Source organism: Spirosoma litoris, assembly GCF_054776755.1.
In genome coordinates this window covers 1-107,745 of sequence record NZ_BAAHBI010000004.1, presented here as the reverse complement: position 1 = coordinate 107,745, position 107,745 = coordinate 1, and the positions used below count along the sequence as shown (strand labels likewise).

71 protein-coding genes and 1 tRNA gene are annotated in these 107,745 nt (G+C 48.1%); 23 read left to right on the top strand and 49 right to left on the bottom strand.

Annotated elements, in window-relative coordinates; translation table 11 throughout:
- Positions 1-170: 170 nt before the first annotated feature.
- From ACYVGR_RS02685 to ACYVGR_RS02660, 6 genes are all read right to left on the bottom strand, one after another.
- Positions 171-1,688 carry a TolC family protein gene (locus ACYVGR_RS02685; protein ID WP_460953739.1) on the bottom strand — a complete coding sequence of 506 codons (1,518 nt, stop codon included), beginning with the start codon at positions 1,686-1,688 and terminating at the stop codon, positions 171-173.
- Complete coding sequence (locus ACYVGR_RS02680) at positions 1,685-2,788, bottom strand: efflux RND transporter periplasmic adaptor subunit (RefSeq protein ID WP_460953738.1); 1,104 nt, start codon at positions 2,786-2,788, stop codon at positions 1,685-1,687. Before ACYVGR_RS02680 ends, ACYVGR_RS02685 begins: the two co-directional genes overlap by 4 nt.
- A gap of 19 nt (positions 2,789-2,807) precedes the next feature.
- Positions 2,808-3,107, bottom strand: a complete 300-nt coding sequence (locus tag ACYVGR_RS02675; RefSeq protein WP_460953740.1) for a DUF952 domain-containing protein — start codon at positions 3,105-3,107, stop codon at positions 2,808-2,810.
- 103 nt (positions 3,108-3,210) lie between these two features.
- Complete coding sequence (locus tag ACYVGR_RS02670) at positions 3,211-6,369, bottom strand: efflux RND transporter permease subunit (RefSeq protein ID WP_460953737.1); 3,159 nt, start codon at positions 6,367-6,369, stop codon at positions 3,211-3,213.
- Positions 6,370-6,539: 170 nt separating this feature from the next.
- The gene (locus ACYVGR_RS02665; protein ID WP_460953735.1) at positions 6,540-7,472 is read right to left on the bottom strand and encodes an AraC family transcriptional regulator; all 933 of its coding nucleotides are present in this window, start codon (positions 7,470-7,472) and stop codon (positions 6,540-6,542) included.
- Between the two features lie 255 nt (positions 7,473-7,727).
- On the bottom strand, positions 7,728-8,636 hold the full coding sequence (locus ACYVGR_RS02660; RefSeq protein ID WP_460953733.1) for a bifunctional helix-turn-helix transcriptional regulator/GNAT family N-acetyltransferase: 909 nt from the start codon (positions 8,634-8,636) through the stop codon (positions 7,728-7,730).
- Between the two features lie 149 nt (positions 8,637-8,785).
- On the opposite strand from ACYVGR_RS02660, the gene ACYVGR_RS02655 reads away from it, so the two are divergent.
- Positions 8,786-9,232, top strand: coding sequence for a peptidylprolyl isomerase (locus ACYVGR_RS02655; RefSeq protein ID WP_460953732.1), 447 nt, complete (start codon positions 8,786-8,788; stop codon positions 9,230-9,232).
- Positions 9,233-9,344: 112 nt separating this feature from the next.
- Here the strand turns inward: ACYVGR_RS02655 and ACYVGR_RS02650 are convergent, their stop codons facing one another.
- From ACYVGR_RS02650 to gcvP, 3 genes are all read right to left on the bottom strand, one after another.
- The gene (locus tag ACYVGR_RS02650; protein WP_460953731.1) at positions 9,345-10,154 is read right to left on the bottom strand and encodes a TspO/MBR family protein; all 810 of its coding nucleotides are present in this window, start codon (positions 10,152-10,154) and stop codon (positions 9,345-9,347) included.
- Between the two features lie 76 nt (positions 10,155-10,230).
- Entirely contained in the window at positions 10,231-12,246 is a 2,016-nt protein-coding gene (locus ACYVGR_RS02645; protein WP_460953729.1) for an OmpA family protein, read from the bottom strand.
- Positions 12,247-12,440: 194 nt separating this feature from the next.
- The gene (gcvP, locus tag ACYVGR_RS02640; RefSeq protein WP_460953727.1) at positions 12,441-15,338 is read right to left on the bottom strand and encodes an aminomethyl-transferring glycine dehydrogenase; all 2,898 of its coding nucleotides are present in this window, start codon (positions 15,336-15,338) and stop codon (positions 12,441-12,443) included.
- A gap of 525 nt (positions 15,339-15,863) precedes the next feature.
- Between gcvP and ACYVGR_RS02635 the strand changes: the two genes are divergently transcribed.
- Together ACYVGR_RS02635 and ACYVGR_RS02630 are read left to right on the top strand one after the other, a co-directional pair.
- Positions 15,864-16,598 (top strand): class I SAM-dependent methyltransferase, encoded by a 735-nt coding sequence (locus ACYVGR_RS02635; protein WP_460953726.1) that lies wholly within the window; start codon positions 15,864-15,866, stop codon positions 16,596-16,598.
- A 9-nt stretch (positions 16,599-16,607) separates the two neighbouring features.
- The gene (locus ACYVGR_RS02630) at positions 16,608-17,348 is read left to right on the top strand and encodes a hypothetical protein (RefSeq protein ID WP_460953725.1); all 741 of its coding nucleotides are present in this window, start codon (positions 16,608-16,610) and stop codon (positions 17,346-17,348) included.
- A gap of 8 nt (positions 17,349-17,356) precedes the next feature.
- Here ACYVGR_RS02630 and ACYVGR_RS02625 read toward each other — a convergent pair whose 3' ends face one another.
- From ACYVGR_RS02625 to ACYVGR_RS02600, 6 genes are all read right to left on the bottom strand, one after another.
- Complete coding sequence (locus ACYVGR_RS02625; protein ID WP_460953723.1) at positions 17,357-18,571, bottom strand: glycosyltransferase family 9 protein; 1,215 nt, start codon at positions 18,569-18,571, stop codon at positions 17,357-17,359.
- A 174-nt stretch (positions 18,572-18,745) separates the two neighbouring features.
- Positions 18,746-19,558 carry a hypothetical protein gene (locus tag ACYVGR_RS02620; RefSeq protein WP_460953722.1) on the bottom strand — a complete coding sequence of 271 codons (813 nt, stop codon included), beginning with the start codon at positions 19,556-19,558 and terminating at the stop codon, positions 18,746-18,748.
- A gap of 53 nt (positions 19,559-19,611) precedes the next feature.
- Complete coding sequence (locus ACYVGR_RS02615; RefSeq protein WP_460953721.1) at positions 19,612-20,376, bottom strand: glycosyltransferase family 2 protein; 765 nt, start codon at positions 20,374-20,376, stop codon at positions 19,612-19,614.
- Between the two features lie 17 nt (positions 20,377-20,393).
- Positions 20,394-20,798 carry a DUF2304 domain-containing protein gene (locus ACYVGR_RS02610; RefSeq protein ID WP_460953720.1) on the bottom strand — a complete coding sequence of 135 codons (405 nt, stop codon included), beginning with the start codon at positions 20,796-20,798 and terminating at the stop codon, positions 20,394-20,396.
- A gap of 1 nt (position 20,799) precedes the next feature.
- Positions 20,800-21,552 carry a glycosyltransferase family 2 protein gene (locus ACYVGR_RS02605; RefSeq protein ID WP_460953718.1) on the bottom strand — a complete coding sequence of 251 codons (753 nt, stop codon included), beginning with the start codon at positions 21,550-21,552 and terminating at the stop codon, positions 20,800-20,802.
- Positions 21,552-23,630 carry a DUF7657 domain-containing protein gene (locus ACYVGR_RS02600; RefSeq protein ID WP_460953717.1) on the bottom strand — a complete coding sequence of 693 codons (2,079 nt, stop codon included), beginning with the start codon at positions 23,628-23,630 and terminating at the stop codon, positions 21,552-21,554. Before ACYVGR_RS02600 ends, ACYVGR_RS02605 begins: the two co-directional genes overlap by 1 nt.
- Before the next feature lie 132 nt (positions 23,631-23,762).
- Here ACYVGR_RS02600 and ACYVGR_RS02595 point away from each other — a divergent pair, with 132 nt between their 5' ends.
- Positions 23,763-24,788, top strand: a complete 1,026-nt coding sequence (locus ACYVGR_RS02595; protein ID WP_460953715.1) for a lysylphosphatidylglycerol synthase transmembrane domain-containing protein — start codon at positions 23,763-23,765, stop codon at positions 24,786-24,788.
- Between the two features lie 111 nt (positions 24,789-24,899).
- Positions 24,900-26,495, top strand: a complete 1,596-nt coding sequence (locus ACYVGR_RS02590; protein WP_460953714.1) for a M28 family peptidase — start codon at positions 24,900-24,902, stop codon at positions 26,493-26,495.
- Positions 26,496-26,570: 75 nt separating this feature from the next.
- Here the strand turns inward: ACYVGR_RS02590 and ACYVGR_RS02585 are convergent, their stop codons facing one another.
- The 7 genes from ACYVGR_RS02585 to ACYVGR_RS02555 all read right to left on the bottom strand — a co-directional run bounded on the left by ACYVGR_RS02585 (position 26,571) and on the right by ACYVGR_RS02555 (position 35,144).
- The gene (locus ACYVGR_RS02585; RefSeq protein ID WP_460953713.1) at positions 26,571-26,894 is read right to left on the bottom strand and encodes an AtuA-related protein; all 324 of its coding nucleotides are present in this window, start codon (positions 26,892-26,894) and stop codon (positions 26,571-26,573) included.
- Positions 26,891-28,213: an acyclic terpene utilization AtuA family protein gene (locus tag ACYVGR_RS02580; protein WP_460953711.1), complete on the bottom strand. Its 1,323-nt coding sequence runs from the start codon at positions 28,211-28,213 to the stop codon at positions 26,891-26,893. Before ACYVGR_RS02580 ends, ACYVGR_RS02585 begins: the two co-directional genes overlap by 4 nt.
- A 66-nt stretch (positions 28,214-28,279) precedes the next feature.
- Complete coding sequence (locus ACYVGR_RS02575; protein ID WP_460953710.1) at positions 28,280-29,575, bottom strand: CitMHS family transporter; 1,296 nt, start codon at positions 29,573-29,575, stop codon at positions 28,280-28,282.
- Between the two features lie 8 nt (positions 29,576-29,583).
- Positions 29,584-31,614: an alpha/beta hydrolase domain-containing protein gene (locus ACYVGR_RS02570; RefSeq protein ID WP_460953708.1), complete on the bottom strand. Its 2,031-nt coding sequence runs from the start codon at positions 31,612-31,614 to the stop codon at positions 29,584-29,586.
- Between the two features lie 92 nt (positions 31,615-31,706).
- Positions 31,707-33,320 carry a carboxylesterase/lipase family protein gene (locus ACYVGR_RS02565; RefSeq protein ID WP_460953706.1) on the bottom strand — a complete coding sequence of 538 codons (1,614 nt, stop codon included), beginning with the start codon at positions 33,318-33,320 and terminating at the stop codon, positions 31,707-31,709.
- Positions 33,321-33,380: 60 nt separating this feature from the next.
- A complete protein-coding gene (locus tag ACYVGR_RS02560) occupies positions 33,381-34,262 on the bottom strand; it encodes an alpha/beta hydrolase (protein WP_460953704.1) in 882 nt (293 codons plus the stop codon).
- 3 nt (positions 34,263-34,265) lie between these two features.
- A complete protein-coding gene (locus tag ACYVGR_RS02555) occupies positions 34,266-35,144 on the bottom strand; it encodes an alpha/beta hydrolase (protein WP_460953702.1) in 879 nt (292 codons plus the stop codon).
- A 200-nt stretch (positions 35,145-35,344) separates the two neighbouring features.
- Between ACYVGR_RS02555 and ACYVGR_RS02550 the strand changes: the two genes are divergently transcribed.
- Positions 35,345-36,601, top strand: a complete 1,257-nt coding sequence (locus ACYVGR_RS02550; protein WP_460953700.1) for a hypothetical protein — start codon at positions 35,345-35,347, stop codon at positions 36,599-36,601.
- Between the two features lie 20 nt (positions 36,602-36,621).
- Here the strand turns inward: ACYVGR_RS02550 and ACYVGR_RS02545 are convergent, their stop codons facing one another.
- Positions 36,622-37,032, bottom strand: a complete 411-nt coding sequence (locus ACYVGR_RS02545) for a helix-turn-helix domain-containing protein (protein ID WP_460953698.1) — start codon at positions 37,030-37,032, stop codon at positions 36,622-36,624.
- Positions 37,033-37,152: 120 nt separating this feature from the next.
- The gene (locus ACYVGR_RS02540; protein WP_460953697.1) at positions 37,153-48,093 is read right to left on the bottom strand and encodes an SdrD B-like domain-containing protein; all 10,941 of its coding nucleotides are present in this window, start codon (positions 48,091-48,093) and stop codon (positions 37,153-37,155) included.
- 1,519 nt (positions 48,094-49,612) lie between these two features.
- Here ACYVGR_RS02540 and ACYVGR_RS02535 point away from each other — a divergent pair.
- Together ACYVGR_RS02535 and ACYVGR_RS02530 are read left to right on the top strand one after the other, a co-directional pair.
- On the top strand, positions 49,613-50,350 hold the full coding sequence (locus ACYVGR_RS02535) for a LytR/AlgR family response regulator transcription factor (protein ID WP_460953695.1): 738 nt from the start codon (positions 49,613-49,615) through the stop codon (positions 50,348-50,350).
- A 358-nt stretch (positions 50,351-50,708) separates the two neighbouring features.
- Positions 50,709-51,641, top strand: coding sequence for a sensor histidine kinase (locus tag ACYVGR_RS02530; protein WP_460953694.1), 933 nt, complete (start codon positions 50,709-50,711; stop codon positions 51,639-51,641).
- Positions 51,642-51,645: 4 nt separating this feature from the next.
- Here the strand turns inward: ACYVGR_RS02530 and ACYVGR_RS02525 are convergent, their stop codons facing one another.
- Positions 51,646-53,277 carry an amidohydrolase family protein gene (locus ACYVGR_RS02525; RefSeq protein WP_460953693.1) on the bottom strand — a complete coding sequence of 544 codons (1,632 nt, stop codon included), beginning with the start codon at positions 53,275-53,277 and terminating at the stop codon, positions 51,646-51,648.
- Between the two features lie 87 nt (positions 53,278-53,364).
- Here ACYVGR_RS02525 and ACYVGR_RS02520 point away from each other — a divergent pair, with 87 nt between their 5' ends.
- Complete coding sequence (locus ACYVGR_RS02520; RefSeq protein ID WP_460953692.1) at positions 53,365-54,327, top strand: hypothetical protein; 963 nt, start codon at positions 53,365-53,367, stop codon at positions 54,325-54,327.
- A gap of 54 nt (positions 54,328-54,381) precedes the next feature.
- The gene (locus tag ACYVGR_RS02515; protein WP_460953691.1) at positions 54,382-55,149 is read left to right on the top strand and encodes a hypothetical protein; all 768 of its coding nucleotides are present in this window, start codon (positions 54,382-54,384) and stop codon (positions 55,147-55,149) included.
- A gap of 118 nt (positions 55,150-55,267) precedes the next feature.
- Here ACYVGR_RS02515 and ACYVGR_RS02510 read toward each other — a convergent pair whose 3' ends face one another.
- The 6 genes from ACYVGR_RS02510 to ACYVGR_RS02485 all read right to left on the bottom strand — a co-directional run bounded on the left by ACYVGR_RS02510 (position 55,268) and on the right by ACYVGR_RS02485 (position 59,895).
- Positions 55,268-55,723: a hypothetical protein gene (locus ACYVGR_RS02510; protein ID WP_460953689.1), complete on the bottom strand. Its 456-nt coding sequence runs from the start codon at positions 55,721-55,723 to the stop codon at positions 55,268-55,270.
- Positions 55,724-55,772: 49 nt separating this feature from the next.
- Positions 55,773-56,648 (bottom strand): metallophosphoesterase family protein, encoded by an 876-nt coding sequence (locus ACYVGR_RS02505; protein WP_460953687.1) that lies wholly within the window; start codon positions 56,646-56,648, stop codon positions 55,773-55,775.
- Between the two features lie 12 nt (positions 56,649-56,660).
- Positions 56,661-57,326 carry a hypothetical protein gene (locus ACYVGR_RS02500; protein WP_460953686.1) on the bottom strand — a complete coding sequence of 222 codons (666 nt, stop codon included), beginning with the start codon at positions 57,324-57,326 and terminating at the stop codon, positions 56,661-56,663.
- A 4-nt stretch (positions 57,327-57,330) separates the two neighbouring features.
- Positions 57,331-58,599 carry a glycerophosphodiester phosphodiesterase gene (locus tag ACYVGR_RS02495; RefSeq protein WP_460953684.1) on the bottom strand — a complete coding sequence of 423 codons (1,269 nt, stop codon included), beginning with the start codon at positions 58,597-58,599 and terminating at the stop codon, positions 57,331-57,333.
- Complete coding sequence (locus ACYVGR_RS02490) at positions 58,596-59,330, bottom strand: hypothetical protein (protein WP_460953682.1); 735 nt, start codon at positions 59,328-59,330, stop codon at positions 58,596-58,598. Before ACYVGR_RS02490 ends, ACYVGR_RS02495 begins: the two co-directional genes overlap by 4 nt.
- Positions 59,331-59,550: 220 nt before the next feature.
- Positions 59,551-59,895, bottom strand: a complete 345-nt coding sequence (locus tag ACYVGR_RS02485; protein ID WP_460953680.1) for a hypothetical protein — start codon at positions 59,893-59,895, stop codon at positions 59,551-59,553.
- A 502-nt stretch (positions 59,896-60,397) separates the two neighbouring features.
- Here ACYVGR_RS02485 and ACYVGR_RS02480 point away from each other — a divergent pair.
- Positions 60,398-60,799 carry a hypothetical protein gene (locus ACYVGR_RS02480; RefSeq protein WP_460953678.1) on the top strand — a complete coding sequence of 134 codons (402 nt, stop codon included), beginning with the start codon at positions 60,398-60,400 and terminating at the stop codon, positions 60,797-60,799.
- A gap of 60 nt (positions 60,800-60,859) precedes the next feature.
- On the opposite strand, the gene ACYVGR_RS02475 is transcribed toward ACYVGR_RS02480, so the two are convergent.
- Positions 60,860-61,891 (bottom strand): PorP/SprF family type IX secretion system membrane protein, encoded by a 1,032-nt coding sequence (locus ACYVGR_RS02475; RefSeq protein WP_460953677.1) that lies wholly within the window; start codon positions 61,889-61,891, stop codon positions 60,860-60,862.
- Between the two features lie 293 nt (positions 61,892-62,184).
- Between ACYVGR_RS02475 and ACYVGR_RS02470 the strand changes: the two genes are divergently transcribed.
- Both ACYVGR_RS02470 and ruvB read left to right on the top strand, forming a co-directional pair.
- Positions 62,185-65,790, top strand: coding sequence for a T9SS type B sorting domain-containing protein (locus tag ACYVGR_RS02470; protein ID WP_460953675.1), 3,606 nt, complete (start codon positions 62,185-62,187; stop codon positions 65,788-65,790).
- Between the two features lie 100 nt (positions 65,791-65,890).
- A complete protein-coding gene (gene ruvB, locus ACYVGR_RS02465; protein ID WP_460953673.1) occupies positions 65,891-66,919 on the top strand; it encodes a Holliday junction branch migration DNA helicase RuvB in 1,029 nt (342 codons plus the stop codon).
- A 70-nt stretch (positions 66,920-66,989) separates the two neighbouring features.
- Here the strand turns inward: ruvB and ACYVGR_RS02460 are convergent, their stop codons facing one another.
- The 4 genes from ACYVGR_RS02460 to era form a co-directional block, all read right to left on the bottom strand.
- Complete coding sequence (locus tag ACYVGR_RS02460; protein WP_182459671.1) at positions 66,990-67,298, bottom strand: ArsR/SmtB family transcription factor; 309 nt, start codon at positions 67,296-67,298, stop codon at positions 66,990-66,992.
- A 200-nt stretch (positions 67,299-67,498) separates the two neighbouring features.
- Positions 67,499-68,425, bottom strand: coding sequence for a DMT family transporter (locus ACYVGR_RS02455; protein ID WP_460953671.1), 927 nt, complete (start codon positions 68,423-68,425; stop codon positions 67,499-67,501).
- A gap of 94 nt (positions 68,426-68,519) precedes the next feature.
- Positions 68,520-69,827: a ribosome biogenesis GTPase Der gene (gene der, locus ACYVGR_RS02450; protein WP_460953669.1), complete on the bottom strand. Its 1,308-nt coding sequence runs from the start codon at positions 69,825-69,827 to the stop codon at positions 68,520-68,522.
- A 103-nt stretch (positions 69,828-69,930) separates the two neighbouring features.
- Positions 69,931-70,851, bottom strand: coding sequence for a GTPase Era (gene era / locus ACYVGR_RS02445; protein WP_460953667.1), 921 nt, complete (start codon positions 70,849-70,851; stop codon positions 69,931-69,933).
- Positions 70,852-70,998: 147 nt separating this feature from the next.
- Here era and ACYVGR_RS02440 point away from each other — a divergent pair.
- The 3 genes from ACYVGR_RS02440 to ACYVGR_RS02430 all read left to right on the top strand — a co-directional run bounded on the left by ACYVGR_RS02440 (position 70,999) and on the right by ACYVGR_RS02430 (position 71,928).
- Positions 70,999-71,071 (top strand) — tRNA-Met (locus ACYVGR_RS02440).
- 119 nt (positions 71,072-71,190) lie between these two features.
- On the top strand, positions 71,191-71,352 hold the full coding sequence (locus tag ACYVGR_RS02435; protein WP_460953666.1) for a hypothetical protein: 162 nt from the start codon (positions 71,191-71,193) through the stop codon (positions 71,350-71,352).
- 441 nt (positions 71,353-71,793) lie between these two features.
- Positions 71,794-71,928: a Fic family protein gene (locus ACYVGR_RS02430; RefSeq protein WP_460953665.1), complete on the top strand. Its 135-nt coding sequence runs from the start codon at positions 71,794-71,796 to the stop codon at positions 71,926-71,928.
- 304 nt (positions 71,929-72,232) lie between these two features.
- Here the strand turns inward: ACYVGR_RS02430 and ACYVGR_RS02425 are convergent, their stop codons facing one another.
- From ACYVGR_RS02425 to ACYVGR_RS02410, 4 genes are all read right to left on the bottom strand, one after another.
- The gene (locus ACYVGR_RS02425; RefSeq protein WP_460953663.1) at positions 72,233-75,460 is read right to left on the bottom strand and encodes a WD40/YVTN/BNR-like repeat-containing protein; all 3,228 of its coding nucleotides are present in this window, start codon (positions 75,458-75,460) and stop codon (positions 72,233-72,235) included.
- A 574-nt stretch (positions 75,461-76,034) separates the two neighbouring features.
- Complete coding sequence (locus ACYVGR_RS02420) at positions 76,035-79,034, bottom strand: WD40/YVTN/BNR-like repeat-containing protein (RefSeq protein ID WP_460953661.1); 3,000 nt, start codon at positions 79,032-79,034, stop codon at positions 76,035-76,037.
- 12 nt (positions 79,035-79,046) lie between these two features.
- Positions 79,047-80,111 (bottom strand): PepSY-associated TM helix domain-containing protein, encoded by a 1,065-nt coding sequence (locus ACYVGR_RS02415; protein WP_460953659.1) that lies wholly within the window; start codon positions 80,109-80,111, stop codon positions 79,047-79,049.
- Between the two features lie 44 nt (positions 80,112-80,155).
- Positions 80,156-83,389 carry a WD40/YVTN/BNR-like repeat-containing protein gene (locus tag ACYVGR_RS02410; protein ID WP_460953657.1) on the bottom strand — a complete coding sequence of 1,078 codons (3,234 nt, stop codon included), beginning with the start codon at positions 83,387-83,389 and terminating at the stop codon, positions 80,156-80,158.
- A 681-nt stretch (positions 83,390-84,070) separates the two neighbouring features.
- Here ACYVGR_RS02410 and ACYVGR_RS02405 point away from each other — a divergent pair.
- From ACYVGR_RS02405 to ACYVGR_RS02375, 7 genes are all read left to right on the top strand, one after another.
- Complete coding sequence (locus ACYVGR_RS02405) at positions 84,071-87,130, top strand: VPS10 domain-containing protein (protein ID WP_460953656.1); 3,060 nt, start codon at positions 84,071-84,073, stop codon at positions 87,128-87,130.
- Between the two features lie 33 nt (positions 87,131-87,163).
- Positions 87,164-90,442 (top strand): WD40/YVTN/BNR-like repeat-containing protein, encoded by a 3,279-nt coding sequence (locus tag ACYVGR_RS02400; RefSeq protein WP_460953654.1) that lies wholly within the window; start codon positions 87,164-87,166, stop codon positions 90,440-90,442.
- A 53-nt stretch (positions 90,443-90,495) separates the two neighbouring features.
- Positions 90,496-91,038, top strand: a complete 543-nt coding sequence (locus tag ACYVGR_RS02395) for a hypothetical protein (protein WP_460953652.1) — start codon at positions 90,496-90,498, stop codon at positions 91,036-91,038.
- A gap of 175 nt (positions 91,039-91,213) precedes the next feature.
- A complete protein-coding gene (locus tag ACYVGR_RS02390) occupies positions 91,214-93,550 on the top strand; it encodes a TonB-dependent receptor (protein WP_460953650.1) in 2,337 nt (778 codons plus the stop codon).
- Between the two features lie 86 nt (positions 93,551-93,636).
- The gene (locus ACYVGR_RS02385; RefSeq protein ID WP_460953649.1) at positions 93,637-94,503 is read left to right on the top strand and encodes a heme/hemin ABC transporter substrate-binding protein; all 867 of its coding nucleotides are present in this window, start codon (positions 93,637-93,639) and stop codon (positions 94,501-94,503) included.
- Positions 94,503-95,570, top strand: coding sequence for a FecCD family ABC transporter permease (locus ACYVGR_RS02380; RefSeq protein ID WP_460953647.1), 1,068 nt, complete (start codon positions 94,503-94,505; stop codon positions 95,568-95,570). Before ACYVGR_RS02385 ends, ACYVGR_RS02380 begins: the two co-directional genes overlap by 1 nt.
- The gene (locus ACYVGR_RS02375) at positions 95,533-96,342 is read left to right on the top strand and encodes a heme ABC transporter ATP-binding protein (protein ID WP_460953645.1); all 810 of its coding nucleotides are present in this window, start codon (positions 95,533-95,535) and stop codon (positions 96,340-96,342) included. Before ACYVGR_RS02380 ends, ACYVGR_RS02375 begins: the two co-directional genes overlap by 38 nt.
- 119 nt (positions 96,343-96,461) lie before the next feature.
- Here ACYVGR_RS02375 and ACYVGR_RS02370 read toward each other — a convergent pair whose 3' ends face one another.
- The 9 genes from ACYVGR_RS02370 to ACYVGR_RS02330 all read right to left on the bottom strand — a co-directional run bounded on the left by ACYVGR_RS02370 (position 96,462) and on the right by ACYVGR_RS02330 (position 107,640).
- Positions 96,462-96,629: a hypothetical protein gene (locus ACYVGR_RS02370; protein ID WP_460953643.1), complete on the bottom strand. Its 168-nt coding sequence runs from the start codon at positions 96,627-96,629 to the stop codon at positions 96,462-96,464.
- Positions 96,630-96,697: 68 nt separating this feature from the next.
- On the bottom strand, positions 96,698-97,501 hold the full coding sequence (locus ACYVGR_RS02365) for an enoyl-CoA hydratase/isomerase family protein (protein WP_460953641.1): 804 nt from the start codon (positions 97,499-97,501) through the stop codon (positions 96,698-96,700).
- A 46-nt stretch (positions 97,502-97,547) separates the two neighbouring features.
- Positions 97,548-98,381 carry an alpha/beta fold hydrolase gene (locus ACYVGR_RS02360; protein WP_460953639.1) on the bottom strand — a complete coding sequence of 278 codons (834 nt, stop codon included), beginning with the start codon at positions 98,379-98,381 and terminating at the stop codon, positions 97,548-97,550.
- Positions 98,382-98,455: 74 nt separating this feature from the next.
- Entirely contained in the window at positions 98,456-99,352 is an 897-nt protein-coding gene (locus tag ACYVGR_RS02355) for a helix-turn-helix domain-containing protein (protein WP_460953637.1), read from the bottom strand.
- Between the two features lie 855 nt (positions 99,353-100,207).
- The gene (locus ACYVGR_RS02350) at positions 100,208-101,935 is read right to left on the bottom strand and encodes a RagB/SusD family nutrient uptake outer membrane protein (protein WP_460953635.1); all 1,728 of its coding nucleotides are present in this window, start codon (positions 101,933-101,935) and stop codon (positions 100,208-100,210) included.
- 22 nt (positions 101,936-101,957) lie between these two features.
- On the bottom strand, positions 101,958-105,224 hold the full coding sequence (locus tag ACYVGR_RS02345) for a SusC/RagA family TonB-linked outer membrane protein (RefSeq protein WP_460953634.1): 3,267 nt from the start codon (positions 105,222-105,224) through the stop codon (positions 101,958-101,960).
- A gap of 209 nt (positions 105,225-105,433) precedes the next feature.
- The gene (locus ACYVGR_RS02340) at positions 105,434-106,540 is read right to left on the bottom strand and encodes a FecR family protein (protein ID WP_460953632.1); all 1,107 of its coding nucleotides are present in this window, start codon (positions 106,538-106,540) and stop codon (positions 105,434-105,436) included.
- A gap of 55 nt (positions 106,541-106,595) precedes the next feature.
- Entirely contained in the window at positions 106,596-107,168 is a 573-nt protein-coding gene (locus ACYVGR_RS02335) for an RNA polymerase sigma factor (protein ID WP_460953630.1), read from the bottom strand.
- 223 nt (positions 107,169-107,391) lie between these two features.
- Positions 107,392-107,640 carry an integrase core domain-containing protein gene (locus ACYVGR_RS02330; RefSeq protein ID WP_460953628.1) on the bottom strand — a complete coding sequence of 83 codons (249 nt, stop codon included), beginning with the start codon at positions 107,638-107,640 and terminating at the stop codon, positions 107,392-107,394.
- Between the last annotated feature and the right edge of the window lie 105 nt (positions 107,641-107,745).

Below are 107,745 nucleotides of genomic sequence, written 5' to 3'. Positions count from 1 at the left end.
GAAAAGTCAATCCCGTCAACAAGTCAGATTGCTGTAAGAATTAAATTGGAAGAGTACTAGTGATTCGACCTAAATCCAACAAAAAAGCAGTACCCTTTAGCTAAGAGTACCGCTTTTGTTGATCTATTAGTTCAGTAAATGAGCTGGCCTCAGCAAGCTACCTTTCCTGACTACCAGTCTCCCCCAACCGCACGCAACAACGCAACGGCATATTGTGACTCCTGACTTCGAAGCTGTACTAACTGTTGTTCTGTTGTCAGAATAGTCCGTTGGGCGTCAAGCACTTCCAGATAAGTAGCCAATCCCCGAACGTAAAGTTCGCGGTTATACTGTTCCGTCCGGCGAGCTAGTGTTAGCGTCTGTCCTTGCAAATCAATCTGCTGGCGAAGCAACGTAAGATTATCGAGCGCAGTTTCGGCATCGCGTTGGGCTAACTGGATTGCCTGCAGGTACGTTTGCTGATTGCTCTGGATTGCCTGCTTCGCGAGGGCTATGTTCTGACGCGCCCGATGGCCTTCGTAAAGGGGTACCGAAGCATTGACGCCTAGGATGTACGTTGCGCTGGTCGGATTTATCCACGGACCAATCCGGCCCGATAGTAAGCCTCCTGAGCCAACCAGATTTACACGCGGCATTGTACTATTCTGTTGAACCGTGACCTGCGCAGCCGCGATCTGATTCTGCCGAATGAATTGCACCAGATCAGGGCGATGTTGTAATTGCTCTGGCGATACGCTGGTATAGGGATAACTTGGCACTGTTGCTGGCAAAGACCCATTGGGCACCGAAAATTGGTTGGGGTCCTGCGCACAAAGTTGCGATAAGCCATTAACCAGCTCAACACGCGCCCGTTCCAGACCTTTCAATGTCACTTGCAAACCCGCATAATCGGTTTCGGCACGCTGTACGTCGATCTGGTTAATCAGGCCAACCCGAAAACGCTCCCGAAGAATGGATAACGTTGTATCCCGCGATTGAATATTCCGGCGAAAAACGGCTTGTTCAGCATCATTGCCCCGAATGAGCAAATAGGTTCGGGCAATGTCGGATGCCAGCGTCAATCGAAACGTCTGATAGTCGGCCATGCTAGCCTGCGCCTGCAAATCCGTTACGGCAATAGTATTCCGAATTCGTTTGAACAAATCCAGTTCATAGCTGGCATCAATTGGCAATAGCTGAAATGTATTCAGTTGAAACCGGGGCGTTTCATCGGGTGCCGCCGTTAATAGGGCTAATGGCCGGTGTTGCGACAGGCTCTGTGTGGTAATCAGGGCCGAACTCCGTATGGAAGGCGACAGAAACGACTGCGCCACCCGCACGCGAATTCGGGCTTCTTCAACGCGACTAAGAGCCGCCCGTAAATTGGGACTATTATCTAAACCCAACTGGATCAGCGATTCCAGCAACGGATCGCCAAAGCGACGGAAACCGCTGGTCGTCATCGTAGGAGACAGATCAGCGGTAGTAGAACCCGACGTTACTAGGGGCGTTTGCGCATTCGCAACACCTGTTGCAGCCGACTGGGGCTGAACTGTTCCGGGTGTATTGGTCGACCCATTGCCCGGTTGAATGGTTACTGAACCACCTGGCGGGCTAATGGGCGTTGTTTGTGCACTTACTTGGTTACAATAAATCGCAGTACCAACTGCAACAAGATAAACACTAACGGCTAGACTCCTTTTTTTCATCGTTGGGCTACGGTTTTTTCGGCAACACTCCCTTTCCGGAATCGAACTTTCTGCCCCTCGTGGAGCCGATCATTCGGATTAGTTACTACGGTTTCCTGTCCGGTCAGGCCATTTGTCGCTTCGAGCGTGGTACCATAGTCTCGGCCTAATGTAATTGGAACGAAGCGCACACGCTGGTCAGGATCAACCACCACCACTCGTGGGCCTTCGGATGTTATTTGCAACGCATTGGCTGGAATCAGAATGGGTGCTGTAGCCGCAATCATATCAAATTTCACCTGACTGTATAAACCAGACGGAAGGGCCTGTTTAGGATTCGGGATTACGACTTCGGCTAACAGCGTCCGCGAGTCGTTCCGTAAAGCGCCCGACGTCCGAACTACTTTACCCATAAATTTCTGGTTCTTTAGCTCAGGAACAATAACCGTAGCAGGCATACCAATTTTTATGTACCGATAATAGGTCTGTGGCACATCAACAAATACCCGCAGTGTTCCCAGTTCAGAAAGGGTAAACAGCGGCTGGCCAGCTCCCGGCGATACAATTACGCCATTTTCAGCCGTCCGACTGGTAATAACACCACTAAAAGGAGCACGGATTTGCTGTAAATCTTTCAACGCCTGTAACCGACCCAGGTTAGCCTTGGCTACGGCAACGCCCGATTGGCGGGTATCAACATCCTGTTTTGCGATGGCACCGGGTAATTGCACGCTTTGCAAACGCTCCAGATTGGTTTGTGCTAATTGCTGATCCGCTTGAGCACGAGCAATATCCTGATCAAGTTCAGGCACATCAATCGTCGCCAATACTTGTCCTTGTTTTACCTGGGCGCCAATATCGACATACCACCGACGCAGAAAGCCCTGCGTACGAGCGTACAAAGGTGTTTGCCGGTATGGTTGAATCTGGCCAGGCAGCGTCAGGCCCGTTGTGTCAGAGGAGTGTTTCAGCGCAACGGTATTGACAATGGGCTCGCGGTTCTTTTCTACTTCAGATGCCGCTTTTAATTCCTGCGTATTCTTAATACGTGGCAGTACTCCGAAAAATACAAACAGGGCAGTGAGCGCCAGTAGGGGAATAATGATTCGAATTAGTTTCATATAAGTAACTCAAAGACAATTAGTTCAATTGTTCTATTTCGATAACAGCGTCTTTATTGAGTGGCCCGTATAGATGGGGGAACAACTCATTGTTCGTAGCAAGTTCGTATTTCAGTTCATGCTTCAGCTTACTCGTATCGACATGCAAGAGCAGTAAATCCGGAACAGTTGCATAATAACGGCTCAACGTGGCACCTACCTGTTCTTTCTGCGACAAATGGATGAAACCTTCAGTCTGTAAACTGGCGGCTTCATAATTCGGCGAATTTTCCTGACTCGCCCAATCGGCAGCAGACACAATGTGATAAATCAGGCTCATATTTTTATTTTTTGTCATTCCGACGTCAGGAGGAATCTTAAGATATCCTTACTTATACATTAGGGGAGTTTAAGATTCCTCCTGACGTCGGAATGACAAAAGTTTATACAGTTTTACTCTTCCGGGCCAGATAGCTAAACACAACTGGCACAAACAAAAGAGTCGTGAATGTTGCCATTAATAAACCGCCAATTACGGCTCGTCCCAGCGGAGCATTTTGCTCACCACCTTCACCTAAGCCTAACGACATTGGCAACATCCCAATAATCATGGCGATAGCAGTCATCAGAATTGGGCGTAGACGCGTCCGACCGGCTTCAAGAGCTGCTTCATACGCATTACCACCAACTTCGGGCAGGTGATCTTTCGCAAAACTGACAAGCAGAATACTGTTTGCCGTGGCCACGCCAACGCTCATGATGGCTCCCATCAGCGATGGAATACTGAATGTGGTACCTGTTAAGAACAGCATCCAGACCATACCGCATAACGCACCTGGCAACGCAGTGATGATAATAAACGGGTACCGAAATGACTGGAAATTGACCACCATGAGTAAGTAAACCAGCAGGGCAGCAAACACAATGCCTATGCCTAATCGGGTGAACGCGCTTTCCATACTCTCCACCTGACCGCGAATCGAAATGACATTACCCGGTTTGAGTTGCGACTTATATTCGGCCGCGATTTTCTCTAATGCTTTCGCGACTGAACCTAAATCTGTTTTCTCAACCGAGGCATATACATCGTAGGTCGGTTGCGTATTTACCCGGTTAATGATAACGGGAGCTACAGTTCGCTTCATCGTCATCACGTTGCTCAGCAATTGTGGACTCACCTGGTTCGATGTGATTGGCGTTTGAAGCAACTTATCATACGAATCGAGTTTGTACGGGGGCGTTTGCACGGCAATGATGTACGGAAAACCTGTGTTTGGATCTGGCCAGAAGTTTGGACGCGTTTGTCCTGTACCGCTCAACGAAATATTCAGGTTCGTAGCCACTCGTTGCTCGGTAAGGCCAAATTGTCCCGCGCGTTCGCGGTCAACATCCAGAAAGAGCTCGGGGGCATCCAGAACCTGATGCAAATGCACATCTACCAAGCCCGGAATCTGCGCAATTTTATCCTGCATATCCCGCGCCACTTTCAGGTTATTGGCCCGGTCGAAACCCGACACCTGCACGTCGATAGGGGCCGTCAGACCAAAGTTCAGAATCTGACTAACAATATCAGCCGATAGAAAGAAGTACGTTACGTCAGGCATTTCTTCACGAAGTCGAGCCCGTATTTCCCGAACATAGTCATCTGTTGGACGAGAGCGTTCTTCGGTCAGTGAAATCAACAGTTCAGCATCTGCAGAACTAGCGGTCGAATTATCGGAGAAAAAGAAATTGTACCGTTCTGAAGTCAAACCAATGTTGGAAATGATTGAACCGACTTCGTCTTCTGGAATGACTTCGCGAACAATTTCAGCCGTTTTAGCCGAAATCTGTTCAGCCGATTCGAGTCGTGTACCAGCAGGAGCCCGCAGGTGTAATCGCATTTGTCCACCATCAACGCGTGGGAAGAAATCACGTCCCACGAAAGGCAAGAGTACTCCTGTGAAGACAATGATAACCAGAAAGACAGCTAATACGCTTTTTCGATTACTGAGTACCCATTCTAAAGCGCCAATATAACGAGCCTGAAACCGATCGAAACCTGCATTAAAGCCATTATAAAAGCGGGCGAACGCATTTGGTCGTTTATTACCATGCTCCGTATGCCCAGCCCCATGCCCCTCATTTTTCAACATCAGGTCAGCCAATGCTGGAACCAGTGTCCGCGAGAGTACATAGGAAGCCAGCATGGCAAATACCACCGCTTCGGCCAACGGGCCAAATAAGAAACGGGCTGGGCCTTCGAGAAACAATACCGATGTAAAAACGATACAGATGGTGAGCGTAGAAACGAGCGTTGGCGTAGCAATTTGCTGAGCTCCCTCAAGAATGGCCTGACGCAACGGCATCCCTAATTCCTCGTTCCGGTGAATGTTTTCGATGGTTACCGTAGCATCATCCACCAGAATACCGATAGCCAGCGCCAAACCACCCAAGGTCTGAATATTCAGTGTCTCGCCCAATAAATACAGGATGACTAGCGACGACAGAATCGAGAGTGGAATTGAAATAGCGACAATTAATGTACTGCGCCAGCTTCCCAGAAATAGCAGGATCAAAGCCGCCGTAAGCAATGCGGCAATCACACCTTCTACCAAGACACCTTTAATTGATGCTCGCACAAATAGCGACTGATCAAACAGTCCTTCAATACGCAGGTTAGACGGAGCGGCCGCCCGAACTGTCGGTAAAATCTGGTTTTTAATCTTATCGACAATTTCGGTGGTCGATGCATTACCCGTTTTCACGATCCGCATCAATATACCTTTACTTCCATCCTGTTTAACGATGTTCGATTGCACCGCAGCCCCATCATGTACGTTAGCCACATCACGCATGTGAACGGTGGTTCCTCCAACGGTTTTGATGGGTATGTCATTCAACGTCGTAATGACATCGGGCTTAGAATTCAGACGCACGTTATACTCACGTTCGGCTAACCGCAACGAACCACCGGGTAACGTCAGGTTTTGCGCAGAAACGGCATTCGTGACTTCTTCTGGCGTAACGTTATAAGCGATCAGTTGGTCTGGCTCCAGGTCTACAGCAATCTGGCGGGTTTTTCCCCCGAACGCCTGCGAAAGTCGGCTACCCGGAACGGTCGAAATCTGAGGACGGACGCGCGTTTGGGCGTAGTCGGTAATTTGCGCTTCGGTCAGACTATCGGACGACAGGCCCAATTGTAAAACGGGTACGTCGGTCGCGTTATAGCGGACAATTAAAGGCGGCTGTGTACCGGGCGGCATCCGCACCAGAATGGTCTGCGAAATGGCTGTTACCTGGGCAAGCGCTTCTTCAATCTTAACCGATGGTTGGAAAAAAATCTTTAAAACTGCGGTTCCATTATACGTCTGCGATTCAAGTCGCTGAATATCACTTACGTTATTGATGAGCGAAGTTTCGGAGAAGTTGGTAATCATCTTCTCCATTTCATTGGTTGACAGCCCCGTGTACCCCCAAATAACCGATACTACGGGAATATTGATACGCGGAAAAATGTCGGTTGGCATTTGGTTAACTGCCAGCCCGCCCATTATCATAATCAGCAACGCCATTACGGCGATGGTATATTTTTTCTCAAGTGCTAAGCGGACAATCCACATGTTGAATCAGGTAAGCAATTAATACTTATTGCATTAAGTGTTAACTCTATCTAGTAATAGGACAAAATTAGCGGTGCACCTATCAACGGAACAGGTAGGTTTTGTAGATTCACTGGTAAAAAATGCAGATTCTAAAAACTGACTCATCAAAATTACCAGTCGACATTGGATTATGCGGCTAAAGCGTACCGTTGTTCGCGGTAGGCACGGGGCGTCATTCCGGTAATACTTTTAAAAAACTTGGTAAAATTGGAGGGGTCTTCGAAGTTCAATTGATAGCCAACTTCGGCTACCGTCAGGTTGGTATTCCGAATTAAGTTCTGAGCTTCAAACGCTGTTCGTTCCCGAATGTGTTGGAGAGCCGTTTTACCTGTGTATTTCTTTAAAATATCACTTAAATAATGTGGATGGATGTGCAGTCGATCGGCTGCTTCGTGAACCGTAAGTAATACGGGCGTTCCCTGATTAGGATCGGGTAGGTAATACATCTGCAACAGGCTCTGGAAGCGCTCAATTAAGGACACAGGCTGCGAATAATCGATGGCAGAAAGTGCCTGACGATAAACCTGCCGACTCTTGATCAGCGAAGCCTGCAACAGATGATAAATAAGGTCCAGACGATCCGCTTTTGAGCGTGTTGGATGATTGGACTCCGTAGCAATCAATTCGAATTGATTCCGCAGTTCGTTTGTCTCCTCGGGCGTAATATGAATCAATGGCTGGGCCCCCTTTCGATAAAATGGGTACTCCTGCATTGGGTCGGAAAGTACCGATCGTTTGGTTACGAATTCTGACGTAAACATAGCTACGTAACCATGCCATTGGTCTTCTTTATATATAGACCGAACCGTCCACGGACGCAAAAAGTATAACGTACCCGGCTGTATGCGATACGGCACGCCATCCAGATGAATGGTTCCGGTACCTTCGGTCACCAGAGCCACTACATATGTACTACTCCGAAAAGGTGGAATTATCTCACCCGGCCCACCGAATTGCTCAAACGGAAAAATACCGAAGCAACGATTTGTCGAGTCAATCGACTTCACCGCTTTCAAAAAATCCGGTAAATTATCGTAGTAAGGGATCGATTGAGTTTCCACGTCAACAGGCTAAAAGAGACAAAAAAAGAGCAACAACAGACTTGCAGAGAAACTTACGGGAGTAATATTACTCAGGGAGCAAAATAACGTTGAGTATAATTGCACAAAAACAAGAAACTATCTTTTACTCCAGCTTCTTTGCAACTTAATATCAGGCAATTTAGTTGCATTATTCCAGAAATACCAGCCCAAAAATTAGCTTATTTTAAGAATAAATTGACTTAGTAAACTATAATGTAACTACGAAGAATCCAATTAAAGGAGTAGTTCATAACACTGTTCCTGAGTAATCTGCCCCCATAACTGAGCCGGTGCTTTTTCTTCGACCAATCGGAAGCCTGCACGTAGGTATAAATGGTGAGCCGTTTGTTGGTCAGATGTCGTCCAGAGATATATGCTTTTATAATTTTTTTCCTGGCAAAACGTCAGCGCTAAGTCAACTAATTTTTTTCCAATTCCCTGACCTCTGAAAGAATTGTCTAGCAGAAACCAGCGTAATTGCCCAACTCCACCTGGACGACTAACAATGGCAATACAACCTACAAACTGGCCAGCCGATTCAACAATCCACAGCCTGTCTTTATCAGGCGAATAAGCATCTGCAAATTCACCCAGAGTTTTAGCTACATAGCCTTCGAAATGCAGATCATAACCAAACTCTGGCGCGTACCAAATACTGTGATAGCGGGTTATCAGACCCAAATCACCCGTTTGCAAGTCATGGCGAATGGTAATGTCAGGAGCTGGTACACTTAATAACGTTTGAATCGTTTTCATACTGCCAACTAATTGCCCGATTTGCCCAATACTCATATTACTTATTAGGGTTGATAACTCTTGCTCCGAGGCCTGGTTGAGTGTCTGAAATAAAGCTTGGCCTGCATCAGTCAGGCTTAAGTGCCAAGTTCTTCCATCGGTAATAGATCTGTTCCGTATAAGCAGCTCTTCGCGCTCAAATCGCTTAATAATTCGGCTTATATAACCCGCATCCATCCTAAGCTGATCCATCAGGTACGTCTGCGTACAGCTTGGTCGATTCGCAACCTCAAATAGGATGCGCGCTTCGGCCAGAGATAAGTCACTATTCAGTATATGACGATCAACAATACCAATACTATTCGTGTAGTAGCGATTGAAAGCGCGCATCTCGGCAATAGCATCCATAAAACAGCTTAATGTATTATAGGCCAACGTTCGCAAAAATACTTGACTAAGTCAAGTATTTTTGCGAACGTTGGCCTCTTGGCTAACTTTTGTTCTGTCTGAACTGGAAATCATTGTAATTTTGCGGACCAAACAAAATTGATTGAGTTATGCCAAAGGCACAAATGAATACAGATAAGGGCACGATGACCATTGAGTTCTTCGAGCAAGATGCCCCTAAAGCAGTAAACAACTTTATTACGCTGGCTAAAAAAGGATTTTACGACGGGGTTACGTTTCACCGTGTTATTCCCAATTTCATGATTCAGGGGGGCGACCCAACTGGTACTGGTGCAGGTGGTCCTGGTTATACAATTGATTGCGAACTAACCGGAAATAACCAGTATCATGACCGGGGTGTCCTGTCGATGGCGCACCGGGGTCGTAATACAGGTGGTTCGCAGTTTTTCATCTGTCACAACCGTCAAAATACGGCGCACCTTGATCGTAACCACACCGTTTTTGGTAAAGTGGTGGATGGGCTGGATATCATTGATGAAATTCGTCAGGGTGATAAAATTAACAGCATCACCATTCTGGAAGACGAAGCGGCTTAAGCTAGCTATTCTCACAACAACAAAACGCCCACACGTCAATTGATGTGTGGGCGTTTTGTTTTGAGAAACCGAATAATATCGGGTATGGGTACCCGACACCACAATTCAACTATTAACTATAAACAGAGGTTTTTCGAGAAACCATACCCGCAATAGCGATTCCCACTGCAACAATAGCTCCTATTCCGGCTACCAATTGTATTTGTGGATAGTCTTTTTGCTCTGCTGCAATAGCAATGTAGGCCCAGGCAAAAACCAATATATAGCCCACGCTTCTGAATCGGTTAAAGACGATCGCACCAACGACAATTCCAACGATTAATATGGCCATCGCCCACGTTTGTTCGCTTAAGCCCATCAAACCAAAATTTGTCGCTTTTAAATAAACCGTAACATTTAAAATAGTCGCAACTGTAAGCCAGCCGAAATAGATAGAAAACGGAATTCGGGCCAGCCATGTCTCTGTGACAGAAGCTGATGATTCAGGCAAGGTATTATCCGGATCAGTTGACAAAACAGGAACCTGTTGCCGTTCCAATAAGCGTTGTTCAATAATGACAAGTGAAAACAACATTATCAGAATAACGATCAGAGCAAGTCCGATATACTCATTATTAAACAACGGGCTCCATATTGCATTGCAAAGGGCATTTAATACTACCCACCATCCAATGGTTCGAAAGCGCGTGTTGGCCCGCTGAGTAGCCAGTGCCTGGTAGGTAGAAAAGGCCAGCAGCCCCAGAAAAATAATTCCCCAAATAGAAAATGCGTAACCTGCCGGGGTAATCAGAGTGTGATACTTATCAGAAATCGCCTTATTTGTTTTCCCGCCAAATGCACCAACGTTGGAGAGATAGTTCATAACAATAAGCGTGATAATGCTGAATACGACGAAGAATTGGCGCAGTTTGTCGCTCTTCATAAAATAATAAGGGCTTGGTTACATCTAATAACCAAGCCCTTAAAGATAGTGTTTATCCTAGTAGTAAATCTGGATATTACAATTCCAGAATCTTGATCTCAGTTCGGCGGTTCTTCTGGTGTTCTTCTTCCGTTTTCGCGTTTTTGATCACCAGGCGCGTTTCACCATATCCCTTCGCCACCAACCGATCGGCCGAGATTCCCTGCGACACAATGTAGTCAACAGCGGCTTTCGCCCGATTCTGAGATAACTTCATGTTATAGGCATCGGAAGAACGCGTATCTGTATGCGAGCTAAGTTCGAGTTTCAGTGTTGGGTTATCTTTTAGAATAACTACGATCTTATCGAGTTCCGGTGAAGCATCGGCCCGAATGTTATATTTATCCAGGTCATAATAAATATTCTCCAACACAAACGTTTTGTTCAGCACTGATCGATCGAGTAATACGGCTACGTTAAACGTTGTATCGGTCTCAGCTTTGGTCAGGAAAACAGGCGGAATGCTTTTTCCCTGCATGGTAAATTGCTCCCGACGGGTCAGATACCCTTTCCGTTCAGCCAGAATGGTATAGTCTTTCCCTTCTTGCAGAGGATACTTACCAAATGTACCAGCTTGCCCCGTCGTTGCCTCAGCAATGGGTTGGCCCGTAGCATCATCCAGAATCCGAACCTTGGCCGAATCAAGTGGGACAACAGTTGTTTCGTTGGCAGAAACTGTTCCAGCAATAAAATAACGTACAATTTTAGGCGCGTCGGATGGCGGATTATTCTTGGCAATCGTTGTTGTATCCGTACTGGTATCAGGGCCTTCCTGGAAGAAATAAATATCGTCGTCTCCTTTCCCTCCACTACGATTCGACGCGATAAAACCCTTTGTGGGCTCGGTGTAGATCAGGCCAAAATCATCGGCTGGTGAATTGATTGGTTGCCCCATATTCTCAACCCGTGTAACACCGCCGGAGCGTGTAGCCACAAAAACATCCAGCTTACCTAACCCCGGATGCCCATCTGAGGCAAAATACAACTTGGCGTTCTGACCAACATACGGAAACATTTCATCGCCCGGCGTATTGATATCACGCCCCATATTTACTGGTCGGCTAAAGCGGCCCGATGCATCAATACTCGTGCGGTACAAGTCAATTCCACCCGCCCCACCAGCGCGGTTCGAGGCAAAATAGAGCGTTTTGCCATCGCCCGAGAACGCCGGAGAACCATCCCAGGCGGTTGAGTCACTGATCGGCAGTCGTAGTGGCTGACTCCAAGTGTTACCCTCACCCAAGCGACTGATATACAGATCAACGTCCAGACCACCTTTGCGCTTCCCGTTATTACCACGGGCAAAAACCATCGTTTTACCGTCTTTCGAAAACGCGGGCGTTCCTTCATTTACATCGCCCTGGAAAACATTCGTACTAAATACTTCCGGCGTTCCAGAAGCACCGCCAGCATTACCCGTTTCGTCGGGTTTCTGATTTAGCTTAGTTTTATAAAGGCCCAACATGGGCAGGCCATTATTTTTATACGTCTGATCTTTTCGGGAAGCCGTAAAAACAAGTTCTTCTCCTCGAACAACGGGGGCAAATTCTGCTCCTGCCGAGTTCAGGTTGCTCATGTTTTTAAGGGTAATGAGCGATTTATTTTTCGCAATCAGGTCAATCGCCTTCAAGGTTTCTACTTCGCGACGCGCCTTATCGAGTGTAGCTTTTGCTGTCGTTTTAGGTGCATGAGCTACATATTGTTGCAACTGATCAAGAGCCCCGGTATAGTTTCCCTGCGATTTCAGGGCGTAGGCATAATTGAGCCGGGCATCTGGCTCCGTGGTGTTAGCCTCTATGGCTTTTTGGTAAAATGGCGCAGCTTCGCTAAATCGGTTCGACAGTCGATAAGATTCTGCGGTGTAATAATTTAATCGGGCCGGATCTATGTTTCCCTTAGCCGCTTTCTGGAACTGGCTCAGCGCCAGATTATACTCTCCCGCATCGTAATGGCGAACGCCTTTTTTATACGCCTGCATGGCTGAGTTGCAGCCCATTAATCCAGTGGTTATCCCCACCGCTATTAGTAGTACAGACAACGTATTGATTTTCATAGAGGTATTGAGCAGAAATCTTTTTCCGCGCCCAAGATACTGCAAATTCGGGCGGGTACTACGTTTAACGAATACAATTGGTTTTTATTGAGGCTTTTTCAACGTAACGCGGGTGGAAATCCGCGATTGTAAGCTGACTTAATCAAGCTTTATCAATCGCGGATTTCCACCCGCGTTACCTATTAAACTTATACCTATTTCTCTACACCTACTTCTTCTGTAACCTCTTCAGCATAAGCCTCAACAGGAACACAGGCGCAAACCAGATTTCGGTCGCCGTAAGCAGAGTCAATGCGGCTCACACTTGGCCAGAATTTACGGGTCCGAACCTGCGGCAATGGATAAACGGCTTTCTCACGGCTATAAGGTCGGCTCCAGTTATCGCTCAAGGCAACCGTGGCTGTGTGCGGTGCATGTTTCAGCACGTTACTAGCCCGATCCGCCTGACCGTTTTCGATCTCCCGAATTTCTTCGCGAATGGCAATCATGGCATCACAGAAACGATCAAGTTCAGCTTTCGATTCCGATTCCGTTGGCTCGATCATGAGTGTACCGGCTACTGGGAACGAAACCGTTGGCGCATGGAAACCATAGTCCATCAGGCGTTTGGCAATATCTTCAACCTCAACTCCGGTCGCCATTTTGAACGGACGACATTCAAGAATCATCTCGTGTGCACAACGCCCATTGGTACCCGTGTAAAGCGTGTCATAATGACCACTCAAACGAGCTTTGATGTAATTGGCGTTCAGGATAGCGCGTTTGGTAGCATTTGTCAAGCCCTCGCCACCCATCATGGCAATATAAGCGTAGGAAATTGTCAGAATGCTAGCCGATCCATAGGGGGCCGCCGAAACAGCGTGAATAGCCTGATGACCGCCAAGGTGAACCATCGAGTGTCCTGGCAGGAAAGGCACTAACTGAGGAGCTACACCGATTGGTCCCATGCCTGGTCCGCCACCGCCGTGAGGGATACAGAAGGTTTTGTGCAGATTCAGGTGGCAAACATCGGCACCAATGCTAGCTGGCGAGGTTAAACCCACCTGAGCATTCATATTGGCCCCATCCATGTACACTTGGCCGCCATGCTGGTGAATGATGTCGCAAATTTCAATAATGCCTTCTTCGAACACCCCGTGTGTCGACGGGTACGTTGCCATTAAGCAAGAAAGATTCTCGCTGTATTGCTCCGCTTTCGCTTTCAGGTCTGCAATGTCGATGTTACCACGCTCGTCGCATTTCACGATCACCACCTTCATGCCAGCCATAACCGCACTGGCTGGGTTCGTGCCGTGTGCCGATTGAGGAATCAGGGCAATCGTTCTATGCTCATCGCCCCGGCTTTCGTGATAAGCCCGGATCACCATTAAACCTGCATATTCGCCCTGAGCGCCCGAATTTGGCTGAAACGACATAGCTGCAAAACCCGTGATTTCGCAAAGCCAATCGTTTAATTCCTTGAATAATTGCTGATACCCTATTGTCTGCTCTTTAGGAGCGAACGGATGCAGTTTACCTACTTCGGGCCACGTAACGGGAATCATTTCGGCAGTGGCATTCAATTTCATGGTACAGCTACCCAGCGAAATCATCGAATGCACCAGTGAAAGATCTTTTTCTTCCAGTGATTTCAAATACCGTAACATCTCGTGCTCCGTGTGATGCGTATTGAACACCGGATGCGTGAGGTAGTCGGACGTACGGATCAGTTGCTCCGGCCAGGTGATTTCCAAACCTTCCAGAATAGCGTCCATATCTGCTTTTACGCCAAATACAGTCAGCAACTCCGTCAGATCATGGAACGTTTTCGCTTCATCAAATGAAACGCTAACATGCTCATCATCGGCAAGATACTTCAGGTTAATTTGAGCCGCCCGCGCCGATTTTTTTAACGATTCGGTATCCGATACTTTCACCGTCACCGTATCGAAATAATTTTCGGTACTCACCTCGTGCGCACTCCAGCGTAATGCCGTAACAAATGCTTTGGTTAACCCGTGTACCTGCTCTGCAATCGAACGAAGCCGTTGAGGGCCGTGGTAAACAGCATAACTACCTGCCATAACAGCCAACAGAACCTGCGCGGTACAGATATTAGAGGTGGCTTTCTCGCGACGAATATGCTGTTCGCGTGTTTGCAACGCCATTCGCAAGGCAGGTTTGCCCTCGGCATCCTGCGATACACCGATAATCCGGCCGGGGATTTGCCGTTTGAAGGCATCACGGGTAGCAAAATAGGCAGCATGAGGACCACCATAACCCATTGGCACACCAAAACGCTGCGATGAGCCAACTACAACATCAGCCCCCATTTCGCCGGGTGATTTCAGGAGAGTTAGCGCCAGCAGATCGGCCGCAACGGCTACTGTACTATTTAATTCGTGAGCCGCAGCAATCAGATCGGTATAGTCAAAAACCTCCCCGTCTGTAGCTGGGTATTGAAGCAGTAATCCAAAGATATCGCCATTTGTGAGATCGACGGTACGGTGATCGCCAATGAGAATGTTGATTCCAATTGGTGTAGCACGAGTCAGGAGTACATCAATGGTTTGTGGATGACAACGCTCAGAGACAAAAAACGTACTGGCGTTTTTCTTGGCAGCAGGCCGCATGGCATAGAGCATATGCATAGCTTCGGCAGCAGCTGTTCCTTCGTCCAACAGCGACGCGTTGGCCAAATCCATGCCTGTCAGATCTGACACAACCGTCTGGAAATTCAGCAACGCTTCCAGTCGTCCCTGCGCGATTTCGGCCTGATAAGGAGTATACGCTGTGTACCAGCCTGGATTCTCCAGAATATTCCGCAGAATAACGTTTGGCGTAATCGTGTCGTAGTAACCAGTACCGATATACGATTTAAAAACTTTATTCTGGCCAATTATCTTTTTAAAATCAGTCAGAAACTGCATTTCCGATTTAGGCTCGGGCAGATTCAGCGATTTTTTGAGTCGAATGATTTCGGGTACGGTTTCCTCAATCAATTGATCGATGGATTGCACACCCACCGTTTTAAGCATTTCGGTCAGAGCCGCGTCCGTCTGACCGTGATGACGGTCTTCAAAGGATTCCTGATAACGAAGATTTAACTTCATTGAACGATGGTTTCTATAGTCTGTTAGATCAGACAAATTTACGCAATCCTACCGTAAAAGCCGTATCGTTCGGCTAATTGTCTGTCCTGACGGCTTATAGGAATTAGTTTCACAATCGAATCGTACGATCTAGTCGCGTATTATGAAGCATACTTTGTTGTATTTTTATCATTAAATTCACCTGACGCTCTTTTATAGTATACGCGCCTGTACTTTCCTCGGATCTGGACAAAAAAGGGCTGAAATCAAGGCGCTACATGTTGGTTAACCGACGGAAAATCAAAGGCGTATCAGCCGGTCGGTGCCATTCTGAATGAGTAATGAATTCATTCGTTAAGCAAATGAATTAACAACAAGCGGGCCTTCTCTACTACAAATGAACCACATTCTACCTAAGTCGTTCGCTTCATCTTAAAAGCTGGCCTTATTTTTGATTTCGATAGCTATAAATCAGCCTTCCACTGCAATATTATGAAATGTCGTATCTGTGAAAGCGAAACCTCTCTCTTATTTCAGGAGACAGTTTTGAATAAATATAAGGTTGGTTATTACGAGTGTCCCACCTGCGATTTCGTACAGACCGAAGATCCATACTGGCTCAACGAAGCTTATAGTCAAGCATTTACATCAACGGATACAGGAACGCTTCAACGTAGTTTAATTCTGGGAAAATCGACCCTAGCACTCGCTTTTTTTGCTTTTAATCGGCATGCGAAATTTGTAGATTATGCCGGTGGCTATGGTACGCTAACGCGTTATATGCGTGACATTGGCTTTGACTTCTACAGCACGGACTTATACGCTACCAATTTCATGGCGCGTGGGTTCGATGCGAAGCCGGGCCGTTACGAATTGGCAACGGCTTTCGAGTGCTTCGAACATTTTGTTTACCCAGGCCAGGAATTAGAAAAAATTCTGGACTATAGCGATAGCATATTTTTCACAACACAACCCTGTCCTAAACCAGCACCGGCCATCAATGCCTGGTGGTATTATGCGCCCCATCATGGGCAGCATATTGCCCTCTACAGACCCAAGACACTGGCGTATCTCGGTCGTCAGTATGGCCTGCATTATTATAACCTGCTGAATTACCATTTGCTCTCAAAACGAAAGCTATCGCCGTTCGTATTTAAGTTTCTAGTTATTGCCGGACGGCTGGGGCTGAGTTCTCTCGTCAAACTATTCTCCAAGAGTCGAACCCTTTCGGATGCCGACCTTCTAGAAAAACAACCTACTGTTCCGGTTCACGTTTCTTAACCAGTTTTCATGAAAAGTTATCAGACCTATGCCCGTTCGTCCGTATCTATGTCAACGGATGAGCGATTTCGGAAAACCCTCCAGCAACTGTTTACTCAAAATCAGATCGATTATATCATTGAAACAGGGACCTGGTTAGGAACGGGATCGACCAAAACAATTGCGACGACGGTAGAAGGGAAGCACCAACCCAAAGCGTACTATACCATTGAAGGGAATCTGACTTTTCATACCATTGCCCGTTTCAATCTGCGCAAGTGGGATTTTGTCAAGCCGCTTTGGGGTGGTACCGTTGCCAAAGAACAAGCCCTCAAATTTATCCAACAAGACGAGGCCTTGCATCATCATGAAGCCTATCCAGACGTTTTCATCGATACCCTGGACAATCCGGTTCAGTTCTATACTGATGAATTAGAAGGTAGATTAGGCAAAAACCCGGTCATCAACGCTGTCGACTGGTTTGGCAATACATTTTTAACCCGCAAAGAAGATCTACTTCGGGCGCTCCTGGTTCGTTGTCAGAACGATCGCCCCTTGGTACTACTTGATTCCGCAGGCGGCATTGGCTGGCTTGAATACCAGACCGTTCGCGATACACTTGCTAACCGGCCGTACTGGCTTATTTTGGATGACATTCACCATTTGAAGCACTTCAGGTCGTTTGCCGATGTCCAGGAACGAGCTGATTTCCGCATGATCGACTATAGTCTGGCTGACGGCTGGATGGTAGCTGAACATCTGGTCGTATAATCGTTTTATCAAGAGGATACCTTCTGTTTCAGGAACACATCTAGTTGGCGAATAACCCGGTTCGTCTCAATGACGGTAATCGGAAAAGGAGATTCAGGATTAAAATTGGGAGCAATTGCCAAAAGGTTGTTGCGATTCTGTTCGATATACTCGGGATAAAGATGAACAATCCGCTCTTCTAGCGGTGATGAGTACGGATGCCAGCGAACCAGTGATTTACCCTGTGAAATAACAATTGTGGGTGTATTGGTCGAAGCTGCCAGGTGTACGATCCCGGTTTCGTTAGCAATCAAAACATCTGCTTTCGACAATACATAGATGAGTTCGGGAATTGATAATTTTCCGGTGAGATTGAGCACCCGTTCTGATTCAGGTATGTAGGCCAGAAACGCATCGGCGTAAACCCGCTCATTAGGTGCCCCTGTCAGAACGATATGCTGGTCAGGGTAAGTTGTTAAAATATACGTGGCCACTTCAGCAAACCGATCCGCTGGCCATACGCGAAAATCCTGCCCAGCTCCCAGTGACAAAATAGTATACTGACTAGGTACAGATACTGGCTTGGCGTAAGCCGTATTCAAAATGGGTGGTTCGGTTAAAAGAGGTTTTGCCAGAAATGCGCTCATGAGTTGGCGATTTCGCTCCATCTCAAATACAAGCCCCGTTCCAGACGCTAATAACCGCGTGTACAACTTATTGCCAAACCAGGCCTCCCATTTTTTTATATTTACAAAATCAGTCAGACATCCAACTCGTTCGGAAGCTCCAGTTGCTTTGGCCAGAAAATCATCCAGCACAAGCACCCTACTGTAGGTAGGACAGAAAACGTGCGAAAATCCTCGTTGACGAAGTTGTCTAACAAATCGAAAGCGATAGAGAGGTTGGGTACTTAGCTTATAAATATCAGTCCAAATGAAGGCATCGAAAACCTCACCGTCGAAAACTTCTGCAACACTTCGAATGGCATAATTGGCGCATAGCGTAATCGTATAATTCTTATACCGATCAGATTGGCGGATGGCCCGTATGTAGGGTCTGAACGCCAAATAGTCGCCCAATACATCAATCCGCAGAATTAGTAATGTATTAGGCTTTTGTCGGAGAGGTCCAACTGACAGCACCGCCAGTCGATCAGTTAGGTATAAGATGAAGTCAATAAGCACCAATAATGGAACAAGTATGGGCGACGTTTTTAGAATTCGAATGATATATTTTAGTAGCATAGTGGCCTGATTCCATCCAGTTTATAGTCAGCCGAGGCAATCTATCATTCTATCTTCGTCGCTTTCCTAGTGCTTGTCCAATTTAGATTCTATTGATGCCGAAGATTCTGCAGGTCAGTAAGTCATTTACTATAAATAATTGACAACCAGTAGAATCCATTGTATCTAAAGAATCTAGTTTGGCTTACTTTTTAAACTAGCTTTTAGCATCTCGTTCTCTTTCTGTACCGCAGCAAGTTTTTTATCCAAATCGATAATATACAGCGTCAACTCTTCAATTTTTTGCAATAAAAGTGTGTTGAACTCGGCAAGTCGAACACCTTTCTCCGTTTCTGAAGCTGCGGGAACATCGGGTAAATGTCTATTTTGGTTAATGTACTTCTCGACCTCTGCCAGAGAACGTAGCTTATAGGCCGCATTAAAAACATGGTCTGCCGATACATTTTGGACGACTACATCTTCAGCCAGAATTTTACCATCAACAATGAGTTTGGCTGTTGCATCCTGAGAGAAATTATTAGTACCAATGCCTAACCGACCCTCCAAAAATTGATTACCTACTACGTGTAAACGAGCAGATGGAACGTTTGTACCAACTCCAAGCCCCAAATTACCATTGGGCATTAAAGCCATTAATGTAGTACCGAAGTAGTTATTGGGAGCTCGATATAGCCACTGAAATAAATGGTTCGTGCCTCCCCGTAAATCCATCCGAAAAGCAACTCCCTGATCACTATAGTTTGCATTTGGCGCCCGATTATTTATATCAAGATTCAACAGAGGAGTTGTTGTGCCTGTTAACTCAGTAAACAATCCCATTGGGAGTGCGGCATTTGATATCTGGATATTTCCATTAACATCTAACTGGCTATTAGGCATTTTTGTATTAATGCCAATATAGCCATTTGGGGTAAAGTTGATCTGTCCAAAACAAGATGGCAGTATTAAAATTAACAAGTAAACTAGCAAAGAGTAGGCTTTTTTCACGGTGGTGATATTTTTTACGATGATTACACAAGGATCGTAAAATTTTATCAACATTACTTAACAAATTGATAAATTGAAGTTATTACCTGATTGTGCAGCCTATGCAGCCAACGAATAGGTAAGCCAGACCAATACCGACTGAATGTCTGGTAATCTTCATCAAATTGCTGTGTATATTGATTACCTCCCTTAGACTCTGCATGAATACGAAACGCGGTTAAGGGTTGGGCTAGAATAGCTGGTGGTTGCAGTTGCTGTAAACGCAACCACCAGTCATAATCCATCGTGTAATGCAATGACTCCATTAGAAAGCCTAATTGCGCATGTGCATCACGTCGCCAGAAAGTAGAAGGCTGGCAAATAGCATTGGTCATGCCTAAATAGAGTGCCGGCGTGAGGGAACGAAGCAGTCGTTTATAGTGTCGCACTGGCTGCTGAATAGGCATTCCTAGTTGATTAACAATTTGACAATCGCCAGTAAGCCAGAGTTTATCAGGATTGCGGGCAAAAAAATTACCCACTACTGTTAAAGTACCCGGCAGAAAATAATCGTCGGAATTAAGCCAGCATACAATATCACCGGTAGCCATTCGTAACCCTTTATTGATTGCATCAGTTTGGCCGCTATCTCGCTCAGCAATCAGAATAAGCCGGTCTGTATACTCTCTGATTATAGGCAGGGTATTGTCTGTTGAAAGGCCATCAATCACAATGTATTCAACCTGAGAGTAATCCTGCGACAATACCGATTCAATCGTTTGTCGAATAAACTTTGCCTGATTGTACGATGGGGTGATAACACTAATGGAGGGAAGCATAGTTACTCAAATCGCACTTATTTCTCGTGTACCGGCACGGCATCATTAGTTTCCAGCATGGTCATGCCTGCCCGAATATCACTCAATTCTTTTTTCATCATAGCCATTTCCTGACTCAGGTTCTTGATCTGGTTTTGCAGTTTAGAATTAACAACCGACAAGTGAACCAGAAAGACGATGATCGCAAAAATTGCAGCCAAAAAGATCAGCGACGGTGGATAATAAACCCCGAGTAGCAGCGAAATCTGCTCCAACCCTTTGCGCCAGATCGCAAATACGATCAGAATAACGGTGCAAAGAATCCAGATAATAGAATATTCTTCCCGCAGCCGCCCCTGAACGATCAGCCGGAAAATCATAACCATGAAGATTGCTGCTCCCAGCAAACTAATGATTTGAATGGTAATTGATAATGAGGCCATATCAGTTCGTTAGGTTAACCCGCTTGCTGAACAGACGGATATAGACAAACAAAATGCCAAGCGTTACTTTCAACATATAGTATACGGCCCGGCCCGTATTGATCGACGAAACGCCCCCCTGCCGCTCCCGCATCGTTACGGGCACTTCTACAATACGCAGGTTATATAAACCAAATTGCACAATTGACTCTGGCTCAGGATATTCGTCGGGATAATAGTTATTGACAATTTTCAGCGTTCGCCGGTTAAACGCCCGAAAACCAGAAGTACTGTCATAAACAGCCCGACGAATTAGCATAAAGTTGAGTCGCCGAAAGTAATTGATACCAACGCGTCGGAGTGCCGTCGACTGAAATCCTGCTTTCTCCAGAAAACGAGAACCAATGATCACATCGCCCCGGCCTTCGACCATAGGTTGCAGGATTTTGATGAGTTCATTGGCCGGATGTTGCCCATCGCCATCCATCTGCACGGCAATGTCGTAGCCATTTCGGTAAGCATATTTATAGCCAGCCTGCATAGCACCACCAATGCCCAGATTGACTGGTAAGTCAAGATACAGGCAATTAAGGCCACGGATCACGGCCATTGAATTATCCGTCGAGCAATCATTAACGACCAAAATATCCAGCCGCAAATCGAACTGGTGTTTCACCTGATTAATCTCCCGAACAACGGTTGCAATGGCCGCTTCTTCGTTGAAACAGGGCACCACAATCAGGATGCGGGGATCGGTGATGGTCTGCGTTTCCATTAATCGTTGATCCGATAAATTGTGATTGACCCAAGCGTCGATACCAGTTTCATACATCGTGTTTCGGCAGGCTGCGTCTGATGATCGAAGATGATGTACTTCACATTGAGTTGCTTCATTCGGGGAGAGCAGGGGTCCATAGCCACGGTATACCCATCTTCGAACGTATTCTGAATAATCACTGAATCACGGCCGTCGACATAACTGGTATATACTGTGTGAGCATACCGGTTATAAGCTGAATCGCGCTTCATGGTTGGATCCAGTATTTTCATAATCGTACGTGCAGGAATATATTTGACCCCGCTCAGTACATCGACTCCTGTTGCGGTAACCATATAAGTTACATATTGTCCTCCAAAAACAGCCCACTTGGCGGCTGGCTCCTGTTCATGAATCGACTGCACCGTTTTATAGAGTTGATGCTCCGTAATGGGTGTCATACCTTTCGAGACAGGGTTTATTTTCAGGTTAGGCAGTAAAAACAGCATCATAGCTCCGCCAAAATAAATGTTCCGATAAGGCAGTGCCCACGTAAAGAGCAGTAACGATCCAACAATTGTAAAGAACACAATCGGGAGAAACAGTTGCGACATTTTGAAAAAACCGGCCGAATCCTCAACATTCAGGTTGGCGGCATAAATCATAAAGCCCAGCACGGCAGCTACGCCTATACCCGTATACAAGGCATTGGTTCGAACGGGTATCGTTGTCAGGTAATACAAATACGCAATCGTGAGTAAAACGTTGCCAATCCCAAACGGAATCTGCGTTCGGCGGGTTGGGCTCATGTTCCAGAGCGTCAACTTAGCCAGCCACTCCGGGAATCCTATTTCAATCCAGATATAGCCAATAATGACAAATACACTCAGCAACAATACAACCCAATCCACTTTACGATTCAGGGTAAAGCTAATAACGGCACAGGGAAGAATAATAGGCGCAAACGTAATATACTGCGATAATTCACAGGAATTCAACCAATTGCTTGGAAATTTCGAATCGGAAATCGACCAGCTAAAGTATTCTGAAAACCAGTTGGCAATGAAGCCTGTACCACCCAGTTCACTCCGTTTACCAGGATAAACGGTATTCATGATCGCATCCAGCGAAGGTTTGACGTCTGTATAATAGGCGAAGAACGCTGCTCCCGTCAGAATAAGCGCCAGGGCAGCGCCCCCAACCTTTACTGGCCATTGACCCAATATTCGCTTCAGTTCGAGATTATTTAATACATAGCCCAGCAGCAGAAAGGCAAGCACATAACCTAATGGAACCTGATAAGGCGGATAGAGGATCAGTGCATAGTTCATCAGCAGCCAGGCCAGAGCCACCGAACTCACTAAAATCTGTTTTGTATTCTGGCTATAAATTAAGTAAACAACCGCTACAAAAATTAACCCCATGGCCGCAATCATGGGCGTTGGAATATACATCCAGGATTGCGTTCCCGACGACAGAAAAAGCCATGCACTCCCAAACAGAGAAAGCCAGAAGTTATTGCGCGTCAGGAGCAACAGCATGAGGGTGGCCCCAATTAAAGCAAACATGACCCTGAAGTTATTCATCCAGGCATAGCCTCGCTCTACATCCAGGATAAAGAAGCCCCAATGGTCAGGTTTAAATAGCTCACTGAAGTGTTTTGAGGGCGTAACGAGTATCGGTGCTTTCTCCCCGCCAATGGTCAGGTTTTCAGTTGGAAACCCTTTATTGGCCTGCGACAGAATCCAGGGGGTACCCACCGCATAATCATCCATTCGGATTCGGCGGGGTTCGCCCGAGATAAGTCCACGACGCGGATTACTGCCATCGGGCATAATTTGGTTCCACATAGCCAAAGACATGGAATGGATTTTCGCCAGCGTGAGCAACACAAATAGGGCCACACAAATGCCTATAAACCACTTTAGCCGCTTATCGAACCGGATTAGCTCAAATGGCTTATGGATTGGTAAAATCTCGGTAGGTTGAGTTGGAGCGGTGGGTTGAGAACGAGTCGGAGTCGACTGAGACTTGGGCTGATTAACAACCGGGCTGGCCGCTGTTACGACAGGCTGGCCTTTCCTTTTCTTCGACATGGAGTTAAACTACGGAAGGGTTTCGCTAATTGGGTTGATAATTGAGGGTTACTCATTTATCAAACTTACTAATACCGTGCCAGTTTAGCCAACATCTGGCATTTTGTTTATCAAAATAGCTAATTTGCCACCATGGTGAAGGGATTTTTTCGGCGGGTAGTACCCATTTTGCTGGCGATAGGATTGCTCTGGTATGTTCTGAAAGATGTACCGCTTACCGAGTTGGCAGAGCAGTTTCGCCAGGCTGACCCTCGCTGGTTAATACTTGCCGGATTACTCATTTGTTGCTTTCATCTGGTTCGGGCTGCCCGCTGGCAACTTGCTTTGCAGGCACTTGGCTTCTATCCATCGCTCTTTCGAACAACCATTGCCTTATTGGCAGGCTCATTGGCCAGTATGCTGGTACCTGGAGCAGGGGAATTGACTCGCTGCGGTACTTTACAACGAACTGACGGTGTCCCACTAGCGCAGGGAATCGGTTCGGTAGTGGCGGAACGTGTTATTGATTTATTGATGCTGGTGGTAATCCTTGGCCTAACTATATTACTTGAATTTCAGCGAGTTGGTAAATACCTTGTGGAACTCCTGGCACCCCTGATAAGCCGATTAGCACCAAATGGGCAATCAACCAACCTGCTGATTGGTGTTTCTATTGGTTGTATTCTCTTAGCCATCTCTCTTTATCGGCTTTTGCGAACAGAGGCATTCTGGCAACACCGGCTTGTTATTCGGTTGGCCGATATTGCTAAAGAGGTCAAGCGCGGGTTTCTGAGTATTCAGCAACTTAAACAACCGGGCCTTTTCATTCTGTTGACCGGTATGAGTTATGGTCTCATTTTTTTGATAATCTATAGCTTATTCTTTGCCTTACCTCAAACGGTTTCACTTCCTCCTCAAGCGGCACTAACTATCCTGACTGTCAGCTCGCTGGGTGGATTAGCCGTACCTACGCAGGGCGGGCTGGGAACCTATCATTTTATGGTTAGTCGGGCATTGGTTTTATATGGTATGCCTCTAACCGAAGGCGTTATCGTAGCCACATTTCAGCACGCTGTGCAGACAGGCTTTTCGCTATTTCTCAGTAGCCTGAGTTTTCTGATTATCCCAATTCTGATTACGAATCGGCAGAAAAAACAGGAAGCGGATTTAGTGAATTAATTTTTTCGGAAATTAGAGGTTTCCTAATAGACCGCTGATTTTTAAGATCAATAGGATTAGCAATGATTTAATCCTTACTAGCGTTCTGTTTTACCAATAAAAACCTGTTTAATGACTTCTCAACAATTCTTGCTGGCTGCCGGGCTATTGACGCTGCCTTTTGCCAGTATCGCTCAGGACAAGTTTGCCAATACTATTACGGCGGCCGACCTTGAAAAACACCTCCGCATTCTGGCTGCCGATGACATGGAAGGCCGCGAAACCGGCACCCGTGGACAGCGTAAAGCAGCCGATTATATCGCAACTCAGTTTGCCGCCGAAGGTCTCAAGCCCATCGTTAAAGAAACCGATGGTAAGCTAGGGTATTTACAACCTTACACCCTTTACAAAAAGAACTGGGGTGATTTTTACGTGAGCGCCGGTGGCAAACGGTTTGAACCCCAAAAGGATTTTATGCCCAACGGCCTGCTCTATTTACCCACCGAAACAAGCTACGAGACCGTATTTGCTGGCTACGGTATTGGCGATACGAACTACGACGATTACGCCGGACGTGATGTAAAAGGGAAAGCCGTAGTGGTGCTAGACGATGAACCTAAAGCCGCCGATGGCAAAAAATTAGTGAGCGGCACCAGCGAAGCGTCTAAATGGGGCGGACCAAACGGCTGGCGTGCCAAGAGCCTTTTAGCCAAAGAGAAAGGAGCCGCCCAGCTCTTTATTATCTCTGCCGAGTCGGCGGAAGCGTTTAAGCAGCAGCTTACGCAACGTAGCGCTATGCAAGCCCGATTTAACCGATTGGGCTTAAAACCAGGCGCCGAAAATGTAGGCTCGGTTGGCGTATTTCTGGTTACCGCCGATATGGGAGCCGCTTTGCTGAATACGTCTACAGCCACGTTAACACAAACCATAACCCAGCTTGCTCAATCAGCAAAACCAGTAGCGTCGTCATTAGCCGGAAGCATTGCGATGAAAGCCGACCGGGTTGATGAAAAAACGGAGTCGTCGAACGTACTGGGCTTTATCGAGGGCACTGATAAGAAAGACGAAGTACTGGTTATTTCGTCGCATTACGACCATATTGGTATCAGTGCGGATGGCCAGATTAATAACGGAGCTAACGACGATGGCTCGGGAACGGTATCAGTCCTGGAAATTGCGCAGGCATTTGCCAAAGCCAAAGCCGCTGGAAAAGGTCCCCGTCGGTCTATTCTGTTTCTGACTGTATCGGGTGAAGAGAAAGGCTTATTGGGATCGCAGTATTATGCCGACATGAGTCCAGTGATTCCCCTGGAAAAAACCGTAGCGGATTTAAACATCGACATGGTGGGCCGGGTCGATGATCTGCATTTAGGCAAATCGGACAATTACATCTATGTGATCGGCTCGGACAAACTCTCGTCGGAACTACATAAAATCAGCGAAGAGACGAATCAGAAGTACATCAAAATGGATCTGGACTATAAGTACAACGATCCGCAGGATTCGCAGCGGATTTACTACCGCTCCGACCACTATAACTTCGCTAAGCACAAAATCCCCATTATCTTCTACTTCAACGGCTTACACCCCGATTACCACAAGCCAACGGACGACATCGAGAAAATCGACTTCAAACTGGCCGAAAAATCAGCTCGACTCGTTTTTTACACCGCCTGGGAAATCGCCAACCGCGACCAGCGCTTAGTAGTCGATAGCAACAAGCAGTAGTCTGTTAATGGATAATGAATAGTGTACAATGGATAATTGCTGGCGCATGACTAATTATCCATTGTACATTTTTCATTATCCATTAACTTCAGTTTCCACCCACATTTCTAACAGTGCATAACTCAGGCTTTTGCCGTGGGTGTCCATCGTTAACGAAGTCGTTACTCCACCCGTTAGCGCCTGCTGACATACAAATTGGAGAGCCGGTAAATGAGGCAATTCGTAGCGCGTTATTTCTCCCTTAACAATATATTCCAGGTGCTTACTAACGGCTTCGGCAGTTACCTTGTCGCGTAATAATGGGTAATCATCGGCGCTGTAGGGAATGAGCGACAAGGTCAATGTATTGCCTTTATCCCCAGCTCGACTATGCGCAATGTCGTATAGTTTTGTTCTCATGAGGTTAGTACAGTAATACTGGATGTTATTTTCTGGCGATCCATAAGCGTCGATACAATTCCGACCACTTCATGAATGTATTTGCGAGCCCCACCTCCGCCAGCCGGACCATTGGTGTAGAGGGCTTCTACTTCCTCGCCTACTAAAGCTGCCTGCTGGAGCGATGTTGCTCTCCCTGCCACTCGTAGCCGGATTTCATACGGTTCGGGATAATGCCCAAAGTTTGTGCGATGCACCGATGTACTACCGATGTAATCAATTCGTAGATCGGTAAACTGATTCTGCAATCGCTCCTGAATAATTGAACCGGCTAATTGTGCCCGGCCCAGCGCATTCGCACCCGCATAGGAAATTTCACCTTCGCCGATAAAGCCCGCTTCGTAACCTACGCTCACTTTCAAGGTGTCGGGCCGATTTTGACCTCGTCCGCCTGTAGCTTTTACCTGATCAGAACCCGTTTCTTCCAGACGCACCTGCGTAAAATCAGCAATAACATCGGGGGTCATGTATCGGCCAGGGTCCATTACTTCGTATAAAAGCTGTTCTTTAGCGGTCGCGACAGTCAGGATTCCGCCTGTACCTGCCACTTTGCCAAATACAGCCGTTCCATCGGGCGAAACATCAGCGAATGGGTGGCCTAAGCGCGCCATATCGGGAACGTCCTTACGACCTGGATCAGCAAAATAGCCGCCTGTCAATTGCCCGGCACATTCGAGCAAATGCCCAATTACCGTTCCTTGTCCAATTTGATCAGCATCATCGAGCGACCAGCCGAATTCGTATAGCAGTGGGGATACAAAAAGCGAAGGATCGGCGACGCGACCCGTAATAATAATATCAGCATTGGTGGCCAAGGCTGGTAAAATGGCATCGGTACCCAAATACGCATTGGCCGACACAAGCGCACCGGAAGCTCTCAGCGGTTTGCCTGTTTCAAGCGCTGGTTCATTGCCCGATAGCAGGCTAAAGACATCGTCTCCCGTAACAGCCGCTACCGTAACGGACCGATTTAACCGCTTCGCAATGTCAACAACTTTTTGAGCGGCCGCCAATGGATTAGCCGCACCCATGTTGGTAATCAGGCGAACCTTCTTTTCCAGCAAATGCGGCAGTAAACTCTCCATTCGGCGTTCCAGCAATGGGTCGTAACCCAAAGCGGGGTCCTGCCGCTTTCGTTTCTGAGCCAGTGCAATGGTCCGCTCGGCCAGACATTCCAGTACGAGATAATCTAGCTGGCCCTCCTGAACCAGTATGAGGGCTGGTTCAAGTCGGTCGCCGGAAAAACCAGCTCCGCACCCAATCCGAATTTGTGGTTTCATTGGATAAAGAGCGAAAGAGTGAATGTGCGAAAGAGCGACTTTCGCTCACGCCAAATCATGCTTGCTTTACACATGAATAGAACCGGTTAACAGAGCCGCCAGTGTCATAACTAGTGTCGTGCCGAAGGCCCATTTAAGGATAAACTTCTGGTGATCGCCTAAATCAACCTCGGCCAGGCCAACCAGCAGGAAGGTGGAGGCCGTTAATGGACTAACCGGGAAACCTACGGTCATTTGCCCTAGTAAGGCCGCCCGGCCAATTTCCAGCGGGTCAATGCCGAACTGTGTAGCGGTTTGGCTCAGAATTGGAACTACGCCGAAATAATAGGCATCGGGCGTAAAGAGTAAGCTGGCGGGCATGCTGGTAACAGCCGTAAGCGTTGGCAACCAGGCTGCGTGCTGCTGCGGAATGAGCGAAACCAGCGAGGTCGCCATCGCGTCGATCATTTTAGAACCCGTCAGAATTCCCGAAAATACCCCAGCCGCGAAAATCATACTCGATACCATGAAAATGTTATTGCCATGACTCTTCAGCACTTTTTGCTGATCGGGCAGCTTCGGGTAATTGATCAGCAACGCTACAACGGCCGCTACAATAAACAATGCCGATGCAGGTACCCAGCCTTTCATAAGCGAGACGATCAGGCCGATTGTCAGAACGGCATTGATCCAGAACAATTTTGGGCGACGCAATTCCTGTTGCTGCTCCGTCAGGTTTTCATGATGGGCATACTGCAAATCGACGATGCCCAAGCGTTTCCGCTCCTTCAACCCAAACCAGTAGGCTACGAAAAGCACCCAAGCGATACCCGCAAGGATAGCCGGGATGTTGGGGTTGAAGAGTTGCGTAGCATCCGTTTTCAGGGTCGAAATGGCCCGCGCCGATGTCCCTGACCAAGGCACCAAATGCAACGGGCCAACACTCAGCGCCACAATCCCCGGCAGAATCAATCGGTTGATGTTTAGCTGCTTGTAAATCGGCAGAAAGGCCGACATCACGATCATAAACGTAGCTGTGCCGTCGCCATCCAAATGGACAATCATGGTTAAAATGGCCGTTCCGACAATCACTTTTAATGGATCGCCTTTGACAAACCGAATGATGCCCGCAATAATGGGGTCGAACAGCCCAGCGTCGAGCATTGTCGCGAAATACAGCACGGCAAACATCAACAGGATACCCGTTGGCGCAACTTGCTTGATGCCCGCCAGCACCATCTCGCCTAACTCTTTTGGATTGAATCCGGCCAGAAAACCCATAACTATCGGCACCAGGACCAACGCGGTGATGACCGACAGGCGCTTGGTAATAATCAGCCCCAGGAAAATAAAAATTGTGGCAAAGCCCAATAGCGATAGCATGGTGCGGGTTAATTTTTCAGTACGTCACTCAATTGAGCCTTCTCGATTTCTGCCTGTGCGTCCTCCGGAAGCAGAAACCCTTCTTTCACCAATTCGCCAGTCGCTTTTCGTACGGCAGCCACATAGGCTTCGTGATTGCTATACCGTTCTTCCAGCGATAAACGAGGGTCATTAGCCGACACACGCTCTGCTTTCGTTTTTTTGAAGGGAATAAACATCCCATTCAGCGAATTCAGATCACCTTCGCCATAGCCTGCCCGGCGAAGACTCCAGCCGGTGTAAGTACCCAGTGGAACACGTATCGTGGTATTGCGAATACCCGCGATTTCGTTGCCATCCTGATCGACTTTCGGCACCAATACGACATAGGCGTTGGTTTTCACAACCTTTGGTGGCTCCTGCGATACGACACCCTTTATATGGTGCATATCGTACGATGCCCCGAAATCGAGCAGGGGTACATTATTGAATTGCCCATTGTACACCACGCCCGGAATAGACGGCCAGCCAACGTTTTTTTGATCCGGCAATACAAGGGTTTTCGCCTTAATCGTCGGATACACGCTTGCGGGTGGCTGTTTATTTTCCAGAACCCAGTGTTCAAGGGCAATCAATAATGCTCGCAGATTAGGTTGGTTTTGATTGTAATTCGTCATGAAACCACTGGCCGGATCGAGAAAACTGTTGGGCGAGTGCTGCGTCCCCGCGAACAGGTAAATCCGTACATTGTCCGGAATAGCCAGATCAGTTTTCCCGCTTGGGTCAGTGGTTGGCAAAGACGCCCGAATCTGCCGATATTCCGACGAGCTGAGCGTTTGCATAATCTTGGGGCAATTTCCCATTGGCGAACAGGCTTCCAAAATGCCACCGGTTATACCAGAAACGGCATCGCGGGTAACACTCCAGGTAAACGGCGGTTCGTTGCTCGGATATAGGTGATCTTCGTGCTGTAAACCGCCACCGCCCGGCCGACCAAAGCGAATGTTTAACGAGATACGCCGGGTAGCAATGTGCGCGTTGATGCCCTCAAATACCTGCTTACCCGCTTCGTCCTGATTAAAGCCTAGTTGCAAGAAAGTACGGGTAAAATTGCTGCATTGCGAGACACCCTGCATAATAGCCGCTCGAATGGGTATTGTCTGCGAACCGTCGGCCAGCAAAGGATTCCGATTGCTCGTGTCGTCGGTAGGCTTACTCCGTAGAAACGACGCCATATCGCGGACAGCAGCAAAACCTAGTCCGAGTACCAGTGGATTTTTGGCCGTATAAACCAGTTCGTAGATGTAATTCGGATCGAAACCGTCTTTGAGCGATAATTGTGTTGTGCTGGATTTTCCCGGAAATGGACTGGTCGTACAATCCGAAAACGCCCACTCACTATTGGGAATCTTAATTCGTTGATCCGCTTCGTGAACCCGTTTGGTCAACACCAAACCCGTGTTGTCGAGGCTAACGGTTTCGTAGCTGTGGTGTGTCATGCCACTAAATGGCCCACCGCTCAGGTTTTGTGTTTTAGCAGGAGCAAGCACCTGAATTTCAGCCCGAACTTTACCTGTAATTTCTTTCCCATTTTCGGTCGCCACTGGCACTTTTATAGTCAGACGAGAATTGCCCGCCAACACATCCCCCTGCCAGGCACACCAGACATATACGTAGCCTCGTTTCAGCAACGCCGTATCGGCTGGAAATACATTGCCCCGGTTAGGCAAACTCAGGAACAATAATCCATTGCTCTTGCGGATGTCTTTGGGTCGAAGCAGAATAAATTCCGAGACATATTCGACCATGCCCCGTTCATTTCGGGGTGCTAGTTGTAAATCCTGAATAATCTGGTTCTGCGGCAATTTCGGATCAACCTCGCCATACGCCTGCCCATATACCCGTTCGTAAATGCCAGCATTGCCAAACGCCCGCCCACCGGCATAAGGTTCGGTGCTGGTAATGACCAGTTTCACGATTTTAGCCTGCGCCGGGAAAGCCCATAGGGTGAGGCAGCAGCTCAGGAATAGGAGAAAACGGTAGGTTTGGCGAACGGTCATGTGTGAGCTAAGTTTTTTCGACAGGATTAACAGGATGGACAGGATTTTTCTAGTCTCAAATCCTGTCCATCCTGTTAATCCTGTCAGAAAAATTACATCGACTTACCAGCAGCGATTTGCAGCAACTCTTTGTCAGGATGATTTTTGACCTGATTCACATTGTCGAAAATCATGGTAGCGCCATTCTCCGCATTGTACTGCGGCCATGTGGGTAAGCCTTTATGATTCGGGTTACCGGTTCGGGCGAAAGCAAGCCAGGCACGGCTCATTTTGTCGGCCAGGGTATGGGCTTCTTTACCACCACCCGTCATTTCTTCGCAACGGCCGATGTTGTCGAATACGAATGGCAACTCCATACAGTGCATGGATTTGTAAATCCCATCCATCACCGGCGATTGCCAGGTGAACAGGTACATGTAGACCGGAGCAGCACCAGGAACGGCCTTAGCATCTGCCTGTTTAACGGTGAGCGGACGGAAATTGAAGTCGATATCAATGTAATCCGATGGTTTTACCGTTTCTGGATATGTTTTCTTTACGGCTGCCAGATAAGCCTCGGTTTTATCGCCGTATTTCTTCTGCAAATTAGCTTTAGCATCTTCCATCGAAATATTTCGGGTAGCCGGGTTGAAGGGCGTGAACTCGTTTTTCGTTGAGCCTACCAGCAAAGGAATATCTTTCGAAAGCGCTTGTGCCGCTGCCTCCGACGGTTGATATGGCAGGAACGTGCCATCGTGAATAGGGCCCCAACCAAGTCCCATAACAGGTTTCCCTTCGGCTTTCAGTGCATCGGCTACTTTACGGATGGCTTTTTTACCCGCTGCATTCAGGCGCTCGTAGGCTATTTTTTGCAGCGAATCGACCTGAGTCGGTTGTAACTTCAACTCGTCCAGCAGAGCTGCGCTTACTCGCTTCGTTAAATCGGTTTCTGCGAAGCTGGTGATGTAGCTACCGCTTTGCACAATGGCTTTATGAAACAAGCCTTTCGCTGATGGCGCATTCATCAACGAGGTCACTTTGCCGCCCCCACCCGACTGACCGAAGATGGTTACGTTGCCAGGATCGCCCCCAAATTGAGCAATGTTCTGCTTTACCCACTGCAAAGCCGATACTAAATCCATCAGACCAGCATTGGGTGAGTTTTTGTATTTCTCACCATAGCCCGACAAATCCAGAAAGCCCAGAATATTCAGGCGGTGGTTTACGGTAACCACAACGACATCACCCTTTTTAGTCAGGTTTTCGCCATCGTACGACGGGAGTTCAACCGAAGAACCCGCTGTGAATCCGCCCCCATGCAGCCAAACCATCACCGGCCGCTTTTTCGCCTGACTGATTTCGGGTGTCCAGACATTCAGACTCAGGCAATTTTCGTTGGTATACCCCCAATCGTGGTGGAACGGAAATTCAATTTCATCGTTCGTCGTCGTGGTCACGTCCATTGGACAAACCGGGCCATAGGTCATCGACGAGCGAACACCCGTCCACGAATCAGGTTTCGAAGGGGCCATGAATCGTTCAGCTTTGGCGTACGGAATCCCTTTGAAGGTAAACGTACCATTGTGGATGTAACCTCGAACGGAACCCGATTCGGTCGATACGGTGGCGATGCCTTTGCCCGCCATAATGGGGTCTTTGGCCTGTCCAACGGCCAATAGAGGCAGGGAGAAGGCGAGTAAACAGATTAGGATTGGATTGATTTTCATAAAGGTAATAGGTTGGTAATCTGGGTTATTAAAGTTCAGAGCTTAAGTCAATTCGATATATTAGCGAACCATTACCCCATTAGCACTCAATACCTTGCTAAAAAACAGTAGTTGGTACGGCAGCGAATTTCCCCAGTAGTCCCAGGTATGGGCACCGGGTCGTTCGATGTAATCGTGGGGTGTTTTGTTTTCCATGAGCTGGCGGTGCAGATCACGATTACCCTCAATCAGAAAATCATCGACTCCAATGTCGAAAATCAAGGGCAGGTTGTTTGCTTTCAACTTATCCGCCAGCGTCACCATGGTGTAGCCGGGATAGGGTGAGTCGCCTGCCGCAGGTGGCCCCAGCAGCTTGACAAAGTTTTCGGAGCGGGACTTAGCGAAATCGGCGGGTACTTTCCAGGTAGCCGTGTTGATGTTCATGACCCCGCTCATACTTCCGGCCGCAGCGTACAATTCTGGATGACGACTTGAAATGAACATGGCCCCATGACCACCCATCGACAAGCCCGCAATGATGCGCCCTTTCTTTTCCCGAACGGTGCGGTAGGTATTGTCGATCTTATCAATCAACTCCTTCGAAATAAACGTCTCAAATTGGCTGGTTTTAATTAGTGGACTATCGAAATAATAGCTGGTTGGGTCGCCGTCGGGTGTTACGATAATTAAGTTGTATTGATCCGCTAGTTGGTGCAGCAGGCTTTTATCAGGTACCTTAGTTAGCCAATCGCGGAAACTACCAGTGCCGCCGTGGAGCAGATAGAGCACCGGAAACGGCTGTTTAGCCTTTTTATACCGCGCCGGTAGTACCACTGCCGCCCGAAGTGTTCGGTTCATGGCGGCACTTGGTACATCCAGCGTATCTACTTTGGCAGCCCATGAAGGCAACGTAAGCAGACCAATTGTAAAAATTAAAAATAGGTTGGTAAGTAGTCGATGCATTGTTTATTGAACAGTGGTTCCGTTCGCTTTCAGTACGTTAGCAAAAAATAAAACATGATTTGGGAGCGAGTTTTGCCAGTAATCCCAACTGTGTCCACCCGGACGTTCGCTGTAATCGTGCGGAGTCTGATTAAAAACCAGTCGGCGGTGGAGTTCACGATTGGGCTCAATCAGAAAATCATCGACACCACAATCAATCACTAGTTTCAGCCCGTTGGTTTTCATTTTGTCGGCCATATTCACCACTGAATAAGGCGCATAGCTGTCCATCGAAAATGGCCCTAAAATCTTCTCGAACTCTCCCCGGATGCCTTTCTCCATTTCGGGTGTGAGTTTCCAGCTATTCATGTCCAGATTCAGGGCACCGCTCATGCTTCCAGCTGCGCAATACAAATCCGGGTGACGTGTAGCCAGATATAACGATCCATAGCCCCCCATCGATAACCCTGTAATGACCCGCCCTTTACTGGTGTTAACCGTACGGTACGTTTTGTCGATTTTATCAATGACTTCTTTCGTCAGGTAGGTTTCGAACTGACTGTCTTTAACCACAGGGCTGTCCAGATAGTAGCTAAAAATTTCTCCTTCCGGCATCACAATAATGAGATTATACTGGTCAGCCAGGCGGTGTAGTAGCGTTTTGTCGGGCGTTTTGGAGATCCAGTCGTTAAAATGGCCGAAGCCACCATGAAGCAGATACAGTACGGGATACTTTGTTTTACTTTTCTGCGAAGACTGATAGGACTCGGGTAATACAACGGCCGCCCGCAAGTTCTTTTTCATCACGACACTCGGGATATCGAGCGAATCAACCTTTGCGCAGAAGGCCGATACAGACAGGATTTGCAGGCTGAGGCAAAGGAATAAACGAAAAAAAATCATGTGATACGGTTATCTGTAAACGTTGGAAATTTAATCGACATGCGCACAGGCCTCTCAGATCGACCCCTCAAATATATCCTATTACTTCACCTGTTCGTCATATATAATTATCTCATTTACTTTATAAATGAACCTGTATCTTTAGGAAATTTTATAAATGTTAATAAATTTCCATAAACGACTCACAACAAGCCATTTGCATGAAGCTGAAGACGGGTAAAGAGGAGATTGCGTACTTACTTGAACAAGTAATCGAGAAGTACCAACTCGCCACAGGTCAACGAATCGTACGGAATACCAATCCGAAAAACTACGAAGAAGTAGCCAAAACCCTCAGCGCCATTAGTAACGAGTTGCCTAATACGGCTCAACAATTAGGACATGATCCATACCCACCCGACCCAAACCCGAAGCAACTCGACTACCCCCACCGGAAGTATGACATTACGGGGGTTCAGCTTAAGGATGCCTACAACCGCCTGGTCGCGAATCCGCGATCGTTCCTGATCGACGCGAGCTACATTTATTTATACGGTGTTGGGCGTAAAGGATTTGAGCAAAACCCACAGGATTCCAACCTCGTCGAAGGGTCAGAAGCGTCGTTGACATTACTGAAAGACGAACAGGAAGCCCTTCGGCAACAATTAATAGCTTGCCAGCAGGAACTAGCTGTGACGAACACCCGCCTAACTGCTTCGTTCAAAAAGCAGCAGGCAATCTGGCTAATTGGTTTATTCAGTCTCCTTGTCATTCTGGTATTTGTCAGCGTTAACTGGTTTACTGAACGAACAGAATGGGCAACTCTTCGCAAAGACCTGAATATTCTCCCCTATCAGCCCACACAGGCCGAAATTGATAGTTTGTCGGGCATATGGTTGTATTATACGGGGGCGCCACAGGCAAGAGGTAATGACCCCAATCGGTACCATCAGGTAGCCAACAACCTTGTCGAGATCACCTATAAAAATGGCTACTTTACCTTTTACCGACACGGCGCCAACATCGACCATATCGGTTACGTGCAATTCGAGTCCCCGTCTCTGGTCTCGATTTATTCGCGGGTAAAAAATAATACAGGCAAAGTTGAATCGCCAATCCATGCGCTGTTGCGACTAGATAAGGGTAAAGGCTATCTGACAAGTATCGCCACCACCTGGAGCTTCGACACCGGCAAGAGCAACGACATGATTGGCATTCGAAATGTGTTTATCAAACAAGGCAAGGGCGGCACGCTCGAAGAAATCACCAACACGCCAGAAAACGCCAACTGCCACTGCAAGATTATGAAGTGGCAGTTGGAGAACCGAAGCAAGACGTTTCAACTGAAATATAGACTACTGGATACGCTGGCCGATGAATCGTTGAAAAAGTTAATCGACGAAAAAAGCATCCTCCTGCGGGAGCCACAGGAGGGGCTTATTCTCACTCCTGAATCAATACACGCGCAAAAGCCTTAATTAACTTGCCTTCCCCGCGACTATTTGATAACCCACTGCTGAAATCCGATTTGTAGTTTTTCAAGATCTAAAAGCGACCAGTCATCATCTAATCGTTTGGCCATATTGACTGTTTTGATTTGACATAAGCGCTCCACCTGTCGACGCTCTGGACTGGGTAATTGTTGAAGATAAGCAACGACATCGGCTACAGTACTGTGCATCTGAACGCAACTGCGCGTGGGCAAATGATAATGCGTAGCCAGGAGTCTTATTTCGCTGATGCGCCAGAGTTTCGGGTTCTGATAGCGGTTTCGAACACTGTTGTGGCTTAACCCTACTATATCGCCAAGGGTGCTGGTACTTTGCTTTTCCTGGTGAGTTCTTTGTAACACCGCCCTGGAAAGATTAAAGAACGAGTTCAATGAATTGAGAAAAACGGTAGCAGGCATAAGTCAAGTTTTATACGGTAGATACTTGGAAACTAATCAATCGTACTGTGGGTAAAATTCTGGCACAAGTAATCAAACTCACTTGTGCCAGATGTATCTAGGCAAGGACTGGTGGGCCCATTACCTTGTCCGCCTAATAACAATCGGTAAGCATTTGGCTGGCGGACAGCTTACGTCCACAATACCGGCATCAATCGTCAGAATATCGCGACGGGCTGGATCTGTTGGCACCAACGCAATCAGCCCAGAGCGTCCTGTCGTCGTATTGGCATCACTATCCAGGGCAGTAGGTACGCCCGATGCGTTTGCCGTCGTCAACGAGAAGTTCGCAGGCAAGGTTGTTTTGTCGAACTCAACAACATAATTGCCTTCGGGCAGATTCGGGAACAGATAATTACCCCCACCCGATGTTATGGTTGTCGACACAACGGTGTAGTTTCCAGGCGTTGTTTCCTGCAACAACCTGATCGTTACATCATTTACACCCGGCTCACCGGCATCCTGACGGCCGTCTTTATCCAGATCATTCCAGACAAAATCGCCGATGCTACCGAACAGAGGATCACAGTCTATAGGTAGGTTATTGCTGGAGATATAAGGATCACCCGCCTGTACATTGAACACCAGATAGTACGGGTTATAGCCTTGCGTACCATTCTGAAGTTGCGTTGTATCGGCGTTAGGTAGCGAGCCTAACTGTACCCATCCATTGGCTGGAATATCCTTGTCCTGCGCCGACCCATCCAGTGCGGTTGGGGCAATTGAAGGCGCTGCAGGTGGCCAGACGGTTGTTGCAATGCTGTATCCATTGGGATGGCTGTAGGTAAGTGTGTAACTACCCGGCGTGCCATCTGTCAGGAAACGATAGTAACCTTTCGAACCATCCAGCACAATAGTAGTACTACCCGGACCCGCCACGCTAATTTTACCACCTTTCAGTATGGTGTTATTCTTATAGCAGTAGATATAGCCGGTTGGGTCGTACACTAGACGTTGGAGACCTGCATCAACAGTCGGATTGTTTACTGCCAATCCAGTTCCTGAAGGATCTATATGAACAACCTGAGAGAAACCAGTTATTGGGTCTGCGTCAGAATCGTTTGCGTCGTTGGTACCCGCATTCTGGTGAGGAGTCAAGCTGCAAGAGGCTGGAATCTCACTAAAGCGCACCTGATAGTCGCCCTCCGGCAAATTGGGGAACGAATAATGACCATTAGCATCGGTAACCGTTGTACTGGCTGCGCTCGTACTCCGAACGCCACTCACCACGGTAAACAGTTCTACTTTTACACCAGCCACACCGGGTTCGTTCGTATCCTGTATACCGTTATCGTTATTGTCTTTCCAGACAAAGTCACCAAGGCTACCTAACGGAGTGAGCGAACAACTTGTCGGTGCCGTGAAACTGGCCGTTGTTGTACCACAATCCGGCAGGCTGATCGTAGCAATATGATTAGCCCCATCGGAAACAAGTCCAGTGAAGACCGCGCTAAACGAACTGGTATTCGCGGCAATGGTCTGACTGACGGGTGTCGAACCGGGCAGGCTAACTGTGATTGTACCAGCCACGCTATTAGTCCGCGCAACAGTAACCGTAGCCGAATAGGTATTGGTGCCCGTAGCACAGATACCCGCAGTGGCTGTTGCACTCAGACTACAAACCGGAGCGACGGTACAACTGGCGGGTGCTGTGTAGGTTGTAGATGCGGGCGCATAACCGATGCCACTAACGGTAACCGTATGCGAGCCCGTACCCAAAGCCAATCCATTCAGCACAAAGCTGGCATTTACTTGTCCGGTCGTTACAGAAACAGTTGTTGTACTGGTTCCATCGGTGATCGTGAGTAAACTGGCTACGGCAGCTGTCAGGTTGACCGTACCCGTAATTGCGTACTGATTTGTGGCTGTGCTACAGGTTCCAGGTGTGATACTGATAGCCAAAGCAGGCGCTATCGAACAACTAAAGGGAGCCGTATAGGTGGTTGTCGTAGTGGAGCAACCCGGCAGACTAGCCGTTACCGTATGGCTCGCTCCATTAGAGACCAATCCGTTGAAAATGACCGGTGCAGTTACTGTACCCAGCGTAGTCGGTACAGCAATCGTTACACTATTTACGCCATCGGTAACCGTTAGCGTACCCGCCGAAGGATTGGTCATCGTTACCGTCACGGTATTGGAGAAGGTGTTCGTGGCTGTCGAGCACTGGCCTGTTGTGGTTACTGCCGAGATAGAACAAACCGGAGCTACCGAACAACTGGCTGGGGCAGTATAGGGGATGTTGACGCTGGCACAACCCGGCAGACTTGCCGTGATCGTATGACTGGCTCCATCAGAGATCAAGCCGTTAAACGTGCCGGTGAAGGTATTCTGTCCAACAGCCGTCGTACTGAAAGTAAGCGTCTGGCCACCAGTCGAGACCGAAACCGCTCCGTCAGCGGTTGGATTCGTGACGATCACGACTGCTGTAGCAGAGTAGGTGTTGGTAGCCGTGGCGCAAGTGCCAATCGTGACTACGGCACTAATCGAGCAAACTGGCGCTACCGAACACGAAGCCGGAGCCGTATAGGTTGTGGTTGTAGTTGAGCAACCAGGCAACGAAGCCGTCACGGTATGAGTTGTCCCGTCGGAAGTTAAACCGGGGAATTCTACCGTAAAGATCGCGTTGCCAGCGGGTGTTACAGCCAGCGTGGTGCTTTGTGGCCCATCTGTAACGGTTAACACGCCTGCCGTTGGATTGGTCAATTGAATGACCACCGTAGAACTATACGTGTTCGTGGCAGTGGCACACAAACCAGCCATGGCCATCGCTGTCAGGCTGCAAATTGGTGCTACTGAACACGAAGCCGGAGCCGTATAAGTCGCTGCTGTCGTGCTACAGCCGGTCAGGCTGGCCGTCACCGTGTGATTAGTTCCGTCTGAAATCAATCCACCGAAGGTAGCCGTAAACGTGTTCTGACTGTTGGCCGTTGTACTAAAGGTAAGTGTTTGCCCACCGGTACTAACGGAGACAGTTCCACCCGCTGTTGGATTCTGAACCGTCACCAACGCCGTTACTGAATAGGTATTGGTCGCAGTAGAACATACTCCAGCCGCAGCTACCGCCGAGATCGAACAAATAGGCGCTACTGAGCAGGAAGCCGGAGCCGTGAAGGTAGCTGTTGTCGTATTACAACCGGGCAGGCTGATCGTAGCTGTATGATTAGCACCATCTGAAGGTAAATTCTGGAATATGGCAGTCAACGATCCGGTATTGGCTGCCAGAGTCTGACTAACTGGTGTTGCCCCCGGCAGGTTAATGGTGATCGTACCAGCTGGAGCATTAGCCAGATTAACAGCAACCGTAGCCGAGTAGGTATTGGTAGCCGTAGCGCAAATACTCGTAGTTACCGTAGCGCTCAGGCTACAAACAGGCGCCACAGAACACGAAACAGGCGCAGTGTACGTCCGACTAACCGGCGAACAGGCTCCGTCAGAATAACTGGCCGTTACGGTATACGCCTGCCCATTGCTCACCAGCCCAGAGTAGCTAAACGTTCCTGATGCATTACCTGTTGGCAATTCGATCGCTCGGGAGGAGAATGCCCCGGACGAAATGGTTAGCGTTCCACTGGTAGGTATGTTGGTGGCCGTAACCGTTCCCGACAGCGTATACGCGTTTGTAGCCGACTGACATAGTCCCGGTGTAACAACCATCGTTAAGCCACAGGGTGCTACCGTGCAACTCGCCGGAGCGGTGTAGGTTGTAGATACGGGCGTATAGCCAATGCCACTAACGGTAACCGTATGCGAGCCCGTACCAGAGATCAAACCTGATAAATTGAAGCTAGCGGTTGCTTGTCCGGCAGTTACAGAAACAGTTGTTGTACTGGTTCCATTGGTGATCGTGAGTAAACTGGCTACGGCAGCTGTCAGGTTGATCGTACCCGTAATTGCGTACTGATTTGTGGCTGTGCTACAGGTTCCTGGCGTAACAGTTACTGCCATGGCCGGAGCTATCGAGCAGGAAACTGGTGCCGTATACGTAGCCGAAGTGGTACCGCAAGCCGTTGCCGATGAGAGCAACGTCACGGTGTGTAACCCAGTACCCGAGTTAAGTCCCGACAAACTATAGGTTGCGGACGTCTGACCAGCACTCACCGAGACAATGGCGCTCACCAACCCATCGGTAATCGTCAGGCTGCTGGCGGGAGCAGCCGTTAAGCTAATGGTTCCTGTTATCGCATACTGGTTGGTAGCCGTGCTACAGGTACCTGGTGTGGCGGTTAAGCTCAATGAACAGGGCACAACGGTCAGACCAAAGTCGTAGGTATGATTGGACGTACCTGGCCCATTGGTGGTGAGCATAATAGTCGGTTTTCCATTCATGACCATCGCGTCATTATTGATCAGAGTAGTGCCCGAATTGGCGGTGCCATTTTCGCCTGGAGTAAGGCTTACATCGGTTAAGGTCAATCCACTGGCCACTGTGCTACTGCCCAGGCTCGTGATTACCACAGCATAGCTCGTATTATACGTCAGGGCCGTTGTGGCAACGGATGAGGTAGATGTACCCGCCGTTACGGTCGTTGAGGAGAAATAATACTCCCCGGCGGCATTAGTTGTTACACTGGCCAGAGCCGTTGTTTTAGCGGCATCGTACAGGGTGACCACTACGCCTGGAATAGCGGGTTCACAAGGCTCCTGAAGTCCGTTTTTATTATCATCGCGCCAAACGCGGTTACCAATCTGAATCGGAGCCACACTACACATAATGGCCAGACCACCCCAGTTATTGGATTTGGTAAAGTTGACGTTCGTATACCCCGTTGCCGTACCATCGCTGAGCAGATGGTTATCCTTCGAGCGATCACCGGTTGTACGATTCAGCCAGGTCATGCCCGATGTCGCATTGTATAACACGTTATCCAAAGCAGGTAACAGAATCTCCGGCCGACCGGGTATATAGTCCATCGTACCTGCTAACATCGTACCTTCCAGTCCCTGGTATTTGAAGAATCGGTTGGTTGGACTGGTGTTTGCACCGGCACGGTTGGCGGTATAAGTATAATTCACGCCCGATGCGAATGGGCCAACAGCTCCATTGTGCTCCAGCGACCACTGCGGAGCGGCTTCAGTACCCAGATTTGCACCTCGCATCAATACCCCACCAGTCACATAGAACGACGAATTAATAATGTCGTGGTAGCGGTTGCGGGTCGCAATCATCATTCCGTAGACACCATTCGGCTGAGGGTCAAACTCAACTTCAGCTAACCAGGGATGCGTATGCTGGCTATTATTATCGCCGTTATTATTGTAGAATGTACTGTTGGCCGTTACTACCTCCCAAGGGTGTACAACTTGCCCATAATACTGCGACACGTTTGTATTGGTTGCTGGAATATCCAGATCAAGCGGTACGTCCAGTTCCCGGCGGAAGTCAGTCGATGTAGGCGTAGCATCCGATGGATCTACCGAATAGACAATACCTTTCAAATCAGCCGCAGTAGGCCCAGTACAGGTCACGGTGGCATATACCCGATTGGTGGATGGATGAACGCCTAAGCCCAGCGCGGCCTGATAGGGACGTCCGTCTGACCAATTACCTGTTGGACACCCATCCGTTGGTAGCGGGAATCGCTTGATCTGAGCGGCATTCGCCACGGCAGTTCCGTCGGAATTCACTGGAATAACCAGTAATTCCTGCGTTTTCAGATTGATCGCGTATAACTCATGACCATCTCGGGCAAACTGCATCGAACCTAAGCCTGTGTAGCCAATTTTAGCAGGTGTGCCGTTGGTTCGTCCATAAATACTCGCCCCCGGATAGGTGGCATCGGCCACATAAACACCCGCAAAGCCATCGCCATAGACGGTTTCCAGGTCGAGCCAAACCGATTTAGTACTGGCAGATCCTGTGGTGTAATCGATTTTATAGATCGTAGCCTCACCAAAGGTATTACCGCCAACATTGGCCTGCATAGGCGCATAGGCCCGCATGAAGGCACCAGACAGTAATTGCTTATGGGTACGATCCCAGGCCAGGCCAAACGTAGTACTCACATCCCCTTTGGTGGCTATCGTATTGTGGGCAGCTATTGAATAAGAAGCGCCACCCGAAGGGGCACCCCAAGTATAGCTGGCATCGGACGTACTTGTCGCCGTGAACGATTGCCCCGTGCTGTATTGCATATCAATGATGGTGGGTTCCGTGGCTCCATCATTATTCCGGGTGAAACAGACGACCGCAAAACCGGGGTCCGTCTGACAATAGTCGTTAGGCTGGTTCAGGCCCACACTGATCGAGCAGCTACCGGGCTGGGTGAACTGAATTGTCGACCCATTCTGCGTACCTTTAAAGGTTGAGGTATAGCCAGATGGCAGGTTACTGAATTCAACCCGGTAGGTGGTTCCAGGCGTCAGTCCGGTAAAGCTGTAGGCTCCGTTAACATCGGTTTGCACCTGAGAAACCTGCGTACTCTGGCCCGAAACATCACAACTAAAGATCGTAACCGTCACATTACTAATGCCCGGATCATTTGCGCCCTGAGCGCCATTGCTGTTATAATCGCGGAAGGCGGTGCCCCCAATGGTACTGGAACTGGCGGTGCAGGATGTACAGACAATGGGCGTTAGGGCAACCTGAACATTGTCGGAAATACAGGTATTGTAGGTACCGCGAACCGTGTAGGTTGCCGTTGTACTGATAGCTCCTGTAGCAAGCGTATTGGATGTGCCAACCACGGCTGTGCCACTACCAGCAAACCACTGATAGGTGGTACCTCCGGGTCCGCTTGCCACAAGTGTGGCCGAGCTTCCCTGACAAACAACCGGATTAGCCGTAATCACAACCGCCGGTCGCGGATTAAGGGCTAATACAAATGAATCGGCAGGCTTACAAGCCCCATCGGCGGATACAAGTATGGCGTAGACATACAGCGGCAACGGATCATCACTGACATTATCCGGCAGTTGTAAGTTCGAGAACGTAAGGGTTTTGGTACCCGTTGCGGTGGTTGAAGTCATCGTTGCCAGAACAGTACCCCCTGTGGCGGTGTACGCACTGGCAGCACTGGCCAACGGACTGGTAAAATATACCAACCGAACCTGGTCGGGTGCTAAGGCATTGGTTGATACCGTAATGGTGAGCGTTGTATTGGCGCACTGAGTCACCGTAGCAGCCGACGGCGTGGAAATGGTCAGCGTCTGTGTCGGTTTGATTCTCAGGTTGACAAAGGCCGTATCGGAACAAGTGGCACTCAGTCCATTCTGACCAATGATGGCGTAATACCGAATCCCACCCGTTGACGTCGGCTGCTGTGCCGATGTAGGGCTAAATGTTAAGCTAGTTGCTCCACTGATGGCCGTAAACGAACTACCACTGGCATCTGTAAAATACCATTGTACACCCGTAACCGTATTACTCGTCACCGTTGTTGACAGAGGCAATGAGAAACTACTGCCCTGACAAATAGTTTGAGAAGCTGAAATAGCCACTTCAGGCTTAGCGCAGTCGGGAATGGCAATCCCAAAGTCGTAGGTATGATTGGTCGAGCCTGGCCCACTGGTGGTAAGCATAACCGTAGGCTTTCCATTCATAACCATCGCGTCATTATTGGCCTGGGTAGTGCCCGAATTGGTTGTACTGCTTTCGCCCGGAGTTACCGGAGAAACCGACGTCAGCGATAAGCCCGTGACAACCGTACTCGTTCCCAGACTAGTGATGACGACCGCATAGCTTGTGTTGTAAGTCAAGGCCGTCGTAGCTACCGATGAAGTTGAGTTACCCGCCGTAATGTTGGTGCTGGAGAAATAATACTCCCCGCCTGCATTGGTGGTTACGCTGGCAATCGCCGTTGTTTTGGCCGCATCATACAACGTAACTACCGCTCCAGGAATAGCGGGTTCGCAGGGGTCCTGAATGCCATTTTTGTTGTCATCGCGCCAAACCCGGTTACCAATCTGAATGGGGGGCGCATCGCACAAAACCTCCAGATCACCTAGCCCAGCGGATTTGCCTTGAGCACCTGGGTTAGCTGTGGTGTAGAGTGTAAATGCGTTTTGTGTAGTCCCGGTCGTATTATTAACGCCAATCAGACCACCTGAGTCACCAGCGGCAGCGTCGCTAGCAGTCATACGGATTTCCCCAGAGCCGGGTTTGAAGGCCAGCCCGCCCATAGTACTTTCAAATGCACCGGCGCTCGTCTGGACATAAAACTCCCCACCACCAATGCCTCCATTGTCGTTCTGACCCACCGTGGCTGGTTTAGGGCTATGGGGACCTTCTTTGCCATTGTATTCGATTTCATACGAGCTACCGTTGAAGTAAGCACGTAGTAAGTCACCAGACGTGTAACTAGCATCTTCCAGTCGACCATTGGTAGCTGTATGGTCAGGTGTATAATTTCTACCAGCTCCCTGTTGATGCTGATGACGGCTGAAGAAACCCAGGATCATACTGCCATCCACATCAAAGACAATGTCCGACAGGGTGGGCTGGAGATACATGCTTGGGCCAGCCCCACCACACTGAACACTACTTGCCGATCCATTGGGATAAATACTGGTCCAGGGATGCCATTGAGAAGGATCGTAGCAGCCACCTCCCGTTAGGATTAACTTTTTGATATAGTTGAGGGGGAAGCTCAGCACCGGAGTTGGCGTATAACTACCCGTCACTGGGTTGAACTCCAATACACTGGCCTGTAAATCTGCGCGATTTTGCGAATGGCTGGCATCGCAAACCGCCCCGATGTACACCTTGCCGTTATGCACCGCCAGCCCAAAGGGGCGAGTCTCACCCGTAGGGGTGCCATTGAGTGTAGTCAGCTCGAAGCCTGACACCATCGCTGATCCACTTCCGGGATTGGCAGTAATGGCAATGTCCAATATCCCGTCGGTAATGGTTGTGGTAAACGAGCGAGTAAGACCAACGTTAATTTGATTACCCGCAGCAGCATAGACGTCGAAGCCAGATAAGACGGTTGTACTTTCCAGAGCCACCGTCGTATTGCGGTTATTCGCCGTGGTGCTGGTAGCCATATGCAGCTTGACGCCAAAGGTGCCATTGCCCACCGGAAAACTATAGGTCATGGTTTTTCCTGGAGCCACCGCAGCTGAGTTGGTGTATAAAGTCTGATCATTGGTACCAGCTGTAGCGCTATTAGGATTGGTAATGGTCTGGTTATAATTCGTCGAGCTACTATAGATGTCGAACAGATAGCCATCCCGCCACTCTTTACCATCACTAGATGTGAAGACCGTGTTGGCTGAACCCGCCGAAAAATAACTTGTAGACGAACCTGTTGAACACAACGAAGGTACTGGGTACTTACCGTTCAACGTTTTGGTGGCAATGTCGATGGACAGCAACTGTTTGTTGGTCAAATCCATGACATACAGCGTCTTATCGTCCTCACTAATATCAATATCGCCCAGGCCGATACCCGCAATTAGACTAAACGACTGAGCATCTACGCTTTGGACTCCAGCATTACCCAGACCTCGGTCGGCATCACTGGCAAACTGCCAGTTCCCGCTTACCAGGGCCGATACATTAAGCCAGGGCGTGGTGGTGGCGCTAGCACTGGTGGGGTTGGTCATATCCGTGACGTAGATCTGACCTAAAGCCCCATCCTTGAGGCCCACATGACGTTTGAGGAAAGCCGCCGTGTAGAGTTTTTTAGTCGTCTTCGCATAAGCTACCCCCCAGGTCGAACCAATTTGGGTACGAGTTCCCAGATGGTAGGGGCCGTTAGCATAATTATAACTGACGCCCACTAGTACATCATTTCCGGCGGTGGTGTTGGGTGTTACGGCCCCATCGAGGTAGCAGGGCGTCACCAGCAGTGGGTTAGTCTGGCAGAAATCAGTGGTCTGGTTGATCCCTAAGCTGGTGGTACAGGAACCCGGCTGGGTGAACTGAACCATCGTGCCATTGTTGGTGCCCTGGTAAGTTGGCTGATACCCCGCTGGCAGGTTGCTGAATTCTACCCGATACGTAGTGCCCGCCGTTAAGCCCGTAAAGCTGTAGGCGCCATTGAGATCGGTTTGCATCTGGGCTACCTGCGTACTCTGGTTGTCGGCATCGCAACGGAACAACGTAACGGTAATGGCCGACATACTCAGATCGCCCGTGCCTTTTATCCCATCGCCATTAAAGTCGCGGAAGGTGGTTCCGCCCAGGCTGGTGGGTGTAGCGGTGCAGGAAGTACACTGCACGGGTGTCACCGTAAAGTTGGTATAATCCGAATAACAACGATTGTTTGATACTACATTGGACGCTCGCACTCGAAAGGTGGTGGTAGTGGTGATGGCTGTAGTAGAGTAGGTGCTGAAATCACTGCCAACGTACACGCTACCAGCGTACCAATCATAGAAAGCTCCTTTATACGCAACAACCGATAGCGTAGCCGTGCTGCCCATACAGACTTGAGTTGGTCCGCCAATAACAGGGACGGGTCGAGGACTGAGCATAATAATCCGACTATCCAGGGGTTTGCAAGCGCCATCGGCTGAAACAAGTATAGCGTAGACGAACAGGCCCATGTTGGCTTCAGTGAGATTATCAGGCAATTGTACGTTACTGAAAGTGAAGGTTTTTGCGCCTGTTGCCGTGCTGGAGGCTACCGATGTCGAGAACACAGCTCCAGTCGTAGTCGAGTACGGATCAGTTGCTGTAGTAAAAGCAACCAGCTTAATGCCGTCGGGGGCAATGGCATTGGTCGATATGGTAAAGGTAGCCGTGCTGTTAGCGCAATACGTGCTACTGGCAGCGGGCGAGGTGAATGTAATGGTTGGACAGGTGGCAAAGCTGGCCTCAAAAGGAGAACTATTAGGACTATTGGTACCCAGACTCATTGTGGCTACAGATGTAGCAGAACCGACTGGACTAGTGGTAAAGTAGCGATTGACGTCAGTGCCTGGACTTGCCAGTATACCGTGACTGATTACTATAAACGTCATAGACGCAACCAAAAACCAGGCATAGGTTTTGATTGCGTAAAAAGCTCTATACAGCAAAAAGGATGATTGATGGTAGTGGTAAGTCCTACCTGATTGTGAGGTAGAGATATCTAACATGCGACAAGTCGTTTGGTGGGAACTCAAAAAGAAAGAGGAGACTATCCCTGATCGAACAGTTTCTGTAAAAAAAAATGCAATAAGCTATTGCGTTGATCTTAAGCTCGTTTACCTGCTATTAGTTGGGCATGCTAAGCCAACGAGGTTCCAGCTTGATTGGGGTATAACTGGTTGCCGCCGATCGGTTATAATCCTGAACAATGGAGTAGAACGTTTTCATATGTATTAAGAGGTAGATTAATAGTGGTTCTATGAGCAAGTAGTACCAGCTAATCAGTGATTAGCTAAGGCAATTGGGCTATAGCGTTGAGAAGTTCACACAGAATATATTCCCAAATCAGCAAACCCGTTTACTTATTGGCCGCTATCCCAATATGATTTTGCCTTTTCAGTTGATCATCGAAAAGATTCATTGGCTGAGTAAAAAGTCAGAATATGACCTTGAGTCCACTTGCAGAAATGGGCTAGTCTGGCTAGAATGATCTCAATAATTAGTAAACCAAAAGTAGGTTTACGCCTATACGCTAGAGCTTTTGTAATGCAGACAGACCACTTTTAATTTATAAAATTGATACTGCTAGTAGATTTCAGCAGGTATCGTAGCTAAATTGTTGCCAATTATTCTTATAGAGTCACTTATTATTTCCTAAACACACTTATTTTGTGTATATAATCTCGTTTTTTACATGAACGAGGATTTTCTCACAATGAATGATGCAAATACATATAGAAAACTAATAGTTGAGAACACGAAGTAACTTCTAACCAATACACATCTAGCAGCAATAATCTATCTGCCCAAAGCCTGAATCTGTCGTACGCTAGAATTACTCAATCTAGATAGACTCTCCAGCTATTTGCCCAAATCGTAGCTATCCATTCCTATTTCATAACAGACTCTATTTTTACTCATAAAAGCCAGGAATTCCACTTATCCAGCCCACTAAAATAGCCGCTCTAGCTTTGCAATGGAATTGGGAGTTAACCCCTATAAACTGCATCTATTTTTATAGTTAACAGTGTTAACAGACAAGTTCAGTTCTGCAAATTCAGGGTAGTTAAGATGAAAGAGTCGTTTTATTCTTTATAATCCCTGGCATTCAACATCAAATTGGATTGATAATTGCAAGGTCGACTTTGGCCATTCATCCAGCTCATTAGAATCATTTATCTGGCAATGCACTCAGTAACCTAGTTTGTCTGAATGCGCTGAGGTTACTAATCTAGATGTAGCAGTATTAAACCTATAGTCTGTACCTGTGTTTGCTTTTTGACTAATATTCAATATGAACAATAAGTATATGCATTTAGCTTTATCAGCAACTATCTGTTATATAAGAGACAACGTATAGTTGGTTAAGTAGTCCGGGGCACTTATAGCTAGTTAGCAACAGTCAGGCAGAACAATCAAAACTCGACTATATCTATCGTAACTGTATGTAGCTATTTATTTTTGCTCAATTACTTTTTGTAACTAACTTGGCATTAATAATACTTCGTAACTTCACTATACCTTCTCATGTATTCCTGTCTCATTGTTGAAGATGACCCCATCTTTGTTGATCAACTCAGGGCATATCTGGCTCAAACAACCCTCTTCGAATCACCCCTAGTTTGTTCTACAGCTATGGATGCTTTCGTGGTGCTGACTACTAAAAACGTCGACCTTTTAATTCTTGATTATGATTTACCGGGAATGACGGGCCTGGAATTAATTCAGGGGTTAACAAATCTTCCGCCCGTTATAATGACTACGGTGTATAGTAGTCACGCTGCCACTTGCTATGACCTGGATGCAGTCGTTGATTTTCTGGTCAAGCCGTTTGATTACATGCGTTTTTTCCGGGGCATTCGGCGAGCCTTAGCGGCACTACCCCAACTCACAGAAAGTAAGCTAGTAGAGCCACTTCCTGTTGTCAATGAGAAAAAGCATATGTTCTTTAAGTCGGGCAGGAAGATGAACCGATTTGTGCTCGACGATATCTTATATGCCGAAGCCTATGGCACATATATAAAGGTGTACACCTTAACCGGCCCCGTAATTATAAACCAGCGCCTAAAAACGCTGGAAAACGAACTCCCCGGCGATCGATTTGTGCGTATACACAAATCGTTTATCATCAATGTGCAGCATCTTAGCCACTTAGAGGCTCACCAGGTACAGGTTTCAACGAAAAAATTCCCGATTGGGGTTACTTACCGTCCATCAGTGCTTCAGTTTATGCAGCAGGCAGGGGTTTTAGGAACGAGTAATTAATGGCTTTATGAGCTGGGTTACCCGACTCCGAACAAGACTTTATCCAAAAGATCGCCTTGATGCACTTCCTGCGTTTGATCGAGTCAGATTTGTGACATTAGCCAACATTGGTTGGTTCGGTATACCGTTGTTGGCACTTCTGATAACCATCAATCTTGTTTTTCACAATTATGATCGAGCGCTTAATAACCTCGTAACCATTTCTTTATACCTATTCCCGACACTATGGTTAATATATCGTTATAAACTAAAGCTTGCTTCATGGTATTTCATCTGTGCAATGTACATCGCAGCAATCTGGGGTCTCTACACCAGGCTGATAGTCCACGTAGATGTACATCTTGAGATGTATTTTATCATGATTACTCTCTTTTCCATCATTTTATTGGACGATAAGGCATCTGTGATTGTTCCTGTTTTCATGGCCATTAGCTATATAACAGCCAGGCTGCTCGTACTTAGGCAGTTGAACCTTCCGCTTGAAATTGGCCAATTCAACTCGGGTTTAGGTGTATTTATTGTACTTACCTATGTTACTTACACTGTCAAGAGAATAGCCACTACGATTCAGGAGGTTGTCCAACAACAAAACAAACAGTTACAACAAAAAAACCATGAGCTCAGCGAAAGTAATCTTGTAAAAGACAAACTGTTTGCCATACTGGGTCATGACCTCCGAAGCCCTATTGTGAGTCTCAAAGTCCAACTCATGAATGTGCAGAAAGGGTATACAACAACTGAGCAATATGCCGAAGCCAATACCCGACTGCAGCTAACTGTAGATAGCGTGTTCAGCACGCTCGATAACTTACTCAATTGGACTCAACTCCAGCGTGGTGGCATTCATGTCACATTCACTCAGTTCGATTTGCAGGAAGTTGCTCAATCGGTGCTTTTACTATACAATTTTGAGGTTCCAAATAAGCAATTGACCGTAACGACACTTTATGAGCCAGCCCCCGTACTTGCAGATGAGCATCAATTAACAATTGTGGCCCGCAATCTCATCCAGAATGCGATTAAGTTCACCCCTAAAGGTGGACATATTCAGCTAAGTACTCGCCAGTTAAACGGTCGATCTCAATTAATTATTCAGGACACGGGTGTTGGCATGCCTAAATCCATTGGTATGGAAACAAGACCTATTGGCGCGTCTAGTTACGGGACTGCAGGCGAAAAAGGTACAGGGCTGGGCCTGGAAATCAGCCGGGAATTTGTGCGACTCAACAATGGTCAGTTACTAATTGACAGTGTCCTTGGTATGGGAACTACGGTTACAATGGAATTTTGAGTCGTTATTCATTCTTGCCGCCACTCACTTTACCTGCTTTCGCTGGAACGCCGGGTTGAGTGATTTCGAAGTTTTCTTTCTGCTTGGCATCAGCTACCAGCTTCCGTACATCGGCCAGTAGTTTTTTAGCATCGTACACAATACCATCCTTCACGGTGTAGGTAACACCACCCACACGCTCAACTTCGTTTTTTTCATTGAGGTGAATAGCGCCGGTTCCGTACAGAACCTTCAGATTCGCCAGCGGATTCTGATCGATAATCACGAAATCGGCCAGTTTACCCACTTCCACCGAACCAATCTGATCGGCCATACCGAGCGCTTCAGCGCCTTTTAACGTAGCCGCCCGAATAACTTCGAGCGGGTGAAAGCCAGCTTCGCGCAGCAGTTCAAGCTCGCGAATGTAGGCAAAGCCATATAGTTGATAAATGAAGCCGGAATCAGACCCTGCCGTAACGCGGCCACCCCGGTTTTTGTACTCGTTGATGAACGCCATCCAGAGTTGGTAATTCTTTTTCCAGGCCACTTCCTGTTCCGTTCCCCACGATTGCCAATATGACCCGTGCGAAATACGACTGGGACCGTAGAAACGCCAGAGGCTCGGCATTGTGTACTCTTCATGCCACTCGGCACGCCGAGCCAACATCAATTCACGGTTAGCTTCGTAGATATTGAAGGTTGGATCAAGCGTAAAATCCAGCGAAATCAGTTCGTCCATTACTTTATTCCAGCGATCGGAGCCTGGTTTAGCAGCTTGCTGCCACAGATTACCTGCTTCCTCGAAACGATTCTGCTCGTTGCCATAATTGTAATTAACCGGATAGTTTTGGATGGTTTTATCTTCGAACAAGGCTTCGGGAAGTCCATACCAATGTTCGAGTGAAGTCAAGCCCGCTTTTGCGGTTGCCAGGGCATTCATACGAGCCACTTCCAACTGAGCATGGTGGCAAGCCGAACGCAAACCAAGCTTCTTGTTCTCTTCCAGCGCAGCCCGAAATATGTTTGGTTCGGCGCCAAAGAATTTAATGCCGTCGGCGCCCCGCTTCGCATTCAGTTGCACCCAGGCGCGGGCCTGTTCGGGCGTGCTGATTGGCTCTTTTGCCCCCTGTCCAAAAACGGTGTATGCTTTGATACGAGGAGCGGTAATTTCATTCCGTTCACTTTTGGCGCGATGTTCAAGTACCCAGTCCAGTCCGTTGCCACAAGATGGATCGCGAATTGTTGTAATGCCATGCCCGAGCCAGAGTTTAAATACATACTCCGCATTGGCCCCCTGCGCCTGTCCGCCAATATGGCCGTGCATATCCACAAAACCCGGCATCAGATACATGCCTTCGCAGTTCAGTTCTTTATCACCGGGGTCGGCTTTGGGTCGACTTTTCGGATCAATCGGCACACCGGGATAACCAACCTGACGAATCTGTGTAATTCGATTTTTCTCGACCACAATATCCATCGGCCCGACAGGTGGTGCACCCGTGCTGTTGACCAACGTAACACCCCGAATAATCAGCTTCCCAAACGGTCCGTCACCCTCGTGGCGTGGTGGTGATTTTTCGACCTGAGCCGTTACAGAATGGAGAAAGAATAAGGAACAATGAATGAAGAGGAGTACCCGAGAGAAAGGTCGTATCATGATTGGGTAAATCGTTTGGCTAAACAGTTGTAAGATAAGCGAAACCGTCGGACTTTTGTAGCATAGCGCGGCCGAAACAGGCATATTATGAAACAGATCGTCACTAAAAATTTCTTACTCTTTGTTCTGATTCTTGCCGTCATCTTCGCTTTCGCTATGAAAGCAACCATTTTCCAGAAAGAGCCTGATCCGAAACCCAAACCTGCCGATACCTTATCGGCTCATTTCAACAGCTATTGGTTTTCGGGAAAGGCCGAAGTAAATAGTTACCAGCTCAAACAGGCGAAAAATGGTGCTCTGAATGATGGCGAGGCCATGTTGATCTTTATGACCGAAGATTTTCGGACCGACAAGCAGGTAAAAACCGACAACAAGGAAAACGCAATACCCGTACTGAAAACAACCAGCTCCAAAAAGTTTTCGACGGGAGCTTATGAGTACTCGCTGTTGGCTTCCGTATTTACGCCAATCAATAACCCTACCAACGGGCCGCCCCTTTTCCCGAACACCCTGAAAGTCAGCCTGTCTGATCAGGAGTGGGATGGGCATAGCTATCTCCAGGTTAATTACCGAAACAACGGGTATCAGGTGAGTGGCAAGTCCTATTACGAGAAAGAGGCCGATGAAAACTATACCATTGCCAAAGCCATGTTTGAAGATGAACTCTGGAATCGGATTCGTCTGAATCCAGACAAGCTACCTAGTGGTGAATTACAACTGATTCCGGGCACAATGGCTACCCGATTACGTCGGAAACCACTTGAGCCCCTGCCCGCCAAAGCGACACTCGCCGATTATGAAGGCGTTCTGTATCCGGGTCTATACCTTAAATCCTACACCATCGAATACCCTACCGACGACCGGACACTGATCATTATTTTCGAGAAGTTATTCCCCCATAAAATTGTTGGCTGGGAAGAAACCTACGATACCAAAGATAACCTTCTGACCTCGAGAGCGGTTCTTAAGAAGACAACTCAAACGGATTACTGGAATCATAAAGCGCCAGCCGACAGTGTGTTACGGCAATCGCTTCTATCAACACGATAAAACCAAAGCGTCGAATTCAGGCATTCTCAACTGCTTCAGCGCCTAGAAAATCTTATGAAACACATACTGATTGGTTGCTTCTTTCTAACCTTATTTTTTTCCTGTTCTGACAGTGGCGACAAAGCCAAAACGATCGCAGAGGGCCCCGTTTATACGCTGATTTTTCTGGATAAAACCCGAAGTGTCAATATCAACAAATCGTTTGTGGCTCAGAAATACCAGAAGGCGCTGACCGACATTATCGAGCAAAATATCCGGCAGAAAGGCGACAAACTGGATGTCTATTTTATTCACGAAAACACGTCCAAAGCTCGTGCGTTAAACCTGACCGTTCGCTCCGAAATGGAAGATGTATCGGCAGCCAGCCCCACTGACCGCGAAGCCGCCGAAACCGAGTTTAATTTGAGTCTCTCGCGAGAGAAAGCGCAGATTCGGCAACGTGTATTCCAACAGTTAGTTGCGCAGAACACAGGATCATCGAATCGGGAGACCGACATCTGGGCCAGTCTACCCGTCATTGCCAAAGCGAATGAAACAGGAGCGACCGTGAAGGTCTATTACCTCAGCGACATGATCGAGAGTGTGAAAGGGACTACCCGGCGGGATTTTCAGGTAAAGCCGCCTAAAGACAATGCGCAGGCCGATGAATGGGCCAAAGCCGATGCCGAACAACTCAAACGCTATACAATTGGTAGTCCTGAAATCTCGATGATCCTGCCGTTCGAGCCAAACGCGTCTATTAAGGAAAATAATCCCTCGGTAACGCAGTACTGGCAAACGTTATTTTCGGCCTTAGGCGCCGGGACTGTAACGGAGGACTGAGCTAGTACTCGTCCAATTTAGTTCCTACAGATTCTTTGGATTCTATCATCTTTGATTATCAGCACAATAGGACCAACCGCGCGGGCGGCCCCGAGAATCTATTTTGCCAAGGCACTAGTCAATGGACTACAAATCCGGGAGGCACATCTTTCATGGCATCGCCCCAGTTTGACTTGATTTTACTATCCAGGGTACGGCTGTACATAATCGCGGGATACATAGCCGAAAGCCGGGTAGCAATTGGTCGCTCTATGGCGTATTCAACCCAATTGTTGTTGTACTTAAGGAGAAGAAATAGCTCTTTTTTATACGATCGCCACACTGCCTGACGGCTATCTATAAATCCCCATATACTACTCTTAAGGAGCAATTGCCTTTTCGCGTGCGCATAGCGAACAATTAAATATTTGCTCAGCGCTCCCCTCGACTCAATCGCCGTAATTTGATCCGCTGTATCGGGAAGATCCGGCCTTATCGATAAATCCTGACTTCGATAGAGGATACGGTATTGAGCGTCTGTCTGTTGACTATATAATAGGCCCAACAATAGAGGTATCAAGCGCAGCCAGTTCATAACGAGGATAGCTAGTTTTACGTAGAAGACACGTCGGCCTGTTCACTACTTATTCAGCGGAAACTTCGGTTGGAATTTCAAATTGGTAGCCCACCGAAAAGCTCGAAAAATCACTTTTCAGGCAGTACGAGGTTAGCAACAACCCTTCGCCTTCACGTTTTACGGCAAGATAGTGAAACATTGGCTTATAAGTTAACGCCAAATCGGGCAGGCGGCTCGGTGATGTATTGAGCGGCTGGCGAAGTCCACCCCCACCGCCAATCACCAGAAACGTTTTGCCTTCAAATTCATAGCGCTCAAAGGCATGTGAGTGGCCCGTAATAAATAAACGCGCTTTCTGAGATTGAACATAAGCCGGAACAAACCGTTGCTGTACCAGCTTCGACGACCCCACTAACTTGCTATTCGAATAGGGCGCATGATGACAGGTAACGATGACCACCTTCACAGCGGGGTCATTATCAAGATCCACCAGCGTTTGTTGGTACCAGGTTTGCTGAGCTACCAAATCAGCAATAGAGAGCGTACTGAAATTAGAATTCAGCATGACCACCGCAATTTCGTCGGTTATTTTTACATAGCCGGTTGGGCTGTGCTCAGGAAATCGCTGCTGAAAATTCTTAGCGCCTTTGCGGGGGCGACCCATTACATCATGATTGCCCATAATGGCATACACAGCCGTTTTCACTTCTGTACATTGAAGCAAAAATTGATCGATGATTCGCCACTTTCGGTTTCGGTAACCCAGCGAAACAATATCGCCCAGCCAGTAAAGAACCGCCGGATGAATCCGTATAATTTCAGCAAAAATTGCCTGCGTTGCTTTTGTATTCTGATGCGTTCGCAACACCAGTCGTTCAACCCACATGGGCGCCTGCGTGTCACTTAAAAATAGAATTTCGCGTTTCGCTGAGTCTTGTTCCATAACGTCCTCTTTTTACCAGGAAAATGCTCGCCAGACAAGCTGAAGCTCTGCGGTAAACGCAGCATTTTCAGTTGCTACAGCATCGAACCATTTTAATTCACCCGCTACCCTGAATTTACGCCCGATTGGATAAGTGTACGATGCAGCCGCCATCCAGCCCAGACTATTGGTATTACTGAAAACCGTTCCGGCGTAATCGAGTCGGGAGTGGTTTACATATAGGCCTGTTCCGGCCGTTATAGCAAGCCGCCGAACCAGACTTTTATCGGTTCCCCTAAGCCAGGCCAATGGCATCGAGAATACCAGCAAAATCGGAATAGTCGATACATACACGTGGGCATTTTCACCAGCAACCTGCCCTTTATAACTATACATCGTTGTCCAGCCAGTTTCCAGTCCCATCCGTAATCGATGATCGGGATACCACATTACACGGAGTGAACTCGGCACCCCAAATCGGCTGACGTGCGTTTGCTCTAGCGCAGCCGGAACGCCAAGGTGGGTTGCGTAATAAGACAACCCGCCCCCCGCCGTTACAACCAACGTATAAGGCCCGCGTGTCGAATCTGTCAAAACGTGTACTGGTCGCTGACGCCGAATCCTAGATTGGGCCACAACGGTTACGTTACTGATGAACAGCAAGGTTAGCACTGCTAATATTTGTAAACGAATAATCATGCGCTTACTGTTGTTCGATATAATGATAATACGCTACTACCGGCGAATAATTAGACAAAATCCCATCGAAATGATTCTGACTGATAAACTCCCGGATAAATTCGGGTTCATCGAGCGTCCACACGAAAACCGTTAACCCTTCTGCCTGCATGGCCAGCACTTCATCTGTTTGAGGACCTAATGTCCAGCGGGGAGCCCAGATACGGGCGTTCAAACTACGCGTAATAGACGTATCCAATTCACACAAAATTGGCGTGTTATCTTTATTAGCTAAGGCTTTATAGGAGTCTACAGCTTCTGTAGTAGGCAAGCCAATTATAATACGCAGGTTACGCCCTAGGGCCAATGCCTTTTGTCGGTATTTCTGTTGAATGGCCTGTACTTTATCCATTGGGCCGATGTATTTGGTATCGAGCCAGACAAAATCTAAGGATGTATTATTAACGACCGTTTCCAGTGCCTCCTCCAGCGTTGGAATCTTTTCGCCATTGATCAGCCGAACCAGGGTGCTCAGTTGTTGATAGGTATAATCCTCAAGAGGGCCCGCCAGTCCGCTCTTCTGAATGAGCCGCAAATTCAGTGTATTGTCATGATACAATACCGGAACACCATCTTTCGTAAACCGAACATCGACTTCAATTCCTGTGGCACCAAGCCGTGAAGCCAACTTGATAATTTCTACTGAATTCTCGGACGCAGGCAGCAAGTCCGACGTTCGGCCTCCGCTTCGATGCGCCATGATCGAAAAGGGTTTCGGATTAAGCGGCCGATTATACGTCAGCGTAAGCGGATTAGTAGGCGTAGCTGATTTGTCGCCGTATAAACCATCAACGACCAGGGTGTCACCAGGAATCAAACTACCTTTAAAGAGCTGTAGCTTTCCATTATGCTTTTCTCGTACAATCAACCGAACTTCACCAATAGACTCATTCACTAGCTTACGCCAGTAACCTTTCAACACCAGGCTATCGGCCTCCGGGCTACCTTCCAGATTAAAATAGGTGGCGTCGGTACCCATGAAAATAGACAGATAATGGGTAGTATCTGAGCCGTTGAGCAGATAGGTCCATTTTAAAACCGCCTGATCACCAAACTGACTGGCACCATTCGAAATCGTATAGACCCCTTCCAGAGCCTGCCGGATAGGCGGCACAAACTGCCCCGATCCAGGCGTATTGGTAAACGCATAAGGCACTACAGCTTCGTACGTCTTTCGGCAACCGTCGAAGAGTAGAAATAATAAGCCTATTAGCAGATAATGAGACAGTTTCACAGGATAAAATCAAAAATAAGTTGTGGGTAGAACAGGTTCCGGTCAAAGGTGTCGAAGAGTGACCAGAGCTGCCAGTTGAAATTGGAATAAGCCGCCCGAATCCCTACCGATACATGCCGCTGATGATAAAAAGGCTGCTCTAGCATAAAGGTGAATGCCACGCCGTTGATAGTCCGTCGATTATAAACAACCGCCAGTGAGCCCACCTGCGATCGGTAATAGAGGTCAATGATAGCTTCCGATTTGACGGTTAGTCGCAGGTCTTTCGTTAGTTTATACCCCACCGAAACATTGGGAAACGTTTCGACGCCATAAGCCTGACTAGCGAATACATCTTTGATCTGTAAAGCCCCAAGCCAGCCTGTTACGTCATAACCCGCCGATAAGAACAGGCGGTTTGTTAATGGCGTAGCCCAACGCACGCCCAGACCCAGATTGCTTTGCACAAACTGCGTCTGGAATCGGCTAGTTAGAAACAGGTGCTTGGTTAATCCGCGCTGGATATTGAAATCAACGGCGGGTACGCTCACCCGAACTTCTTCCGTTAATTCGGGCGGAGTAGTTGTAAAAACAACGCCAACCGCTTTACGCCATTTACCCGGTAGCGGTGCCTGCGGAAAATAAATTCCTGGCTGTAGCGGCCAGGTTTCAGGCGCTTGCGTTTGGGCAAACGACGGTACGATAATCAATAAGCCTGCCCATCGACAGATTTTAGTAACTATATTTCGCAAACTAACCACCTACTAAGTTGCTATAAGAATGAGAACTAGTAAACCGTATTAGCAGGGATTATGTTACGACTAACTATCAGGCTATATACGTTTTCTACGTAGTTCTTCTGAATAACAACCAAAAATAGGGGTATTGCAAGGTATATTGGCGAGTGCCTAATCGCGCGAACGGCTATAAAGCACGTTGCTGACTTGAGCTTTGCACGGGTAATTTCAACAGCTATTGACTGGATAAGCCTTGCGCTGAGGTGCCTTTAAAACGAGTCGTTAAATAAGGATAATCGCCCATTAGCTGGACAACTTTTCGCCAGTTATTGTACAAAAACCAGTGTATATACGTCCCTGATTCATCCACCCTTTTAAACTCTCGAAGCAATGCTTTATCCACAGTGGGGTCAGCCATCCGCAATATCATCTTCAGGCCAAGGTTAATATCTTCCAGTTCGGCTTTGGTAAATTCTTTACCCCATTTACGGGGTAGCGTGCCAGGAAACACCACTTCCGAAGCAATTAATGTCTTAATGTACTCCTTGAGTAAGTCTATATTAATTTGATTGTCCATCATTGTTGAGTTTCACAAAATAGATGTAACTAAAATCCTGCCAAATTTTAGAATCATCTTACGAAACATAGTAAACGTGTCTGTTATTTTACAATTCGACTACCAACTAACTATAACTGACAGTATTACAGGCGCTTAAAAACAGACTCTATTGAAACATAAAAAATGATCGCTCAACGGCTACTGTAAAAAACGCTGACCTTAGAAAAGTCAGCGTTTAAACCTAACCCATAAGAGCTCACAACCCCACTTACAGGATTGCAATCGCTAACAAATTAAAAAGTAAATTATCGATGCAGTAACATATTGACTGAGTGGTATTCTCACATCAGGCCGATTAAATTGACTATCTATGCACGCCGTTGCCTAAAATTGATTGGTTCTGAGCCTAAACGTTCATCTTAGCGCCTGGCAGCTATCAATAAAAATCGACTGATTTTTTATTTCGCAGCTCAATGACAACCCACCCAATATCGACTACAGACTTGCCCAATTAATGAATTATATGAATAAACCAGAAGAGGCTCTCCGCTTGAAGATTATGGAGATTTGTACCGAGACAAAACGGGAAACGCCTAACGGATGGACATTAACAGCTACACTAGGTGAGTTCATGCAACGCTGTCTGGTCAATCAAATTATTGACGGAGACACCCGGATCGAAGCTGTTCAGTTAGAAGTCGAAGAGTTTCTGGATGCGCTTGTCCTGCTATCAGAGCTTACGCCCTTATTGGCAGTAGGCGATAGCCTGATGGGTACATCGGGACAATTGTTTCGTATAACCGGTCGGCGTTTTTATCCGGTCGACAAGATTATCAACTATCATTTTGCCTATATATTCGACCGCGATGACGAGCCAGAATATTACGACGACCAGGAAAGTGATCGTGAAGAAGAAGCTGATTGAAAAGCGTGATTACAAACCTATAAGGTTTTTGAAACCTTATATAAACAGTACCAACTACCGTTAGAATTTCGGGCAGGGCAGTTTTTTATCCCGACGCTTTACGCCAGGACGTCCCTTTTCGGGCTTGTCGAAAATATAAGACAACGACAACTCGTGCGATCCACCACTATTACCAAGGGTTGAGATCGTGACGTCGTAGCTATAGCCAATAGAGAATTTTTCCATCCGCCAGCCAATCAGAGCCGCAACGGCATCGTGGTTATTAAGCGTCTGCTCGTATTTTTTGAATGGAATACCGCGATAATAAGCCCCGATTGTTAATGGTGAATAGGTCAGATAAGCGCCAATGTCCAACTGGTCATATTTGCCCTGATGCTTATACATAATCACAGGCGATAAACTAATTTCCCGGTCCAGGTCATCAGCAAGCCCGGTGAAACTACCCAACGGAATCCGAAGGCCCGCCTGAACACTGGTTTTCATTGGCAATCGCTCGTTCTCACTAATAAAGAATCCCTGTGCAGGTCGGTTGATATGATGCGCCGATAGGCCAACCCAGAACCAATCAGAATAAAAAAGACCACCAGTCGAAAAATCAAGGTATTTGTTGGTGGGGTAACCGCCTTGCAAGACAGGATCACCCGAGACGCTGCCCGTAATAAAGCCGCGGTCAGTAAACTGATCGCCAGTAGTCAGGCCAAAATAGTTGATACTCCGGTTTACGTAAGACCCCTGCAACCCTAAACGCACAAACGATGATTCACTAATTTGGAATTGGTATGCATATTGCAACCCAATGTCTGTAGATTGAATCCTTCCCTGACCCTGGTTGTCGCTCTGAATCATCAGCCCGACACCGCTGTTATATTTTTCGATGAAATGATCTACGGCAACCATGGTGGTTACGTAGTTCGTAATGGCAGGCCACTGGTTTCGGTAGTTGGCCGTAATTCGTGGAGCCAGCGCCGAACCAGCGAAGGCCGGGTTCAGGTACATAGGTGCCGCATAGAATTGAGTAAACTGAGGGTCCTGAGCAAAGACCATGCGGCTTAGGGTCAGCGTCAAAAGAGTCAGTAAGTATTTCTTAAGCATAACAGCTAAATCAAGGCAAAGACTGGGCCAACTTTATTGTTGCAACGTTATCAAGACAAACGAAGTATTTAACAACAAAACAATCTATGAAATTAGGCGAATTTTAAGGGCTTTTATGGTGGTTAGTCGATAAAATTTTAACTAAGCATCATCGTTTATAGTAACGTAATGCCCCTGTTGTTGTTATGTTGAGGGAGTGAATTTGAGAGGGTGGCTTTATTATTCAGCGTTTCTTCATGTCAAGGTTTATCAGTCATATCCGGGTAGTTGGAATTCTAGCGGTGCTATTCCTTATGGCAGGACTAACTACGTCCTGGGCGCAGGAAATAAAAATTAGTGGTAAGGCCTGTATTCCCGATCAGGAGTGTGGGGCCGATTCTCTAACGTTTACTGATAGTGTACGCACAGGCGTGACAAAACGTGTCTGGTCGTTCGGCGATGGCGGCACACTTACCAAGCAAGGCAGCGATTCTATCGCCAAGCACGTTTATCAAACAGCGGGTCTGTACACCATCACCTTAACTCGAACCATTAACGGTACTACACAAACGGCTACAACAAAGGTAAATGTTAGTACCCCACCCCCATCGTTTACCAACTGGCGTACCGATACAACCATCTGTAAGGGAGAAAAAATCACGCTTGACCCCTATGCCGGAGCGACTCAATCAGGATATCGGTACTTATGGTATCCAAAGGGAGATACAACCCAGAGCATACAGGTGGATAGCTCCGGTTGTTATTCGGTCGAAGCAATAAGCCCCAATGGTTGCTCCTATCAGAACCGCATCAACGTGGATGTTTGTGGCGAAAAGAAAGAATCGCAGGGAGTAAAGTGGTATTTTGGTCAGAACGCTGGTCTAGATTTTAGCGGTGGTGGTTCGCCCAGTCCCATTACAGATGGCAGTTTGAGTACTATTGAGGGATCATCATCGATTGCTAATACCAAAGGCGTACTGCTGTTTTATACTGATGGGTTAACGATTTATGGAAAAGACGGCAAACCCCTAAAGTCGCTCGTACCGGGCGATACGAATGCCGTTCAGATTCCATTAGATGGCAGTACACACTCTACCCAATCGGCTCTGATTGTGCCCAAGCCGACCTGCCGGGGTTGTGAATATTTATATTACGTGTACACAACGTCCGAAATTCACGGCAAGAAAACACTGACGTATAGTGTTGTCGATATGCGTCAGAATGGCGGGAAGGGCGCTATTGTAGAAAAAAACGTGCTGCTGTCTAATACAGGCACCGAACAATCTGCCTCCGTAGAAAACAAACGTGATTCAACCTATTGGGTAATCACTCGCGTATACGGAACCAACAAATTTGAAGTTCGCCATTTAACGAAAAGTGATAATACTGATCCCGTAACGTATACAGGGGGGCAAGTAATTGACTCTCTGTCCAATGCAGAAGGGTACATTAAAATTGGACCTGCCGACACAACAAGCGCCAATAGCGCTAGTCGACCAATGGCCGTGGTTATCCCTGGCCCGCCCACAAACTCGATTGATTTATACACCTTTAACGACTCAACGGGTGTTCTAACATTCAATCGAACGCTGAAGATAGGACCAGCTCCCCCAAAAGCGTACGGTGTGGAATTCTCGCCTGACGGGAAGAGTCTATACGTGACCATGCTGGCCGACACCAATAGCGATGGTAGTTTAAAAGGATCGTCCTATATTCTGAAGTATGATTTAAACCAGCCCGATTCCTTATTAGCGAGTTCCAAAACAGTTGTCGATAGTAGTACCACCAGACAATATGGGTCTATACAGATTGGACCCGATGGCCGAATTTACGTAGCCATCAAGGGTAGTACATCGTTGGCCACCATCGAAAACCCAAATGGTGGCCTGCTCGATAGCTTACGGTTTAACCCATCGGGTCAATCACTCGGCGGCAAAAAGAGTCAGTTAGGGTTGCCTAACTTAGTGGCTAACTTTAACGATCAATCCAGCGGACCTGGGCTTACCTACTCTGACACATGTGCTAACTCACCAACGGTATTCCAAATTGGACCAAACTGCCCGAAACTTAAAGAGACATATACACTTAATTATGGTGATGGTAGTCGTCCTTATTCGACAACATCATCCCAGCCCGTCACGCATACGTATACAAAACCAGGTTCATATACGGTATCTTTTTCTATTGTGACACGAACGAGCAGTGGGAATATTTGTCAAACCTTTGATAGTACGTATGCCCTGACCATTTTAGAAACTCCACCCGATATACATCTGGGGGCCGATACCGCCATTTGTAATAAAAAAGGTATTACGCTGGATATGAAGGTACAGGCCAAAGTCTATGTCTGGGTGGTTAATGGAGCAGTCGCCAGTAGGCAACAGACCATAAAACTCGACAGGCCCGGCTATTATATTGTAGTTGGTCTGGCGGCCAATGGCGAGTGTTTTAAAAGCGATACGATTGAAGTACAGATCAAACCACCGCCATCACTCGACTTAGGGCCCGATACTGTTTTTTGTTATCGATCATCGATCAACCTGACCGTACCGCAGCAAACCTGGACGCAGTTTCAGTGGAGTAATGGCGGGAATACGCGAACCATATCTGTCTCCAAAGGGGGCACCTATACTGTTACCGCGCAATCGACGGTAAATGGTACCACCTGCGAAAATTCGGATACGATCCGGGTTAGCGAATTGCCTAAACTACGGGTAGCCGCTACCCTGACAGGCCCAACAACCTGCACGTCGGCAGATGGCTCGATTCAACTAATACCGACCCCGGCCGGAATATACCTTTATACCTGGACTCGTTCGGACGGAGCGATTCTAACGGGTACTGGCAGTCGGCAAACCAGTCTGACAGAGGGTGGCTATAAGGTCAGCGTAACGGATAGCATTCACACCTGTAAGGCCGATACTGCCTTTACCTTAAAATCACCAGCCAATCAATTGGCTCTTACCGCATTGGTTAAAGACGCTTTATGCAGCGTACCGAATAGTGGAACCATCAATGTCAACGTTACGGGAGGAACGCCAGCCAGCTACATCTGGCTGGATCGAAACAACAATCTGGTAACAACAACGCCCATTTTGGGGAATGCGTCGCCGGGGCTTTATTCGGTGCAGGTAACGGATATATTGGGCTGTAAAATTCTAAAAGATAGCATTAGGGTGGGTCTTGATAGTACGGGCTTTGCCCGTCTGGGACCGGATACGCTAAAATGTTCAGGAATCGGTGTCGTTCTGTCTCCCTTATCTGGCGATCAACCGGGTAATACCTATCAATGGAGTACCGGGTCATCGGCCCCATTCATTACTGTTTCTCAACCAGGTTCGTATAGCCTTATCGTTAGAAATACACAAACAGGTTGTGTAGGCCGAAGTAATATCCAGGTTGGCGACCGACCACCGCCAACCTTCTCACTTTCAGATAATGTTGCCCTTTGCGAAGGTGATTTAGAGAAAGCACAACTTTCGGCTAATGGAGCACCGGGATTGCACTATCTGTGGCTCACTCGTAATGATACCACTAAAACGATTGTGGTTGACCGAGCCGGTAGTTATTCTATTCGGGTGACTGATCCGCAAGGATGTACGGCAACGGGCATTGCGCGCGTGTTCAATTTGTGTGAACCCCGCGTCAATGTTCCCGATGCATTCACCCCAAACAACGATGGTGTAAACGACGTATTACAGATTTTCACCGCCTATACCACAAACTACGAGTTCCGTATTTACAATCGGTGGGGCGAGGTGATTTTTGCCAGCGATAATCCAGAGCAGAAATGGGATGGCACCTATCATGGATCTACCTATCCATCAATGCTTTACCCATACATTATTACCTATAAAAGTGAATCATTTCCAGAGCGCCCAAAGGTTGTAAAACGAGGCTCAGTATTGCTCATTCGGTAGCGATTTTCTCCTGTTTTTTTCGTAAATTTGAGGTAAACGACCCGGCCAAATAAGCCTATTTTCAGGCAGTCATTTGGCCGGGTCTATACGATTCAAAATCATGCGAAATGACTTTTTAAAGGGCTCGACAGAGGGCATGAGTGCGACCGACAAGGAGATTGAACGGGCGCTTAGACCCCTCTCCTTCGAGGACTTTACAGGGCAGGAAAAAGTCCTCGAAAATCTCGAAGTATTTGTTCGGGCGGCTATGCAACGGGGCGAAGCCCTCGACCATGTTTTGCTTCATGGCCCCCCAGGGTTAGGTAAGACAACCCTATCGCACATTGTTGCCAATGAACTCAACGCCAGTATCAAAATGACTTCCGGACCTGTGCTGGATAAACCCAGTGATCTGGCTGGTTTGTTGACAAATTTGCAACCAAACGATGTGCTCTTTATCGACGAAATTCACCGACTCAACCCTATTGTGGAAGAGTACCTGTATTCGGCGATGGAGGACTATAAAATTGACATCATGCTCGACTCCGGCCCCAATGCCCGAACCGTGCAGATAAAATTGAATCCGTTTACGCTTATTGGCGCCACAACTCGGGCGGGTATGCTTACCTCTCCCCTAAGAGCCCGTTTTGGTATCAGTTGCCGATTGGAATATTATGACGCCAAACTTCTAACCTCCATCGTTCAACGGTCGTCGGCTATTCTGGGAACCGCCATTGACGAAACAGGCGCTTATGAGATTGCACGTCGGAGCCGGGGTACACCGCGTATCGCGAACAACCTCCTGCGCCGTACCCGCGACTTTGCCCAGGTTAAAGGGAACGGTTACATCAACGTCGATATTGCTGAAATCGCGTTGAGTGCTCTGGAAGTTGACCAGAATGGATTAGATGAAATGGATAATCGGATTCTGACAACAATTATCGAGAAGTTCAAAGGGGGGCCGGTAGGTCTCTCAACCATTGCTACGGCTTGTGGGGAGGAATCTGAAACGATTGAAGAAGTCTACGAACCGTTCTTAATTAAGGAAGGCTTCCTAAAACGAACATCGCGCGGACGAGAAGCTACCGAGCGGGCTTATATTCATCTTGGTATCATACCGCCTTATAAAACCGGCGATCTATTTAACTAACAGTCGGTAAGCAAAAAGCGTCAGAAAAAAGACTTTTTTCTGACGCTTTTTCATGTGCCCTCTAACCGGATTAGCTTATTAACTTACTCTTGTAAATACAGTCGATGATCTCCGCTACAGCCGCATCGACCAGAAAGTAATAAATGTTTTTGCCGCTACGCCGGATATCCAGAATACCTTTGTCGCGCATGTTAATTAAGTGGTGCGAAATGAGGGATTGTTCGGCGTTTAGATTTTTGTAGATAGTCGACACATTTAACTCTTTGCTCTCATTCAGCATCTGAATGATCTTTATTCGCAGCGGGTGCGCAACAGCTTTAAGCACATAAGCCGCTTTGTCAATGCGTTTTTCGTCATCTAAAATTTTTTCGGTTGCCATGATAAGGTGGGTAATTGTTTGGGTAATAACGGGGGCCAATATACTCCTAAAATAGACATATGTAAAATACTAACGTCCTGAACGTGAGCGCAACTTTATTTAATGGTTGTTTTTGTAATCCTATCGTAACATGATACTTATTTTATATAGCAGGCTATTTACCTTTAAGTAAGTAATACCCTGATAATAGGCACAATTTGTTAGTTGGTTACAGAAGGAGTTACCTGTTTGTTTCCTTTCCAACCAATCATAAAGACGCCAGCCAATACCAGTAGGGTACCTATAATCTGCTCAATGCTAATCGTTTCATGGAGAATAGTGGTCGACAGGAAAATTGTAAAAATTGGACCAATACTGCCAATAATAGAGGCATTACCCGACCCTACCCGCTTAATTCCTTCAGCAATCATAAACGTCGGAATCACGGTTACAAAAATGCCCATCCCCAACCCTAAGGCATATACGGGTAGTGGATAGCCTCCCAAATGCAACCCATTTTGAACCGCGCAATGCAGCACTGTTGGTACGGTGGCGGCAATCATGGCATAACAGGTATACCGCAGCGACCCAATTAATGGAATCATGCGGTCGCTACCAACCAGATAAACAGCATAGACCAATCCGCTAAGGATAACCCAGAAGGCGCCTAAGACGACATTGTTTTGAGCCGAAGTCTCAATATTGCCCCAAAACGCCAGGAGAATCCCGGCATAGGTTAAGATAAGCGCTACGATCTGTAATTTCGTGACCCGCAAGCCAAAGCCCATGGCGTTCATCAGCAGCACAAAGGTTGGATAGACAAATAGAAGAATACGCTCCAAACTTGCTGTTATGTAAATCAAGCCTAAAAAATTGAAGAAACTGGCAAAGTAATAGCCTGTAATCCCAAATATGGCCAGAGCTGCCCATTGCCGACCTGTTAGTTTAGCCGGGGATTGCTTTCGGTTCAAATTGACTAAAATAACGATGTAGAATGGCAGCGCAAACAACATCCGTAATGTTAGCAGCGAAATCGAGTCAATCTGGTATTGGTAGGCCAGTTTGATAAGAATGCCTTTGCAGGCAAAACAAAAAGCAGCTAAAAAAACCAGAAAAGCGCCAATCCAATAACGTGAGGAAGTTTTCATGATATACTGACCAAAATAGTCAGGAGTAGCCGAGTATCGTAATTAGACGAACAATACCTGGCTACTCCTGACTATATTAACCCTACTCTGTACTTTATTTTTGCCGGAAAAATACCGTAATCGGTACACCTGTAAAGTCAAAATGCTCTCGAAGCCTGTTCTCCAGGAAGCGCTGGTATGATTCCTGAACGTACTGAGGCAGGTTACAGAAAAATACGAACGTTGGCGAAGGCGTTGGCACCTGAAGCATGTACTTAATTTTAATATGCTTCCCTTTGATAGCCGGCGGTGGATATTTCTCGATTTCAGGCTGCATGGCATCGTTTAGCTTCGACGTCGCTACCTTTTTCGTCTTGTTCTCATAAACTTCCATCGCTTTTTCCATCACCTGGAAAATACGTTGCTTCTCATGAACCGACGCAAAAATGATAGGCAGATAGTCGATAGGCATCATTCGCTGAATCATTTCCTTACGCAATCTATCGGCAGTATGCTGGTCTTTTTCAACCGCATCCCATTTATTGACCATGATTACTACGCCCTTTTTCGCTTTCACGGCCTGGCCAATAATGGTCAAATCCTGCGATTCGAGACCGCGCGTTGCATCCAGGAGAATAATACAAACATCCGAATCCTCCATGGCTTTAATCGAACGTAATGTCGAATAAAACTCAACGTTGGAATCAATACGCGCTTTACGGCGAATACCAGCCGTATCGGTCAGAATAAAGTCTTTACCATAAGCTTTGTAGCGGGTGTCGATCGCATCTCGGGTTGTACCAGCGATGGGCGTCACAATGCTACGCTCCTGCCCTGTCAGAACATTCAAAAACGACGATTTACCAACGTTTGGACGACCGAGAATCGCAATTCTTGGAATCCCGGCATCTGGATTTTCAACGCCAGCTGTTGGAAAATGCTTGATCACCTCGTCGAGCAAATCGCCAGTGCCCGTGCCCGTCTGCGATGAAATTGCATACGGATCACCTAATCCAAGTGCATAAAACTCAGCAGCACCATGCGCCCGTTCGCCAGTTTCGGCCTTATTAGCGACCACGTATACTGGCTTCTTGGTCCGGCGTAGAATATTGGCAAAGTCCTGATCCAAGCCAGTAATGCCCGTTTGCGTATCAACAACAAACAACAACACCGTTGATTCCTGAATGGCAATTTCAACCTGTTCACGAATCGACTCTTCAAATACATCCTCAGAGCCAACAACATAGCCACCTGTATCGATGACTGTAAAATATTTATCGTTCCACTCGGCCGTGCCATAATGCCGGTCGCGTGTAACACCACTTTGGTTATCCATGATGGCCTGTCGCTGTTCCGTCAGGCGGTTAAACAGCGTGGACTTGCCCACATTTGGGCGACCAACGATTGCTACAATGTTTGCCATTTTTTTGAAGGAGTGAGGAGCGAGAAGTGAGGAGTGAGAATCCATCCGGCAGCAATCTTTTCACCTACCATTCTCACTCCTCACTACTAACTCCTAATACTTACTATTCATCGTACCCTAACCGCTTGAGCATCCGCTCTTTCTGACGCCAGTCGGGTTCTACTTTTACGAATTGCTCTAAAAATACTTTTTTACCGAAGAAACGCTCCAGTTCCTCGCGGGCCATAATGCCCGTTTTTTTAATCATGTTACCACGTTCGCCAAGCAGAATAGCTCGTTGTGTAGCTCGTTCGACCAGAATTTCGGCCTGAATAACAATGATATCCTCTTTTTCCTTAAAGCCTGTTATAACTACCTCGCTGCTATAGGGAACTTCGCGTTTGTAGTTCAGGAAAATTTTCTCCCGAATAATTTCTGAGGCAAAAAATCGCTCGGGTTTATCGGTCAGTTCGTCCTTGGGAAAATACGGTGGATGCTGCGGCAGTCGACTGATAATCCCGTCAAATACCTGGTCGATATTAAAGCCGTTCAGTGCTGAGATAGGAATGATTTCCTGAGCGTTGAAATGTTCCTTCCAGTATGCAATTTTTTCCATCACCTGATCCTGCGTAGCCTGGTCAATTTTATTGATCAGCAGCAGCACAGGCACTTCTGATTTTTGCAGTCGCTCGATGACGTCGTTTTCGTCGTGTTGTTCAAAAATATCCGTTACAAACAGCACAACATCGGCATCTTCAATGGAGCCACGTACAAAACTCATCATTGACTCATGAAGTTTGTACTGGGGTTTAATGATTCCAGGGGTATCGGAGTAAACGAGCTGGAACTCCTGTCCGTCATGAGTTCCATTCAGGATACCCATTATCCGGTGGCGTGTCGTCTGTGCTTTGGAGGTGATAATAGACAGTCGTTCGCCAACGAGCTGATTCATCAGGGTAGATTTACCGACATTGGGCTTACCAACGATACTGACGAAACCGGCCTTATGATTGGCCGGGAAATTTTCAATGATTTCCGTATTCATTCTTTGAGGTGATCCCGCTGGCTGATTACCAGCGGCTTTAGCAAACAACTCACTCCTGACAAAAAACGTTTCAGACAGCGAATAAACTTTTTTTCACAAAGATAGTTGTATTTATAGAATGTTATCGTACCTTTGCAGTCCAAACATCGCGGGATGGAGCAGTTGGTAGCTCGTTGGGCTCATAACCCAAAGGTCGCTGGTTCGAGTCCAGCTCCCGCTACTAAAAAAAACGCCTAACTAGCTAAAGTCAGCTAGTTAGGCGTTTTTTATTTTGTCATGAGGGCGAATATTCTCTGGGTCTGCTATAACTGGACATTAAGTTAAGAATCATCTAATTTAGTGAACTATGAAAACCACGAGGCAGGACGACTGACTGCACGGGCGGCCCCGGATGAATTTAAACGAATTTATACGTTGCTCAATAAACTGATCAACCTGCCCGCCAAAGCAGACCTCTTGGCTGTTCAGCACAGTAATGCTGATGCGCTGGTCCGAATATAGGAGAAGGTGAAAGCAACTTATCAACTCTTATCCTAAAACAGCCTTGGCTAAACTTAGATCAAGAAACTATATCTTCCTCGAACGAACCTAGTCGGCCGTTTTTTAGATAGTAATCGATTGGGAGTGCCTTGACCGCGAAAAAACCACTAGAAATTGAAATTAGCCACAGTTTAACCTACTCTTAGTTTTGCAACCTTTCTCAGGTTAGCTAGAATTGGCGTCAATTTCCGAAATAGCCACGTTTTACGTTAAATAGCTTAATTTGTAAACTTGGATTTGTTACAGCTTTGACAAAGCCAAGATGGAACACAACTCGGTGAAAAATCCCTAGCCAGCCACCCAATCACTGTGTTATGTCTTGTGACACAAATCCAAAGAGCATCTGTTCTATCCCAAAATTGAGCTTGAGACACCGCGTCAGACGATAAGAATTTCTGAAAAGTGATCAACCCACAGACCTTATCCGTAGAAGAGGTTTTCTATTTTACCTCCTTGCTTCACCTGTGGCTAGCCCGCATTCACCCCTTCGCGGATGGCAATGGCGCCTGGCCCGTTTGGTGGAGAGTTGGTTTTTAGCTCAGCACTTGGGCGAAGTGGCTTGGCGTATTCAGTCGGCGCATGCTTATTATCGGCGTCGAGGCTCCTATTACCAACGTCTCAACTTAGACTCGACCTATGGTTCTTTGGGGCGTAAAGAGTTGTCCTGTTTCTGCTCATGTTGCCTTAGTCATTGCGGGAAAAAGGTCAGCTGGGTCATGAATGGAGAGGCAGATTGGCTGGACTAGCCAGCTTTGGATCTGGAGGATAGGGGTGTAAACTCTTTAAGGAGGGGTTTCCTTTTGGTAGAGTGTGAATCAGAGTAGCTCAGACCTAAATAACCTCAATGTGTTTTGAGAATAATTGGTGAATTGACATTGTATTTCTTGAGCTGCTCCAGAAAAAACGGCACGTCGGTTGTTATTACTTGCTGCGCTTTGGCCTGACTTTCCTGAAGGCGTTTTTTTAGGACCTGATAAACATCCAGATGCTGTTTGGCAGGTGGAAAATCGGCTGTTTCAACAGCGGAAGCCAGATAGAGCAGTTTCTCGGTTGTTTGCGCAGTCCAGCGAATCCCACTGGGCACCTTTAGTTGAACGAACGTTTCTTCTACCCCAATCAATTTAGCATTCAGCGAATCAATGGCTTTTTTCACGTCGCCCGTGTCTTTCCGGTCGGCCATCAGTGTCTTCATATCTGCGAGTTGTCGGCGCAGCCATTCGATCTGATTAACCTGCTCAGCAATTGAATTAAGGTCTTTTTTTATCGTAGAAATTAGTTCGTACTGCGTAGCAATGTCGGCTTCTGACCCGTCGGAATTCGGATCTTTCAATATTTTTATTTTCTGACTAAATGTCTTACCCCCAGCAGTTAAGGTGACGGTGTAAGTGCCCGGACTTACTAGTGGCGAAAGGCCTTTAGGAGCTGCCGGAGCAGGCATGGAACGACTATCGCCCAAATTGAACCAGTCGGCATTCAACGGTTTGTTGCGCGCAATAATGGCTGTGGACGGATCTTCCCGCAAATCCCACCAAACCCGGTTAATTCCCGCTTTGCCTTTGTGATGCATTGTCCGAATGGGCACATTGTTCGCATCGCTGATCGTGATCGTCAGGCTGTCTTTTGTATCGGTTGATAACCAGTAGTTGATGGGTGCGCCAGTCGGAGGATTTTCGCCCGCCGATGGATCGTCAAACATGGAATATGGGGTCGTAATGGGTCGGAACCGGTAAGCCGGCCGGGGGGCAAATAAGTGAGCCGCCGACGCTGTAATTTCGGGCGTTGCCTGCTGTAAGGGCGTGATGTCGTCAAGAATCCAGATGCCACGACCATAGGTGCCAATGACCAGATCATTAAAGTTTTCCTGGACAGCCAGCCAGTACATAGGCGCAGACGGCAAATTCGTCATCAGCGACTGCCAGTGAGCGCCATCGTTGAAAGAAATGTACAAGGCATTCTCCGTGCCCAGATAAAGCAGGCCCGGCTTGGTCGGATCTTCCCGGATATTACAGGCGTAGCTCAGTGTATTTTGGGGTATGCCTTCGATTATTTTCGTCCAGGTTTTCCCGAAATCTTCAGTCTTGTAAACATACGATTCAAAGTTGCCTACCTGATGAAAATCGATGGTGATATACGCTTTGCCCGCTTTCCATTTCGAGGCATCAATATTCCGTACCGTTCCCAGTGGGGGAAGTCCTTTGATATTCGCTGTAACGTTTTGCCAGTTGGCCCCGCCATCAACACTGACCTGAACCAGACCATCGTTGGTACCAGCCCATAACACGCCTTTCTGCACGGGCGATTCGTCGAACGCATAGATCACGCAACCGTATTCAACGCCGATATTGTCGGGAGTAAGCCCGCCCGAAATACCTAGTTTCCGTTTATCGTTGGTGGTTAGATCGGGACTAATGACCTCCCAGCTTTGCCCGCCATTGGTGGTTTTATGAACGTTCTGACTGGTAACGTAAATGGTGTTATGGTCATGGGGTGAGATCAACAGCGGGAAGGTCCATTGAAAACGGTACTTTACGTCTTTTGCGGGAGAGCCAAACGTAGCTTCCGGCCAGACCTCAACCTGCCTGAACTGACGGTTCTTTTCATTGAATCTGACCACAATACCCCCACCCGCACCGGAGCCAGAAGCGCTTGACCATACAATACTGGCATCCGTTGGATCAGGGGTGGCAAAACCACTTTCACCGCCACCCACGTCGAGCCATTCCCCCCTTGAGATTCCGTCGAAATGGAAATCTGTGCCCGTATAGCGGCTTGGTCCACGTGAGGAAGGCCCGTCCTGACGATTGGCATATACGTTGTACGGAATCCGGTTATCAACGGTTACATGGTATAACTGCGCCACCGGGAGCTGAACACGGGACCAGGTTTTGCCCCGGTTGTGTGAAATAGAAACACCGCCATCTCCGGCCACCGCATACCGGTTAGGATTCGTTGGGTCAATCCAAAGTTCGTGGTGGTCCCAGTTGGGAATCGACGGATTGACCGCTTTCTGAAACGTTCGTCCTCCGTCTTTTGAGATATTGTAAGCTTCCGCCAGCACAACCAGTTCGTCGGCATTATCGGGCGATACTTTGCAGCGGGTATAATACGCACCCCGGCTACCAAGGCTCTGGTCATAGCTGACCAGATTCCAGTTTTCACCACCGTCGTCGGATCGCCAGAGCTCACCCGCTTCGGTTTCCTTATTGCCAAACATGGGAACGCCATCACCGGTCTCAATGAGTGCGTATACTTTTTGCGGGTTAGCCTGCGATATGGTCAGGGCAATTTTACCAACGGGCAGTTTTGGTAAGCCATGATCCGTCAGTCGTTTCCAGGTAGTGCCACCATCGCGGGACACAAAAATACCGCTTCCTTTTCCACCACTCTGCCGACCCCAGGGTTTGATGTCCAGTTGCCACATGCCTGCAAACAGAATGCGCGGATTGGTGGGGTCCATCACCAGATCCGATGCGCCCGTGCTGTCATTGACGAATAAGACCTGGGTCCAGGTTTTACCGCCATCCAGGGTGCGATAAATACCTTTATCCTTTTGTGGGGCATAGCTATGACCCTGCACAGCAGCAAACACAATATCAGGATTGGTGGGGTTAATGATCATCCGGCTGATACGGCCTGTTTGCTCAAGGCCCATATGCTGCCAGGTTGTTCCACCATCCAGCGATTTCCAGACGCCATTTCCAACCGAAACATTAGAGCGAATATGGGGTTCACCGGTACCCGCCCATACAATTTGAGGATCTGAATCAGCAACGGTTATCGACCCAATTGAATTAACCGGCTTACCATCAAATATGGGTTTCCAGCTTGCTCCTCCGTCTACGGTTTTCCAGATACCGCCTGAAGCTGCACCCGCAAAATAAACCAATGGGTTACCTACTACTCCGGTTACCGTACTAATTCGGTTTCCAACGGGCCCTATGTGCCGGTATTTAAGCTGATTCAGTTGGGTCAAATCGACTTTTTGAGCTAGTGTGGCACTGGAAAGTAGACTGATTGTCCAGCATAACAACATCGCCGAACAAGCACGCGGAAGAGAAAGGTTAAACATGGCCAACAAAGTATATATTGAAATAGACTGATTGATCCGCAGCAACAGCATTAATCTCCTCAGACTTATACGTAGCTGGAGGCAGGAATACAGGTAATCGATTTATAAAGCTGGTGATGTGGAATGCTTCTGAACTCGTATGCCAACATCAGGGAGGGGTTAGAATTGCTATTTGGGCATCCCTGCTACGTACCTAAATAGCAACAACCTATACTATTTTAAGGGTACTCAAATATACAGAGTATATGATAAACAAATAACAACTAATCAAAATTTAATATTTATATTTCTAATTTATAAAAAATATTATATTGAAAATATTAATTATTAACTCACTATACAGACTTAATCTTAATAAAAACAGAATATCTATAAAAAAGGGAAGGCTTGATAAATAGAAGACGAACTAAATAGCTTACTCATTGACATTGTCTACAACCAATACTCGCAAACGAAGCTGTTTTGTAGGGGGTTAAGTCGGTTGATTTACTCGTAATAAGAGTTCTTGCGGGAAAAAATAAAAAACCGATGGAACAGTTGCTCCACCGGTTCAAGAAGAATATATGGCTATCAATTACCGCATGCTATTTTTCCAGGCAGTCCACTGCTCAGTAACTTTTTTGAAGGTTGCCTGCGCTTCATTCGCAGCGGCAAGCACCTGCGTTGTGGGTACACTGTCGCTGTCGTGCAGAATGGAAAAGACTGAATTAAAAGCTCGGTTCAATTCGTTCAGGCTAGTCTGAAGACCGTCCAATGTTTTCTTCTGTGCATCGGTTGTCGCCCGGCTTTTCAGGGTTTTTGCTTCGTTTAGCCAGGCAAGAATCTGTTGTCGTTTCTGGTAAGCGGCTAAGGAAAGATCGTGTTGTTGCTTTAGAATGGCGGGAGCAGTCTTCACCCGTGGGTCCATCGTGATGGTAAGCGGCTGCGAGTAGGTCTTTCCGTTGACGGTCAGTTTAACTGTATAGGTACCCGGCAAAACCCACGGAGACGTTGGGTCGGGAGCGGTTTGATGATAGGTTGCGGCAATCGGATACGACGGCGGAATGGGCAATGGCGTATAATGCAAATCCCACATAAACCGATGGGCACCGGCCGCCCCGGACAAGATCTGCTGGGGCCGAATCCAGTAGGTCGGCAAATTCACATCTGGGACATCATAGGGTTTCTCATCGCTACTAAACTGACGAACTAGTTTTCCCGTCGCATCCGTAATGCTTAGCGTGACCGCAGAAGTGGCCTTTCCATTCAGATAATAGTCAATAATGGCTCCATCGGGTGGGTTCTGACCGGCAGGTTCTTCCTGTGGCAAGGGTGTATCGGGGTTCATGTTCCACCGCACGCGGTAGGTCCGTTGGGGCTTATACAGAATCGTTGCGGCCTTTGCTAACTCGGGCGTTAACTGACGCAGGGCCGTAATATCATCCAGAATCCAGAACGACCGGCCGTGCGTTCCCACCACCAGATCATCATCTTTGATGACTAAATCCCGGATTGATGTAGCGGGCATATTCAGGCGCAACGATTGCCAGTGAGCACCATCATCGAAAGACACATAAACCGCTGTTTCTGACCCGGCAAACAGCAATCCTTTCCGAATGGGGTCTTCCCGCACGACATTAATCGGATCATTGGGTAATCCCGTCACGATTTCCTGCCAGGTTTTCCCGCCATTGTGGGTGCGGTAAATGTGTGGGCGCATATCGTCGCAACGGATGCGGTTCACAGCGGCATAAGCCGTATTAACATCGAAATGCCCGGCATCCATCAACGACACTTTGCTCCATGAACCAACACCAGGCGGAGTAACATTTTGCCAGATTTTACCCCCATCCCGCGTCACCTGAATCAGGCCATCATCTGTACCGATCCAGATGGTGTTAACGGCCTTTGGCGATGGAGCGATGGTATAAATTACGCCACGCGCAGGCATCGTTTTCATGGATTCGGTGCGGTAAACACCAACACTTTCGGGAATGTCAGGATAGGTTTTTCGCGTCAGATCAGGACTGATAACCTGCCAGGAGTGACCCCCATTACTGGTTTTAAACAGCACATTGCCAGCGAAATAAAGCGTTTTAGGATCGACAGGCGAGAACAACACCGGGGCCGTTCGCACAAACCGGTATTTACCACTCCGAACGGCTTCGGGCGCGATGTTCTGAACCTGCCCGGTCCGTTTGTCGTACCGGGTGATTTTGCCACCATAAATAATATTGGGATCAAGCGGGTCAGCGGCAACGTACCCATACTCTTCAACGCCCACGGGATGCCATTCGCGAAAGGTAATTTCGCCGTCGTTGCCCCGGCTGGAAATACCAACGGACCCGCTTTCCTGCTGACCACCCAGCACGTTGTACGGGAAACTGTTGTCGGTACTGACATGGTAAAACTGAGCCGTCGCTTGATTGTACCACGAGCTGAACGTCTGCCCGCCATTGACCGTAACGATAGCGCCCTGATCGCCAGCAAGCAGCAGCACATCCGGGTTGTTTGGATTAATCCAGAGCCGATGATAATCGTCGCCACCCGGTGCACCCCGAAAGTCGTTCCAGGTTTTGCCACCGTCTTCTGATTTCCAGGCGGCTACATCGGCAATAAAAACGATGTCGGGGTTTGTTGGATGCGTTTTCACTTCGGCAAAATCGCTGCCTCGCCCCCATAGTCGCCGGTCGCTGCTGATACGCGTCCAGGATTGCCCCGCATTGTCGGACCGATACACCCCACCAAGTTCGGTCGCATCGACCGTGGCGTATAGCCGATTCGGGTCGCTGGGCGCAATGCAAAAGCCAATCCGACCCAGCCCCTGCTCAATAGTAGGTAGCCCATTAGCCAGTTTCTGCCAGGTTGTTCCGCCATCCGTCGATTTATACAAACCGCTTTCGGGGCCTTGCCAGGCCGCATTTTCCCAGGGCCCTTGCTGGGCGGCCCACAGATCGACGTAAACGATATTCGGATTTTTCGGATCAATGGTCACCTGAACGGCGCCCGTGTTTTCGTCCTTGTAGAGCACCTTATCCCAGGTCTTGCCACCGTCCGTTGTCCGGTAAACACCCCGTTCGGGATTTGGACCGTAGGGATGGCCTAATACGGCGGCAAAAACGCGATTCTCGTTCGTTGGGTCGATGGCAATACCCCCAATCTGCTGCCCGTCTTTCAGGCCAAGATACGCCCATGTTTTTCCGGCATCGGTGGATTTGTACATACCATTTCCCACCGACAAATCCGGACGCTGAAGTCCCTCACCACTGGCCACGTATACAACGTTTGGGTTGGAGGGCGCTACCGCAACGTCGCCAATGGAACCCGTGGGCTGATCGTCGAAAATCGGATTCCAGGTACGGCCATAGTCCGTTGTTTTCCAGACGCCCCCATTATTGACACCCATGTAAAAGACATTGGGCTGTTGCGGCACACCCACCGCGCCCACCGTTCGTCCACCCCGATGTGGCCCAATCATTCGCCACTTCATGGCATCGAACAGGTTCGGTGCCAAAGGCTGCGCCCGAAGATTAACCAGTGAAACAAGCATAAAAAGCGGCATCAAGAGCCGCTTTGCAGAATGGATATATGTCATGCAACAATACGATTAATTACGTTTTAAGAACCAGATAAACAGGCCTGTAATCGTTACAACGGTCGTTGCCAACGCCAGGAGAATGTAAATAATCTGGGAAATCCAGCCGCCATAGCGCCCAAAGTGCAATTCCTCGAAAATATGCTCGGCGATGTATTCCAGATCAGCATCGCGGGCATTGAGTCCACTCACGTATGTACCCGTCCGGGCATCCATCGTAGCGGCCACATTGTATTTCCCCAGCAACCGGATACTGCCCGGCATATTGCCGCGAATCACGAACGTACTATCACCGGGTCTCGGAAAGTCAATGAGTTGAGGCTGGAAGTCGGCAATGGACGCCTTGGCCGTCGTTAGTGCCGCATCAACGGGAATGCTTGCCGGTGAAACTAGAGAAAGGTTGGCCTGTTCCGGGTTTTCAGGGCCGCCAAATTTCCGTTCAATCTGTTCCCAGTGAAAGAAAATGCCCGTTGCACTCATCAGCAGCATAAACAGTAAAGCGACCACACCCAGCCATTTGTGAATGTCGGCATACACGATACGCGCCGATTTATTCCAGCGAACGCCGATTTTGAATACACTCAGCAACGACCGTCGATAATACCAGGTTCCAGTCAGCACAGATGCCAGCAGACAGATGCCCGCCAGTCCCATAATAAACCCGCCTACGGGCTCCAGCAACAGATTTTCGTGAAGTTCACGCGCTCGTCGGACAAAGGCCGCATCGGCGTTGCGCTCCCCAATAATGGCCCCGCTGTATGGGTTTAGCGCTACCCATTTCCACTCGCCCTTATCAATCAGATCAACCCGGACGGCTTCTTTTTTGACACTGTCGCCCATATTGATACTCCGTATCTGGGCCGATGGGTATTGGCGAAGCACCGTAGCCAGCAATTGACCCGTAGACTGGCGCTGACCAACGGGCTCAACCTGGGTTAGGGTTGGATTCAGCAGGTTGTCGATCTGCCGATCAACGACCAGAATCGAGCCGGTAATGGTAAGAATGATGATGAACAGTCCACCCACCAACCCCGAAATTCGGTGCAGACTATAAACGGTTTTGTCAGAAAGCGTCATACAACTAAATATCCCCGGAGGTTAGTCCGGGGGTTACTTGAAGATTATTGATTGATAATAATGGCCGGCACTTGCTGTTCGGTTACGATCCGGTTAAACGTCGGCACCTGGGTATTGATCACTTCTTTCAATTTATTCACTGCGTTATCAATCTGCTTGCCCAGATCATCGTAAGCCGCCAGAGACGACTTGGTAGGTTTGGCATCGGCCGACGAAACGGCCGACCCAACACCCGCCATCTTATCGTTCAACCGAATGGGATAGGCCAGCGCATCCTGCCCCGCTTTCGATTTGGGCTGCATCAGCGTGGATTCGATCTTGTCCAGTTCGTCCAGTATGGGCTTGGCCGCGTTCTTGAACTTCTCCGCGACTTTCGGGTCTTTGACGCCGTTGGTGTAGCCATTGATCTGGTTTCTGATCTGCCGAAGCTGGTTGATTGACTTGTGGGCGTCCGAAATTTTGCCATTTATTTTTTGCAGTAAATCAAACTGTTCCTGCAATTCGGCAATGGTCGTAGCCAGGCGGGGATCTTTCCGGATTTCGATTGGCTGTTCGGCAATCAGCGAATCGCCCACTAACAGCCGCACTTTGTAAGCACCGGGTACAACTTTAGCGCCCGTTCCGCGTCCAGACCACATCACGTTGGTTCCCTCAACGGCAGTGGCATCCGGGTAGCGCATGTCCCAGACGAAGACATTCATGCCCGGATGCGCCGAGGCCATGCCTGACCGGGGCGCCGTTTCATCCTGATAAAACTCGACCGGCACTTTAAAGGGCTGCCCTTTTTTGTCTTTGGTGCTTGAGTACGTAATGATGGTATCGTTGCCCGTTGTCATATAGATCAGGCGCAATTCTTTTGTCGGCTTGCTTTTCAGATAATAGCGGGTAATAACGCCATTGGGTGCGTTTTCGCCTTCATCAATGGGCGCGCCACGCCGGCCCCCTCCCGCTCCGCCATCCATCCGATACGCAGGACGCGGTTTAAACAAGTGAGCCGTTGCCATCGCTTTGCCTGCCTGTTTTAAGTCCATCAATTCGTGGAGGGGCGTAATGTCATCCATAATCCAGAACCCCAGTCCGTGGGTGGCAATGACCAGATCTTTTTCCCGTTTATGGATTTGCAGGTCACGCACGGGTGTAACGGGCAGGTTCATACTCAGTTTCTCCCAGGAACCACCATCATTGAACGAAACATAAACGCCCCGCTCCGTTCCGGCATACAACAATCCGGCTTTGTTGGGGTCTTCGCGAATAACATGACAATGCTCATCTGCCGGAATCCCCGATTTGATCGTTGTCCAGGTTTTGCCATAATCTGTTGTCTTGAACATATACGGTGTCCGGTCGCCCGCCATATACCGCTTGGCAGCCAGATAGGCTTTGCCGGGCGTATGATCAGACGGGTGTACGATGCTCATAATGGCCAGTTCGGGCAACATCGACGCGGGTGGCGTAATATTTTGCCAGGTTTTCGCCCCATCGCGACTGATGTGCATCAGGCCATCATCGGAACCAGCCCAGAATACATTCTTCTCGACCGGCGATTCAGCGAAAGTAAAAATGGTCGGGAAGGTTTCAGCACCTGTATTGTCTTTCGTAATGGGACCACCCGTATCGCCCTGTGTTTTAGGATCATTGCGGGTTAAATCGGGGCTGATATCTTCCCACGAATGGCCATAGTCGGTACTGCGGTGTACGTATTGCGAGGTGATGTACAGCGTTTTGTTGTCGTGCGGAGAAAAAACGATGGGGTATGTCCATTGAAAGCGGTATTTCCGGGCCGAGGACGGTGAGCCCATAAAATATTCGGGATATACGTTAATGACCTGATTCTGATCCGTTTTCTTATCATAACGGGTAATCAAACCATCATAGCTGCCGCCATACGTCACATCGGGATTGTTCGGATCAGGCGTAATATAGCCCGACTCGCCCCCCGACACCGGATACCAGGCGTCTTTACCAATGGAGTTACCGGTTGTGCGGCTGGCAATCCGTACCGATGTATTATCCTGCTGGGCTCCATACAGGTTGTAGGGAAAGTCGTTATCCACCGAAACGTGGTAAAACTGACCGGTTGGCACATCAATATCGGAGAACGTAGCCCCGCCATTGTAGGTTACCTCACCCCCACCATCGTCGGCGATGATAAAATTCTGTGCGTTTTTAGGGTTCCACCAGATATCGTGCGTATCACCATGATGGACATTAAGTACCTTGAAGGTTTTCCCGCCATCGTACGATTTCATCGCGTTGACATTCAGCACGATCAGTCCATTTTCATCCTGCGGATCGGCACCCATCATCATGTAATACCACGGACGTTGCCACAGGTTTTTGTCCTCATTGATCAGTTGCCATGTTTCGCCCGCATCGTCAGACCGGTACAGACCACCCTTGGCGCTCTCGACCATCGCATACAATCGGTTGGAGTTAGCGGGCGAGACAACTATACCAATTTTGCCTAATACGCCTTTGGGCATTCCAGGCTTATTGCTCAGGCTGATCCAGGTATCACCCCCGTCCGTTGATTTGAACAGGCCACTGCCGGGGCCACCGCTGCTCATCTTGTAGCTGTTCCGATACGCCTGCCACATCGACGCGTAAATGATCGACGGGTTACTAGGGTCAATTTTCACCGTAGCGGCACCCGTACTGTCATTTTTGGTAAGCACGGCCTTCCAGGTTTTGCCGCCGTCGGTTGTGCGAAATACACCGCGCTCTTTGTTGGGGGCAAATGGATTGCCCAGTGCGGCTACATAAGCAATGTCAGGATTGGTTGGGTGAACTTCAACATTGCCAATGGCATCGGCCATTTTTAGGCCCACATGTTTCCAGGTTTTGCCCGCATCCGTCGATTTGTAGACGCCATCCCCATTGGCAATATTGCTCCGGATATCGGATTCGCCCATTCCTACATAAACCGTGTTCGGGTCGGAGGGCGCTACGGCGATGGCCCCCACCGAGCTGGATTTAAAGGTAGAATCCGACACCATGACCCAGTTGCCGCCCCCGTCCGTCGTTTTCCAGACGCCCCCGCCCGTAGCGCCAAAATAATACGTCAGCGGCTGACTCGGGTGACCAGCAACGCCTAACGCCCGACCGGCCCGAAACGGACCAATGTTACGCCACCGTAAGCCATTGTACAGGCTATCAGAAGCACGAACAGCAACTGGTTTTGCGACGGATTTAGTTTTTCGTTGGGCTTGTGAGAGGCCAGGTATAAGCCATAAAGCCAGAAGTGTACCTATGCAAGCAGTAAATTTCCTATTTACCATAAAAGATTTGGCCAATGAAGAGCGATGCAAAATTATGCATCAAAAAGAAGAAAAAAGCCCATATATCCCTTATTAAACGAATCTTTAATAAGGAAGCTGTTTAAACTTTCTAAAATCAAGTATGGATCAGTGTGTTTTTGTCATCCCGACGCAGGAGGGATCTTCGGTTGAGTCCCTAAAATAGTCATTACCCGAAGATCCCTCCTGCGTCGGGATGACAAAAACACTGATAAAACAAAAGTTTAAATAGCTCCAAGGTTTCCCTCAGCATAAGCACCCGATTTCTCCCGGCAAGCTGAATCTCGATGCAAAAACTTGGCAGTCACAATCCAGCTATGCATTGTTACTCATGTAAAAAATTTTAATCTGTTTCGGCAATTTTAAAGCTAGGTGTGCTAGCAGCTTCCCGTCACGAAAAATTGCATAGAATTAATATTTATTTTGCTTTTATAGCTTAAAAAAGAATAAATAGGCATCAAGCAAGAATTAGTTTAAATTAAAATACTGCATATCAGAAAAAAGCAGAATACATTTCCTGACTTCTTTATTGTGAAATAGGGATGGACTTGGCTAAGTTTGCTTAGGTTTCCCCTATCCGTACATCATCTACCGGCCATCATAATTGCTAGTTCTCCCCAGTGCACTATTGAATCAACGTTTCGTCATAATTTTCCTCTACCAATGAAGGACTTCGCCCTACTTTTTATTACTGCCATTGGCACCGTATTTCTAAGCAGCCAGCTCCAGGCACAACAAAAAACACCTACCGATACGGCTAGTAATCCAGTTTTTAAAGGAATGGCCTGGCGTAATATCGGGCCAACCCGTGGCGGTCGGTCGCTGGGTGCATCGGGTTCACCGGGCCGCAAACAGGAATATTATTTCGGTGCTGTCGGTGGCGGCCTGTGGAAAACAACCGACGGCGGGCAGAGCTGGTCACCTGTCACGGATGGACAACTGAAAAGCTCGTCGGTGGGGGCAGTTGCCGTGTCCGAAACCAATCCCGACATCGTTTATATCGGAACGGGCGAAACCCAGCTTCGGGGCAACATCATGCAGGGCGATGGCGTCTACAAAACAACCGATGCCGGAAAAACATGGACCAACATTGGCCTGAAAAACACGCAGGCGATTGCCCGCGTCCGCATTCATCCCACAAACCCGGACATCGTTTATGTGGCGGCCCTGGGTCACCCATACGGCCCCAATGAAGAACGCGGTATTTTTCGAACGACCGACGGCGGCAAAACCTGGAAAAAAGTCCTGTATAAAAGTGATAAAGCGGGTGGAGTCGATATCATCATTGACCGCAAAAACCCGAACGTTCTATATGCATCAATCTGGCAGGTATATCGAAAACCCTGGAAAATGTGGGGTGGCGGTGGCGATTCCGGTCTGTTCAAATCAACGGATGGGGGTGATACCTGGACCGAGCTAACCCGTAAACCAGGCATGCCCAAAGGCACCGTTGGCAAGATTGGCGTAACCGTTTCGCCTGTAGATCCGAACCGGGTATGGGCCATTGTCGAAGCTGAAGATGGCGGGGTGTATCGGTCTGATGATGCCGGAATGACCTGGAAGCACGTTAACGACGAACGTAAACTACGTCAGCGTGCCTTTTATTACTCGCGTATTTTCGCCGATCCACTCGACAAAAACGGTGTATACTGCCTGAACGTTGGGTTTTATAAATCGACGGATGGTGGCGTAAAATTCAATAAAACGATCACTGTCCCTCATGGCGACAATCACGATCTGTGGATTGACCCAACCGACTCAACCCGCATGATTACGTCCAATGACGGCGGTGGTGCGGTATCGGTCAATGGCGGCAAAACCTGGACTGACGAAAACTTCCCGACGGCTCAACTGTATCACATTACGACGACCACCGATTTCCCCTACCACATTGCGGGTGCCCAGCAGGACAATACAACGATTGCGGTGGCGAGCGAAGGCTGGTCTAATCAATTAGTGAAGGGCAACAGCATCAAGAAAAGTGAATGGGGGTACGAAGTGGGCGGGGGTGAAAGTGGCTACATTGCACAGGACCCCAAAAACCCCGACATTTTTTACGCAGGCAGTCAGGGTGCATTATTAACACGCTATGATCGTTCGACGGGTCAGAACCGCGATGTTCAGGTATATCCCCGGTTCTTCTCCGGCGAGCCAGCCAGCGCCCTTCCCGAACGCTGGCAGTGGACTTACCCCATCGTGTTTGCGCCTAAAGATCCGAAGCGGCTGTACGTGTGTTCACAGCACGTTTGGGTATCGACCAACGAAGGCCAGAGCTGGGAAAAGATTAGTCCGGATTTGACCCTGGCCGATACGGCAACGCTCGGTAAAAGTGGTGGCGTTATCACCATGGACATGAACGGTCCTGAAATCTACGCAACCGTTTTTGCGCTGGCCCCCTCCTACCATGACGTCAACACGATCTGGGCTGGCTCCGACGATGGGTTGATACACATCACTCGCGATCACGGCAAAAACTGGCAGAAAATTACGCCACCAGACCTACCTAAACACACACGTATCAGCATCATTGAGGCATCGCGCTACAAACCCGGTACGGCCTACGTAGCCGCCAAACGGTACCAGATGGACGACCGGACGCCGTACATCTACAAGACGGATGATTACGGAAAAACCTGGAAAAAGATCATTAACGGCCTCCGCCCCGATGACTTTGCGCACACCATCCGTGAGGACATCACGCGTCCTGGCCTGCTCTACGCTGGTATGGAACATGGCGTTTGGGTGTCGTTCAACGATGGCGAACTCTGGCAACCGCTGCAACTGAAACTTCCAGATACGCAGATTGCGGACATACAGGTTACGGAGAAAGATGTTGTGCTCGGTACGCATGGCCGGTCAATTTATGTTCTGGACGATATCGCTCCTGTCCGGGAATTTACACCTGACTTGGCTAAGAAAAACGTGCATCTTTTCAAGCCTTACTATGCCGTTCGGCGGGTTCAGCCAGCGGTATTTCAGTATTATCTGGCGAAGCAGGCCGACAGTGTTAAACTCGAAATTCTGGATGCAGCGGGCACAGTGATTCAGTCGTTTACAGGAAATAAACCGACGAATGCAAAGGATGACGATGACGACGATGATTCGGGTAAGCCAAAGGTGAAGTTACCCACAACAGCTGCTGGGCTGAACCGCTACGAATGGGACCTTCGCTATCCGGGTGCTACCTATTTTAAAGGCATGATTATGTGGGGCGCTCGCCCAACATCTGGCCCGTTGGCTTTGCCGGGTCAGTATCAGGTACGGCTTACGGTGGGTGGCCAATCCTTTACGCAGCCGTTTGAGATCAGGCTCGATCCCCGGTTGAAGGGCGTTACTCTGGCCGATGTGCAGGAACAGTTTAAGATGGCGATGAAGCTGCGAGATGAAACCAGCAAAGCCAACGATGCCGTCATTCAAATTCGGACCTTGAAGGAAAAACTCTCGAAGCAGCCCGACAATCCAGCGAATCAGAAGCTAAAAGAGCAACTGAGTATCATCGAAGAAAACCTGTATCAGATTCGGAATCAGAGCGGTCAGGACCCGTTGAACTTCCCGATCAAGCTGAACAATCGGCTGGCGGCTCTCTGGCGCAGTGTGGAAAACGGCGACGCTAAACCAACCGATGGTTCTTATAAAGTATATGAGGAATTATCCGGCGAACTGACGAAGCAGCTCACCGAGTTGGACAAACTGGTAAAATCAAACAAAAGCGTGGGTATGTAACCCAGTTGCCTATCTACTTCACCCGTACTCGTCATGGTCAAGCCCAACATAGTCAATGGTTTACAGCTCAAGTTTGTACTGCGCGGCCAGAGACATTACTATGCCCTTTTTGTCTGCGTTGGGTTTGTTGTTCTGATCCTGAACGGTTTCCAAACGACGGCCCAGTCAACATCTGTTAAAACGGCAAATGACCCGAATCAGGTCAATGTTTCGGTCATGAAAGCCATGCAATGGCGATTGATCGGCCCTTTTCGGGGGGGGCGTTCGGTTTGCGTGGCGGGACATCCTACGGAACGATTGGTCTTTTACATGGGAACAACCGGCGGTGGCGTCTGGAAAACAGAAAATGGAGGGATTACCTGGCAGAACATCTCGGATGGTTTTTTCAAAATGGGTTCTGTTGGGGCCATTGCGGTAGCCCAGTCGAATCCCAGTATCATCTATGTTGGAATGGGCGAACATACGCTGCGGGGAAATCTGTCGCCCGGCGATGGCGTCTACAAATCCACGGATGCGGGTAAAACCTGGACGCACATTGGCCTGACCGATACACAGCATATTGGGTCGCTTATTATTGACCCAGCCAATCCCGATATTGTTTACGTTGCGGCTCTTGGTCATGCGTTTGGCCCGAATGAGGAACGGGGTATTTTTCGGACACAGGATGGCGGCAAAACCTGGAAAAAGGTATTGTACAAAAACCCAAACGTCGGTGCCATCGACCTGACCATCGACCCGGCTCATCCCAAAACGCTGTATGCCTCTACGTTTGAGTTTCGCCGGTTTCCGTGGGGCGTACGCAGCGCGGGGCCGGGCGCGGGCATTTTCAAGACCGTGGACGGCGGTGACACCTGGACTGATATTACCCGCAATAAGGGTTTACCAACCGGTACCAATCGGGGACGCATCGGCCTGGCGCTGTCTCCCTCAAAACCCAATCGAATCTGGGCCATTATTGAGGCCGAAAACGAACAGACGGGCGTTTACCGCACCGACGACGCTGGAGCTACGTGGCAGGTTGTCAGTCAGTTTGCGGATCTGTTTCAACGGCCCTGGTATTACCATCACCTCGCGGCAGATCCCAAAAACAGCGAAACGCTCTGGGTGCTTAACATCGATATGTGGAAATCCAATGATGGTGGGAAGACGTACAAAAAAGTTGACCCACCGCATGGCGACAACCACCAGCTCTGGATCGACCCCAACGATACGAATCGAATGGTTCAGGCGAATGACGGAGGTGGAACGGTAACGTTCGATGGCGGTAAATCGTGGTCGTCGGTCTACAATCAGCCAACGGCGCAGATGTACCACGTTATCACGGATAACAAATTTCCGTATCGGGCTTATGGCGCACAGCAGGATAATACCACAATTTCCGTCCCCAGCCGTTCGGATTACGGAGCCATTTACCCCCACGAAAACTACGACGTGGGCGGAGGTGAATCTGGCTACATCGCCTTCGACAAAAATGATCCGACCCTGATTTTTGCGGCCAATCACCACTGGCTTACCCGCCTGAATCTGAAGACAAATCAGCTTAAAGATGTATCGGTCATTCCGGATGATATGTATGGCTACGGGTCCGCTGATCTGGCCTACCGCTTTCAATGGACATATCCCGTTATGGTATCTCCGCATAACCCAAAGGTGCTCTATGCGACCTCACAATATGTGCATCGGTCAACCGATCAGGGAGCAAGCTGGCAGGTAATCAGCCCTAATTTATCAAGATCTGATCCGGCCACGCTCGAAAAAACACCGACGATGGATGACGAGTCGATTGGAAAAGACTGGGGTCCCATCAAACGCGACAATACGGGCGTAGAGTGGTATGGGACGATTTTTGCGCTGGCTGAATCACCGGTGAAAGCTGGGGTTTTATGGTCCGGTTCGGATGATGGTTATGTCCAGTTATCTACAGATAATGGAAAATCCTGGCAAAACGTCACCCCCAAAGACATGCCAGCGTTTGCCCGTATCAGCATCATTGATCCATCTTCGCATGATCCTGCTACGGCCTATGTTGCCGCCCTGAAATACAAGCAGGATGACTTCCACCCTTATGTTTACAAAACCAGCGATTACGGCAAAACCTGGACAAAAATCACGCAGGGGATTCCCGATGATGATTTCATTCGGGTTGTTCGGGAAGATCCCAAACGGCGGGGATTACTGTATGCGGGTGGTGAAAAAGGCATGTATGTTTCCTTCAATGACGGCGGACGCTGGCAGCCCCTGCAACTAAACCTGCCTGTTGTGCCCATTCATGATCTGGCCATTCAGAACAACGATCTGGTAGCCGCTACCCACGGACGCTCCTTCTGGATTCTGGACGACCTCACCGTGTTGCATCAACTAACTGATGAGGTACAAAAATCGGCTATTCACTTGTTCAAACCCCGCCCAACCGTGCGGTTTAAAGCGAGCCTGGACCCAGCCATAAAGCCGGTACCAAATGGACCCGGCGAATTAGGAAAAAATCCACCCAATGGCGTTAAAATCGTTTATTATTTGCCGGAGAAGCCAAAAAGCCAGATAGCCCTGGATTTTCTGGACGCCAGCGGTCAGCTCATCAAATCCTACAAAAGCAACGTCACTACGGCTACAATTCCCCAATCCAGCTCTGCAACCGCTTCGAAAGATTCAGCAGGTCGGGCCGAAATACGTCAGCCGACAGCGCCTGCCCGGAAAGAACCGGCCTTACCCGCCGAAGCGGGTGGCAACTCCTTCGTTTGGGAGGACATGCGCTACCCAGACCCAATTGCATTGCCTAACTCAGTAACTCATGGTCGGGCCAGAGGGCCACTGGCTATGCCAGGTACCTACCAGGCCCAGCTAACAGTCGATGGTAAAACGTATACCCAGACATTCGAGATCATCAAAGATCCCAGAATTGAGACAACACCGGCAGAGTTTAAAGAGCAATTCGACATGCTCATCCTGATTCGGGAACGAATCAATGAACTGCGTAAGGGCGTTCTGACGATTCGCCAGTTACGTCAGCAACTGGACAGTACGTACCATTCTTCGGACGATCCGACAGTGAAGGATTTAAAAGATAAACTGCTCCGCATTGAGGACGAACTGTATCAGTATCGGGCCAAAGCCACGCAGGATTTGACCAATCATCCGGTGCGGCTGAATACCAAATTTACCGCCCTGGAAGGCTTTGTCGAATCTGATGATTCAAAACCAACTCAGCAGCAATCTGACCAATACAATACGCTGTCGAAGAAACTGGCGGAACAATTAAAAGCGCTGGACAATCTGAAACCCGCCATTCAAAGCAAGGTCAGGCCAAACGGGTAAGTTTTCCGGTCTTTGTTTAAGTAGCCTGAATCCTTCCCAGTAACTGAAAACGAATGCTCTTTGGCCGTATTCATATAGTCCGTACCCTTCTGGCAACAGCTGCGCTGGCTTTGCTGAGTGTGTATGGCTATTACTGTGCCCGTGAATGGGTGGCCAAATGGGTATTTGCGCACAAATCCTACTTTTCTGCCGATGAGCTTATTCTGATTACGGTCGCCAGAAAAGACATAACCAGCACAACCGCTTATCTGCTCAATGAAGGCGAATTTGAGTGGCACGGCGACATGGTGGATGTGCTGCATCGCGAAGTGCGTACCGACACAGTTTATATCTATGGCTTCCGGGACGAAGCCGAAACCAAATTGAAACAAGAAGCCGCCTGGTTGTATCCCGACAAAACCAGAGCTGATCAACCCCTAAATTCCCAGGTACGACGAGCTAAATGGCTTAGTCCGTTCATACTTCCCCGCTCGTCAATAATCGCTCCGATGGCCTGTCTCACCATGCCTGAATCGCAGCCTGTTTTTGCCTATTCTTCACCTCGCATCAGGATTCCGCTCCTGAAAGTAATTGCTCCCCCACCCAATTTTCGGTAGAGGCCAATCTAGCCGTACAGCCTACTTGTTTCTCCTTACGCGTCAGTACTACCATACTGATAAGGAGATGCCCTTACGCGTCTGTACAAGAAAATAGTTGCCAGCCTCACAGCCGGCACTTAGGAAAGGCGCGCCCTTTTCGAGACTTCTTTAGTTAAAAAATTAGCAACCTCCTATGAAATCAGCCTCTATCAAATACAGTATTTTACTATTTTTTCTGGTCTGTTACAGCCCGGTGTTGCTTGCCCAGATGGCAATCACCGGCCGTATCGTTGACCCTACCAATTCGCAGCCTATTGCCGGAGCCACTGTGCTGATCAGCGGGACAACGCGCGGCACAACAGCCGATGACAAAGGTCAATTTACGCTGCCTGCCAACGCGGGCGACCAATTACAGTTTTCAGCCATTGGTTATCAGAGCCTTACGGTAGGCGTAAAAGAAACGACGCGTACCCTGACGATTGAACTGGACCCATCCAATACCGATCTGAACGAAGTGATCGTGGCGGGTTACTCAACTCCGCAAACGATTCAGCGGACGGCGGGCGCGGTTGGCCTGATTACCAGCCGCGATATTCAGCGGACGAATGGGATTCACCTGCAAAACTACGTAAACCTGATACCGGGTGTTCGCGTAGAAATGCGGACCATAGCCGCCGGGAACCGGATCGTTATTCGTGGCTACGGCAACCAGACGAACTTCAATGGCGTCGGCTACAAAGCGTACCTGAACGATATTCCCCTGACTGATGCCGACGGCACAACGTTTCTGGACGATGTGGATTTTACCACCCTGAGCCGGGTTGAGGTATTGAAAGGGCCCGGATCGAGTGCCTATGGCAATGCAATTGGGGGCGTCGTCAACTTCTATACCGAACGGGCACCTATCGGCAAAACGAGCATCAGTCAGCAAGTACTGGGAGGCTCGTATGGCCTGTTTCGTACAAACACGTCCATAAAAACGGGTTCAGATAATACCAGTCTGAACATCAACTATGGCCACCAGAAATACGATGGTTTCCGGCAGCATGGCGGTTCGCAAAAAGACTTTCTAAGCATCACCAGTGATACCTATATGAGTGCCAAACGGTCGATGTCGGTCTTTGTAGGCTATACCAATTCGTATGATTTGCTAGCAGGGGAAATCGATAGCGTGGCCTTGTATAATGCGCCGGAAAGCTCCGATCCAGCCTATGTAGCGAATAATGCCAGTATCAAAACGGAAAGTGCCCGGGTTGGCGTCAGTCACAACTATCAGTTTACGGATCGGTTCTCCAACAAAACAACCATTTTTGTTGGTGGTCAGGTTATTGACCAGCCCTTTGCTGCTGGGGTCAATAAGACAAACAAGTTCAAATTCGGCGGCCGTACCGTATTTGCGTATACGAATGATGCCAGCCCATTGCGGCCAACTCTAAGTATTGGTGGCGAGTTTTTAAAGAACTTCAACTTTGCAAAAGGGTACGGGCTAACGAGTGGTGTTCTGGGAGCGCTCCGTTCCGATCTGGAAATCCAGGCCATGCAATACAGTATTTTTGCCCAGGCAGCCCTCCAGATAGCCCCGAAATTGACCTTGTCGGCGGGAGCAGGTCTGAATTATGTTGAATATGGCATAACCGATATGCGGGCGGCAACAAGTACGTATGTCAACGTATCCGGCTACAAACGGTTCACGCCCATTTTATCGCCCCGTGGTGCGCTGGCTTATCAGCTAACAAACGATATATCATTGTACGCCAGCGTCAGTCAGGGCTACTCCGCACCGGGTACGAATCAGGTCGTTATTGCACAGACTGGCGTGGTGAACTATAATTTACGCCCTGAATTAGGCACCAACTTCGAGATTGGCAGCAAAGGGAGCTTTTTAAATAAATCGCTTACCTACGAAATTGCTTACTTCAGCATGGCCGTAACGGACAAACTTGTTCCGCAGGGTTTCACCGCAACCTCAACGGTGCCCGCCTATTCGATTACTACCAACGCCGGGAAAGTACAGCATAACGGGTTGGAATTTGCCCTTCAGTATGCGTATCGTCCAGGTGCCGGAGCCCTATCGCTGATTCGTCCGTTTTTGGCTTATACCTACAGCAATTTCTATTACAAGGATTACAAGAGCGACAATAACAACGACGCCAAAACAGTCGATTATACTGGAAAGAAAGAGTCGGGCATTGCGCCAAATCTGCTGAATATTGGCGTTGATGTTGAAGTTCGGCCCGGTTTCTATCTGAACGGAACCATGATGTACGTCGATAAAATGCCAATTAATCTGCCTAACAACCATTTTGCGCAGGCGTATACGCTGGTTAATGGCAAGCTGGGTTACCGTAGCGCATTGGGAAGTCACTTCAATCTGGACGTGTATGTCGGCTCAGACAACATGCTAAGCAGTACGTATTCATCGCTGGTTTTCCTGAACCTTGCGAATCCAGCCAATAACCTGCCATTAGCCTACAATCCATCTCCGAAAATCACCTTCTATTCAGGGGCGATGCTGAAGTACATATTTTAGCTCATTAGTATAGAGTATAGAGACCGGTCCGCCGTGGTCCGGCATTCCGGTCTCTACTTAAAAACTAGTTAACCGTTTCCCAATCTATGAAACAAACAAAATTTCCTGCAATACTTCTTCTTGTCACTCTCCTCGCGGCCTGCACATCTACGCAAAAAGATCAGGCAGAAACCACAACCAAACAGCGGATTGTCTGTGTTGCCAAACAACTGACTGAACTGATTTATGCCCTCGGCGCTGGTGATCAACTGGTGGGTGTGGATCTGTCGAGTACATATCCACCGGCGGCTCAGAAACTGACGAAAGTGGGCTACCATCGGATGCTCAATGCCGAAGGCATCATTGCCCTCAAGCCAACGGTTGTTTACCACGACGGTAACGTCGCGCCAGAAGCGGTGATGGACCAGTTAAAAAAGGTTGGTGTACCCATGAAGGTGTTCCCAGATGCGCATACCATTCCTGAAGTTAAAGCGCTGTTTGATACGTTAGCCGCCCAGTTCGGGGCGCAGAAGCAGGCCGATAGCCTGAAAACGAAGCTGGATGCTGATCTGGCTAAAGCGGCTGAAAGCGTGAAACAGTACAAAACCACGCCTAAAGTTGCTATCATTCATTTTGGGCGGGTAATCAATAATTACCTGGTTATTGGCAAGGCGGGAACGGCGTCCTATATGCTCGATCTGGCCGGCGGCAAAAACGTGATGGACACGCTCAAAGGCATGAAACCACTCAGCCCGGAAATTATCAGCAAAGCCCAGCCCGACATTATTCTGGTGACAGATTTTGGCTATGATCGCCTGGGGAATGCCGAAAAGTTAGCTACGCTCCCCGGCATCGCCCTGACGCCCGCAGGCAAGAATAAAAAGATTTACCGCATCGAGGAACACGACCTGATTTACCTTGGCCCTCGCACGGGCGAGAATATTCTGATGCTCATGAAGTTAATCCACCAGTAATGAAATTATCATCGTTAACGCCGGGAAGCTGGTATGCACTTTTGGCCGTTCTGCTGCTGGTATCAATGGTAGCGGCTCTGCGGATTGGTGCCGTCGACTTAACCTTCGACGATATCGGCCATATCCTGCTAAATGGCACGGGCCTGTCAACGCCTACCGTCGATCCAGTTTCGCAGGGGCTTTTTCTACAAATCCGTCTTCCAAGAGTGTTGCTATGTGCTACTGTTGGGGCCGGCTTATCGGTGTCGGGCGTACTGATGCAAGCATTATTCCGCAACCCCATTGTTGAGCCGGGACTGGTTGGTACCAGTTCCGGTGCGGCCTTGGGGGCAGCCTTGGTGTTTGTACTCGGCAAGAACATCAACTGGGCATTTACGGATGCGCTGGGCTTATTTCTGCTCCCCTGCGTCGCGTTTACGTTTGCCTTTCTGGCAACATTACTTGTCTATCGGATTGCGTCGATACGTGGTAAAGTGAACGTAGCTACGATGATTCTGGCAGGCATTGCCATCAACGCCCTGGCAACGGGCGGTACAGGGTTTCTGTCCTACATTGCCCGCGACCCACAGGCTCGTTCAATTACGTTCTGGAATCTGGGTACTTTTTCCGGAGCCGACTGGACCCAGTTTGCCATTGTATTGCCCGTTACAATGATTGGGATTCTACTGGCACTACGATTTACCAAAGCCTTGAACATTCTTATCTTGGGAGAAGATGAAGTGCGTCACCTTGGCTATAACATCGACCGGCTCAAGATTCAGATCCTGTTATTAAACACGCTGCTGGTGGCTACCGGAACAGCGATGGTCGGCGTGATTTCATTTGTTGGGCTGGTGGTTCCCCATCTGCTGCGATTACTAAAAACATCAGACAATCGATTTCTGGTTATCGCATCAGCGTTGCTGGGCGGTTCGTTGCTTACCCTGGCCGATACCATTGCCCGTCGATTGGTGGCGCCTGCCGAATTTCCGATTGGTGTTATTACCGCATTTGTTGGTGCACCCGTATTTATCTGGCTGCTTGTACGAAATGCCCAATCGTTTCAAAAAGGAGGATTCTATGCTTAGGGCCGAAAATCTGTCATTTCAAATCGGTGATAATCTTCTCATTAACGATGTATCGCTGACCTTGGCTCCCGGCGAATTTACAATGGTTTTAGGCCCGAACGGAGCGGGGAAAAGTACGTTACTTAAACTGCTGACGGGCATTGAATCACCTGATCAGGGACAGGTCTGGTACGGCGACCAGCCACTGAAGTCAATTCCACTTCCTACCCTTGCCAAACAAAAAGCCGTACTTTCCCAACTGCTATCCCTTCCGTTCGATCTAAGCGTAGCAGAGGTAGTTATGATGGGCCGTTACCCATACTTTGACCTTAATCCCACCAGCCAGGATAAACAGATTGCCGATGCCTGCCTGGAAGCGGTGGGAATGTTCTTGTTCAAAACCCGTGCGTTTACGTCGCTTTCGGGAGGAGAAAAACAAAAGGTACACCTGGCGCGGGTGCTCGCTCAGTTACATCGACAGCCAGCCGATCAGTCCGTAAAATATCTCTTCCTCGACGAGCCAATTTCGGCCCTCGACATTTACTATCAGCACCAGATTTTAGGTCTGGTGCGTGAGTTAGCCACACAGAATATGATCGTGTTTGCTATTGTACATGATATTAATCTGGCCCTGCAATACGCCCAGAAAGTAATCCTGATTGATCAGGGGCGTATTTATGGAATTGGCAGTTCAGATCAAGTCCTTACAGAAACCGCCGTTGAACAGGTGTTCAAGCTTAAACCGTATTTTATGACGCACCCTGAAACCGGCAGACGGGTTATGATTTGCTGATTTACCAGTGTTTTAGTTGACGATAGCCATGTAATTCTGTCTTATTCAAAAGCGTTTACTTTTCTGCTTACTGTTGTATTTGCCAGCCCTATTCTGAGCCACCTTACTCAATTTAAGCGTCAAAATAGTATTTTACCGTTAGGCCAGTGACAAATCACATCGACGGGGTTAATGCTGATGGCTTTTACCTGCACCGGCACGTCATCGCTTTTAATAACTGGCTTCGGTAGGTCTATGTATTCCAGTTTCTCTACGCCACCGGGTTCGTTGAGAATAATTGCTTTCATGGTAGAAAACGCAATAGGATTAAGCTAAAAGAGGATGGACGGGTTTTAGCCCATCCACCCTTTTTTTATTAAAGGTATTTGGCAAGATTCAGCTCAACATCGCCATAGGTTTGCAAACCTTGCTGCAGTAAGGCTTTGATCCTTGTTCTGGCTTCAGGTTCGGTCAGTGAGATAAAAAAAGCCGTTTGGGTTTCCATCAGGTGCTCATTCTTAGGGATGGTCACCCGTGCGTTCATCGTTGCCTTTATTTTTTTGATGATTTTCAGGTCAAACGAAGCAATACGATTAGCTAGCTTTTCGACAAAGACATCCAACTCGCTATCGGCAAAGGCCCGATTAATCCAACCATAGGCAGCGGCTGTTTCGGCATCAAAATCATACCCACTTAAGATAATCTCCAACGCTCTTGCTTTGCCTGTCAGCAGAGGCAAACGCTCCAATCCGCCACCGCCAGGGAACGAACCGACACCAATTTCGGGCTGGGCAAAAATCGCTTTTTCCTTACTGGCGAAACGCATATCGAATGCCTGAATGAACTCGCTGCCTAAGCCTCTGGCCCGACCGCGAATGGAAGCAATGCTGACAAAAGGCGCTTGCTCCAACCGTTTCGCTATATCGGGCCAGGATTTGGAAAGGCCGGTTCTCCCCTCTCCTTTGGGATAATCGGCACTATTCACTAATTCGGCATGGGCCACATAAAAGTCAGGATTGGCGCTTTCAAAAACCACTACTTTCAGGTTTTCGTTGGCTTCCAACTCGTCCATCAGCGTTCTGAGCTGTATCGAAAATTCGGGGTCAAATATATTTACAGGCGGATGATCAATGCTTACTTTCCAGTAGGCGTCGCTTACTTTGGTGGTTGTGAAAATCATGATATGTTCTGGTTATTCGTTAACTGAAAAACAGTTGGACTACCGACTAGCCCAGGAATACGGCTATATAAGCGGCAATCAAGGCTGGTTCCTGATGCTGTAGCCCGTGGCCAGCATCATTGAGGATGATGTGTTGAAGAGAAGGCGCATTTCGCAAAAGCGGAAACCAGTTTTCGACGGCAAAACTGATATCGTGATCGGCCGAGATAACCAATACAGGATTATCGAGCGTTTTGTATTGCCCCCGGAAGTCCTGTTTGTCTTCTTTCATAGAAGCCGAACCGGCAAAATATCGTTGGAAGAGTTCTGAAGTGGCTGGAATTTTACGTCTGTCGAGTCTTTTGGCAATTCGCTCACTGGAAGCTTGCGCGGCAGCACGACTTTTGGCAGACGCTGGCTCAAAGAAAAGAATGGTTTCGTCGTCCAAGTCATTATCGGGTTTTAGCGCCCGTTCAAAGAAAAGATTTTCGAAGGGCACCGCATTGGTTCCGGGAGGATTGGTACCAATCAGGACTGTCTTCAATGCGCGATCTTTATGCCGAAAAAGGGCTGCCTGCGCAACCAATCCGCCATACGACCAGCCCGCTACGTAAAATTTGTTGTAGCCTAACTGATCCATTAACTGGATGCCTACTTCCGCTACCTCCGTAATATCGGGAGACAGCTCCCCCTGCGAATCTCCTGTGCCGGGATAATCAAAAAGGACGAGGGTATACGTTGCGGCAAGGGGATCGAGAAAGAGCGGGTCCCAGGTATCGAGTATGCCTCGAAAACGGTTGTAAACCAATACGGATTTACCTTGTCCAAACCGTCGATAGGCCAGTTGCAGGCCATTGAGTATGGTAAATGTGGTTTCGGAATCAGAAAAGTTTGTATTCATAAACGTGCTGCGTTCTGTGCGCACAAAGTTGAATAACGCCTATTTCTGACTGTTAACACAAAGCCCGGAAAGGCTTATACATTTCCCTGATCCCTGATTTTGGTAGGCGAAACGCCTTTCGTTTTTTTGAACAACTTTGAAAAGTACGGAACGTTGTCAAAACCTAGCTGGTAGGCTATATCGCTCACATTCAGATCGGTTTGTAGCAAAAGAATTTCAGCCTGCTCGGTAATGTAGTCGTGTATCAGTTGAATGGTACTTTTCCCGGTTTCATCGCGTACCAGATCAGTAAGGTAATTTGGCGATAAATTCAGCTCCCGGGCAATGGCCGTAACCGTTGGTAAGTTTTGAACGGGCTTTGACAGATCATTATAATGGCGCTGTAGTACCGTTTTTACTTTCGACGCAACCGCAACGGGATAGTTTTCAGCTTCCCTAAACTGCCGCTTATAATACAGGTCGGCATAGGTGAGAATGACGTTTACTAACGACAGGATAACATCTACATTCGCCTTGTTTCTATTGTCGACCAGTTCGTAATGAATCTTTGTGAACAGCCAGGTAATGGTCTGTTCCTCTTCGGGAGTCATAAATAGCGCGTCGTTGATTTCGTAGCTGAAATACTTGTACTGCGTGATTTTGCTGGCTACCGGATGCTTTTTAATCAGGTCTGGGTGGAATACAAAGGCGTATCCGTCCCAGAAGGTAAGCGCATCCCAGGAGACTACTTGTCCGGGTTCACTTAATAGCATCAACCCATTGTCGGTATTGTATTTAGCCTTGCCATATTTAATGTCGCCGGGGAAATTTTTCTTCAACGAGACTTTGTACAAATTGACCTGTATCTCGCTGCTGGATTTGGGGAAATTAGGGATCGCCTGTTTGCAAACGCGGCTGTCCATCAGCGGATGAAGCGGGGCTGTCAGATTCAGGTATTTGTTATATTCGGTCAATTCATTAAATACTCTCATGGGTCTGATTGGCAAGAAGTTAAGAAATGGCTAATACCATTCTATTTAGGGCAAATCCCTGAAAGTTTTTATTAAGTAAAAGATGTTAGCGACGGCTTGGGTACCCTGTGGGTTTATCACATTCTTGGTATGGAAGAATGCGGATATCATAAGAATAGTTCTTAGGTGATTCATGTCCTCAGAATACCCATGGAGGAATCCGTTGTGGAAATGAGATAAACCCCGCTTTTGCGATCATCTATAGAGTTAATCGCCTACAAATCAGCCGTCGTACGGGACTGCAAATATTTGCAATGCTTTGAGCGAATAGGCGTGCTGAGAGCCGAAAAGAAGTGGAAAGAAATCCTGTTTATTAGTGTTGACCTCTTCAATTTGTTACGCCAGTAGCCCGATTATCCATCTGCCTTATGATGTAACCTATGTCAATTGGCTTGTCTAAACTAGTACTCGTCCAATTTAGTTTCTATAGATCCTTTGGGTTCTATCGTCTTTGATTATCAGCACAATAGGACCAACCGCGCGGGCGGCCCCGAGAATCTATAGAATCCCCTAAAGTCTATTTTGTCAAAGCACTAATTCATATTCATCGTACACAAAAAGGTCATGGATCATCATTAATTGAACTTTTTGAAACTAGTGGTTAAAACCGTCCAGAAAAACGTCACGTATTGCTATTTGACGAACTACTTAATTGCCTGTAAATTAATTGGTTGACTTTAAATTGGACGTACAGAACCACGACCACGAAACCCTCGCTATTACTTCCCTAGCCTAGAGTAAATCAGTTATAGACAGAGGAGTAATAGCGAGACTTCATTCATAATAAAACGGGCTCTCTCATATACGAGGACCCAGTTAATAACCGGGATTTTGTTTTAGTTGGGGCGAGACATTTAATACGTTCTGCCCTATAGGGAAAATAGCAGTATGACTATCCGCATCCGGCTGTTTGTCCCACCAGGTGCCGGTATTGAATACGCCCCAGCGGATCATATCCGTACGCCGACGAGCTTCTACCAGAAACTCCCGGCCCCACTCATCAAGCATCTCCTGATCTGTTAATTGACTTCCGTCCGCTTTATACAAGCTGGGGGAGTTTGCCGGATAATTTCGTGCTCTAACCGTATTGAGAAGTTTAGCAGCTCCCGCTTTATCCCCTGCCCGGTATTTACATTCAGCCAGCGAATAATAGATTTCCGCTAACCGGATTTCTGCGTAAGCCGACGAAATTTTGTTGGCATCACTGCTCGGATAGTAGGGGTATTTCACGGGTGTAAGACCGGAATTCTGATCAGCGTTATTCATGTTCGACGTCTTATCCGCAATTTTGGTACCTGGCTTGGCTGCTAAGAACATGCCCACCTGATCCCGGAAGAACAAGGGATAAGGGCCTTTCGTCGAGCGTACCGTATCGAGTTTACCAGCCGAATTGGTATAGGGCAGGTAACCTTGCAAAAACATACCTTCCCGTTTGCTGTTGCCCAGGTTCTTATAGGTTTTTAACCGGACGTCATCGGGGTATTTCATGAACTTCAAATACGGTTTACCCAGCGCAAAACTATACTCAGTGCTGTCTACATCCCGGCCCGGCTGAAGGGCATATTTGGGGTTGGCCGTCCCAAAATCGGTAAAGCCAAAATAAAACGTAGCATTGACCGGCAGCATCCAGAAATACATGCCTGAGTCGTACTGCCAGTGGGTCAGCCCAAAGCTACCGGGAAAGCCAAAGACGGTTTCCGCCGACGTTGGATTGGTGTAATCGAAGGGAGCATCCCAACGAGTTTCCAGGGCGTATTGACCGTATTTGCCATCTATAATATCCTGGCAGACGGCCGCGCAGTCGGCAAAGTGATCGGTTCCTGTATATACTTTGGCATTCAGATACAGACGTACCAACAGGGCTGCGGCTCCGCCCTGCGTCCAGCGCCCAATGGCGTTAGCGCCCAAACCCTGGCGAGTGGGTAGTTTAGGAATGGACTCTTTCAACTCCTTTTCGATGAAGTTAAACGCTTCCTGCGGGGGAACCTGTGGTCCACCCTGCGTTTCGCCTTTTACTTTGGTCACGATTACGATGTTGCGATAAAAATCCAGCAGCCTCAGATTAAGCCAGGCTCGCAACGTACGTACCTCCGCGGTCATGTCATCGAGTTCGGCCTGCGTCATGCTAAATTTCGATGGATCAGTAATGCCCTGCAAATCCTCTAACGTATTGGTGGCTAGCGTGATACCTCCATACAGCGCGTTCCAGGCATCACTGGTATAGCCATCGTTGGGCGTCCATGTGTGGTTGTGAACCCGTTGGTATTGGCCACCATCAAACCAGTCGCCCTGCCGGTTCGGGGTCATTAATTCGTCGGAACTATCCTCCTGAAGCATAAAGGTCGAGCCGCCCTGAATCGTCCAGTAGCTGTGTTCGAACGGGCGTAGAAAATCCCGGATAACATCGTTTTTGGTTTGCAGAAAATTTCCCGACGTAATCCGGTCAGATAATACTTCGTCCAGATTAGTGCAGCCACTGGCCCCCAAAAGGAATAGCGAGACCGATGCACTGCGTATAGCGTTGACTAGTTGGTTGCGTTTCATGAGTTGAATCAGCAGCATAAGATTAAAAAGTGACCTGAAGACCTAGTAAAAGCTGGGTCGTGGAGGGGAAATAATTCAGCGTACCATTGTTGTCGCTGTTGGTGTTGAGGCCCGGATACAACCCGTTTACCTGAATCAAATCCGGATCGCCCCCGGTGAATTTGGTGAAGGTCTTCAGATTACGGGTCGTTGCATAGATGCGTACCGAGCGGAGAAACTTACTCGTCACGGGCTGCGTATAGCTCAGGGTCACATTGTCCACTTTGACGAAACTGCCGGGCTCCAGAAAGTAGTCGGAGAGCGAGGAGTATGTGGCCGGGTTCGTTAATTTAGAATATTTGCTACCGTTATAGGCGGAGGCCAACGTATTGACATTCTGCTGGGTAGAGGGCGTGCCTAAATAAAAGGCGTAGATATTGAAAATCTTGTAGCCAAACGTGCCGCGCAGGAATACGCTTAAATCCCATTTTTTGTATTTGAGATTATTCGTCAGCCCCCCTGAAAACGTAGGCAAGCCATTCCCTACAAACTGCTTGTCATCGTTGCTGGCTTTATTCGCCGGGATTACGTCACCATTTTTCTTGTAGACGAGCAAAGCTCCGGTTTCGTCGACACCAGCCGAACGGAGCATATAAAAGCTGCCGATCCGGGTGCCTTCCTGCAAGCGTTGGGCATTCCCTGGACTGCCGGGAGCAGGCATACTGACGACATCCACGAAGGTCTGCCCTTTATAGGCATCACTCGAAAAGGAAACAAACTGATTGCTGTTGGTCGCTCCGGCAAAGGTTACGTTGTAGCTGAAATTCTTGTTCGAAACGATGCCCGCCGTCAACTGAATTTCCAGACCCGAATTCCGCATCGTACCAACGTTGGCAAAGGTCGATCCCTGTACGTTCGGCGGATTCGGTACTGAATAGGAACCTAGCAAATCTTTGTTCGTGCGAACATAATAGTTCAGACTACCCGTTAATCGACTATTCTTGAACACATCGAAATCAATACCCACGTTAAAGTTGATGGCTTTTTCCCAGCGCAGATCGTAGTTGGTATTCTGGCTAGGCCCCCAAACCTGATAGGACGTTCCGTTGTAGAGGTAATAGCCGTAGCCGCTGTAGGTATCCAGCGAGAGGTAATTGCCGAAATCCTGGTTACCGGTCACCCCATAATCGGCTCGTAATTTCAGTTCGTTCAACCAGGGAAGACCCTGGGCAAATTTCTCTTGGGTGATGCGCCAGCCCACTGAAGCGGCCGGAAAATTACCCCACTTGTTGTCGAACCCGAATTTTGACGATCCTTCCCGGCGTAAACTCGCCGACAGATAATACTTCTGGTCGTAATCGTAATTGACGCGTCCGAAGAAAGCGGCCAGTTTCGAGTTGTTTCGGTACGAGCCAACGTTGTTGATGCCCTGTTGCAAATTCCATAGACCGGTGCCTAGGTTATTATACGTCAGCACGTCGGAGGGAAAGTTTTCATTGGACGCGTTAAAACCGGAAGCCGTAAAATACTGATACGAATACCCCGCCAGTAATTTTACCGAATGTTTCTGCGTTTCCAGGGCATAGTTACCCGTCCACTCAAAGCTTTTCTGATCATTTTCAACCAGCGCCTGAGAAGCGGTATTCCGCTTAGTGCCATTCACTACCGTCGTCAGCGTAGAAGGTGTAAATCCTTCATTTCGGAAGGCGGAGTTAACTTCTCCCACCGTAACTTGAGTCGATAAATTATTTAGCAGGTTTAGCTTAAACGAACCATTGATATCCAGGTACTTTACTTCTTGTTGATTCAAGACATTTTTGGCGCGCTCGATCGGGTTATTGGCAAAAAAACCAGTGGTTATGTATGCATACTGACCCGAATTGTCATAAATAGATTGCGTTGGATTTAAAGTCAGGGCATAATTGAATCCGCTATAATCCGCCAGATTGGTTTTGGTATACCGGGGCGCTGCGGTGAATGTAATGGCATACAAGTTATTTGCCGAGGTGTGGTTAATGTTCACCCGACCACCGTATTCCTGTTTTGACGAACGCAAGTCGATACCCGTCGCATTCCGATAGTCCACCGACGTGAAATAGTTGGTTTGTCCATTGCCGCCCGAAAACTGGAGGGTATGTTTCTGCGAAAAAGCGGGATTCCGGCTAACGGCTTTCATCCAATCCGTGTTCCCGCCCAGATCGACGCCCCGTTTGTTGGCCAGAAACTGATCCTTGGAAAGTATCGGCAGTTGGTTAGTGATATAATCAAACGAAGTGTAGCCATCGTAAAAAATTCGTGACTCTGAGGAGCCTTTCTTCGTGGTAATCACAATTACGCCGTTACTGCCGCGCGTTCCATAAATGGCGGAAGCTGCCCCGCCTTTCAGGACGTCGATGGACTCAATCTCATTCTGGTTGATGTTATCCAGATTACCGCCTGGTACGCCGTTAATAACAAACAGAGGTCCCAGGCCCGCGCTGCGCGACGAAGCGCCCCGGAGCTGAATATTCGGGGTAGAGTTCGGATCACCCGCGGCTGTGTTGGTAACCGATAGCCCCGCTACTTTCCCCTGGATAGCCATTAAAGGGCTGTTACTGCCAACTCGCAATAAATCCGACGAGGATAAATGCGTCACGGCACTGGTCACTTCCTTCCGGCTCAGCGACCCGTAACCCACCACGACCACTTCATTGATCGATTTCACATCCGGCTTTAGCTGAACCGATATATTCGTCTGATTCCCGACAGCGACTTCCTGAGAGGTATAGCCCACAAAACTAAAAACCAGCGTCTGCGGTCCATCGGGAATGGTTAAGCGGTAGGTCCCCGAAGCATCTGTCACCGCCCCACGCGTTGCTCCCTTCACCAGAACACTCACCCCCGGTAAGCCTTGTCCTTTTTCATCCGATACGACCCCGGTAACTGTTCGCTCGGCTGGTGCTTCGACGCCCTCGAAAGGCTGGCCCAATTGAATGCTGATAGGATCGTCAATCGTACGGGCCAGAACTATCTGTTCGCCAGCAATACTGAAGTTGACTTTCAACGGAATGAGCAGCTTTTCCAGCACCTCTTTTAGGGTACCGTTCATGACCCGCATCGTCACCAGTTGTTTGGAGCGGACAATTTGGGGACTATACGAAAATTTAACATTAGCGGCTTTTTCAATGCTACGCAGTACAGACTTGATGTTCTGATCCTGAATGGTTAAGCTCACTCGTCGCGCGAGAAGCTCCTGTGCCGAAACATCGCTGGCCCACGAGACTCCCATGAAAAGCAACGCGATCACGAGTTGCAGGCACGTAAGTTTCATAAACCTGAAAAAATAAAAGTTTAGGTTTTTCATGCGGTTACTACAATTAGTTGGTTTGAGAAATTAACGAATGCACTTCCGCCAGATCGCTACAGAATAGGTTGGCGCATACTTGTTTTGCCAACGGGTTTGTCCCCGTTTATACAGGAGAGTTTGGTGTATACATAGTTTTGTTAGGTTAAAAATGGATCCGACAGTCAGGGAATGGTTTACTCATGCTGGCAGTTACCGCCACTGATAAGGACCTGACCATCAATTAGTTCATAGGTAGCTCCAATCGTGCGACATATAATGTTTATTTTCTGCTCGAAGGATTCATTGGTCATTGACGAAGTCAATTGACAACCGGTCAAAACCTCCTTGTTGTAGCGAATGTCAATGCCGTACGCTGCCTTTAATTCCTCCAATACCTGAGGGATGGGAGTATCGTTGTAGACAAAGGCAGGGGTTTTCTTCTGCCGAGTTAGGGTGGGAATCAGGCTGGGGGTTTCCACCAGCATTTTATCAAACTGGTCGGTTTGCCGGTTGAAGACCACCTGCTGGTTAGGCGATAACATGACACCTTTCGGCCGGGTCAGTGAATTGGCTGGCCCATTTCGGTAGACCGATACCTGACCCGATTGGACCCGAATCTGAACTCGGTTTTCCGTAGCAAACGCCCGGACGGTAAACCGTGTACCCACCACCTTTGTAATAACTTCGTTGGCATGCACAAGAAAGGGTCTTTTCGAATCGCTGGTAACGGCAAACGTCGCTTCGCCGGATAAGTATACGATTCGCTTTTGCTGACCGAAGTCAGCGCCATAGGTTAGTCGACTATCTGGAGCCAATGAGACTACCGACTGATCAGGCAGTCGGAGCGTCTGTAGTTGTTGACTCGTATTTACTTTTTCAGAAAATGTTTGGTTGAGTGTGGCCAGTTGTTGCTCATAGAGCGAGGTACGGTGGGTGGCTTGCCACCAGATGCCGAGGCCCAGGGCTAAAAAAACGGAGGCTGCAGCTACCCACCCTATCCACCCAACCCGACGGACAGGTGTTTTTTCCTTACCTAGCTGCGCATTAGTTTGTTGAATCCGAATCAGGAGTTGCTGGATAGTATCCTCGGGCAAATATGTTTGGGCATATTCATCCAGCCCCAACCGAATAGCGGCCAATAAATCAACGGCCAATTGCCATTCGGTTTGCCGGTCAGGATGGTCTTTGAACCAGTTCTCCCAGAAGTGAGCCGACTGGGCCGTTGGAGTAAGCTGATGATAAACAAAGAGATCGTCCGTTAAAAAGTCGGCGGCTGTAAAGGTCTCGTAAGGGGGCTGCACGGGCTACTGATTTTGTCAGTAGATGACAGCTTTTGAAAAACGTACTCACTAAAACCTAAAAAAAAATTGAAAAAATTAAAAAAGGTAGGGCAACCCATCGGCGTAGCTTCTCTACAGCCCGGAATACCAGGTTTTTAGCCGACTGCTGATTGACAGCCAGCAACTCACCAATTTGGTTGTAATCCATGTTTTCTACGAAGCGTAGTTTCAGGGCTTCCTGCTGGCGTGGGGGAAGCTGGGCAATGAGTCGCTGCAACCGCTGTTGGCGTGTGCTGGCAGCTTCCAATTCTTCCAATAATTCGACTTCGTTGGTTTCAGCCCAAAGCATTTCATAGTCAGCCTCCTCTAAGGATTGACTTGGGCGCTCTTTTCGTTCGAGCAGGTGAATAATCCGTATTTTAAGCGCTTTTAGTAAATAATGACGAACGTTATCGGGGGTAGTAAGCCGGGTTCGTTTCGCCCATAATTCGGTAAAAACATCATGCACACAGTCCAGGACAAATGCTTCTGAGGCCGCCACTAAACTCATTCCGTACCGGTACATCGCCCGAATGTGGTTCTGATACAGGTGTGTATAGGCTTCTTCATCTCCAGCCTGGAAAGCTTTCCAAAGTTGTTGCTCGTTCACATTATTGAGTTAATTCGACTACTCAACCTTATAGGAAAGTATACTGTTGAGTGCAATCTGCTAAGTTGGTCCATAACCAATCTGATGGCTGGCCTGAATTATCGTATCAAGCAACTTTAGTTGCTTTTATAATGGGCAAGTATGAGATTAAAATTGTGGTAACTAAACGACTATGGACTAAAAGTCCATAAGTTTAAAAGCGGATGAAATGAGGTGGTCCGATTTAGCGGCACACTGAATTTGTCAGATTTGTAAAGTACTCCTGTTCAAATTGCTCAGGGCTTTGGTAGCCCAGCGACGAATGCTTTCTTAACCGATTGTAATATAACTCAATGTAGTCGAAGAGTTCGGTTTGTGCATCTTCCACAGTTAAAAATACTCCGCTTTCCAGTAATTCCGCCTTTAGGCGGCTCCACAACGACTCGGCAAAGGCATTATCGTAGGGATCGTAGGGATCGTCGGCTCGGCTCATGCTGGGCCTGATTCGCCATAATCGTACTAACTCTTTCAACTCAGCTGTATCGCCCTGAAATAGCTTGACAATTTTAGGGCTTATTTTGAGTGACTAATATAACAC

Coding starts and splice junctions, on each gene's coding strand:
- ACYVGR_RS02685 (WP_460953739.1), bottom strand. CDS start 1,688: ATGAAAAAAAGGAGTCTAGCCGTTAGTGTTTATCTTGTTGCAGTTGGT.
- ACYVGR_RS02680 (WP_460953738.1), bottom strand. CDS start 2,788: ATGAAACTAATTCGAATCATTATTCCCCTACTGGCGCTCACTGCCCTG.
- ACYVGR_RS02675 (WP_460953740.1), bottom strand. CDS start 3,107: ATGAGCCTGATTTATCACATTGTGTCTGCTGCCGATTGGGCGAGTCAG.
- ACYVGR_RS02670 (WP_460953737.1), bottom strand. CDS start 6,369: ATGTGGATTGTCCGCTTAGCACTTGAGAAAAAATATACCATCGCCGTA.
- ACYVGR_RS02660 (WP_460953733.1), bottom strand. CDS start 8,636: ATGGATGCTATTGCCGAGATGCGCGCTTTCAATCGCTACTACACGAAT.
- ACYVGR_RS02655 (WP_460953732.1), top strand. CDS start 8,786: ATGCCAAAGGCACAAATGAATACAGATAAGGGCACGATGACCATTGAG.
- ACYVGR_RS02650 (WP_460953731.1), bottom strand. CDS start 10,154: ATGAAGAGCGACAAACTGCGCCAATTCTTCGTCGTATTCAGCATTATC.
- ACYVGR_RS02645 (WP_460953729.1), bottom strand. CDS start 12,246: ATGAAAATCAATACGTTGTCTGTACTACTAATAGCGGTGGGGATAACC.
- gcvP (WP_460953727.1), bottom strand. CDS start 15,338: ATGAAGTTAAATCTTCGTTATCAGGAATCCTTTGAAGACCGTCATCAC.
- ACYVGR_RS02630 (WP_460953725.1), top strand. CDS start 16,608: ATGAAAAGTTATCAGACCTATGCCCGTTCGTCCGTATCTATGTCAACG.
- ACYVGR_RS02625 (WP_460953723.1), bottom strand. CDS start 18,571: ATGCTACTAAAATATATCATTCGAATTCTAAAAACGTCGCCCATACTT.
- ACYVGR_RS02615 (WP_460953721.1), bottom strand. CDS start 20,376: ATGCTTCCCTCCATTAGTGTTATCACCCCATCGTACAATCAGGCAAAG.
- ACYVGR_RS02610 (WP_460953720.1), bottom strand. CDS start 20,798: ATGGCCTCATTATCAATTACCATTCAAATCATTAGTTTGCTGGGAGCA.
- ACYVGR_RS02605 (WP_460953718.1), bottom strand. CDS start 21,552: ATGGAAACGCAGACCATCACCGATCCCCGCATCCTGATTGTGGTGCCC.
- ACYVGR_RS02600 (WP_460953717.1), bottom strand. CDS start 23,630: ATGTCGAAGAAAAGGAAAGGCCAGCCTGTCGTAACAGCGGCCAGCCCG.
- ACYVGR_RS02595 (WP_460953715.1), top strand. CDS start 23,763: ATGGTGAAGGGATTTTTTCGGCGGGTAGTACCCATTTTGCTGGCGATA.
- ACYVGR_RS02590 (WP_460953714.1), top strand. CDS start 24,900: ATGACTTCTCAACAATTCTTGCTGGCTGCCGGGCTATTGACGCTGCCT.
- ACYVGR_RS02585 (WP_460953713.1), bottom strand. CDS start 26,894: ATGAGAACAAAACTATACGACATTGCGCATAGTCGAGCTGGGGATAAA.
- ACYVGR_RS02580 (WP_460953711.1), bottom strand. CDS start 28,213: ATGAAACCACAAATTCGGATTGGGTGCGGAGCTGGTTTTTCCGGCGAC.
- ACYVGR_RS02575 (WP_460953710.1), bottom strand. CDS start 29,575: ATGCTATCGCTATTGGGCTTTGCCACAATTTTTATTTTCCTGGGGCTG.
- ACYVGR_RS02570 (WP_460953708.1), bottom strand. CDS start 31,614: ATGACCGTTCGCCAAACCTACCGTTTTCTCCTATTCCTGAGCTGCTGC.
- ACYVGR_RS02565 (WP_460953706.1), bottom strand. CDS start 33,320: ATGAAAATCAATCCAATCCTAATCTGTTTACTCGCCTTCTCCCTGCCT.
- ACYVGR_RS02560 (WP_460953704.1), bottom strand. CDS start 34,262: ATGCATCGACTACTTACCAACCTATTTTTAATTTTTACAATTGGTCTG.
- ACYVGR_RS02555 (WP_460953702.1), bottom strand. CDS start 35,144: ATGATTTTTTTTCGTTTATTCCTTTGCCTCAGCCTGCAAATCCTGTCT.
- ACYVGR_RS02550 (WP_460953700.1), top strand. CDS start 35,345: ATGAAGCTGAAGACGGGTAAAGAGGAGATTGCGTACTTACTTGAACAA.
- ACYVGR_RS02545 (WP_460953698.1), bottom strand. CDS start 37,032: ATGCCTGCTACCGTTTTTCTCAATTCATTGAACTCGTTCTTTAATCTT.
- ACYVGR_RS02540 (WP_460953697.1), bottom strand. CDS start 48,093: ATGTTAGATATCTCTACCTCACAATCAGGTAGGACTTACCACTACCAT.
- ACYVGR_RS02535 (WP_460953695.1), top strand. CDS start 49,613: ATGTATTCCTGTCTCATTGTTGAAGATGACCCCATCTTTGTTGATCAA.
- ACYVGR_RS02530 (WP_460953694.1), top strand. CDS start 50,709: ATGATTACTCTCTTTTCCATCATTTTATTGGACGATAAGGCATCTGTG.
- ACYVGR_RS02525 (WP_460953693.1), bottom strand. CDS start 53,277: ATGATACGACCTTTCTCTCGGGTACTCCTCTTCATTCATTGTTCCTTA.
- ACYVGR_RS02520 (WP_460953692.1), top strand. CDS start 53,365: ATGAAACAGATCGTCACTAAAAATTTCTTACTCTTTGTTCTGATTCTT.
- ACYVGR_RS02515 (WP_460953691.1), top strand. CDS start 54,382: ATGAAACACATACTGATTGGTTGCTTCTTTCTAACCTTATTTTTTTCC.
- ACYVGR_RS02510 (WP_460953689.1), bottom strand. CDS start 55,723: ATGAACTGGCTGCGCTTGATACCTCTATTGTTGGGCCTATTATATAGT.
- ACYVGR_RS02505 (WP_460953687.1), bottom strand. CDS start 56,648: ATGGAACAAGACTCAGCGAAACGCGAAATTCTATTTTTAAGTGACACG.
- ACYVGR_RS02500 (WP_460953686.1), bottom strand. CDS start 57,326: ATGATTATTCGTTTACAAATATTAGCAGTGCTAACCTTGCTGTTCATC.
- ACYVGR_RS02485 (WP_460953680.1), bottom strand. CDS start 59,895: ATGATGGACAATCAAATTAATATAGACTTACTCAAGGAGTACATTAAG.
- ACYVGR_RS02480 (WP_460953678.1), top strand. CDS start 60,398: ATGAATAAACCAGAAGAGGCTCTCCGCTTGAAGATTATGGAGATTTGT.
- ACYVGR_RS02475 (WP_460953677.1), bottom strand. CDS start 61,891: ATGCTTAAGAAATACTTACTGACTCTTTTGACGCTGACCCTAAGCCGC.
- ACYVGR_RS02470 (WP_460953675.1), top strand. CDS start 62,185: ATGGCAGGACTAACTACGTCCTGGGCGCAGGAAATAAAAATTAGTGGT.
- ruvB (WP_460953673.1), top strand. CDS start 65,891: ATGCGAAATGACTTTTTAAAGGGCTCGACAGAGGGCATGAGTGCGACC.
- ACYVGR_RS02460 (WP_182459671.1), bottom strand. CDS start 67,298: ATGGCAACCGAAAAAATTTTAGATGACGAAAAACGCATTGACAAAGCG.
- ACYVGR_RS02455 (WP_460953671.1), bottom strand. CDS start 68,425: ATGAAAACTTCCTCACGTTATTGGATTGGCGCTTTTCTGGTTTTTTTA.
- der (WP_460953669.1), bottom strand. CDS start 69,827: ATGGCAAACATTGTAGCAATCGTTGGTCGCCCAAATGTGGGCAAGTCC.
- era (WP_460953667.1), bottom strand. CDS start 70,851: ATGAATACGGAAATCATTGAAAATTTCCCGGCCAATCATAAGGCCGGT.
- ACYVGR_RS02425 (WP_460953663.1), bottom strand. CDS start 75,460: ATGTTTAACCTTTCTCTTCCGCGTGCTTGTTCGGCGATGTTGTTATGC.
- ACYVGR_RS02420 (WP_460953661.1), bottom strand. CDS start 79,034: ATGACATATATCCATTCTGCAAAGCGGCTCTTGATGCCGCTTTTTATG.
- ACYVGR_RS02415 (WP_460953659.1), bottom strand. CDS start 80,111: ATGACGCTTTCTGACAAAACCGTTTATAGTCTGCACCGAATTTCGGGG.
- ACYVGR_RS02410 (WP_460953657.1), bottom strand. CDS start 83,389: ATGGTAAATAGGAAATTTACTGCTTGCATAGGTACACTTCTGGCTTTA.
- ACYVGR_RS02405 (WP_460953656.1), top strand. CDS start 84,071: ATGAAGGACTTCGCCCTACTTTTTATTACTGCCATTGGCACCGTATTT.
- ACYVGR_RS02400 (WP_460953654.1), top strand. CDS start 87,164: ATGGTCAAGCCCAACATAGTCAATGGTTTACAGCTCAAGTTTGTACTG.
- ACYVGR_RS02395 (WP_460953652.1), top strand. CDS start 90,496: ATGCTCTTTGGCCGTATTCATATAGTCCGTACCCTTCTGGCAACAGCT.
- ACYVGR_RS02390 (WP_460953650.1), top strand. CDS start 91,214: ATGAAATCAGCCTCTATCAAATACAGTATTTTACTATTTTTTCTGGTC.
- ACYVGR_RS02385 (WP_460953649.1), top strand. CDS start 93,637: ATGAAACAAACAAAATTTCCTGCAATACTTCTTCTTGTCACTCTCCTC.
- ACYVGR_RS02380 (WP_460953647.1), top strand. CDS start 94,503: ATGAAATTATCATCGTTAACGCCGGGAAGCTGGTATGCACTTTTGGCC.
- ACYVGR_RS02375 (WP_460953645.1), top strand. CDS start 95,533: ATGCCCAATCGTTTCAAAAAGGAGGATTCTATGCTTAGGGCCGAAAAT.
- ACYVGR_RS02370 (WP_460953643.1), bottom strand. CDS start 96,629: ATGAAAGCAATTATTCTCAACGAACCCGGTGGCGTAGAGAAACTGGAA.
- ACYVGR_RS02365 (WP_460953641.1), bottom strand. CDS start 97,501: ATGATTTTCACAACCACCAAAGTAAGCGACGCCTACTGGAAAGTAAGC.
- ACYVGR_RS02360 (WP_460953639.1), bottom strand. CDS start 98,381: ATGAATACAAACTTTTCTGATTCCGAAACCACATTTACCATACTCAAT.
- ACYVGR_RS02355 (WP_460953637.1), bottom strand. CDS start 99,352: ATGAGAGTATTTAATGAATTGACCGAATATAACAAATACCTGAATCTG.
- ACYVGR_RS02350 (WP_460953635.1), bottom strand. CDS start 101,935: ATGAAACGCAACCAACTAGTCAACGCTATACGCAGTGCATCGGTCTCG.
- ACYVGR_RS02345 (WP_460953634.1), bottom strand. CDS start 105,224: ATGAAACTTACGTGCCTGCAACTCGTGATCGCGTTGCTTTTCATGGGA.
- ACYVGR_RS02330 (WP_460953628.1), bottom strand. CDS start 107,640: ATGAGCCGAGCCGACGATCCCTACGATCCCTACGATAATGCCTTTGCC.